The sequence below is a fragment of the Actinoplanes sp. NPDC051388 genome (assembly GCF_055586225.1).
Genome location: NZ_JBVJIP010000002.1, coordinates 654,708 through 766,868, shown reverse-complemented (window position 1 = coordinate 766,868; position 112,161 = coordinate 654,708). Strand labels below are relative to the sequence as shown.

General features: G+C 71.0%; 104 protein-coding genes, 1 tRNA gene, 4 pseudogenes and 1 riboswitch (1 of these 110 cut by a window edge). Of the genes and pseudogenes, 33 read left to right on the top strand and 76 right to left on the bottom strand.

The window, feature by feature from the left end; translation table 11 throughout:
- From ACZ6TI_RS07875 to ACZ6TI_RS07840, 8 genes are all read right to left on the bottom strand, one after another.
- Nucleotides 1-67, bottom strand: the start of a protein-coding gene (locus tag ACZ6TI_RS07875) for a chemotaxis protein CheX (RefSeq protein ID WP_465344200.1). Its footprint begins 419 nt before the window's first position; the window shows 67 of its 486 coding nt (coding positions 1-67); its start codon is at nt 65-67; the stop codon falls past the left edge of the window.
- Nucleotides 64-450: a response regulator gene (locus tag ACZ6TI_RS07870; protein ID WP_465344199.1), complete on the bottom strand. Its 387-nt coding sequence runs from the start codon at nt 448-450 to the stop codon at nt 64-66. Before ACZ6TI_RS07870 ends, ACZ6TI_RS07875 begins: the two co-directional genes overlap by 4 nt.
- A gap of 6 nt (nt 451-456) precedes the next feature.
- The gene (locus tag ACZ6TI_RS07865; RefSeq protein ID WP_465344198.1) at nt 457-1,299 is read right to left on the bottom strand and encodes a CheR family methyltransferase; all 843 of its coding nucleotides are present in this window, start codon (nt 1,297-1,299) and stop codon (nt 457-459) included.
- Nucleotides 1,296-2,408 (bottom strand): protein-glutamate methylesterase/protein-glutamine glutaminase, encoded by a 1,113-nt coding sequence (locus tag ACZ6TI_RS07860; RefSeq protein WP_465344197.1) that lies wholly within the window; start codon nt 2,406-2,408, stop codon nt 1,296-1,298. Before ACZ6TI_RS07860 ends, ACZ6TI_RS07865 begins: the two co-directional genes overlap by 4 nt.
- Nucleotides 2,408-3,295, bottom strand: coding sequence for a hypothetical protein (locus tag ACZ6TI_RS07855; protein ID WP_465344196.1), 888 nt, complete (start codon nt 3,293-3,295; stop codon nt 2,408-2,410). Before ACZ6TI_RS07855 ends, ACZ6TI_RS07860 begins: the two co-directional genes overlap by 1 nt.
- Complete coding sequence (locus ACZ6TI_RS07850; RefSeq protein WP_465344195.1) at nt 3,295-3,732, bottom strand: chemotaxis protein CheW; 438 nt, start codon at nt 3,730-3,732, stop codon at nt 3,295-3,297. The genes ACZ6TI_RS07855 and ACZ6TI_RS07850 overlap by 1 nt, the downstream gene beginning before the upstream one ends.
- Before the next feature lies 1 nt (nt 3,733).
- The gene (locus ACZ6TI_RS07845) at nt 3,734-6,058 is read right to left on the bottom strand and encodes a chemotaxis protein CheA (RefSeq protein WP_465344194.1); all 2,325 of its coding nucleotides are present in this window, start codon (nt 6,056-6,058) and stop codon (nt 3,734-3,736) included.
- Nucleotides 6,059-6,140: 82 nt separating this feature from the next.
- Nucleotides 6,141-6,839 (bottom strand): response regulator transcription factor, encoded by a 699-nt coding sequence (locus ACZ6TI_RS07840; protein ID WP_465344193.1) that lies wholly within the window; start codon nt 6,837-6,839, stop codon nt 6,141-6,143.
- Nucleotides 6,840-7,008: 169 nt separating this feature from the next.
- On the opposite strand from ACZ6TI_RS07840, the gene ACZ6TI_RS07835 reads away from it, so the two are divergent.
- Together ACZ6TI_RS07835 and ACZ6TI_RS07830 are read left to right on the top strand one after the other, a co-directional pair.
- Nucleotides 7,009-7,683: a sensor histidine kinase gene (locus ACZ6TI_RS07835; RefSeq protein ID WP_465344192.1), complete on the top strand. Its 675-nt coding sequence runs from the start codon at nt 7,009-7,011 to the stop codon at nt 7,681-7,683.
- Between the two features lie 116 nt (nt 7,684-7,799).
- Complete coding sequence (locus ACZ6TI_RS07830; protein WP_465344191.1) at nt 7,800-8,264, top strand: CAP domain-containing protein; 465 nt, start codon at nt 7,800-7,802, stop codon at nt 8,262-8,264.
- A 3-nt stretch (nt 8,265-8,267) separates the two neighbouring features.
- Here the strand turns inward: ACZ6TI_RS07830 and ACZ6TI_RS07825 are convergent, their stop codons facing one another.
- Entirely contained in the window at nt 8,268-9,317 is a 1,050-nt protein-coding gene (locus ACZ6TI_RS07825; protein WP_465344190.1) for a UDP-N-acetylmuramate dehydrogenase, read from the bottom strand.
- 50 nt (nt 9,318-9,367) lie between these two features.
- On the opposite strand from ACZ6TI_RS07825, the gene ACZ6TI_RS07820 reads away from it, so the two are divergent.
- The 3 genes from ACZ6TI_RS07820 (at nt 9,368) to ACZ6TI_RS07810 (ending at nt 12,675) form a co-directional block, all read left to right on the top strand.
- Nucleotides 9,368-10,129 (top strand): maleylpyruvate isomerase family mycothiol-dependent enzyme, encoded by a 762-nt coding sequence (locus ACZ6TI_RS07820; protein ID WP_465344189.1) that lies wholly within the window; start codon nt 9,368-9,370, stop codon nt 10,127-10,129.
- Between the two features lie 109 nt (nt 10,130-10,238).
- Nucleotides 10,239-11,654, top strand: a complete 1,416-nt coding sequence (locus ACZ6TI_RS07815) for a GH1 family beta-glucosidase (protein ID WP_465344188.1) — start codon at nt 10,239-10,241, stop codon at nt 11,652-11,654.
- Nucleotides 11,655-11,658: 4 nt separating this feature from the next.
- On the top strand, nt 11,659-12,675 hold the full coding sequence (locus ACZ6TI_RS07810; protein ID WP_465344187.1) for a LacI family DNA-binding transcriptional regulator: 1,017 nt from the start codon (nt 11,659-11,661) through the stop codon (nt 12,673-12,675).
- Between the two features lie 114 nt (nt 12,676-12,789).
- Here ACZ6TI_RS07810 and ACZ6TI_RS07805 read toward each other — a convergent pair whose 3' ends face one another.
- The 13 genes and pseudogenes from ACZ6TI_RS07805 to mtfM form a co-directional block, all read right to left on the bottom strand.
- Complete coding sequence (locus ACZ6TI_RS07805; RefSeq protein WP_465344186.1) at nt 12,790-13,569, bottom strand: EI24 domain-containing protein; 780 nt, start codon at nt 13,567-13,569, stop codon at nt 12,790-12,792.
- Nucleotides 13,566-14,432, bottom strand: coding sequence for an SCO6745 family protein (locus ACZ6TI_RS07800; protein WP_465344185.1), 867 nt, complete (start codon nt 14,430-14,432; stop codon nt 13,566-13,568). Before ACZ6TI_RS07800 ends, ACZ6TI_RS07805 begins: the two co-directional genes overlap by 4 nt.
- 336 nt (nt 14,433-14,768) lie before the next feature.
- Nucleotides 14,769-15,230, bottom strand: a complete 462-nt coding sequence (locus ACZ6TI_RS07795) for a hypothetical protein (protein WP_465344184.1) — start codon at nt 15,228-15,230, stop codon at nt 14,769-14,771.
- 39 nt (nt 15,231-15,269) lie between these two features.
- Nucleotides 15,270-16,157: an alpha/beta fold hydrolase gene (locus ACZ6TI_RS07790; RefSeq protein WP_465344183.1), complete on the bottom strand. Its 888-nt coding sequence runs from the start codon at nt 16,155-16,157 to the stop codon at nt 15,270-15,272.
- Nucleotides 16,154-16,474, bottom strand: coding sequence for a DUF2516 family protein (locus ACZ6TI_RS07785; protein ID WP_465344182.1), 321 nt, complete (start codon nt 16,472-16,474; stop codon nt 16,154-16,156). The genes ACZ6TI_RS07790 and ACZ6TI_RS07785 overlap by 4 nt, the downstream gene beginning before the upstream one ends.
- Before the next feature lie 65 nt (nt 16,475-16,539).
- The gene (locus ACZ6TI_RS07780; RefSeq protein WP_465344181.1) at nt 16,540-17,067 is read right to left on the bottom strand and encodes a hypothetical protein; all 528 of its coding nucleotides are present in this window, start codon (nt 17,065-17,067) and stop codon (nt 16,540-16,542) included.
- 121 nt (nt 17,068-17,188) lie between these two features.
- A pseudogene (locus ACZ6TI_RS07775) lies at nt 17,189-17,540 on the bottom strand (helix-turn-helix domain-containing protein); the annotation flags it as partial.
- Nucleotides 17,541-17,609: 69 nt separating this feature from the next.
- A complete protein-coding gene (locus ACZ6TI_RS07770; protein WP_465344180.1) occupies nt 17,610-18,521 on the bottom strand; it encodes an asparaginase in 912 nt (303 codons plus the stop codon).
- Nucleotides 18,518-19,351: a beta-keto acid cleavage family enzyme gene (locus tag ACZ6TI_RS07765; protein ID WP_465344179.1), complete on the bottom strand. Its 834-nt coding sequence runs from the start codon at nt 19,349-19,351 to the stop codon at nt 18,518-18,520. The genes ACZ6TI_RS07770 and ACZ6TI_RS07765 overlap by 4 nt, the downstream gene beginning before the upstream one ends.
- Entirely contained in the window at nt 19,348-20,391 is a 1,044-nt protein-coding gene (ygfZ, locus tag ACZ6TI_RS07760) for a CAF17-like 4Fe-4S cluster assembly/insertion protein YgfZ (protein WP_465344178.1), read from the bottom strand. The genes ACZ6TI_RS07765 and ygfZ overlap by 4 nt, the downstream gene beginning before the upstream one ends.
- Complete coding sequence (locus ACZ6TI_RS07755; RefSeq protein WP_465344314.1) at nt 20,388-20,786, bottom strand: Fur family transcriptional regulator; 399 nt, start codon at nt 20,784-20,786, stop codon at nt 20,388-20,390. The genes ygfZ and ACZ6TI_RS07755 overlap by 4 nt, the downstream gene beginning before the upstream one ends.
- 46 nt (nt 20,787-20,832) lie before the next feature.
- On the bottom strand, nt 20,833-21,414 hold the full coding sequence (locus ACZ6TI_RS07750) for a heme-binding beta-barrel domain-containing protein (RefSeq protein WP_465344177.1): 582 nt from the start codon (nt 21,412-21,414) through the stop codon (nt 20,833-20,835).
- Nucleotides 21,411-21,515, bottom strand: coding sequence for a small membrane protein MtfM (gene mtfM, locus ACZ6TI_RS07745; RefSeq protein ID WP_364291526.1), 105 nt, complete (start codon nt 21,513-21,515; stop codon nt 21,411-21,413). Before mtfM ends, ACZ6TI_RS07750 begins: the two co-directional genes overlap by 4 nt.
- A 13-nt stretch (nt 21,516-21,528) precedes the next feature.
- Between mtfM and ACZ6TI_RS07740 the strand changes: the two genes are divergently transcribed.
- Nucleotides 21,529-21,903 (top strand): DsrE family protein, encoded by a 375-nt coding sequence (locus ACZ6TI_RS07740; RefSeq protein ID WP_465344176.1) that lies wholly within the window; start codon nt 21,529-21,531, stop codon nt 21,901-21,903.
- On the opposite strand, the gene ACZ6TI_RS07735 is transcribed toward ACZ6TI_RS07740, so the two are convergent.
- The 7 genes from ACZ6TI_RS07735 to ACZ6TI_RS07705 all read right to left on the bottom strand — a co-directional run bounded on the left by ACZ6TI_RS07735 (nt 21,897) and on the right by ACZ6TI_RS07705 (nt 29,094).
- Complete coding sequence (locus ACZ6TI_RS07735) at nt 21,897-24,707, bottom strand: RICIN domain-containing protein (protein ID WP_465344175.1); 2,811 nt, start codon at nt 24,705-24,707, stop codon at nt 21,897-21,899. The two genes, ACZ6TI_RS07740 and ACZ6TI_RS07735, sit on opposite strands and share 7 nt — an antisense overlap.
- Nucleotides 24,708-24,815: 108 nt before the next feature.
- The gene (locus ACZ6TI_RS07730; protein ID WP_465344174.1) at nt 24,816-25,649 is read right to left on the bottom strand and encodes a hypothetical protein; all 834 of its coding nucleotides are present in this window, start codon (nt 25,647-25,649) and stop codon (nt 24,816-24,818) included.
- Between the two features lie 74 nt (nt 25,650-25,723).
- Nucleotides 25,724-26,047, bottom strand: coding sequence for a DUF1416 domain-containing protein (locus ACZ6TI_RS07725; RefSeq protein WP_465344173.1), 324 nt, complete (start codon nt 26,045-26,047; stop codon nt 25,724-25,726).
- 2 nt (nt 26,048-26,049) lie between these two features.
- A complete protein-coding gene (locus ACZ6TI_RS07720) occupies nt 26,050-26,898 on the bottom strand; it encodes a sulfurtransferase (protein WP_465344172.1) in 849 nt (282 codons plus the stop codon).
- A gap of 129 nt (nt 26,899-27,027) precedes the next feature.
- Nucleotides 27,028-27,105 (bottom strand): Ms5788A family Cys-rich leader peptide, encoded by a 78-nt coding sequence (locus ACZ6TI_RS07715; RefSeq protein ID WP_322790998.1) that lies wholly within the window; start codon nt 27,103-27,105, stop codon nt 27,028-27,030.
- An 86-nt stretch (nt 27,106-27,191) separates the two neighbouring features.
- Nucleotides 27,192-27,986, bottom strand: coding sequence for an LmeA family phospholipid-binding protein (locus ACZ6TI_RS07710; protein ID WP_465344171.1), 795 nt, complete (start codon nt 27,984-27,986; stop codon nt 27,192-27,194).
- 100 nt (nt 27,987-28,086) lie between these two features.
- The gene (locus ACZ6TI_RS07705) at nt 28,087-29,094 is read right to left on the bottom strand and encodes a hypothetical protein (protein ID WP_465344170.1); all 1,008 of its coding nucleotides are present in this window, start codon (nt 29,092-29,094) and stop codon (nt 28,087-28,089) included.
- A gap of 284 nt (nt 29,095-29,378) precedes the next feature.
- Between ACZ6TI_RS07705 and ACZ6TI_RS07700 the strand changes: the two genes are divergently transcribed.
- The 6 genes from ACZ6TI_RS07700 to pstB all read left to right on the top strand — a co-directional run bounded on the left by ACZ6TI_RS07700 (nt 29,379) and on the right by pstB (nt 35,261).
- Entirely contained in the window at nt 29,379-30,101 is a 723-nt protein-coding gene (locus ACZ6TI_RS07700) for a winged helix-turn-helix transcriptional regulator (protein ID WP_465344169.1), read from the top strand.
- A 6-nt stretch (nt 30,102-30,107) separates the two neighbouring features.
- Nucleotides 30,108-30,977, top strand: a complete 870-nt coding sequence (gene mshD / locus ACZ6TI_RS07695) for a mycothiol synthase (protein ID WP_465344168.1) — start codon at nt 30,108-30,110, stop codon at nt 30,975-30,977.
- A gap of 205 nt (nt 30,978-31,182) precedes the next feature.
- The gene (pstS, locus tag ACZ6TI_RS07690; protein ID WP_465344167.1) at nt 31,183-32,277 is read left to right on the top strand and encodes a phosphate ABC transporter substrate-binding protein PstS; all 1,095 of its coding nucleotides are present in this window, start codon (nt 31,183-31,185) and stop codon (nt 32,275-32,277) included.
- Between the two features lie 42 nt (nt 32,278-32,319).
- Nucleotides 32,320-33,390: a phosphate ABC transporter permease subunit PstC gene (gene pstC / locus ACZ6TI_RS07685; protein ID WP_465344166.1), complete on the top strand. Its 1,071-nt coding sequence runs from the start codon at nt 32,320-32,322 to the stop codon at nt 33,388-33,390.
- Complete coding sequence (pstA, locus tag ACZ6TI_RS07680) at nt 33,387-34,469, top strand: phosphate ABC transporter permease PstA (RefSeq protein WP_465344165.1); 1,083 nt, start codon at nt 33,387-33,389, stop codon at nt 34,467-34,469. The genes pstC and pstA overlap by 4 nt, the downstream gene beginning before the upstream one ends.
- Before the next feature lie 15 nt (nt 34,470-34,484).
- Entirely contained in the window at nt 34,485-35,261 is a 777-nt protein-coding gene (gene pstB / locus ACZ6TI_RS07675; protein ID WP_465344164.1) for a phosphate ABC transporter ATP-binding protein PstB, read from the top strand.
- On the opposite strand, the gene ACZ6TI_RS07670 is transcribed toward pstB, so the two are convergent.
- Nucleotides 35,237-36,013 carry an NUDIX hydrolase gene (locus ACZ6TI_RS07670; RefSeq protein WP_465344313.1) on the bottom strand — a complete coding sequence of 259 codons (777 nt, stop codon included), beginning with the start codon at nt 36,011-36,013 and terminating at the stop codon, nt 35,237-35,239. The two genes, pstB and ACZ6TI_RS07670, sit on opposite strands and share 25 nt — an antisense overlap.
- Nucleotides 36,014-36,090: 77 nt before the next feature.
- Here ACZ6TI_RS07670 and ACZ6TI_RS07665 point away from each other — a divergent pair, with 77 nt between their 5' ends.
- Entirely contained in the window at nt 36,091-37,056 is a 966-nt protein-coding gene (locus ACZ6TI_RS07665) for a Gfo/Idh/MocA family protein (RefSeq protein ID WP_465344163.1), read from the top strand.
- Here the strand turns inward: ACZ6TI_RS07665 and ACZ6TI_RS07660 are convergent.
- From ACZ6TI_RS07660 to ACZ6TI_RS07625, 8 genes are all read right to left on the bottom strand, one after another.
- Nucleotides 37,040-37,666 (bottom strand): hypothetical protein, encoded by a 627-nt coding sequence (locus ACZ6TI_RS07660; protein ID WP_465344162.1) that lies wholly within the window; start codon nt 37,664-37,666, stop codon nt 37,040-37,042. The two genes, ACZ6TI_RS07665 and ACZ6TI_RS07660, sit on opposite strands and share 17 nt — an antisense overlap.
- The gene (locus tag ACZ6TI_RS07655; protein WP_465344161.1) at nt 37,663-38,439 is read right to left on the bottom strand and encodes a hypothetical protein; all 777 of its coding nucleotides are present in this window, start codon (nt 38,437-38,439) and stop codon (nt 37,663-37,665) included. The genes ACZ6TI_RS07660 and ACZ6TI_RS07655 overlap by 4 nt, the downstream gene beginning before the upstream one ends.
- Nucleotides 38,436-39,296, bottom strand: a complete 861-nt coding sequence (locus tag ACZ6TI_RS07650) for an ABC transporter ATP-binding protein (protein ID WP_465344160.1) — start codon at nt 39,294-39,296, stop codon at nt 38,436-38,438. Before ACZ6TI_RS07650 ends, ACZ6TI_RS07655 begins: the two co-directional genes overlap by 4 nt.
- Nucleotides 39,293-40,093, bottom strand: a complete 801-nt coding sequence (locus ACZ6TI_RS07645; RefSeq protein ID WP_465344159.1) for a hypothetical protein — start codon at nt 40,091-40,093, stop codon at nt 39,293-39,295. Before ACZ6TI_RS07645 ends, ACZ6TI_RS07650 begins: the two co-directional genes overlap by 4 nt.
- Complete coding sequence (locus ACZ6TI_RS07640) at nt 40,090-40,608, bottom strand: RNA polymerase sigma factor (protein ID WP_465344158.1); 519 nt, start codon at nt 40,606-40,608, stop codon at nt 40,090-40,092. Before ACZ6TI_RS07640 ends, ACZ6TI_RS07645 begins: the two co-directional genes overlap by 4 nt.
- Nucleotides 40,609-40,726: 118 nt before the next feature.
- On the bottom strand, nt 40,727-41,734 hold the full coding sequence (locus ACZ6TI_RS07635; protein WP_465344157.1) for an inorganic phosphate transporter: 1,008 nt from the start codon (nt 41,732-41,734) through the stop codon (nt 40,727-40,729).
- A gap of 2 nt (nt 41,735-41,736) precedes the next feature.
- Nucleotides 41,737-42,363 carry a DUF47 domain-containing protein gene (locus ACZ6TI_RS07630; RefSeq protein WP_465344156.1) on the bottom strand — a complete coding sequence of 209 codons (627 nt, stop codon included), beginning with the start codon at nt 42,361-42,363 and terminating at the stop codon, nt 41,737-41,739.
- A gap of 86 nt (nt 42,364-42,449) precedes the next feature.
- Nucleotides 42,450-43,370, bottom strand: coding sequence for a PI-PLC domain-containing protein (locus ACZ6TI_RS07625; protein WP_465344155.1), 921 nt, complete (start codon nt 43,368-43,370; stop codon nt 42,450-42,452).
- Between the two features lie 96 nt (nt 43,371-43,466).
- Here ACZ6TI_RS07625 and sigJ point away from each other — a divergent pair, with 96 nt between their 5' ends.
- Nucleotides 43,467-44,351 (top strand): RNA polymerase sigma factor SigJ, encoded by an 885-nt coding sequence (gene sigJ, locus ACZ6TI_RS07620; protein WP_465344154.1) that lies wholly within the window; start codon nt 43,467-43,469, stop codon nt 44,349-44,351.
- Here sigJ and ACZ6TI_RS07615 read toward each other — a convergent pair.
- Complete coding sequence (locus ACZ6TI_RS07615; protein WP_465344153.1) at nt 44,334-44,840, bottom strand: DUF402 domain-containing protein; 507 nt, start codon at nt 44,838-44,840, stop codon at nt 44,334-44,336. The genes sigJ and ACZ6TI_RS07615 overlap by 18 nt on opposite strands.
- Between ACZ6TI_RS07615 and ACZ6TI_RS07610 the strand changes: the two genes are divergently transcribed.
- Nucleotides 44,787-46,874: an ATP-dependent DNA helicase gene (locus ACZ6TI_RS07610; protein ID WP_465344152.1), complete on the top strand. Its 2,088-nt coding sequence runs from the start codon at nt 44,787-44,789 to the stop codon at nt 46,872-46,874. The two genes, ACZ6TI_RS07615 and ACZ6TI_RS07610, sit on opposite strands and share 54 nt — an antisense overlap.
- A gap of 69 nt (nt 46,875-46,943) precedes the next feature.
- Here the strand turns inward: ACZ6TI_RS07610 and ACZ6TI_RS07605 are convergent, their stop codons facing one another.
- A complete protein-coding gene (locus tag ACZ6TI_RS07605) occupies nt 46,944-48,242 on the bottom strand; it encodes an AI-2E family transporter (protein WP_465344151.1) in 1,299 nt (432 codons plus the stop codon).
- 152 nt (nt 48,243-48,394) lie between these two features.
- Here ACZ6TI_RS07605 and ACZ6TI_RS07600 point away from each other — a divergent pair, with 152 nt between their 5' ends.
- Complete coding sequence (locus ACZ6TI_RS07600) at nt 48,395-48,691, top strand: GroES family chaperonin (RefSeq protein ID WP_465344312.1); 297 nt, start codon at nt 48,395-48,397, stop codon at nt 48,689-48,691.
- A gap of 1,708 nt (nt 48,692-50,399) precedes the next feature.
- Here the strand turns inward: ACZ6TI_RS07600 and ACZ6TI_RS07595 are convergent.
- A pseudogene (locus tag ACZ6TI_RS07595) lies at nt 50,400-52,328 on the bottom strand (PrsW family intramembrane metalloprotease); the annotation flags it as partial.
- Between the two features lie 57 nt (nt 52,329-52,385).
- Nucleotides 52,386-53,531: an FUSC family protein gene (locus tag ACZ6TI_RS07590; RefSeq protein ID WP_465344150.1), complete on the bottom strand. Its 1,146-nt coding sequence runs from the start codon at nt 53,529-53,531 to the stop codon at nt 52,386-52,388.
- A 101-nt stretch (nt 53,532-53,632) separates the two neighbouring features.
- Here ACZ6TI_RS07590 and ACZ6TI_RS07585 point away from each other — a divergent pair, with 101 nt between their 5' ends.
- Nucleotides 53,633-54,274 carry an HD domain-containing protein gene (locus ACZ6TI_RS07585; RefSeq protein WP_465344149.1) on the top strand — a complete coding sequence of 214 codons (642 nt, stop codon included), beginning with the start codon at nt 53,633-53,635 and terminating at the stop codon, nt 54,272-54,274.
- Here the strand turns inward: ACZ6TI_RS07585 and ACZ6TI_RS07580 are convergent.
- Both ACZ6TI_RS07580 and ACZ6TI_RS07575 read right to left on the bottom strand, forming a co-directional pair.
- A complete protein-coding gene (locus ACZ6TI_RS07580) occupies nt 54,255-54,470 on the bottom strand; it encodes a DUF4031 domain-containing protein (protein ID WP_465344148.1) in 216 nt (71 codons plus the stop codon). The two genes, ACZ6TI_RS07585 and ACZ6TI_RS07580, sit on opposite strands and share 20 nt — an antisense overlap.
- A gap of 53 nt (nt 54,471-54,523) precedes the next feature.
- Nucleotides 54,524-56,326, bottom strand: a complete 1,803-nt coding sequence (locus tag ACZ6TI_RS07575; protein ID WP_465344147.1) for a glycerol-3-phosphate dehydrogenase/oxidase — start codon at nt 56,324-56,326, stop codon at nt 54,524-54,526.
- Between the two features lie 68 nt (nt 56,327-56,394).
- Between ACZ6TI_RS07575 and ACZ6TI_RS07570 the strand changes: the two are divergent.
- Nucleotides 56,395-57,305, top strand: a pseudogene (locus ACZ6TI_RS07570) (GNAT family N-acetyltransferase).
- A 143-nt stretch (nt 57,306-57,448) separates the two neighbouring features.
- Here the strand turns inward: ACZ6TI_RS07570 and groL are convergent.
- A complete protein-coding gene (gene groL / locus ACZ6TI_RS07565; protein WP_465344146.1) occupies nt 57,449-59,071 on the bottom strand; it encodes a chaperonin GroEL in 1,623 nt (540 codons plus the stop codon).
- A 334-nt stretch (nt 59,072-59,405) separates the two neighbouring features.
- Between groL and ACZ6TI_RS07560 the strand changes: the two genes are divergently transcribed.
- Together ACZ6TI_RS07560 and ACZ6TI_RS07555 are read left to right on the top strand one after the other, a co-directional pair.
- Complete coding sequence (locus ACZ6TI_RS07560; RefSeq protein WP_465344311.1) at nt 59,406-59,939, top strand: GNAT family N-acetyltransferase; 534 nt, start codon at nt 59,406-59,408, stop codon at nt 59,937-59,939.
- 1 nt (nt 59,940) lies between these two features.
- On the top strand, nt 59,941-60,435 hold the full coding sequence (locus tag ACZ6TI_RS07555) for a hypothetical protein (RefSeq protein ID WP_465344145.1): 495 nt from the start codon (nt 59,941-59,943) through the stop codon (nt 60,433-60,435).
- Here ACZ6TI_RS07555 and ACZ6TI_RS07550 read toward each other — a convergent pair.
- From ACZ6TI_RS07550 to ACZ6TI_RS07530, 5 genes are all read right to left on the bottom strand, one after another.
- Entirely contained in the window at nt 60,374-61,372 is a 999-nt protein-coding gene (locus tag ACZ6TI_RS07550; RefSeq protein WP_465344144.1) for a GNAT family N-acetyltransferase, read from the bottom strand. The two genes, ACZ6TI_RS07555 and ACZ6TI_RS07550, sit on opposite strands and share 62 nt — an antisense overlap.
- 254 nt (nt 61,373-61,626) lie before the next feature.
- Nucleotides 61,627-62,901: a threonine synthase gene (thrC, locus tag ACZ6TI_RS07545; protein ID WP_465344143.1), complete on the bottom strand. Its 1,275-nt coding sequence runs from the start codon at nt 62,899-62,901 to the stop codon at nt 61,627-61,629.
- 10 nt (nt 62,902-62,911) lie between these two features.
- Nucleotides 62,912-63,050: riboswitch (SAM riboswitch) on the bottom strand.
- Between the two features lie 59 nt (nt 63,051-63,109).
- Nucleotides 63,110-63,961, bottom strand: a complete 852-nt coding sequence (locus ACZ6TI_RS07540; RefSeq protein WP_465344142.1) for an ABC transporter permease — start codon at nt 63,959-63,961, stop codon at nt 63,110-63,112.
- On the bottom strand, nt 63,958-66,768 hold the full coding sequence (locus ACZ6TI_RS07535) for an alpha/beta fold hydrolase (protein ID WP_465344141.1): 2,811 nt from the start codon (nt 66,766-66,768) through the stop codon (nt 63,958-63,960). The genes ACZ6TI_RS07540 and ACZ6TI_RS07535 overlap by 4 nt, the downstream gene beginning before the upstream one ends.
- 52 nt (nt 66,769-66,820) lie before the next feature.
- Nucleotides 66,821-67,498 (bottom strand): hypothetical protein, encoded by a 678-nt coding sequence (locus ACZ6TI_RS07530; RefSeq protein WP_465344140.1) that lies wholly within the window; start codon nt 67,496-67,498, stop codon nt 66,821-66,823.
- 145 nt (nt 67,499-67,643) lie between these two features.
- Between ACZ6TI_RS07530 and ACZ6TI_RS07525 the strand changes: the two genes are divergently transcribed.
- Nucleotides 67,644-69,869 (top strand): AAA family ATPase, encoded by a 2,226-nt coding sequence (locus ACZ6TI_RS07525; RefSeq protein ID WP_465344139.1) that lies wholly within the window; start codon nt 67,644-67,646, stop codon nt 69,867-69,869.
- Nucleotides 69,870-69,875: 6 nt separating this feature from the next.
- Here ACZ6TI_RS07525 and ACZ6TI_RS07520 read toward each other — a convergent pair whose 3' ends face one another.
- The 4 genes from ACZ6TI_RS07520 to ACZ6TI_RS07505 form a co-directional block, all read right to left on the bottom strand.
- Nucleotides 69,876-70,181 (bottom strand): DUF3263 domain-containing protein, encoded by a 306-nt coding sequence (locus ACZ6TI_RS07520; protein WP_465344138.1) that lies wholly within the window; start codon nt 70,179-70,181, stop codon nt 69,876-69,878.
- A 64-nt stretch (nt 70,182-70,245) separates the two neighbouring features.
- Entirely contained in the window at nt 70,246-71,256 is a 1,011-nt protein-coding gene (locus ACZ6TI_RS07515) for an ABC transporter permease subunit (protein ID WP_465344137.1), read from the bottom strand.
- Complete coding sequence (locus ACZ6TI_RS07510; RefSeq protein WP_465344136.1) at nt 71,253-72,251, bottom strand: ATP-binding cassette domain-containing protein; 999 nt, start codon at nt 72,249-72,251, stop codon at nt 71,253-71,255. Before ACZ6TI_RS07510 ends, ACZ6TI_RS07515 begins: the two co-directional genes overlap by 4 nt.
- 36 nt (nt 72,252-72,287) lie before the next feature.
- Nucleotides 72,288-73,073 (bottom strand): DeoR/GlpR family DNA-binding transcription regulator, encoded by a 786-nt coding sequence (locus ACZ6TI_RS07505; protein WP_465344135.1) that lies wholly within the window; start codon nt 73,071-73,073, stop codon nt 72,288-72,290.
- A 191-nt stretch (nt 73,074-73,264) separates the two neighbouring features.
- On the opposite strand from ACZ6TI_RS07505, the gene ACZ6TI_RS07500 reads away from it, so the two are divergent.
- From ACZ6TI_RS07500 to nagA, 3 genes are all read left to right on the top strand, one after another.
- Nucleotides 73,265-74,194 (top strand): SIS domain-containing protein, encoded by a 930-nt coding sequence (locus ACZ6TI_RS07500; RefSeq protein ID WP_465344134.1) that lies wholly within the window; start codon nt 73,265-73,267, stop codon nt 74,192-74,194.
- A gap of 64 nt (nt 74,195-74,258) precedes the next feature.
- Nucleotides 74,259-75,182 carry an ROK family protein gene (locus ACZ6TI_RS07495; RefSeq protein WP_465344133.1) on the top strand — a complete coding sequence of 308 codons (924 nt, stop codon included), beginning with the start codon at nt 74,259-74,261 and terminating at the stop codon, nt 75,180-75,182.
- The gene (gene nagA / locus ACZ6TI_RS07490) at nt 75,179-76,273 is read left to right on the top strand and encodes an N-acetylglucosamine-6-phosphate deacetylase (protein ID WP_465344132.1); all 1,095 of its coding nucleotides are present in this window, start codon (nt 75,179-75,181) and stop codon (nt 76,271-76,273) included. Before ACZ6TI_RS07495 ends, nagA begins: the two co-directional genes overlap by 4 nt.
- Here nagA and ACZ6TI_RS07485 read toward each other — a convergent pair.
- Entirely contained in the window at nt 76,218-76,907 is a 690-nt protein-coding gene (locus ACZ6TI_RS07485) for a phosphatase PAP2 family protein (RefSeq protein WP_465344131.1), read from the bottom strand. The genes nagA and ACZ6TI_RS07485 overlap by 56 nt on opposite strands.
- 13 nt (nt 76,908-76,920) lie before the next feature.
- The gene (locus ACZ6TI_RS07480; protein WP_465344130.1) at nt 76,921-78,315 is read right to left on the bottom strand and encodes a trypsin-like serine peptidase; all 1,395 of its coding nucleotides are present in this window, start codon (nt 78,313-78,315) and stop codon (nt 76,921-76,923) included.
- 113 nt (nt 78,316-78,428) lie between these two features.
- Between ACZ6TI_RS07480 and ACZ6TI_RS07475 the strand changes: the two genes are divergently transcribed.
- Nucleotides 78,429-79,649 carry a DUF4032 domain-containing protein gene (locus ACZ6TI_RS07475; protein WP_465344129.1) on the top strand — a complete coding sequence of 407 codons (1,221 nt, stop codon included), beginning with the start codon at nt 78,429-78,431 and terminating at the stop codon, nt 79,647-79,649.
- Here ACZ6TI_RS07475 and ACZ6TI_RS07470 read toward each other — a convergent pair.
- On the bottom strand, nt 79,646-81,442 hold the full coding sequence (locus tag ACZ6TI_RS07470) for a potassium channel family protein (RefSeq protein WP_465344128.1): 1,797 nt from the start codon (nt 81,440-81,442) through the stop codon (nt 79,646-79,648). The two genes, ACZ6TI_RS07475 and ACZ6TI_RS07470, sit on opposite strands and share 4 nt — an antisense overlap.
- 101 nt (nt 81,443-81,543) lie before the next feature.
- On the opposite strand from ACZ6TI_RS07470, the gene ACZ6TI_RS07465 reads away from it, so the two are divergent.
- Entirely contained in the window at nt 81,544-82,368 is an 825-nt protein-coding gene (locus ACZ6TI_RS07465; protein WP_465344127.1) for a hypothetical protein, read from the top strand.
- A 189-nt stretch (nt 82,369-82,557) separates the two neighbouring features.
- On the opposite strand, the gene ACZ6TI_RS07460 is transcribed toward ACZ6TI_RS07465, so the two are convergent.
- The 4 genes and pseudogenes from ACZ6TI_RS07460 to ACZ6TI_RS07445 form a co-directional block, all read right to left on the bottom strand.
- The gene (locus ACZ6TI_RS07460; RefSeq protein WP_465344126.1) at nt 82,558-85,806 is read right to left on the bottom strand and encodes a S8 family serine peptidase; all 3,249 of its coding nucleotides are present in this window, start codon (nt 85,804-85,806) and stop codon (nt 82,558-82,560) included.
- A gap of 193 nt (nt 85,807-85,999) precedes the next feature.
- Nucleotides 86,000-87,145 (bottom strand): annotated as a pseudogene (locus ACZ6TI_RS07455) (low temperature requirement protein A).
- Between the two features lie 23 nt (nt 87,146-87,168).
- Complete coding sequence (locus ACZ6TI_RS07450; RefSeq protein WP_465344125.1) at nt 87,169-87,582, bottom strand: GNAT family N-acetyltransferase; 414 nt, start codon at nt 87,580-87,582, stop codon at nt 87,169-87,171.
- A gap of 23 nt (nt 87,583-87,605) precedes the next feature.
- Nucleotides 87,606-87,679: transfer RNA gene (locus tag ACZ6TI_RS07445), tRNA-Thr, on the bottom strand.
- 176 nt (nt 87,680-87,855) lie between these two features.
- Between ACZ6TI_RS07445 and ACZ6TI_RS07440 the strand changes: the two genes are divergently transcribed.
- Complete coding sequence (locus tag ACZ6TI_RS07440) at nt 87,856-88,944, top strand: ABC transporter ATP-binding protein (RefSeq protein ID WP_465344124.1); 1,089 nt, start codon at nt 87,856-87,858, stop codon at nt 88,942-88,944.
- A 50-nt stretch (nt 88,945-88,994) separates the two neighbouring features.
- Here ACZ6TI_RS07440 and ACZ6TI_RS07435 read toward each other — a convergent pair whose 3' ends face one another.
- From ACZ6TI_RS07435 to ACZ6TI_RS07415, 5 genes are all read right to left on the bottom strand, one after another.
- Nucleotides 88,995-91,985 carry an Hsp70 family protein gene (locus tag ACZ6TI_RS07435; protein WP_465344123.1) on the bottom strand — a complete coding sequence of 997 codons (2,991 nt, stop codon included), beginning with the start codon at nt 91,983-91,985 and terminating at the stop codon, nt 88,995-88,997.
- Between the two features lie 79 nt (nt 91,986-92,064).
- Nucleotides 92,065-93,183 carry a 23S rRNA (guanosine(2251)-2'-O)-methyltransferase RlmB gene (gene rlmB / locus ACZ6TI_RS07430; RefSeq protein WP_465344122.1) on the bottom strand — a complete coding sequence of 373 codons (1,119 nt, stop codon included), beginning with the start codon at nt 93,181-93,183 and terminating at the stop codon, nt 92,065-92,067.
- A complete protein-coding gene (cysS, locus tag ACZ6TI_RS07425) occupies nt 93,183-94,598 on the bottom strand; it encodes a cysteine--tRNA ligase (RefSeq protein WP_465344121.1) in 1,416 nt (471 codons plus the stop codon). Before cysS ends, rlmB begins: the two co-directional genes overlap by 1 nt.
- 63 nt (nt 94,599-94,661) lie before the next feature.
- Entirely contained in the window at nt 94,662-96,314 is a 1,653-nt protein-coding gene (locus tag ACZ6TI_RS07420; protein ID WP_465344120.1) for a S8 family serine peptidase, read from the bottom strand.
- 43 nt (nt 96,315-96,357) lie between these two features.
- Nucleotides 96,358-97,755 (bottom strand): class II fumarate hydratase, encoded by a 1,398-nt coding sequence (locus ACZ6TI_RS07415; protein ID WP_465344119.1) that lies wholly within the window; start codon nt 97,753-97,755, stop codon nt 96,358-96,360.
- A 100-nt stretch (nt 97,756-97,855) separates the two neighbouring features.
- Here ACZ6TI_RS07415 and ACZ6TI_RS07410 point away from each other — a divergent pair, with 100 nt between their 5' ends.
- The gene (locus tag ACZ6TI_RS07410) at nt 97,856-98,368 is read left to right on the top strand and encodes a hypothetical protein (protein WP_465344118.1); all 513 of its coding nucleotides are present in this window, start codon (nt 97,856-97,858) and stop codon (nt 98,366-98,368) included.
- Here ACZ6TI_RS07410 and ACZ6TI_RS07405 read toward each other — a convergent pair.
- The 4 genes from ACZ6TI_RS07405 to ACZ6TI_RS07390 are packed head-to-tail and all read right to left on the bottom strand — an operon-like array spanning nt 98,356 to nt 102,046.
- Nucleotides 98,356-98,520 (bottom strand): hypothetical protein, encoded by a 165-nt coding sequence (locus tag ACZ6TI_RS07405; protein WP_465344117.1) that lies wholly within the window; start codon nt 98,518-98,520, stop codon nt 98,356-98,358. The two genes, ACZ6TI_RS07410 and ACZ6TI_RS07405, sit on opposite strands and share 13 nt — an antisense overlap.
- Nucleotides 98,520-100,178, bottom strand: a complete 1,659-nt coding sequence (locus ACZ6TI_RS07400; protein WP_465344116.1) for a fumarate hydratase — start codon at nt 100,176-100,178, stop codon at nt 98,520-98,522. The genes ACZ6TI_RS07405 and ACZ6TI_RS07400 overlap by 1 nt, the downstream gene beginning before the upstream one ends.
- A 29-nt stretch (nt 100,179-100,207) precedes the next feature.
- A complete protein-coding gene (locus ACZ6TI_RS07395) occupies nt 100,208-101,512 on the bottom strand; it encodes a hypothetical protein (protein ID WP_465344115.1) in 1,305 nt (434 codons plus the stop codon).
- Between the two features lie 60 nt (nt 101,513-101,572).
- Nucleotides 101,573-102,046 (bottom strand): Lrp/AsnC family transcriptional regulator, encoded by a 474-nt coding sequence (locus ACZ6TI_RS07390; protein WP_465344114.1) that lies wholly within the window; start codon nt 102,044-102,046, stop codon nt 101,573-101,575.
- Between the two features lie 88 nt (nt 102,047-102,134).
- Here ACZ6TI_RS07390 and hppD point away from each other — a divergent pair, with 88 nt between their 5' ends.
- The 4 genes from hppD to hisC are packed head-to-tail and all read left to right on the top strand — an operon-like array spanning nt 102,135 to nt 105,835.
- Nucleotides 102,135-103,289, top strand: coding sequence for a 4-hydroxyphenylpyruvate dioxygenase (gene hppD / locus ACZ6TI_RS07385; protein ID WP_465344113.1), 1,155 nt, complete (start codon nt 102,135-102,137; stop codon nt 103,287-103,289).
- 10 nt (nt 103,290-103,299) lie between these two features.
- Nucleotides 103,300-103,869, top strand: coding sequence for an RDD family protein (locus tag ACZ6TI_RS07380; protein ID WP_465344112.1), 570 nt, complete (start codon nt 103,300-103,302; stop codon nt 103,867-103,869).
- Nucleotides 103,866-104,759, top strand: a complete 894-nt coding sequence (locus ACZ6TI_RS07375; RefSeq protein ID WP_465344111.1) for an RDD family protein — start codon at nt 103,866-103,868, stop codon at nt 104,757-104,759. The genes ACZ6TI_RS07380 and ACZ6TI_RS07375 overlap by 4 nt, the downstream gene beginning before the upstream one ends.
- Nucleotides 104,756-105,835, top strand: a complete 1,080-nt coding sequence (hisC, locus tag ACZ6TI_RS07370; RefSeq protein WP_465344110.1) for a histidinol-phosphate transaminase — start codon at nt 104,756-104,758, stop codon at nt 105,833-105,835. Before ACZ6TI_RS07375 ends, hisC begins: the two co-directional genes overlap by 4 nt.
- Before the next feature lie 28 nt (nt 105,836-105,863).
- Here the strand turns inward: hisC and ACZ6TI_RS07365 are convergent, their stop codons facing one another.
- The 5 genes from ACZ6TI_RS07365 to ACZ6TI_RS07345 all read right to left on the bottom strand — a co-directional run bounded on the left by ACZ6TI_RS07365 (nt 105,864) and on the right by ACZ6TI_RS07345 (nt 110,019).
- On the bottom strand, nt 105,864-107,045 hold the full coding sequence (locus tag ACZ6TI_RS07365; RefSeq protein ID WP_465344109.1) for an MFS transporter: 1,182 nt from the start codon (nt 107,043-107,045) through the stop codon (nt 105,864-105,866).
- Nucleotides 107,042-107,845, bottom strand: a complete 804-nt coding sequence (locus tag ACZ6TI_RS07360; RefSeq protein WP_465344108.1) for an SMP-30/gluconolactonase/LRE family protein — start codon at nt 107,843-107,845, stop codon at nt 107,042-107,044. The genes ACZ6TI_RS07365 and ACZ6TI_RS07360 overlap by 4 nt, the downstream gene beginning before the upstream one ends.
- 9 nt (nt 107,846-107,854) lie before the next feature.
- The gene (locus ACZ6TI_RS07355) at nt 107,855-108,628 is read right to left on the bottom strand and encodes a hypothetical protein (protein ID WP_465344107.1); all 774 of its coding nucleotides are present in this window, start codon (nt 108,626-108,628) and stop codon (nt 107,855-107,857) included.
- 17 nt (nt 108,629-108,645) lie between these two features.
- Entirely contained in the window at nt 108,646-109,104 is a 459-nt protein-coding gene (locus ACZ6TI_RS07350; RefSeq protein WP_465344106.1) for an SRPBCC family protein, read from the bottom strand.
- 69 nt (nt 109,105-109,173) lie between these two features.
- The gene (locus tag ACZ6TI_RS07345) at nt 109,174-110,019 is read right to left on the bottom strand and encodes a hypothetical protein (protein WP_465344105.1); all 846 of its coding nucleotides are present in this window, start codon (nt 110,017-110,019) and stop codon (nt 109,174-109,176) included.
- An 84-nt stretch (nt 110,020-110,103) separates the two neighbouring features.
- Here ACZ6TI_RS07345 and ACZ6TI_RS07340 point away from each other — a divergent pair, with 84 nt between their 5' ends.
- Nucleotides 110,104-111,258: a homogentisate 1,2-dioxygenase gene (locus ACZ6TI_RS07340; protein WP_465344104.1), complete on the top strand. Its 1,155-nt coding sequence runs from the start codon at nt 110,104-110,106 to the stop codon at nt 111,256-111,258.
- 4 nt (nt 111,259-111,262) lie between these two features.
- Here the strand turns inward: ACZ6TI_RS07340 and ACZ6TI_RS07335 are convergent.
- The coding region (locus ACZ6TI_RS07335; protein WP_465344103.1) for a chitosanase at nt 111,263-112,161 on the bottom strand (899 nt) is incomplete at its 5' end.

Sequence of the window (112,161 nt, the reverse complement as noted above, 5' to 3'; positions counted from 1 at the left end):
ACGAGACCCAGACCTGTTCCACCATCTCGGCGAGATCGTTCTCGTTCACCACGACGTCGACGCTCATGAGTTCGCTCCGGTCGGGACAAGGCCCAGCAGGGCCAGCTTCTCGATCATCGCTCCTTCGGTGAAGGGCTTGATCACGTATTCGTGGGCACCCGCCGCGAGCGCCCGGACGATCTGGCTCTGTTCGCTCTCGGTGGTGACCATGACCAGCGTCATCTCCCGCAGACGCGGGTCGGCCCGCACCTTGGTGACGAACTCGAGCCCGTTCATGTTGGGCATGTTCCAGTCGATGAGGGCCAGATCCGGCACCTCGTTCATCGTGCTCAACAGGTCGAGTGCCTCCTGGCCGTCACCGGCCTCGATGGACTCGAAGTTGAGCTTCGAGACGATGCGCTTGAGGATCATGCGCATCGCTCGGGAGTCGTCGATCACCATGGCGCGCATGCGGCCTCATCCCCTCCTCGCTGCGCCGGCCGGCGCAGCGGTACGGATCCGGTAGGCAGAGGTCCGTCCGGCCACCACCCGTTCGTAGTTGTCGTCGATGCCGATCGTCGTCTCCGCCGCACCGAGGAACATCCAGCCGTCCGGCCGCAGCAGCCGGGCGACGTTGCGCAGCACGTTCTTCTTGGTCGCCACGTCGAAATAGATCAGCACGTTGCGCAGGAAGATCACGTCGAACGGGGGCATCGGCGGCAGCGGCGCGGTCAGGTTCATCAGCTTGAAGCTGACGTTGCGGCGCAGCGACGGCGCGATCCGCCAGTGCGCACCGGCCCGCTCGAAGTACTGCACCAGCTGGGCCGCCGGGAGTCCGCGGTTCACCTCGACCTGGCTGTACTCGGCGATCTCCGCGCGCTTGATCATCTCGGTGGAGATGTCGCTGCCCATGATCTCGTAGGACCAGCCGGTGGGCAGACTCTCGCTGAGCAGGATGGCCAGGCTGTAGGCCTCCTGGCCGCTGGAACTGGCCGCCGACCAGATCCGCAGCTTGCGGGGCGGCCGCGTCTTGATCAGCTCGGGCAGCACCACGTCGGTGAGCGCGTTGAACGGCTCGCGGTCGCGGAACCAGGACGTCTCGTTGGTGGTCAGCGCGTCCACGATCCGGCGCTGGTGCGCGGTGTTGGGCCGGCGCTGGATGTCGGCCAGGAACTCGCCCACGCTGGCCGCGCCGACCTGCCGGGCCACCGGGATCAGCCGCGCCTCGACCAGGTATTCCTTGCCGGGAGCGAGCACGATCGACGCCTCCCGGCGCACCAGCGTGGAGACGAACGCGAAGTCGGATTGGGAGAGAGTCATCGCGCCACCGCCGCGGACCTGCCGACCCGGAGGCGGCTGACCAGAGTGGCCGCGATCCGGTCCAGCGGTTGCACGTCGTCGGCCAGGCCGGCCTGCACCACCGCGCCGGGCATGCCCCAGACCACCGAGCTCGCCTCGTCCTGCGCCAGCACCTCGGCGCCCGCGTCGCGCAGCACCTTCGCGCCGCCGCGGCCGTCGTGGCCCATGCCGGTGAGCACCGCCGCATAGGCGCCGGCGCCGTAGAGCTGGGCCACCGAGCGGAACATCACGTCCACTGCCGGACGACACGAGTTCTCCGGTGGCGCGCCACTCAGCTGGATCACCATGGCCGTGCCGCGGCGGTGCAGCACCAGGTGCTTGTCGCCGGGCGCGATGTAGACGGTGCCCGCGGTCAGTTCCATTCCGTCGCTCGCTTCCACCACGGTCAGCGGCGTGCTGCGGTCCAGCCGCTCGGCGAACATCTTGGTGAACACCGGCGGCATGTGCTGGGTCACGACGACCGGCACCGGCAGGTCCGTGCTCAGCCCGAGCAGCACCTTGGCGACCGCGTCCGGGCCGCCGGTGGACGAGCCGATCGCGATCAGGTCAACCCGGCCCTGCGGTCCCCGCCGGATCGCGGTCCGGGACTGAGCGGCGGGTGGCGCAGGCCGAGCCGAGCCGGGAGGCCCGGCCACCAGTCGTTGCGGCGGCTTGAGGATCGGCAGCGGCTTCTTCGCCAAGGCGTGGATCTTGGGTACGAGTTGCTCGCGAACCGCAGTGATGGACTCCTTGATCGACCCGACGTTGGACGGCTTCGTCACGTAGTCCGTGGCGCCCGCGGCCAGCGCCTCCAGCGTCGCCGAGGCACCCGCGGCGGAGAGCGTGCTGAACATGATCACCGGCAGCCGCGGATGCCGCTTGCGCAGCTCCTTGACCGCCTGGATGCCGTTCATCTTGGGCATCTCGATGTCCATCGTGACGACGTCCGGCCGCAGCTGGTCGATCTTCGCCTGGGCCAGCAGCCCGTTCGCCGCGGTGCCAACCACCTGGATGTTCGGGGCACCCCCGAGCGCGTCGACGATCAGCTTGCGGACCACCACGGAGTCGTCCACGACAAGTACGGAGATCATCAGAGCGCCCCCTTCTCGCCGAGCCAGGACGGGCCGAGCGCCGCGACCACCGGCGCCAGCAGCCGGTGTGCCGTGGCGGTGTCCAGCAGGTCACGCACGACCAGTGCCTGGACGGCGCCGCTGAGCATGTTCCAGACCCCGCCGGCCCGATCGGCCAGCGGAATCGCGGCCGTGTCGACGGCCTGCACCAACAGCATCTGTGCTGCGGCGGCGGTTCGGACCCGATCCGACAGATACGCCGCCCACGAAGCCGAATGCACCGCCGGGGACCACCCACCGGCGTTGCGCCGCGCGTCCTCCGCAGAGGACGTCAGGCGGTTCAGATCCCGTGGCCGGATCGAGCGCAGCCGTTCCAGCAGCGCGGACATCGCGTAGTGGTGCGGGCCGAGGTCGATCGGGGCGCCCGGCGGCAGCTTGCGCATCGCCGACACCCAGCCGATGCCGAGCATCCGCCGGGTCGACTCGCCGAGCATCTCGCGCAGATAGCTGGCCACTGCGGCGTCACAGAGCAGCGCGGTGGCCGCGGAGGCCTGCTCGCTCTGCCGCGCGTCCCGCCCGGTGCCGTGCCAGGTCCAGGCCATCACGTCGTAGCGCAAGCAGGTGAGCAGCGCGTCCACCGAGCCGATCGGCGCGCGCTCGACCAGGGCCAGCGTGCCGGCCGGGTCGTCCTCCTTCATCGTCTTCAGCGTCGGCATCCGCCGGGCGGCGCTCTCCACCTCGACCCAGAGCGGCCCGCGGACGTCCTCGTGCGGCAGCCGCTCGGCCAGGATCGGCAGGTCGGTCGCGGACAGCCGGAGGCCGCGAAGGAACACCTCGGCGGTGGCCGACCCCCCGCCCAGGCGGGTCAGGTCGAACCCGAGGACCGGGGCGCTGACCAGGCTGTACATCAGGTGGTGGCGCGGTACGTGTCGACGGCCTGGTGCACATCGAGCGCCAGCATCAGCCGCCCGTCCAGCTTGAAGGTGCCGACCACGAGCTCGCGGGTCGGGCCGCTGAGCGTGTCCGGCGGCGGCTCGAACGCGTCGTCGTCCAGGTCGACCACCTCGCCGATCCGGTCCACCAGCAGGCTGACCGGCTCGCCGTCGCCACGCAGGATCACGTTCATCACCGGGCCCTGCAGCGCCTGCCGGGCCATCCCGAGCTGCACCCGCAGGTCGACCGCCGCGATCACTTGACCGCGCAGGTTGAAGAGCCCGCCGACGGCCGGCGGCGCGAGCGGCACCGGGGTGTACTCGTTGTACGAGAGCACCTCCTGGACCGTGTCCACCTCGACCCCGAAGAGCTGGTCGGCGACCTCGAACGTGGCGAACTGGCGACTCGGCATCTCAGGCCTCCACCAGCATCGGGTCGTCCGCGTCCCGATAGAAGTTCGGGTCCGCGGCGAGGATCGCGCGGCGCACGTCCAGCAGTTCGGTCACCCGCTGCTGGATCACCGCGGTGCCGACCAGGCCGTCCTCCTCGGCGTCCCGGCGGGCGGTCGTCGAGTTCTCCGCGATGTCCACGATCCGGTCCACCACCAGCGCGACGCTGCGGCCGCCCTCGCTGTAGACGACCACCGACACGGTGTCCCCCTCGGCTTCCTCGCCGTACGCGCCGAGCAGATGCGACAGCCGGACCAGCGGGAGGATCTGCCCGCGGTACTGCACCACCTCACGCGAGCCGGCCAGTTCGATCCGGCTGCGTGGGAACTCCTCGAGCCGGGTGACCGTGTCCAGCGGGATCGCCACCCGGCGTTCGCCGACCGCGGTGACCAGCAGGCGCTCGGCGGCACCGGTGCCGCCGGCGCCCCGCGAGGCGCCCATCACGTTCTCCTTCTCGGAGTCCTGCGCCAGGTGCGAGCGGCGGGCCAGCGAGGAGACATCGAGGATCAGACCGACCTTGCCGTCGCCCAGGATGGTCGCGCCGGCGTACACCCCGATCTCCTTGAATCTGCTGTTGAGGGCCTTGACCACGACCTCTTCGGTGTTCAGCACCCGGTCCACGACCAGGCCGAAACGGCGGCCGTCGGCCTGCAGCACCATGATGTAGACGCCCTGGTCGCCGCCGACGTCGAGGCCGAGCGCGCGGTCCAGCCGGACCAGCGGCAGCAGCTTGCCGCGGAGGCGGTAGACGGGCGCGCCGGAGGCGTATTCGATCTTGGTGGACTGGCCGTCGATGAAGACCAGTTCGAGGACGGCGACCTGCGGGATCACGTAGCGCTGGTCGCCGCAGTCGACGGTGAGCGCCTGGATGATGGCCAGGGTCAGCGGGATGTTGAGCCGCCAGACGGTGCCCTCGCCGAGCGTGGAGTCGACGCTGACCGTGCCGCCGATCCGCTCGATGTTGGTCTTCACCACGTCCATGCCGACGCCGCGGCCGGACACGTTGGTCACCTTGGCCGCGGTGGAGAAGCCGGGCTGGAAGACCAGCGCCATGATCTCCCGCTTGTCCATGCTGGGCACCTGCTCGGCCCGGATGATGCCGTTCTCCACGGCCTTCTGCGAGATCCGCTCGATGTCCAGGCCGGCGCCGTCGTCCGCGACCTCGACCGCGACGTGCCCGCCCTCGTGGAAGGCCCGCAGCGTCAGCGTGCCCTCGGCGGGCTTGCCGGCCGCGATCCGCTTGTCCGGCTCCTGGATGCCGTGGTCGACGGCGTTGCGCACCAGGTGGGTCAGCGGGTCCTTGACCGCCTCCAGCAGGCTGCGGTCGAGCTCGGTCTCCTTGCCTTGCATGACCAGCTGGACCTGCTTGCCCAGCGAGTTCGACAGGTCGCGGACGACCCGGGGCAGCTTCGACCAGATGTGGTCGATCGGCTGCATCCGCGTCTTCATGATGCCCGCTTGCAGCTCACTGGTGATCATGCCGAGCCGCTGCGCGCTGCGGACCAGGGTGGCGTCGCCGATCTCCATCACGCCGCGGACCAGCTGATTGCGGGCCAGCACCAGCTCGCCGACCAGGTTCATCAGGTTGTCCAGCAGGTCGACGTCGACCCGGATGGCCTGGTCGGCGACGCTGCGCTTGGGCGCCTGCTGCTGCAGCGCCTCGCTCACCGCCGCGGGCTGGGTCTTGCCTTCCTCCAGCAGGATCGTGCCGAGCTTGCGCTCGTCGCCCTCGAGTTGCTGCGCCAGCGCCGAGCCGACGTCCGCGGGCTGGGCCGCGCCGGACTCGACCAGCATCTCGCCGAGCGGGCGGCGCTGGCCCTCGACCGGCTCGGGTGCGGGCCGCTCCTCGAGCGGTTCCGGAGCCTGGCCCTCCGGCTTCGGCTCGGGCGTCTTCTCCGCGCTCGGCGCCTGCATCTGGGCGTGCACCGTGCTGATGATCGCGTCCACGTCGACGTTGCCCTCGTTGCCGTGCTCCTCGATCGAGGCGAGCAGCGAGCGGACGCCGTCGATAGTGGCCAGCAGCGTGGTGATGGTCTCCGGGGTGACCGGCTGGACGCCGTCGCGCAGCCGGGAGAGCAGCGACTCACCCGCATGCGCCAGCGTCTCCAACCGGCCGAAGGCCAGGAAGCCACTGGTGCCCTTGATCGTGTGGATGGCACGGAAAATGCGCGAGATCAGGTCGCGCGAGTTCGGTTCCTGCTCGAGCTCGACGAGATCCCGGTCGATCTGGTCCAGGTTCTCGTGGCTCTCCATCAGGAATTCGCCGACGATCTCACCAAGGTCTTCCACCGCGCGTTACCTCCCGCTGTCCCTGTTCCCAAGACCCTGATCGACGTACGGAGCCACAACCTGAGCGCACCCGGCCGGCAACTCAGCCGTCGCCACCCGAGCGGCGGTACCGGTAGCCGAATCCGCGGACCGACTCGATCGGCGACTCGTCCGGATCCGTCCAGCCGAGCTTGCGACGCAGCCGGAGCACGGCGAACTTGACCCGCTCCTGCCCGATCCCGGTCGGGTCGTCCCAGGCCTGGGTGAGCAGCTGGTTCGGGCTGAGCACCGCGCCGGCATGCCGCACCAGCGCGTTGAGCAGCCGGAACTCGGTCGGGGTGAGGCGCTTCTCGTCGCCTTTCACATAGACCCGGCGCTTGGTCGGGTCCAGGTGCACCAGACCGTCGTCGTAGATCTGGCTGGCCCAGCTGTTCTGCCCGCTGGACGAGCGCCGCAGCAGGGCCTCGACCCGGGCCAGCAGCTCGTTGTTGGCGAACGGCTTGGTCAGGTAGTCGTCGGCGCCGCCGCGCAGGCCGCGGACCTTCTCCGCCTCCTGGCCGTGCGCGGTGAGCACCAGCACCGGCACGTCCGAGACGTCACGGAGCCGCTCGAGCACCTGCCAGCCGTCCATCTCCGGCAGGCCGACGTCGAGCACGACCAGGTCGGGGTGCTCGGCGTAGGCTTCCTTGAGCCCGGTGCGGCCGTCGCCGGCGTGCGCGACCTCGTAACCCGCGCGGCTGAAGAGCAGTCGCAGAGCGAGCGCGATGTCCGGGTCGTCCTCGACCACCAGAAGGCGGCTCATCCGGCGTCACCGGTGCGCGTGATGCTCGTTGTACCCATGCGATAACCCCCGTAGAGCGCCCGCAGGAAAGACACGCGGAAAACCACGATAGCGTGATGTGTCCGTACAAATACGGACAGTTATAGTTTAGCGTGCTTATCCGCCGTCCGGGCCGGTCCGCGAGGATCCGGTGACCTCCACGCTCGAGGCGCGCTTTCTGGCCGTCATCTCCCACGAGTTACGCACGCCACTCACCACGATCGCCTCGTTCACCGAGAGCCTCGACTCCGACGATCTCGCACCGGACGAACGCTCACTGGCGCTTTCCGCGGTTCGGCGGAACACCGACCGCATGTTGACCCTGGTCGACGACCTCATGGTGGTGAGCCGGCTGCAGACCGGCGACCTGCCACTGAGCCCGGCCGAGGTCGAGCTGGCGCCGCTGATCGGCGCGGCCGTCGACCTGCTGGCCAGCCGCGAGCCGCACACCGCGGCCACGGTGACCGCCGGCGCCGGCCCGCCCCTGCGCGCCGACGGGCCGCTGCTGCGCGACCTGTTCTATGCGGTGCTGGGCACGGTGGCCAGCGGCGCGGCGGACCGGTCGGCGGTGATCACGACAGTCGCGACGCCCGACGGGTGGATGGTCACGATCACCGCCCGCCAATCCGAGCAGCTCACCGACGAACACCTGATGGCCGGCCAGCTGGCCGCGCCGGAACCGCCGCATCGCCGGCGCAGCACCGCGCTGTGGATGCTGCTCGCCGACGCCATCGCCACCCGGCACGGCGGCTCGGTGGTGCTCACCTACGACCCGGGCACCGGCGCGGGCGCCACGGTCCGCCTCCCGTTCAATCCCCCAGACTGACAGCGGATGGCGCCACGCATACCAAAACTCCCATAAATCGGACGGACAGCCGGAAAGAAGATCCGATACGGGATGCCGGGCGATGGACGCCCGGCATCCCTGATCGGGAGGCACCCATGGTGTGGAAGTCCCTCGTCGCCGGTCTCGCGGTGCCGGCCCTGCTGGCGATGCCGGCCCCGGCGTCCGCCTACTCGCCGGAGGGCGACGTCAGTTTCGAGATCTTCACCGAGACCAACCAGGCGCGGCAGGAGAACGGCTGCGCGCCGCTGCGGGCCGAGACCGAGCTGATCATCGCGTCCGTGCAGCAGAGCCGCTACATGGCGGTCGCCCGCGACTTCAGCCACCTCGGCGCCGGCGGGTCGGACTTCGTCACCCGGGCCCGGACGGCCGGCTACGCCCAGCCGGCCGGCGAGAACATCGCCTGGGGATACCGCTCGGCGGCCGAGGTGATGGACGCCTGGATGGCCAGCCCGGCGCACCGCGAGAACATCCTCAACTGCGACGCGCGCTCGGTCGGGGTGGCGCTGCGCTATGCCGCGGACGGCACGCCTTACTACACGCAGGTCTTCGGCTGGATCTGAGCCTCAGAGCTCGCAGCCGACCAGGACGGGCTCGGGGTGCAGCGTGACGCCGAACTTCGCGTGCACCCCGTCCCGGATCACCCGGGCCAGCCGCAGCAGCTCGTCGGTGCTGCCGTCGCCGCGGTTGGTCAGCGCCAGGGTGTGCTTGGACGAGATCGCCACGCCGCCGCCGGCCGAGAAGCCCTTGTGGAAGCCGGCGCGCTCGATCAGCCAGGCGGCCGGCAGCTTGACCAGGCCGTCGCCGGCCGGCCAGTGCGGCATCGCCGGATCGGGCAGGTCGGCCACGATCGGGTTGGTGAAGAACGAGCCCACCGACCAGGTGTCCCGGTCGTCCGGGTCGAGCACCATGCCCTTGCCGGCGCGCAGCTTGAGCACGGTGTCGCGGGCCTGCTCGACCGGCACCCGGTCACCCGCCTCGACGCCCAGCTGGCGGGCCAGCTCGGCATAGCGGATCGGCGCAGACTCGCGCGCGATCGCCAGCCGGAAGTCGACCTCGAGCACCACCCAGCGGTCGCTGTGCTTGAAGACGCTGGTGCGATAGGCGAAGCCGCACTCGTCCGCGGTCATCGCGACCACCCGGTCGGCCACCCGGTCGAAGGCGTGCACGGCCACGATCGTCTCGGCGACCTCCTGGCCATAGGCGCCGACATTCTGGATCGGCGTCGCACCGGCCGATCCCGGGATGCCGGACAGACATTCCAACCCCGACAAACCCATCCCGAGGGTACGGGCGACGAATGCGTCCCACGGCTCACCGGCGGCAACCCGCACCGTGACATGGCCGGCGTCCCGGGCGATCTCGCGTACCCCGCGGGTGCGCAGCAACAGCACCCGTCCCGGAAACCCGGCGTCGCCGACAACCACGTTGCTGCCGCCTGCCAGGATGAGCGTCGACTCACCGTTCGCCATGGCGGTTCGCACCGTCGCGACCGCTTCGTCGGTTTCGGACACGACAGTCATCGTGCCGGCCGGGCCGCCGAGGCGTAGCGTCGTATAGGCCCCGAGCGGACTGGCGGGTGCGTCGTTTCGTTGCTCAGGGGAGACTTCGGACACGGCGACAGCCTAAGCTCAATGATTTCGCACGACTCGGGCGGGAGCTTGTCATGAACCGGTTGCACGCGACCAAGGACTTCTGGCTGGCCGCGTTGCGCGCCGATGGTCCGGTGCTGCAGGAGGCGGTCCAGGAGGCCGGCCCCGACGCCGTCGTGCCCGGGTGCCCCGGATGGACCGTCGCCGACCTGGTCGAGCACCTCACCTCGCTGCTCAGGTGGGTGCGCGAGTCCGCGCCGCGCGGCGTGATCACCAAGCCGGAGCCGCGGGTCGTGCCGCAGCCCCGCCCGCAGTGGCCGGAGGCGCTCGAAAACCTGCGCCGCGAGCTCACCGGCACGATCGAGACCCTGGACTCGCTCGACCCCGAGTTCGCCGCCTGGACCTGGCCGGCCCAGGCCAAGAAGGCCGGTTTCTGGCACCGCCGGATGGCCCACGAGATCTCCGTGCATCGTTACGACGCCGAGGGCGCGGCCGGCCGGGCCACCCCGATCGAGACCAAGCTGGCGGCCGACGGGGTGACCGAGGTGCTCGACACCTGGCTGCCCGCCGGGCGCCGGCACGAGGCCACCGAACTGCAGGGTGTAGTGCATCTGACCGCCTCGGACGCCAGTTACGAGTGGTTCGTGCGGCTCCGTGGCACCGGTGTTGCACTGCTCGACACCGGCACGATCCTGGACACCGACGATCATCACCCGCGCGCCGAGGCCACCGGCACAGCCAGTGACCTGCAGCTCGTGCTGATGGGCCGGCGTCCGCTGGATGTCCTGACGGTGACCGGTGACCCTCGGTTGATCTCGGCCCTGCACGCGGCCTGACATCCCAAAATGCGGACACAGATCCGCAACTCTCGGTTGGCTACCGCAAAGGTGAATGGAATTACGCTGTACCGGTTGGGGCATCCATTCCCTAGAAAGCGGTGAAGGCATGACGGCAACCGTCACGTCGGAGGCGACGGAACCCAGCGGCGCGGCACAATCGGCCGGGGCGAGATTCCCCGACGGATTCGTGTGGGGCGCGGCGACGGCGTCGTATCAGATCGAGGGTGCGGCCAACGACGACGGGCGCGGCCCGTCGATCTGGGACACGTTCTCGCGCACTCCCGGAAGGGTCTACGCCGGTCACACCGGCGACGTGGCCTGCGACCACTACCACCGCTATCGCGACGACGTCGCGATGATGGCGGGTCTGGGCCTGGCGGCCTACCGCTTCTCGGTGGCCTGGCCGCGGATCCGGCCGGACGGCACCGGCCCGGTCAACACCCGGGGGCTGGACTTCTATGACCGGCTCACCGACGAACTGCTGGGCAAGGGCATCGAGCCCCTGGTCACGCTCTACCACTGGGACCTGCCGCAGACGCTGCAGGACCGTGGCGGCTGGGCCAACCGGGACACCGCCGAGGCATTCGCGGACTACGCACAGATCATGTACGCCAAGCTCGGCGACCGGGTCGGCACCTGGACCACGCTGAACGAGCCGTGGTGCTCGGCCTATCTGGGCTACTCCAGCGGCCGGCACGCGCCCGGCATCACCGACCCGGTGGCCACCTTCCGGGCCGTGCACCACCTGCTGCTCGGGCACGGGCTGGCGACCGAGGCGCTGCGTGCGGCCGGTGCGACCACCACCGGCATCACCCTGAACCCGGCGGCGATCCTGCCGGTCGACCCGGACAGCGCCGCCGATCTCGAGGCGGTCCGCATCGTCGACGGCCTGCAGAACCGGATCTTCCTGGACCCGCTGGTCAAGGGCGCCTATCCGGAGGACATGCGGCAGCTGATGGCGCGCTTCACCGACCTGGACTTCATCCGGGACGGCGACGAGAAGCAGATCAACCAGCCGATCGACGTGCTGGGGGTCAACTTCTACTCCCCCACGTACGTGTCCGCGAAGCCGGGCACCCCGGCGGCGGCGGACGGGCCGGGCACCGAGGGCATCGAGTTCCGCGCGCCGGTCGGGCCGGTCACCGACATGAACTGGCAGATCGAGCCGGACGCGCTGACCAAGTTGCTGGAGCGGCTGCACCACGACTACGCGGTGCCAATGCTCATCACCGAGAACGGCGCGGCATACCCGGACGGGCCGTCGGCCGAGACCGGCCAGGTGCACGACACGCGGCGCATCGAATATCTCGACGGACACCTGCGCGCCTGTCACGATGCGTTGTCACGCGGAGTTGACCTCCGGGGATACTTCGTGTGGTCTCTGATGGACAACTATGAATGGGCAGAGGGTTACGCGAAGCGCTTCGGCATCGTGCACGTGGACTACACGACGCAGGAGCGCACCCCGAAGGACAGCGCTCACTGGTACTCGGACGTAATCCGACGCAACGGCTTGGAGTAGGTGGATGGTGACCCGGGAACGACCGACCCTGGAGGCGGTGGCCCGGCGTGCCGGGGTCTCCCGGGCGACCGTTTCCCGGGTCGTCAACGGCTCGACCACGGTCGCGGTGGCGATCCGTGACGCGGTCAACGCGGCGGTGCAGGAGCTGGGTTATGTGCCCAACCAGGCTGCCCGCAGCCTGGTGACCCAGCGCACCGAGTCGATCGCGCTGATCCTGCCGGAGACCGCGAGCCGCGTCTTCTCCGACGACCTGTTCTTCCCCGCGGTGATCCGCGGGGTGAGCGTGGAACTCGAGGCGGCGGACAAGCAACTGGTCCTGATGATGGCCGGGTCCGCCGCCAGCCACGACCGCGTCGAGCGATACGCGATGGCCGGTCACGTCGACGGCGTCATGTTCGCCTCGATGCACGGCGCCGACCCGCTGCCCGGCACCCTGGCCCGCCTCGGCATCCCGGTGACCTGCAGCGGCCGGCCGATGTTCCCGCCGGAGTCGCCGATCCCCTACGTGGACGTCGACCACTTCGGCGGCGTCTCGCAGGCGGTCGGGCACCTGGTCGCCAACGGCCGGCGGCGGATCGCCACCATCGCCGGCCCACAGGACATGGTGGCCGGGGTGGACCGGCTGAACGGCTACCGCGCGGCGCTCGAGGAGGCCGGGCTGGGCGGGCACGAGGCGTTCGGCGACTTCACCCGCGAGTCCGGCGTGCAGGCGATGAACAAGCTGCTCGCCGCCGACCCGCGGCTGGACGCGGTCTTCGTGGCCTCGGACATGATGGCGCACGGCGCGTTGCGGGCGCTCAAGGACGCCGGCCGCCGGGTGCCGGAGGACGTGGCCGTGATCGGCTTCGACGACTTCGAGATCAGCCGCTACAGCGACCCGCCACTGACCACGGTGCGGCAGCCGATAGTCGACATGGGGCGCACGATGGCCCGGCAGATGCTCGCTCTGGTGGACAACGACCTGGACGTGCCCGACTCGGTCGTGCTGCCCACCGAACTGGTGGTCCGCGCCTCCGCCTAGCCGGGCGGTCCAGCCCCGACCCAGCCGGCGATCCACGCATTGCCGACCTGCTGATCCGCGCCCCGGCCCGGCCGCCGGTCCGCGCCATGCGGAGCTGGCTGTCCACGCCTCGAGCTAGATGCTGTCGACGGTGACGATGTCGATCGGCAGGTGCTGCGCCTTGCGGGCCAGCAGGGTGCCGCCGGCCACCGCGGCCGGCATCAGCAGCACCGCGCCGAGCGGGATCAGGAAGCTCAGGAAGACCGCCACGCCGAAGCCCATCGCCAGCGGCCGGTTCTTGCGCAGCACCGCCCGCCGGTGCCGCAACCGCTGCCCGCGGCGCTGGAAGGGCACCCCGGTCAGCTCGACGGCCAGCAGCCAGCCGCCCACCGCGCCGCCCAGCACGATGCCGAGGATCTGACCGACCACCGGGATCAGGCCGAGGAACAGCAGCGGGATGCCGAGCAGGATGCTCAGCCCGATCAGCCGCAGGCTGTCCACCAGGCTGCGGCCCAGCGACCGCCACCAGACCAGCTCGACCGCGTCCGGCACGCCGCCGAACCGGTCCTCGACCAGCTCGGAGATCTTCTCGTAGAAGGGGTCGCCGATCAGCAGGGTGACCGCGGTGAAGGTGAGCACGGTGAGCAGCCCGGCGACGCCCAGCACGGCCAGTCCGGCGAAGATCCGGATCACGTCACGCCAGCCACTCGCCCAGTCGTCGGCGAACCAGGTGACCGCCGCGGCCAGATCGTCGACATAGACGATCAGCGTGGTCAGCGCGGCCGCATAGAGCAGGCCCGCGATCAGGGCCGGCAGGATGCCCAGGCCGAGCAGCCGCGGGCTGCGCAGACAGAGGCCGAGGCCACGGCCGAGCAGCCCGGCGCCGGCGAAGAACTGACGCAGCGCGATCTTCATGCCGGAGAGCGTAGGGGACGCAACGGAATCGGATTGTCCGCGGGCAACACCGACCCGGCCCGGACCGCGATCGGCTCGAGCAGCTCGGCGCACCGCCGGGTCTTCTCCGCACCGAGCCGCTCCCAAGGCCCGGCGGCCAGCCGGTCGGTGAGCGCCTCGACCTGCGCGTAGGCATCGCGGGCAGCCGGGGTGGCGGTGCCGTCCGCGGCGACCCAGCCGCGGCCGGCCAGACGCTCCAGCCCGGCCCGCCACTGCCGATCGGTCCAGCCGCGGGCCGGTTGCATGGTCGCGGCCAGCCCGCCGCCGTCCAGAATCGACCGCCAGACCACCGACTCACACCCACACACGCCGGCGGTGAGCAGCGCCGCCACATGCCCGTCGCCGCGGTGCTCCCGCAGCAGGGTGGCCGCGTGCCAGAGCGTGCCGATCGGGTCGCCGGGCCAGGGCAGGTCGGCGTTGGCCGCGGCCAGCACCCGCCCGGACAGGTTCGCCGCCCCGGCGGCGGCCGACAGCAACTCGGCCGCCTCGGCAAGGCTCGCCGGCGCAATCCCGTCCAGCAGTCCGGCGAGCGCTTTCCGGGCGCCGTCCGCGCGGGCGACCAGGGCCGCAGCCGGGCTGATCCGGGTCCACACGTCCGGCAACGCCCGGCTGACCATCGCCGGCGCGAACCCGAAGAACGCGGCGGTGATCGGCCCGGCACCGACCGCACCGAGCGGCGCCGCCCGGCCCGCGAAATAGCCCCGCCAGAAGCCCCGCAGCCCGGCGGCCTCGAACGCCGACCGAGCAGCCGGATCAAAGTAGGTGACGGCGTGCACGGCTTCGAACATCGACCACATCCGCCGAGGCGTCGAGCAGGACGTCATACCCGACATCCAACGCGAAGCCCACCCCCCGGCGCCACCTCCGGCGGTCCCTTTGCTCTGCTTCCTGTGCGGAAGCGCTTCCTTGCGGGAAGCAGAGGGGCTCTGCTTCCTCCGCGGCACCACTCTCTGCCGGAAGCGTTCCGCCCGAGGGCCGCTTCCCCTGAGGAAGCAGAGCAAAGCGGCGCTGGCTGAGGTCGCGGCGGGACCGTTCCGTTGCCGCTCTGCCTACCCATACGCAACACCCCAGGCCCACCGCGACGAAACCGTCCCGTTGCCGCTCTGCCTACCTCGAGGCAACACCCCGGGGACGCTGCTCGGACGGCGCCGTCGAGTCGGCTACCGGCGGCGGATCAGGCCCGCGCCCAGGCCGCCCGTGCTCGGGTCGGTGGTCGGGCTGGTCGACGGCGTGGCGGACGGCGGCGGCGGTTCGCTGGTGACGATCGTCGTCGGGGTCGGCACCGGCGGGTCGGTCAGCGGCGGCAACGGCGAGATCGACAGGGTCGGCCCACCCGCGCTGGTGGTGGTCGAGACCGGCGCCTTCGCGACCGGGGCGACCGCGGCCGCAGCGGACGGGCCCGACGACGAGGGCCGCGGCGGCTTGGCGGCCCAGCCGACCGGGGTGTCCGGGCTGCCGGCCCGAGCGCGGTCCGGCGCGCCCAGCTCGCCCGCGCCGCCGGGCGCCGCGATCGACACGGCCGGTGGCGTGGCCGGCGCGCCGAGCGTCCAGCCGACCGTCACCGCGAACGGGAGGCCGAGGGCGACGATGCCGAAAAAGACCGATTTGGGAGTGAACCGCACGCCCTGAACACCGCTCGGCGGGGGTCAAAAGTTACGGGTTCAAGCGTTCAGAAAGGCCGAGATCCGCTCGCGCAGCTCCTTGCGGCTGGTCCAGAGCACCGACGGCCGGTCGTAGACGTGCAGGGTGGCGTCGGGCAGCGCATCGGCCAGCCGCTCGGCCACGCTCACCGGATGCATCTCGTCGCCGAGGCAGCCGATCACCAGCACCGACGCGGTGACCGCGGCCAGCGGGGTGAGATCGGCGACGGCCGGCTCCCGCCACAGCGTGTCGAGCTCGGCCGCCAGGCCGTCGGTCTGCAGTTGCTCGACCCGCTGGCGCAGGTAACCCCAGCCGGCCGGGGTGTTGCGCACCGCCGGCGGCAACTCCGGCTCGACCGCCTCGGCCACCGCGGCCGCCTGGCCGGACTCGATCGCCGCGAAGAGCCGGGACAGCCGCTGCACCGCGGCCGCGGGCCGGACGCCGTCCAGCGGCGCCGGCAGATAGAGCACCGCACGCTCGAAGCGGTCGGGAGTGTCGGCGAGCAGGCGGCAGAGCGCGCCGGCGCCCATGCTGACCCCGACCGCCCGGGTGGCACCCGCGAGATCGGCGACGCCGCGCAGATCGGTGGCCAGGTTGCCGAAGGTCCACGGCCCGGGTGGCGCCTCCGAGCGGCCGTGCCCGCGGAAGTGGAAGAAGACGCGCCGGCCGGTCACCGCGCTGCCCAGCGGCCGGGTGCCGGCGATGTCGGCGGCCAGCCCGTGCGCGAAGACCGTGGCCGGGGTGCCGACGCCGGTGACCAGCTGCTCCAGGAGCACGCCGGAGGGGGTACGGATGATCTCGGTCGGCGGAGCCGGCAGCGTCGGACGGCCGGTGCGTGGCCCGGTCGGGCCCGGCCCCCAGGTCCGCGGCCCGCCGTCCGGAGGAGGCGGCCAGCGGAAACTCCTCACCAGAAGCCTTTGCCATCCGTCAGGTCGCGCAGCCCGGGCCGGACATCGAGCAGATAGATCAACGCGGCGGCCACACCGATCAGGCCGAAGATGCCGGTCGCGCCGCCGCCGACGCCCACGAAGGTGAGCACGAAACACACCGCGAGGATGGCCAGCCACGCGCCTTTCGGCAGCGTGCCGATGGCCTGGAAGCCGTCGCCGCGCTGGGTCACGCAGTGGATGAGCGCGATCGCCTGCACGATCAACGACACGATGAGTACGACGAACGAGATCAGTCTCGTGACGTCGTCATAGAAGAGCGGCGCGCTGAAGGCCATGATGTGAAGTCTATGCCGGAGGCCCCAGCGGTTGCCGGGGCCTCACGACGCAGTGGATCAGTTACCTACTTGCTGCCGTTGGCGCGCTTCGCAACCGGCGTGGTCTTCGCCGGGGCGGTCGTCGCCGGAGTGGCCTTGGTGGCGGTGCGCTTGCGCGGCTTGGCGGTCTCGGCCTGGGCCTGAGCGATCGCCTTGGGCTCGGCGGTGGTCTCGATGTCGGCGTTGACGAGCTCGGCCGACTCCACGACGCCCGAGCCGACGACGCGCTCGCCCCGGGCGACCAGGGCGGTGTACGCCGCGATGGCCCGCTCCGACGCGACCTGCGCGAAGGCGACGGCGCTGCTGGCCGCGTTGTCCCGCAGCTTCTCGAACTCGGTGGTGGTGGCCTTGTCACGCAGCTGGGCGGCGGTGTTGCCGGCCTGCTCGTTGGCGGTCTTCAGTGACGCGGCGGCGCGCTCGCTGAACTCGTTCACCCGGCCGCTCAGCTCGTCGACCAGGGCCGGGAGCTTGCGCAGCTGCTGGTAGGCCAGGTCGCCGGCGCCGGCCGCGGCGTAGAGCGGGGCGGGGATGCGGGTCTTGGTCTGCTCGGTCATCGTTTCTCCTCCGTCAAGGTGGTGGTCTCGTCCGCGATCCGGGCGCGCAGCGCCGCCTCTTCGTCGAGGTCGGGCGCCACCTCGCCGTCGAAATCGGCGGTGGGTGCGGTGTCGGCGGCGGGATGCTGCCGCGCGTTCTCGTTCCGGAAGGTCTCGTAGATCTGCGAGAGCGACTGCTTCTGCGCGATCGTGAGATCCGGGTCGACCGCGATGGCGGCCAGCACGCCCTGCTGACCCTCGCTGTCCAGCAGACCCGCCCGCAGATACATCGCCGGTGTGGACACCCGCAATGCGCTGGCGATCTGCTGCAGCACTTCGGCGCTGGGCTTGCGAAGGCCACGCTCGATCTGACTCAGGTAGGGGTTGCTCACCCCGGCCTTGTCGGCAAGCTGCCGGAGTGAGATCTTCGCGGTCTGCCGCAGGTCTCGGATGAAACCTCCGATGTCCTGGGGCAGGTCCTTCGAATCGGCCATGGGTACGACCGTAGCGCCGAGTGCTAGCTCCTGCAAGCAAAACGCTAGCTACAGCTAGCGTGACTCCAGTCACCAGGTCGCGCGGACCTCGCCGACCGGCTCCCCGCCGCCCAGCACCAGCTCGGTCATCCGGGGCGTCTCGACGCCCAGCCGCCGCAGCGCGCTCAGCAGCACCGGCGTGCGCGCCCGCATGCCGCCGTCGGCGACCTTCAGCGCCACCGCACCCACCCCGGGCACGGCGACCGCAACCACGCCCTCGGCGCCACCCTTGGCCACCAGCCCGGGCACCTCGCGCATCAGCACGGTGTCGTCCGCGCCGGTGCCGGCCACCAGCTCGGGATGCGCTCGCATCTCGTCGGCCACCCGCCGCTCGAAGCTGTCCGGCGCACTGTCCGCCAGCCGCTGGAACGACCGCGCCAGCCCGGTCAGCGAGAAGCCGAACACCGGCGCGCCGCAGCCGTCCACCCCGGTCATCGCGATCGGCTCACCGGCCAGCTCGGCCACCGCGCCGGCGATCGCCACCTGCAGCGGGTGCTTCTGATCCAGATATGTCTCCAGCGGCCAGTCGTTGGCGACGCAGGTGGCGAGCATGCCGGCGTGCTTGCCGGAGCAGTTCATCAGCACCGGCTCGGGCCCGCCGCCGGCCCTCAGCCAGGCGTCGCGGGCCGGCTCGGCCAGCGGCAACGAGGCCGGGCACCGCAGGTCGCCGACGGTCAGTCCGGCGCCGGCCAGGATCTCTCGGACCATCCGCACGTGGAACGGCTCGCCGTAGTGGCTGCCACTGATCAGGGCGAGTGCGGCGCCGTCGGCCACGGTGAGCCCGGCGCGCAGCATGCCGACGGTCTGCAGCGGCTTGTTGGACGACCGCGGGAACATCGGGCCGGTCACGTCGCCGACGCTCTGGTCCAGCGGCAGGACCACCACCGAGCCGTGGTGCACGCTCTCCACGAAGCCGTTGCGGACCACCTCGGCGATGATCACTTCTGCGGGATCCCCAGCAGCAGGCGGGCGTCGGCCGGGGTCGTCGGCGGGCGCTGGGCCAGCTGGGCGAAGCCGACCGCGCGGGCCACCAGCTGCATGTTCGACTCCACCGGGCGACCCTTCGCATAGGTCACCGTGTCCTCCATCCCGACCCGCAGATGGCCGCCGGTGGACAGCGACGCGAGCATCACCGGGATGGTGCTGCGGCCGATGCCGGTGGCGCTGAACGTGGTGCCCTCGGGCAGGTCGCGGATCGCCTCGGTGCAGGCGACCAGGGCCGCCGCCGTGCCCGGCATGCCGCCCGGCACGCCCATCACCAGGTCGACGTGCACGTGCCCGCCGGCCGGCAGCCCGTGCTTGCCGAGCAGCCGTTGCAGCGTGCTGAGCTGGCCCAGGTCGAAGATCTCGTACTCCGGCACGATGCCGCGGTCCTGCATGCGGGTGTGCAGGTCGACGATGAACTCCCAGCGGTTCAGGAAGACGCCGTCGCCGAAGTTGACCGTGCCCATCGTGCAGGAGGCCATCTCGGGCTGTGCGTAGAGCACGGCCAGCCGGGACTCCTCGGGGTCTGTCACCGCGCCGCCCGAGGAGAGCTGCACGATCAGGTCGGTGGACTGCCGCAGCGCGGACACCGTGGCGCGCAGCCGGCCCGGGTCGAGCGTCGGCTCGGCGGCGTCGTCCCGGATGTGCACGTGGATGATCGCCGCGCCCAGCGCCTCGCACTCCTTGGCGGTCGCGACCAGCTCGTCCAGCGTCACCGGCAGCGCGGGCACGGCGGACTTGCTGCTTTCCGCGCCGGTCGGAGCGACCGTGATCAGCGTGCCGGTCATGCGGCCGAGTCGATTGCAGAGGGATCGATCGCCGCCGCGGACTCGCCGACGATCAGGCGGGCGTCGTCCGGCACGTTCCGCTTCACCACGGCCAGGGCGATCATGCCCAGCTCGTGGTGCCGCACCGCGGTGCCGACGAAGCCGACCTGGCGCCCGTCCAGCTCGACCGGCGTGCCCTGGGCCGGCGGGTTGTCGGTGGCGATGCCATCCAGGTGCAGCAGCACCAGGCGGCGCGGCGGCCGGCCCAGGTGATGCACCCGCGCGATGGTCTCCTGGCCGCGGTAACAACCCTTGTCCAGGTGCACGGCCGACGCCTGGAAGCCGGCCTCGGCCGGGATGGTCTTGTGATCGGTCTCCCAGCCCAGACGCGGGATCCGATGCGCCACCCGCACGGCCTCATAGGCCCACAGGCCGGCCCGCGGCACGTCCAGGTCGAGAGTCTGGCCGCGCGGCACCAGCAGGTCGATTCCCAGGGGGACGCGGCGGGCGAGCACGCCGTCGAGCGAGCGCACCTCATAGAGCGCGGTCGGCGCGGGAGGGACGGACCCGGCGGCGAACTTCGGGCCGGGCACGGAAGCAAGACGCGGCGACGACAAATCGAACAGATCAGCTGCGCCCGGCCCGACCAACGAATACACCGCCATCTCGGCGGTCGCCGAGCGCGGCGAGACCTTGGTGAAGAAGCGCATCATTTCGAGGTATTTGAGCAGCCCCGCACCCGCGCCCGGCTCGGTGTCCAGCCAAGCGGTCGTGCCGTCCTCGGTCACGAACGCGTGCTGCTCCACGTGCCCGTGCGGCGACAGCACCATCAGCTCGCTGCCCTGGCCCGCGCGCAGGTCGGACAGGTGCTGCGTGGTCAGCGTGTGCAGCCAGCTCGCGCGCTCCTCGCCCGGCACGGCGATGACGTCGCGGTTGGACCGGTCGACCAGGCCGACCGCCGTCTCCAGCAGGCGTTGCTCGCGCATCGGGTCGCCGTAGTGCGCCGCGACACCGGCGTCGGCCGAGTCCGGCGTCAGATCCTCGATGGTGACCGTGGTCATGCTTGCTCCTTGCATTCGCCGCACTCGCCGAACAGCGACACGTGGCCCACGTCGACCCGGAAGCCCTGCTCGGCCCGCAGTCGCTCGGTGACCGGCTGCATCACCGACGGATCGACCTCGCTGATCGAGCCGCAGCCGCGGCAGACCAGGTGGACGTGCTGATGCTCGCCCTTCGCGTGATAGGTCGGCGACCCGTGCGACAGGTGCGTGTGGTTGACCAGGCCCAGCTCCTCGAGCAGCTCGAGGGTGCGGTAGACCGTGGTGATGTTGACGCCCGCCACTCGCTCGCGCACGTGGTTGTGCACCTGCTCGGGAGTGGCGTGACCCAGCTCATGGACAGCCTCCAGGATCAGCTGGCGCTGCGGCGTGAGCCGCAGGCCGCGCTCCCGGAGCATTTCGGCTAGGGATGTGGCGGGCACGTTACGAGCATAGTTCGGCGACTCAGCCGCCGACCCGGATCAGCCGGGCGGAAAGGTGCGGGTGCGGGCCCTCGCCGCCGGCCGCCATCTCGTGCGCATAGAGCAGGGCGCCCTCGACGATGCCGAACAGCCGCTGACCTGCGGTCACCTCCGGGGCGGTGGGCGAGCGCACGATCGCGTCGGTGGTCATCTCGAGCCGCGTGGTGGCGACCACTTTGCCCAGGTAGAGCTCCATCACACCGTCGGGCGTCATCATCGTGGCCTCCATCTCGTCCCGCTCCAGGGGACGCCAGAAGCCGAACTCGCGCACCGACTCGCCCACCGGCTTGGAGTCCTCGTCGAGCAGCCAGGCCCGGGACTCGTACATCAGGAAGGGGCGGCCGTCGTGGCTGATGGTGATCTCCTGCGCGAAGTTGAAGTCCTCCGGCGCCGGGAAGCCACCCTGCCCGCGCCCACGCCACTGGCCGATGAACGGCAGCAGGCCCAGCAGCGAGTGGTGCAGATCGGGGCCTTTGCGCAGGTCGTACGTGTCTTCATAGGGGTACGGCTCGACCGGGGGCGCGTTCAGCCAGGGCGGCGGGCCCAACGGGTTCTCGTCACTCACCAGCGTCCCCTCGCTATCCGCATCGCCAGATAGCCCACGCCGCCGGCCAGGGCGCCCAGCCCGGCGACCAACAGGCTCACAAATCCGATCTCGGTAACCACGGGAAGCCATCCTATGCTCACCGGTATGGCTCGCATCCTCGTCGTCAAGGCCACCGCCGGAGCCGACGCCCCCGAGCGCTGCTCGCAAGCTTTCACCGTGGCGAGCACCGCGGCCGCGTCCGGGGTCGACGTGTCGTTCTGGATGACCGGAGAGTCCACCTGGTTCGCGTTGCCCGAGCGGGCGGCGGCCTTCGAGCTGCCGCACGCCGCACCGCTGCCTGACCTGCTGGACATCCTGCTGGAGACCGGCAAGGTGACGGCCTGCACGCAGTGCGCCGCCCGGCGCGGGATCACGCCGGACGACGTCCTGCCGGGCATCCGGATCGCCGGGGCCGCCGCCTTCGTGGAGGAGATCATGGCCCCGGAGACGCAGGCCCTCGTCTACTGACCTGGGACGATCTTCCAGCGCTGGTTGGCGAGATTCAGGTCACTCCATTGGGTGGCGATGGCGCCGTCAGCGGTGGACTGGCCGGAGATCTCCAGCAGCTTGCCGCTGTGCCGGGCGACGATCTCGAAGGTCGCCGGCCCGGTCCAGGTGAGCCGCCACTGCTGGTTCTGGCCGCCGGCCCAGTCATATTGGGTGACCCGGGCGCCGTCCGCGGTGGAGGCGGCGGTGACGTCGACCACCTTGCCGTTGAATTCGCTGACGATCCGGAAACAACCGCCGCCGGAGTCGACGAAGCGCCACACGTGGTCGGCGGTGCCGGTCGGCGGCCACTGGGTGAGCTGGGCGCCGTTCGCGGTCGACATGTTCTGGATGGCGAGCACCTTGCCGGAGTGCGTGGCCTGCAGCTTGACCTTGCCGTCCGGGATGAACCGCCAGTTGTGGTCGGCGGTGCCGTTGTCGCTGAACTGCACGACGTTGGCCGAGTCGGCGGTGGACATGCCGGCCACCGCGAGCACCTTGCCGGAGTGCTGGTTGCGGATCCGGGCATAGCCGGTGCCGTTGTCCAGCACCTGCCAGAGGTGGTCGGCGCTGCCGTTGTCGGTGAACTGGACGACCTGCGCGCTGTCCGCCGTGGACATGCCGTCGACGCCGAGGACCTTGCCGGAGTTGACGTTGCGGATGCGCACCCAGCCGCCGCCGTTGTCGACGATCTGCCACAGGTGGTCGGCCGTGCCGGTGTCGCCGAACTGCACCACCCGCGCACTGTCCGCGGTGGACATCACGTCCACCCCGAGCACCTTGCCCGAGTGTTGGTTCTGGATGCGGAACGCCGCGCCCGGCTCGATCCACGGGTTGCCGGCGCCGATCCGCGGGAACGACGTGATCCGCAGCCGGGCCGCGCCCATCGGGATCAGCGTCACGGTCTCCAGCGGTTCCTCGGACGGCGTCGGGCTGTCCTGCAGCGGCGTGACGATCTCGTCGGCGTCGGCCTTCCACGCCGGGATCCGGCGCGCGCCGGTGGTGATCCGCACCGGCGCGTTGGCCGGGGTGAAGGGGTCGGCCGCGTTGCCCAGACCGGTGGTCACCGCGAAACCGTTCAGCGCCAGGCCGTAGTTCCACGCCGAGCCGGGCCGCACCTCGCTGGTCGGCCAGGTGTCGGTGCCGCCGATCCGGGACCAGTTCTCGGTGATCGCCAGCGAGAAGGTCAGCGCCCCGAAATCGACCGAGACCGAGCCGTGGTTGCCGTTCCAGGTGCGCGTGCGGGCCTGCATCGGCAGGCGGAGCACCACCCGGTCACCGGTGGTCCAGGTCCGATCAATTCTCGCGTACGCCGGGCCGGCCGGGACAGAAGCAGCGGCCCCGTTGACAGTGACGGTGGCGGTCGCGCACCACCCCGGAATGCGCAGCAGCAACGGAAACGCGAGGCTCTTCGGCGTCGTCACCGTGTAGGTGATGGTGTCGCCGAACGGATAACCGGTCTCGGCAACGATCGTCACATTCGTACCGTCGGCCACCGCGGCCGTGACCCGCGACGGACCGTGCAGCGTCGCGGCCAGGCCTCCGTCGGGAGTCGCCGCCCACATCTCCTCGGCGTAGTACGGCCAGCCCATGCCGTAGTTGTGCGGGCAGCACCGGTAGTTGTCGATGCCGAGCATGTAGGCCTGCATCGGGAAGCCGTTCTGGAACTGGCCCTGGCTGCCCGGATGGTCCCGCAGCGCGATGCTGTTCGCGCTGGTGATGTAGTGGATGCCGCGCTGCCGCGGGTCGAGCGAGGCGGGCAACGAGTTGAACGCCAGGTCCTCGGTGCGGTCCGCCCAGATCGGGTCGCCGGTGATCCGGCCCAGCATCTCGTGGCTGGCCATGAACTCGACGATCCCGCAGGTCTCGAAGCCCTGCCGCGGGTCGCCGAAGCCGGGGCGGGCGTTCTCGTCACCGGCGAAGCCACCGCCGGGGAACTGCCCGTACGAGTTCATGATCGTGTTGTAGACGTTGTAGCTGGCCTGGCGGTGTGCGGCGTCCCCGGACAGGACGGAGTAGACGGCCGGCTCGCGGAAACCCTGCGCGAGGTTGACGTTGTGCAGCGAAGGCAGGTTGTTGATGTAGTTCGCCGAGTACTGGTGGATCTTGCGGGCCAGGTCGAGCAGGAACGCGTCGCCGGTGCGGTTGTAGGTCCAGAAGACGACCTCGAGCGTGTCGGCCCAGCGGAAGCTGCCCCAGCTCTGCGCGAACACGCTGGTCGGGCGCGAGTTGACGTACTGAAAGAAGCGGGTGAGGAACGGGACGATGCGGTTGTCCCCGGTGAATTCGGCGTGCGATCGGATCGCGTGCAGCATCGGCATGTGCGGCCAGAAGTCCGGGCCGTTGTTCAGGCTTGTGCGAAGTGAGTTCGGCCCGAAGAAGCCGTCCGCGGCCTGGGTGGCGAGCACGCCGTTGATCCAGCGATCGGTCTCGGTGAGCACCCGGCTGTTCCGCGTGGTGTAGCCCAGGCTGCCGAATCCCTTGAGCCAGTAGGGCAGTTCCTCCCACCCGCCGAGGCTCGGATCGGTCCAGCCGGTGTTGCCGTACTGCAGGAAGTGCGAGATCTCGGTCATCCGGCCGTTGATGCCGTCCAGCTGGTAATTGAGCTGGGTGGCGAGCCAGCCGGCCGGCGTGACGGCGCCCGGCTTGAGGCGAATGAGCGCGTCCGGTCGCAGCGGCGCGCGGTTGACGACATGTCCCGGCGCGGCAGTTGTCACCGGCGGCGCGGCGAGGGTGTTGGCGACGGGCAGAGCGGCCGATCCGGCCAGGAAGGTTCGACGATCCACAGCGGCCTCCGGGGGTGGCTCCCGAGCGTGCGCAAGTGATGGATAATGTTCGATTCCTTGCGTACGCCGGAGCGTAACCCACCCATTCACAGTTGTAAATAAACCGTGCTAAGCGCAGGCGCTGGTGAGGCTGACCCGCACGCTGTCGCCGTCCCGGGCCACCACCACGGAATCGGCGCCGCTGCGGAACGCCCAGCCACCCGGCTCGGCGCGCACCACCTTCGCCCCGCCGACCACACCCTGCAGGGCGGCGCCCAGATCCTTCGGCTTGGGCAGCCCGTCCACCGCATAGGTGCGCCCGAACCCGCCGTCCGGGCAGGCCACCGAGACCTCCGCGGCCTGCTCCCCGGTCTGCTGACCGAGCGCCGCCAGCACCCGCTGCAGCGCGGCCGGCGCCGCGAGCGAGCCCGCCGCCGCCGGGCGCTCCCCCGCGTCCGGCCGGCAGCCGGTGCTGGCCTCGATCCGCACCACCTGCGCGGAGGCGTCCGCCCGCGAGTCGATGGCGACGAACCCGCCGGCGTCGGCTTCCAGCCCGATCCGCTTCCCGCCGCTGCTGGCCGCCGCCCGGGCCGCATAGTCCTTCGGCAGCGCCGCGGCGATCTGCTCCAACGCCCGCAGAGCACCGTTCGCCCGCACGTGGACGACCACCTCGCGGACGCCCTCGACGCCGTCGCGCACCGGCGTCAGCCGGCAGCCCGGCCGCAGATCCAGACCGCCGAGCTCGACCACCCGGTCGTCACCGGCCGAGGCCGCCGCGAAGAGCGCCCCGGTGGCCTGCTCGAGCACCGGCAGCGCGTTGCCGATGTTGCGCTGCTCGGGCACGGTCGCCGGATCGCGCCGGACCGACCACAGCCCGAGCGCGCCGACCACGACGATCCAGACCGCGACCACCGCCACCAGCCACCGGCGTCGAGGCGTCTTCGGATCAGGCGGCGTCGTCACGGCAGCCATGGTGACACAAGGGCGGGACCCCGGGTTTCCGGAGTCCCGCCCATCGTCAACAGAGCGTGAGCTGGTTATGCGGCGACGCTGAGGCCGACCTCGTTGACGCCGCGGGTGGCGTCGAGCGTCAGGTCACCGTTGCCGTGGCGGGACAGCGCCCGCAACGTCCAGGAGCCCGGCGCCGCGAAGAAGCGGAACACCCCCTCCGGAGACGTCACCACCTCCGCGGTGAACTCGCCACTCGAGTCGAGCAGGCGGACATAGGCCCCGCCCACCGCGGAACCGTCGGCATTGTTCACGATGCCGGTGATGACGGTTTCCTTCTCCAGGTCGACGCTCGCGGGCAGCGGCGCCGACTGGTCGGGGGCCGCGCATCCGGAAAGATCAGGAGTGGTCATGCTCAGGCCTTCCCGGGCTCGTCGCCGAGCGCGATCGGCACGCCGATGAGCGAGCCGTACTCGGTCCACGAACCGTCGTAGTTCTTGACGTTCTCCTTGCCGAGCAGCTCCTTGAGCACGAACCAGGTGTGCGAGGAGCGCTCGCCGATGCGGCAGTAGGCGATGGTGTCCTTGCCGTTGTCCAGACCCGCCTCGCCATAGAGCTTGGCCAGCTCGTCGTCGGACTTGAAGGTGCCGTCCTCGTTGGCCGCCTTGCTCCACGGCACGTTGATCGCGGTCGGGATGTGCCCGCCGCGCTGCGACTGCTCCTGCGGCAGGTGCGCCGGGGCCAGCAGCCGGCCGGCGAACTCGTCGGGGCTGCGCACGTCGACCAGGTTCTTCGCCCCGATCGCGTCCACCACCTCGTCGCGGAAGGCGCGGATGGAGAGGTCCGGCGCGGCTGCGGAGTATTGCGTGGCGGGGCGCGACGGGATCTCCTTCGAGTACACCCGGGCGTCCAGCTCCCACTTCTTGCGGCCGCCGTCGAGCAGCTTCACGTCGCCGTGGCCGTAGAGCTTGAAGTACCAGAACGCGTACGCCGCGAACCAGTTGTTGTTGCCGCCGTAGAGGACGACGGTGTCGTCGTTAGAGATGCCCCGCTCGGACAGCAGCTGGCTGAACTGCTCCTGGTTGACGAAGTCCCGCCGGACCGGGTCCTGCAGGTCCTTCTTCCAGTCGAGCTTGATGGCGCCGGGGATGTGGCCGCCGTCGTAGGCGGTGGTGTCCTCGTCGACCTCGACGAAGACGATGCCCGGGGCGTCCAGGTTCTTCTCGGCCCAATCGGCAGATACGAGCGCAGACTCGCGGCTCATTCTTGTGCTCCCTTGCGGATGGAGAGGGAGGTCCACACACTCGCGCGGACCCCAAGGAAAAGGTGGATCAGCGATTTTCGGTGCGAACGGCGCCACTGCCGGGCGAAGAAGAGCAGACCGGTGGCCCCGTCAGATGACAGGGCGACACAGGCAGGCGGCCACGCGGCACAGGTCGACCGCGCGCCTTTTGGTGAGCAGAGGGCTCATGCGCTCGACCCTAGCAGCGGTTCCAACCCCCGGAACACCGCCGACCAGCATCCGGGATGGCGACGGCCGTCACACCTCGTGGCCGGTCAGATGCCCCCGGCGTTCAGCGAGACCTCTCGCGCGCCGGCCGTGACGACCAGCCCCGCGGCCGTGGGCTGCACCTTCTCCACCTGCAGATTCAGCGGCAGGGCGGGCACCTCGAGATCCAGCGAGAGCTGCTTGGCGTAGTTGTTCAGCGCGGTCTGCACCAGCGGGATGTCCGGCAGACCCTCGGCCGTGACCTCCTCGAAACGCACCCGCACGACGTTGCCCTCGGCCACCTCGACCTTCGCCGTGCCGTTGATCGTCACGGTCTGGTCCAGCAGGTTCAGCGGCGCGGTCACCGCCAGCTTGCCGTCCTTCTCGGCGAGCTTGACGCCCTCCCGGCCGGTGAGATCGGCCAGCGTCGCGTAGTCGACGGTGCCGGCGCCGGTGACCGTGGTGGCGATGATGTCGCCCTGCCGGGTGCGCAGCGTGTCCAGCGGCGCCCGCACGTCCTTGGCCCGCACGTCGAGCAGCGGCATCTTGATGGTGCGGCCGTTGCCGGCCGGACCCGAGAAGTCCTTCAGCTCGATCTTGATCTCCTGATAGTTCCCGGCCAGCACCTGGGTCAGGAACGGCACGCCCTCGATGCTGACCTCGGGCTTGGCGGAGGTGGCGTCCTGGTCGGCCACCTGCTCGGCGACCCGGTCGCTGATCATCCGCTCGGCATAGGAGGCGCCGAACCGGTCCACCACCGCGAAGATGATCGCCAGCAGGAGCAGCAGCACGATGAGGGTGATCAGCAGGCGCCGACCCCAGCGCTTGCGGGGACGACGCGCTGTCCCATACACCTCGGCCACTGGACCTCCCATATCGACGAGCCGGACGAAGAAGACCGTATATGCCCGCATCCAGCGAGCCGCAAAACCAAGTGGTAGCCCACTTGCGCTTGACGACCGGCTAGGTCAGGACGAAGGCGGTGAGGGCATAGGCCACCGGGGCCGCGCCGGCCACCGCGGCCAGCGGTCCCTGCATGTGCCGGGCCAGCCAGAACGTCGGCGCCTCACCCGGCCAGGCCCGGCCCGCCTCGGTGAAGTTGACGGCCAGGTCGACCAGCACCGCGACACCGGCCGCCACCAGCCCGAGGATCGCGCCCTTGGCCGGCGTGAACGGCAGCACCAGCACGCTGCCCAGCCCGGCCGCGCCCAGCGTGCCGAGCATCGCGCCGAGGATGATGCCGGTCGCGCCGCGCGGCACCTGCGGCGCGATCCGCGGCTTGGGGAAGATCGCGTCCACCAGCCGGGCCACCACCAGCGCGAAGCCGGCCGCGGCCAGACAGACCGTGGCGCCCTGGGTGCCGACCGGGCGGCGGGTGAGCACGACCAGCACGGCCAGCGCGGACACGCCGCCGACGATCAGCACGGTGGAGCCGACCGCGTCACGCACCCGCAGCCGGTCGACCCGGAAGGCGAACTGGCCGCCGGTGACCACCGCGACGCCGATCAGCGCGGTCCAGAACAGCGGCAGCACCCGGGCCGTGTCGGTGCTGACCGCCGAGTAGTCGGCCACCGCGGCGGCGACCACGCCGGCCCCGGCGACCAGCCACGGCTTCGGTGGGCGCATCGCCATGGTCCAGGCCAGGACATAGAGCATCTGCACGCCGAACAGGACGATCGCGTACGGCGTACGGGAATCCGGACCGGACGTCTGTGCACCCAGGATGAGCGCCGTGGCCAGCAGCGCGGCGAAGCCCGCGATGGCCACCGAGAGCGAGCGCCGGACCGGGGCCTGGGGAATCTCGGCGTCCTCGAGGTCCTCCTCCTCGTCGTCCTCCGCAGGAGGTGGCGGGTCGTCCGGCGTCGCGCCATAGACACCGGTGGACGCACGCGGCGTCGAACGCGCGATCTCCCGGGACTTGTCGTCGTCCCAGGATTCACGGTCGCCGTCCTGCGGCAGGGAGGGGAACACGCCTGCGATGGTGCCAGACGACACGCCCGAGACCTACCGCGCACACGGCGCGGAATCGGACGCCCAGCTCGGGTAAAAGGCTGGTTACGAATCCACCGTTCGGTCACCTTGGAGGCGTTCGCCACATCACACGATGATCCGACCTGGGTGAACAATGCGATGCATCGGCTAAGGTGAGCCCAGCCCACCCGTCGGTGACGCCGGGACAGTTCCTCCGGTGGCAGAGCCATGAGCTCTGCATGACCGGGTCACCTGCGCGGTCGACCATGACCGCAAGGATCGAGGTGAGTGTGGAAATCCTCCTGTTGGTGACGGCACGTGCCGGCGAACCATCCGCCGTGCTGCCCGCGTTGGACCTGCTGCCCCACTCCGTGCGCACGGCGCCCCGCGACGTCCGCACCCTGGTGTCCGGGCCCAGCCCGGACGCCGTCATGGTGGACGCTCGCTCCGAGCTCTCCGAGGCTCGGGCCACCTGCCGCATGCTGCACGCCACCGGCCTGGGGGTCCCGCTCGTCGCGGTGGTCACCGAGGCCGGTCTGATCGCGTTGAACGCGGACTGGGGTGTCGACGACGTCATCCTGGCCAGCGCCGGTCCCGCCGAGGTCGAGGCGCGGCTGCGCCTGGGCGTCGGCCGGCTCTCCAACGCGACCGCCGGCGCCGGCGGATCGGTGCGAGCCGGTGAGCTCAACATCGACCCGGACACCTATGCGGCAAAGCTCAAGGGCCGTCCGCTCGACCTGACCTACAAGGAGTTCGAACTCCTCAAGTTCCTCGCCCAGCACCCCGGCCGGGTCTTCACCCGCGACCAGCTGCTGCGCGAGGTCTGGGGTTACGACTACTTCGGCGGCACCCGCACGGTGGACGTGCACGTGCGGCGGCTGCGGGCCAAGCTCGGTTCGGAATACGAGTCGATGATCGGCACCGTCCGCCAGGTGGGCTACAAGTTCGTGGTCCCGCCGAACGGCCGCCAGCTGCCGGACAACGAGCCCGTCGCGCTGCCGGTCTGACCGCACATGCCGGTTTCGCGCAGGGTGGACCGGCTCGCCGACGCCGAGTTGAAGGCCGTCCTCGACCTCGCCGCCGAGGCCGAGGCGGCCGACGGCGTCTTCCCGCTGTCCGAGGACACGGTGTTGCGCGTCCGCAACGGCGGCGGCGTGACGCTGCTCGCTGAAGACGACGGTGTGCTGACCGGCGTCGCCCAGATCGAGGACGACGCCGGTGAGCTCGTCGTGCACCCGGCGTTCCGGCGCCGCGGCATCGGCACCGAGCTGCTCCGCGCGGCCGGACCCGGCCCGCTGAGTTTCTGGGCGCACGGCGACGACCCCGGTGCGCGCGCCTTCGCCGAGGCGAACGGCTTCGAGCGGGTCCGGGTGCTGTTCCAGATGCGCCGCGAGCTGAGCGGCGAGCTGCCACCGAGCCGGCTGCCGGACGGCGTCACCGTGCGCGAGTTCCGCCCCGGCCACGACGAGCAGGCCTGGCTGGGGGTCAACTCCCGGGCCTTCGCCCATCATCCCGAGCAGGGCCGCTGGACCTTGCGCGACCTGGAGTTGCGCGAGGCCGAGCCGTGGTTCGACCCGGCCGGCTTCCTGCTCGCAGTGGACATCGAGGACACGCTGCTCGGCTTCCACTGGACCAAGGTGCATGCAGCCACCGAGATCGAGCCGGCGCTGGGCGAGATCTATGTGCTCGGGGTCGACCCGGGCGGTCACCGCCGCGGGCTCGGCTCGGCGCTCAGCGTGGCCGGGCTGCGGCATCTCCAGGCGCAGGGCCTGACCCACGCGATGCTCTATGTCGACGAGTCGAACGAGGCCGCGGTGGCTCTGTACCAGCGACTGGGGTTCACCGTTCACGCCGCCGACGTGTCCTACCAGCGGACCGCCTGACCACCAGGCAACCCGTCCGCCGGTTCACGTAACGGACAACACATCCTCAGTCGGTGGCCATCACAACGGGGGCACGTGTTCACCCCCAGTTCATTTGCGGCCCCAGGGCCAGTCACTTCGCGCTTTTAGCTTTCGGGTGAGCCGGTTGAAGACCGGCGTGTAAGCCGGTGAAAGACCGGCGTGCAATCCATTCGAAGGGAAAACCGTGAAGCTCCAGCGGGTCGGCTACGTGGCCGGCATTGCTTTGACTGCGACGCTCGCGCTTGCCGCGTGCGGGTCTGACAACGAGGCCGCCCCGACCGCCGGCGGCGCCTCCGCGGCCAACGCGAACTGCGTGGCCGGCGACATCACGGCGCAGGGTTCCACCGCCCAGAAGAACGCGATGGACGAGTGGATCAAGGCCTACCAGGGTCAGTGCGCCGGCGCGAAGATCAGCTACGAGGGCACCGGCTCCGGCGCCGGCATCCAGGCGTTCATCTCGGGCACCGCCGACTTCGCCGGTTCCGACTCCGCGCTCAAGGAGGAGGAGCAGCCGCAGGCCGACGCCAAGTGCGCCGGTGGCCAGGCGCTCAACCTGCCGATGGTGATCGGCCCGATCGCGGTCGTCTACAACCTGGACGGCGTCGAAGGCCTGCAGGTGTCGCCGGAGGTCCTGGCCGGCATCTTCGCCGGCACGATCACCAAGTGGGACGACCCGAAGCTCGTCGCCGACAACCCGTCGGCCAAGCTGCCGTCCACCGCGATCCAGTCGGTGCACCGCTCGGACGAGTCGGGCACCACCGACAACTTCACCAAGTACCTGAGCAAGACCGCCGAGTCGGTCTGGACCTTCGGCAACGCCAAGGCGTGGAAGGCTCCGGGCGGCACCGGCGCGGCGAAGTCGGACGGCGTCGCCACCCAGGTCAAGAGCACGGCCGGCACGATCTCCTACGTCGAACTCTCCTTCGCGGAGAACAGCGATCTGAAGATGGCCAAGGTCAAGAACGGCGCCGGGGAGTACGCGGAACTGACCGGTGAGAGCGCCGGCAAGACCATCGCGGGCGCCAAGGTCGAGGGCACCGGCAACGACCTGAAGATGAGCATCGACTACGCGACCACCGAGCCGGGCGCCTACCCGATCGTGCTGATCACGTACGAGATCGCCTGCAGCAAGGGCAGCGCCAAGGCCGCCGCCATCAAGGGGTTCCTGAACTACACCGCCAGCACCGGCGGACAGCAGGCTCTCGCCGAGCTCGGCTACGCGCCGCTGCCGGACTCCGTGCGCTCCAAGGTCGAGGCGTCGGTCGCCTCCATCTCCTGACCCACCTCGATCAACCCCTTCTAGTTGACAGCGAGCGAGCGAATGGGTGACTACCCCTCCCGCTCGGCGACCGACGGAGCCGGCGGCACGGGAGTGACAGGACGTCATTCCCGGGCCGCCGGCACCGGCGTATCGCCGAACGATCCGATCGGACCGCCCCTGGGTGGCGGCGGCGCACTGCCCAGGAAGAAGCGTTTCGGCATGGAGGCCGGCTTCCGAGGGTTGAGCACCGCGGCCGGCGCGATGGTGCTGGTCATCATCGTCGCCATCGCCGTCTTCCTGGTCTCCAAGGCGGTGCCGGCCCTGCAGGCCAACACCGAGAACTTCCTGACCTACAAGGCGTGGTTCCCGAACGACCAGAACCCCAACTTCGGCATCGCCGCGCTGGCGTTCGGCACCGTTCTGACCTCGATCATCGCCCTGCTGGTGGCGGTGCCGATCGCGCTGGGCATCGCGCTGTTCCTGTCGCACTACGCGCCGAAGCGGCTGGCCACGCCCCTCGGCTTCACCATCGACCTGCTGGCCGCCGTACCCTCCGTGGTCTTCGGCCTTTGGGGTCGCGATGTCTTCCTCAACCCGGTGCGGGACTTCTCACTCTGGCTGAACGAGTACTTCGGCTGGCTGCCGATCTTCGGTGGGGACGGGCCGTTCGGCCGCTCGATCCTGCTGGGCAGCCTGGTCCTGTCGATCATGGTGCTGCCGATCGTCACGTCGCTGTCGCGTGAGGTCTTCATGCAGACGCCGACCGCGAACGAGGAGGCCGCCCTGGCCCTGGGCGCCACCAAGTGGGAGATGATCCGCACCGCGGTGATTCCCTATGGCAAGCCGGGCATCATCGCCGCGGTCATGCTCGGTCTGGGCCGGGCGCTGGGCGAGACGATCGCGCTGGCACTGACGCTGGGCATCGTCTTCAACATCTCGTTCAACGTCGTCGAGAACGGCGGCAACTCGATCGCCGCCAACATCGCCAACACCTTCGGTGAGGCGAACGCCACCGGTCGCGGCGCATTGATCGCCTCGGGTCTGGTGCTCTTCGCGATCACGCTGGTGGTCAACATGGCTGCGCGGGCGATCATCTACCGCCGCCGCGAATTCCGGGACGCTGCCGCATGAGTCTGATGGAAGACGAACTCTCCGAAGTCGTGATGACGCCGTCCGGGTTGCGCAGCAAGAAGCTGCCGATCGCGGTGAACTTCATCGTGCTGGGCGCGGCGATCATCGTCGCCTCGGCGCTGGTGCTAGGCCTGGGCATCGGCAACTGGGTGCTGGTGGTCGTGGTGACCGGCATCCTCTATCTGGTCGGGCTGTTCGTGGCCGCGACCCGGGTCGAGGGCCGTCGCTCGGCGCGCAACAAGATCTGGAAGGCGCTGATCTACTCCGCCTGCGTGCTGGCGATCCTGCCGCTCGCCTCGGTGGTGTGGACGCTGGCCTCCAAGGGCATCTCCCGGCTGGACGGCGCCTTCTTCGGGTCGTCGATGAACAACATCGGCGCGCGTGACCCCGACGGTGGCGCCTATCACGCGATCATCGGCACGCTGGAGCAGGTCGGCATCGCCACGCTGATGGCCGTGCCGCTCGGCGTGCTCGGCGCGATCTATCTGGTGGAGTACGGCCGCGGCAAGTTCGCCACCACGGTCCGCTTCTTCGTCGACGTGATGACCGGCATCCCGTCCATCGTGGCCGGTCTGTTCGTGCTGGCGTTCTGGGTGCTCATCGTGAGCCCGTGGTTCAACAACGGCACCCCGCGGTTCTCCGGGTTCGCGGCGTCGCTGGCGCTGACGGTGCTGATGTTGCCCACCATCGTCCGGTCCACCGAGGAGATGCTGCGCCTGGTGCCCGGACCGCTGCGCGAGGGCGCCTATGCGCTGGGCGTGCCGCAATGGAAGACGATCATGAAGATCGTCCTCCCGACCGCGCTGCCGGGCATCGTGACCGGTGTCATGCTCGCCGTCGCCCGCGCGGCCGGCGAGACGGCGCCGGTGCTGCTCGTCGCCGGTGGCGCCGCCGCCATCAACTTCGACCCGTTCGCGGGCAACCAGTCGTCGCTGGCGCTGTTCGTCTATCAGCAGGCCGGTGACGCCTCGCGCTTCGCCCCGGCACGCGCCTGGACGGCCGCACTGACGCTGGTCGCCATCGTGCTGGTCCTGACGATCGCCGCCAAGCTCCTCGCCCGCCGCAACCGACTGTCCTGACAAGAGGTGTCACCCATGGCCAAGCGCATCGAGGCGTCCAACGTCTCCTCGTACTACGGCTCGTTCAAGGCTATCGACAGCATCTCGATGACGGTCGAGCCCAAGACGATCACCGCACTCATCGGCCCGTCGGGCTGCGGCAAGTCCACGTTCCTGCGGTCCATCAACCGCATGCACGAGGTGTTGCCGAACGCCCGCATCGAGGGCCGGCTCACCATCGACGACCAGAACATCTATGACGAGGACGTCGACGTCACCGCGGTCCGCCGGATGATCGGCATGGTCTTCCAGCGGCCCAACCCGTTCCCGACCATGTCGATCTACGAGAACGTGGTGGCCGGCCTCAAGCTCAACGGCGTCAAGAAGAAGTCGCTGCTGGACGACTCGGCGGAGGCCTCGCTGCGATCGGCGAACCTCTGGGAGGAGGTCAAGGACCGCCTGAGCAAGCCCGGCGCCGGCCTCTCCGGCGGCCAGCAGCAGCGTCTCTGCATCGCCCGCACCATCGCGGTCGAGCCGCAGGTGGTGCTGATGGACGAGCCCTGCTCGGCGCTCGACCCGATCTCGACGCTGGCGATCGAGGACCTGATGTTCAAGCTGAAGGACCGCTTCACGATCATCATCGTCACGCACAACATGCAGCAGGCCGCGCGGGTCAGCGACAAGACCGGCTTCTTCTCGATCGACAAGACCGGCGACCCGGGCCGCCTGATCGAGTACGACGACACCCAGCGCATCTTCAGCAACCCGTCCGAGAAGAAGACCGAGGACTACATCACGGGTCGCTTCGGCTGATCCTCGACTCGTAGCACCGCGCCGCCGTCGTCGGTCAGCTCCACCCGGGGCTGCACCGGCACGGCGGCGTTCTGCTGCGCGCTCGCTTCAAAAACCTCGAGACCATTGGGATACGCGCACAGCTGGTTCAGTGTCACACGCGTAGGTGGCAGCATGACCAGGCCGTTGGCGGCCGCCGGGCCGATCCATTCGGTGGCGTCGGCTTCGCCGGAAACATCGCGGGCGGTCTGCCCTTCGGGCAGCAGCGCCACGAAGAACCAGGTGTCGTAACGCCGCGGCTCGAACTCCGGCGTGATCCACCGGGACCAGGGCGCGAGCAGGTCGTCCCGGAGCCGCAGCCCGTGCTTGTCGAGCAGGCCGGTCATGCTCAGCTCGCGACGCTGCACGGCGGCCCGGTCCGCTTCCCATTCGTCCCCGCCGACATCCGCGATGACATGGTCAGCGCTGCCGGCCAGCAGGACGCCCGCCTCCTCGAACAGCTCGCGCACAGCGGCCCCGACCACTGCCCGTGCCTTCTCGTCCGCCAGCCCGAGCCTGGGCCCCCAGTCGTCGCGGACGGTCGCCGGCCGATCTCCGGGGTCGACTCCGCCCCCGGGAAACGCATAGACCCCACCGAACGCCATCGTGGTCGCCCGCCGCAGCACGTAGACCTCGAACGCCGGGTTGCCGGTCACCGGGCGCAGCAGCGCGACCGTGGCGGCCTGCCGCACCGGGGCGGGCTCGCCGCTGAATTCACGGGCGCGCTTGATCATGGCGGGCGGCAGCGGGAAGCCTTCGGTCACCCGATGATCCTCCCACCGGACCGCCCCCGACCGATAACGTGGCGATCATGACGACGCGTTGGGGAATCCTGAGCACCGGCGGCATCGCGGAGGCCTTCGCCTCGGACCTGCGGCTGGCGCCGGACGCCGAGTTCGCCGCGGTGGGCTCGCGCACGCTCGCGTCGGCGAAGGCGTTCGCCGAGCGGCACGGTTTCGCCCGCGCGCACGGCTCGTGGGCCGAGCTGGCCGCGGATCCCGAGGTCGACGTGATCTATGTGGCCACCCCGCACAGCTCGCACGAGGAGGCCGCGACGATCTGCCTGCAAGCCGGCAAGGCGGTGCTCTGCGAGAAGCCGATGACCCTCGACCTGCCGACCTCGGCCCTGCTGGTGCAGGAGTCGCGGGCGCACGGCGCGTTCCTCATGGAGGCCATGTGGATGCGCTGCAACCCGGTGATCCGGGAGATCGCCGAACTCGTCACGGCCGGCGCGATCGGGCGGGTGACCGCGATCCACGCCGATTTCGGCCTGCAGGGTCCGTTCGAGGCGGCCCACCGCCTGCGCAACCCCGGGCTGGGCGGCGGCGCGCTGCTCGACCTGGGCGTCTACCCGATCCACTTCGCGCACCTCTTCCTGGGCGCGCCCACCACGGTGCAGTCCTGGGCCCACCTGACCCCGGAGCGGGTGGACGAGACCACCGCCGTTCTCTTCGGCTACGACACCGGCGCGGTGGCGGTGCTGACCTGCTCGATCAACGGCGAGTCCCGCAACGCGGCCTCGATCACCGGCGAGTCCGGCCGGATCGACCTGCCGTCCGGCTTCTTCGCCCCGCAGGGTTACACGATCACCAAGAATGGGATGACCGAGGCGGTCTCCCGCCCGTTCGAGGGCCGCGGATACCAGTTCGAGGCCGTCGAGGTGCAGCGCTGCCTGGCCCAGAACCTGCTGGAAAGCCCCCTGGTGCCGAACAACGCCACCCTCGAGGTGATGAGCCTGATGGACACCATCCGGGAGCAGATCAACGTCTCCTACTAGCCGGGTCGCGCATCGCGGCCAGGAGCACGCAGATCGCGGCGACCAGGACGCCCGACCACCTCAGGTGCGCCGACGTCCACAGCGGGCCATAGGCGACCAGCATCGGCGCCTTCGAGATCGACGCCGTCGGCAGCACCGACGCCAGGAGCACGGGCGTGGTGAGGACGCCGGGGTGCTCGACTCCGTGGCGGCGGCACCAGGCGGCGACCGCCCAGACCAGGGCGAGTGCGGCGGCCAGCTCGACGGTGAGGCCGAGGCTCAGGGCCCACCGGTGGCCGGCCGGCGCCGAGGGGACGAGGTGGGCGAGCATCGCCAGCCACAGCGGAGTGACCACGGCCGCGGCACCGCCGATGCGCAGCCAGAGCCGGCGGGCCAGAGCATAGGGGCTGGCCTGCAGCGTGACCGCCGCGCCGTCGTCCAGCACGTAGCCGCCGCCCAGAGTGAGCAGGAGGCCCAGCACGCGCAGGTCGCCGACCACGTCGGGGGTGCCGCCCCGGCGGACCACCAGGAGCGTCCCGACGGCGACGAGAGCGGGTGCGAACGGCGCCAGGCGCAGGCTGCGCACCAGGTGGCCGCTGCGGACGAGTTCCCACGCCACCGATGCGGTCACGACAGTTGGAGCACGCCGAGGGCGAGGGTGACGGCCAGGACCGGCACACCGAAGAGCGCCAGCCGCGTCCGCTGCGCGCGGCCCCGGTAGACGGCCGCCACGCAGGCGCAGGCGCAGAGCCCGGCCAGGTAGGCGGCATGCAACCACGGCTCGCCCGGCACCGGCGGTTGACCCTCGACCGGTCTCTCCGTCGTCCACCACATCCACCAGAGGCCGGAGTCGAACCGGCCGAACACGACGAGGGCGCCCAGAGTCGCGGCGACGAACATGATCAGCACTCCGCCGGTGAACGGCAGCCGGCGGGCGGCGAGGACGCCGAGCAGCCCGGCGCCGGCCGTCACGAACGGAAGCTGGGCCAGCCCGCCCGCGGTCACCAGCAGGTCGGGCGGGATGTCGTAGACGCTGTCGATGAGGAGCATGGCAAGGATCCCGGCAGCGCCCATCCCGGCCAGCGGCAGTGCGATGCCGAGGCACATCGCCCAGGTCCGGCGCGTATCCGTGGTCGGCGTGACCTCCAGCATCTCCTCGGCCCGGCTTCGGCGGGCGCTGCCGGCGACCAGATTCGCCGCGAACAGAGAGATCAACGGCGCGAAGAACACCACGGCCACCAAGACGGTGTCATACCAGTAACCGGCGGTCCGGCCCTTGCTGGGCGTCTCGACGCTGACCGCCGCGATGACGATGGCGGGCGCCAGCCACAGCACGGGGTGCCGCGTCAGGCGGCGGGCCTCCCGGCCGATCAGGGGCGCCAGGCTGAGGGATACGGCGGTCACGGCTGTGCGGCCTCCAACTCGGGTCGGCCCATCAGCAGGAGGTACGCGTCCTCCAGCGTGGGCGGGATCAGCTCCGCGCCATCAGGCGGATCACCGACGTTGCGATAGGCGCCGTCACCGGTGCGCCACGCCGCGAGTGCGCCGGGCGTTCGTTGCGTGTCCGTCCACACCCGGCCGGCGGCCTGCGCGGTCAGCTCGGCCGGAGTCCCGGTGAATCGGGCCCGACCCTGGTGGATCACGGCGATCCGGGTGCACAGGGCGGTGATGTCCTCGGTCTGGTGGCTGGACATGACCACCGTGCGCCCTTCGCCGGCCCGCGAGATCATCTCCCGGAACCGCAGCCGCTGCTCGGGATCGAGGCCGACCGTGGGCTCGTCGAGCACGAGTAGCTCGGGATCGCCCAGCAGGGCCTGGGCCAGTCCGACCCGGCGGCGCATCCCGCCGGACAGCGCCCGGATCCGCTTGCCGCTGACCGACGCCAGGCCGGTCAGCGCGATGACCCGGCGGACTTCGTCGTGCCGGGGCCGCCGGTCGGTCAGCTCCTTGAGAATCGCCACGTAGTCGATGAACTCGAAGACCGTGAAGCCCCGATGGAACCCGGCCTCCTGGGGCAGGTAGCCCAGGCGTTCGCGGATCCGGATGCGGTCGTCCGGTCGCGCCGGGTCGCGGCCGAGCAGGGTCACCGTGCCCCGGTCCGGCGCCAGGACGGTGGCGATGATCCGGAGCAGGGTCGTCTTGCCCGCGCCGTTCGGTCCGAGCAGCCCGGTCACCCCGGTGCCCGCCTCCAGGTCGACGTTGTCCAGGGCCGTCGTCCGACCGAAGGACTTCGTCGCGCTCCGCACCCGTACCGTGGTCATGCTCTTCTCCCCAGCCTGCTCATGATGGTGCCGGCGCCGACGACGGCGATGGCGAGCCAGAAGACCTGGGCGCCGATGCCGAAGGCGAGATCGAGGCGACCGGTGACGGCGGTCGGGGCGGCCACCAGCACCCACGCCGAGGCCACGACGCCGACCGCGACGACCGGCGTCAGGCGACCGGTCAGCGCCAGCGCGGCGCAGGTGAGCCCCAGGGTGGGCAGGAGCCAGGCGGCGGCCACCCAGTTCGAGCCGGGCAGCGCGAGCCCGGCCGTGGCCACGATCGGCACGGTCACCGCCAGGACCGCGGCCGTGCGGATCAGCAGCAGTCGCAGCCCGGGATAGGGCGCGGCCAGCCCGATCTCCCGGGTCGGGTCGAGGCCGCCGGCGAAGGCCGATGCGACGCCCGCCAGCGGCCCGAGCGGGGCGACCACGAGAAACATCAGCAGGAGGCGCTCATCGATCTGAGCCGCCCAGGCCGCGAGCGCGACCATGCCCGCGACCGCCAGCAACCACGGCCCGCGCAACGCCGGCGTCACGGCCACCAGCCGCGCGGTCGCCTCGCCGACGCCGAGCCGGGCCAGGATCCGTTCGGGCACGCTCCGCCGGGGTGCGTCGACCCGATCCACCACCTCGTGCCAGATCGCCGCCGCCCGCCCAAGATCGACATGGGCCGCGATCGCCTCCCGGCAGTCGGCGCACTTCATCAAGTGCGTCTCGGCCGACGCGGCCAGATCCGGCGGGGCATTCCCCTGCGCGTAGCCGCGGATCGCCTCCGGATCCAGATGCCAGGTGGTCATGCCAGCCGCTCCCTCAACAGCGCGCGGGCGCGCATCATCCGCGTCTTGACCGTGCCGGGCGGGATGCCCAGCAGGCGGGCGGCCTCCCGGGTCGTCAGTCCGTCCAGAACGGTCGCCTGCACGACGGCCCGCAGTTCCGGTGACAGACTCGCCAGGGCGGCGCCGACGTCGCCGTACTGGACGGCGAGCAGCACGTGCTCCTCGGCCGACGTCTCGACGCCGGCGAACTCGGTCAGCTGATCGGCCGGCGGCCGGCTGCGCCGCAGGGCGTCGACCAGCCGGCGGATGCCGATTCCCCAGATCCACGCGGCCACCTCGCCGCGGTGGTCCCACCGCCCGGCCGATCGCCAGACCGCGACGAACGTGTCCTGCACGACCTCGTCGACGAGCTCCGGCGACGCGCACCGCCGCCCGAGGCGCACCAGCAGCCACGGCAGGTGCCGCCGATATAGCTCGGCGAACGCCTCCCGGTCACCGTCGGTCACCGCTGCGAGCAGCTGGGAATCCGTCAGCATGCGTGCTCCACGCCCTGTTCGTCGTGCCGAACGGGCCGAGCGGTTCACGGCCCGCTCAGGAGTTTCGCTCGGAGATTCGCTCAGCAGACTCGCTCGGGAGTTTCGCTCGGAGATTCGCTCAGGAGAAGAGCGGGCGGACGACCAGATAGATGAGGAAGGCGAAGGTGCCGGCCGCCGGGAAGGTGATGATCCAGCCGAGCACGATGTTGCCGGCCACGTTCCAGCGGACCGCGGACAGGCGCTTGGTCGCGCCGACGCCCATGATCGCCGACGTGATCGTGTGGGTGGTGGAGATCGGCGCGCCGAGGACCAGGGCGTTGAAATAGAGCACGCCGCTGGCCACCGTCTCGGCGGCGAAGCCCTCCGGCGGACGCAGGTCGATGATCTTGCGGCCGAGGGTGCGGATGATGCGCCAGCCGCCGGCATAGGTGCCCGCCGCCAGGACCGCCGCGGACGCCCAGATCGCCCACTCCGGGATGTGTTTCGGATCGGTCTGGAACCCGCCGATGTAGAGCGCGAGCACCACCACGCCGATGGTCTTCGCCGCGTCCTGCATGCCGTGGCCGATCGACATCGCCGCGGCGCTGACCGTCTGGGCGTGCCGGAATCCGCGATTGAGCCGGGACGGATGACCGTTCCGGAAGATCCAGAGCACCGCGATCATCAGCACGAAGCCCAGCGACAGGCCGACCAGCGGCGAGATCACCATCGGCAGCAGGATCTTCTCGAAGATGTTCGGCCACTGCACCGCGCCGCCGGAGGCGAAGAGCGTGGCGCCGACCAGGCCGCCGAAGAGGGCGTGCGAACTGCTGCTCGGCAGGCCGAACCACCAGGTGATCAGGTTCCACACGATGGCGCCGAGCACGCCCGCGAAGACCACGCCCAAGCTGGCCACGCCGGGCGGCAGGGTGACCAGGCCGCTGCCGACGGTCTCGGCGATCTTCTTGCCGATGTGCGCGCCGATGAAGTTGCCCACCGCGGCCATCGCCAGCGCCACCCGCGGGGTCAACGCGCGGGTGCTGACGCTGGTGGCGATCGCGTTGGCCGCGTCGTGGAAGCCGTTGGTGTAGTCGAAGGCCAGCGCGACGACGATCACCGCGAGCACGGCGATGAGCTCGGCGGACAAGCCTAGGACTCCTTGACCGTGATGGTCTCGATGGTGTTGGCCACGTGCTCGAACGCGTCGCAGGCGGCCTCCAGCTCGTCCGCGACCTCCTTCATCTTGAGCACGGTCAGCGCGTCGTACTCACCGGAGAAGAGCCGGACCAGCAGCATCCGGTATGCCCGGTCGCCGTCGTTCTCCAGCCGGTTGATCTCGATCCAGTACTCCTCGAGATTCTTCATCGCCTTGAGCCGCGGCATCGCGTCAGCGGTGATCTTGGCCTGCTGATCGAGCACGTTGACCAGCTCGTGCATCTCGCGCGGCAGCGACGGCAGCTCGGTGAGCCCATAGAGATAGAGCAGGTTGCCGACCGCCTCGAGGTGGTCCATCACGTCGTCCAGCTGGGAGCCGAGCGAATAGATGTCCTCGCGGTCGAACGGCGTGATGAAGGTCGAGTTGATCTTCTTGTAGAGATCGTGGGTGATCTGGTCGCTGTCGTGCTCGACGTCGGTCAGCCGGTCGCTGACCGACTGCACGTCCACGCCCGGCAGCGCGAGCTCGTTCAGCAGCTCGGTGCCCCGGACCAGGTTGTGGGCGGCACGGGTGAACAGCTCGTAGAACGCGCCCTCGGTGGGGCGGAAGGAGAACTTCACGACGCGGACCTCGATCGACGGATGCGGGGATTCCTCGGGAACAATAGGTAACGCTCACCCGACGGTCGCGGCCGCCTCCCCACTAGTCAGGCGTTGTTCACCTTACGCAGCGCCGCCGCCTCATCCGTCACCACCGGTCGCGGAGCGGGCGCCGACCTGCGGGCCGGCCTGCTGACCGAGGTGTGCGCCGCGACCGGCGGCCGCACCGGATGTCGTCGCAGATGCCGGGCCAGACCCCGGTGATCCAGGTCGGCGATCACATCGACGCCGGCCAGGCCGAGCTCGGTCCAGATCGCGCGGCGCGCGGCCCGTGCGCCCAAGGTCAAACCCGAGATCCGCACGGTACGCCCATCGTCGTGCGCCGCCCGCACCATGGCGTGCAGCAGATGCCGCTCCTCGGCCAGGATCGGCTCCCGGCCGTCCCAGCCGAACCGCCGCGACCACGGCTCGCTGATCATCGGGACCAGGGACGGCGGCGCCGAGCGCGAGCCGATGTCGTCGAACGTGCCCTCGGCGAACGCGTACCGGCGGCGCTCGGCGGACAGCAGCTCGCGGACGTCGACGATCCCGGCCACCGCCACGGTCACCGCGCCGGGCTCGAGCCGGCCGTCGTGGCACCGGCTGAGCAGCTCGGCATGGTCGCGCAACTGCTGGTCGAGCATCCGATAGGCCCGCAGCAACGCCGCCGCGTCCCGATTGGGGCCGACGAACTCGACGACCAGCCGGAACGGCACCTGCTGGTCCTGCCGCAGCCGCCCGCCGCGCGCCTTGGCCAGCGACAGCAGCGGGCCGAGCACGAGCCGGCGCAGCGTACGGCCGGGTTGGGGATCGCCGGGGCCCAGGAAGAGCTCGCCGTGCGGGCCGGGCCGGACCGGGACGGTGAGCCCGGCCAGCCCGTGCTTCAGCACGGCGGGCAGCGGGTCGTCGGCGTCCGGGCCGGCCAGGGCATGCCCCGCGGCCAGGTACGGCGCCGACCGGCGCAGCAGCGTGGTCACATCCTTCGCCACAACCTTCTCCGCTATTCGGACAAATAGTGCGTTGCGTGCTGACCACTGTGTCACAAGTGACTGCCGCCGGGTGGCACCGTCCCGCAGAATTCCCCCATGTCCGACGTCTTCGAAGCCGAACGGCCGCACCTGATGTCGGTGGCCTACCGGATGCTCGGCAGCCGGGCGGAGGCCGAGGACGTGGTGCAGGACGCCTGGCTGCGATACGAGAAGGCGCGGCAGGCGGGCGACGAGATCCGCGACCTCCGGGGCTGGCTGACCACGGTCACCGGGCGGCTCTGTCTCGACGTGCTGAAGTCAGCCCGGGTGCGGCGCGAGGCATATCCGGGTCAGTGGCTGCCCGAGCCGGTGGTGGGCCGGCTGGACGATCCGGCCGAGCGGGTCGCCCAGCGCGGCGAGGTCGGCATGGCGCTGCTGGTGGTGCTGGAGAAGCTCAGCCCCGAGCAGCGGGTGGCCCTGGTGCTGCACGATGCGTTCGCGGTGCCGTACGAGGAGATCGGCGCCGTGCTGAACACCACGGTCACCACGGCCCGTCAGCACGCCTCCCGGGGCCGGCGGGCGGTCGCGGCGGACGGCGCTCGGCACACCGCCGACCGCGTCGAGCAGCGCCGCGTGCTGGAGGCCTTCCTGGCCGCCGCGGCCTCCGGCGACATGCAGAAGCTGGCCTCCGTGCTGGCGCCCGACGTGGTGGCGATCGGCGACGGCGGCGGCGTGATCAACGCCGGCTCGCGGGCGGTGCTGGGTGCGGACAAGGTGGCCCGTCTCTATGCCGGGCTGTTCCGCCGCAGCGTGCGCGAGCTGACCGACGACACGATCGAGTGGGCGCTGGTGAACGACGGCATCGGCGTGGTGGTGCGCGGGCGCTTGCCGGACGGGCGCGACTATCGCTCGGTGATCACGGTGGCCGTGGCGGACGGGCGGATCACCGGCATCTTCAACCAGCTCAACCCGGCGAAGCTGCGGTCAGTCCACGACCAGTGACAGCCACTTGCGGTACTCCGTGGCGAACGGCTCGCTGCCGTCGCCGAGGGCGATCAGCAGCTTCTCGGCCGCCGCATAGGCCTCGGCGACCACGTCCTCCGGATAGCCGAAGACCCGCCGGTGCTCCGCGAACTCGTCCTCGTCGCGCAACTCGACCCGCTGCGTCTCGCGCCGCCGGACCACGTCGAGGTCCAGATCGATGATGTGCACGGTGTCACCCTCCCAGCGCGCCGGGGTGGTGATGTCGCAGTAGACCTCGCTGGTCCGCGGCGGCGGATTGAACATGCCGGTCCACCATGCCGCGTGTGGGATCAGCAACACGAACGGGATCTGCTCGATCGATGGGCGTCCGTGGTAGACAGACGCCGTGCCGCGTGGCACACCCACCCAGATGCCCAGGTCATCCACGCTGAGCTTGCGGGCCGGGTAATCACGGTGGGCGGACCCGTCGTACTTCGTGTAGACGACGCGGACCGTCTCGTTCGGCATGAGTGGCACCCTAACGGTGAGACGATTTTGTCGGTGGCTGCGGGTACGGTCTCCGACGTGACCGCCGCGACCCGCCGCCAAACCACCACCGCCCCCGACCTCCTCACCGCGGCAGTCGGTGCGGTCCCCGGTGGCGCGGCGCGTCCCGGGCAGCAGGAGATGGTCTCGGCGATCGAGCGGGCCATCCGCGACCGCGAGCATCTGCTGGTGCAGGCCGGCACGGGCACCGGCAAGTCCCTGGCCTATCTGACGCCCGCCCTGCTGGTGGACGGCCCGGTGGTGGTGTCCACCGCCACCCTGGCCCTGCAAAACCAGTTGGTCGAGCACGACCTGCCGCGCCTCGCCGACGCCGTCCAGCCGCTGCTCGGGCGGCGCCCGACGTTCGCCGTGCTCAAGGGCCGTCATCACTACCTGTGCCTGGCAAAGATGGAGCACGCCGACGAGGAGGAGCCGGAGGACACGCTCTTCGACGCACGGCTCGCCAAGCCGACGCCGTGGCTGGCCGAGGCCGGCAAGCTGGGCAAACAGATCCTGCGGCTGCAGGCCTGGTCGGAAAAGACCAAGACCGGCGACCGCGACGAGCTCGACCCGGGCGTCGACGACACCGCCTGGCGACAGGTGTCGATGCCGGCCCGTGACTGCGTCGGCGCGCAGAAGTGTCCCTACGGCGCCGACTGTTTCGCCGAGGCCTCCCGCGCCCGGGCCCGCGAGGCCGACATCGTGGTGACCAACCACAGCCTGCTCGCGGTCGACATGCTGGCCGGGCGCCACATCGTGCCGCCGCACAAATTGCTGGTCGTCGACGAGGCGCACGAGCTGGCCGACCGGGTGTCGTCGGCGGCGCAGGCCGAGGTCACCCCCGAGACGATCGAGCGGGCCGGCAAGCGGGCCCGGCCATTGATCACGCCGGCCGCCGCCGAGGCGCTGGCCGAGGCCGCCGACGCGCTCACCGTCGGGCTGGGCGACGCGCCGGCCGGCCGGATCACCACCGGCATGCCGCCGCTGCTCGCGCAGGCGGTGATCATGCTCGACGCGGCCACCCGGCAGGCGCTCGAGGCGATCGGCGACGTCAAGAACGACGACCCCGATCCGGTGCGCAAACAGCAGGCCAAGGCCACCCTGGACGAGCTCTCCAAGACGGCGCAGCGACTGCTCGAGGAGTCCGACTTCGACGTCGCCTGGGTGGAGAAATCCGACCTCGGCAGCGGCCGGCGGGCGCTCGTGGTGGCGCCGCTGTCGGTGGCCCACACGCTCGCCGACACGCTCTATGAGGACCGCACCGTGGTGGCCACCTCGGCGACGCTGACGCTGGGCGGCCGCTTCGACACGGTGGCCCGGTCGCTGGGCCTGCCCGCCGAGCCCGACGGCTGGACCTCGCTCGACGTGGGCTCGCCGTTCGACTACCCGAAACAGGGCATTCTCTATGTGGCGTCGCACCTGCCCCGGCCGGCGGCGTCGGGCCTGCCGGACAAGGCCGGCGAGGAGCTGCTCGAGCTGGTGGGGGCGCTCGGTGGGCGCACCCTCGGGCTCTTCTCCTCGCGCAAGGCCGCGACGCAGGCGGCCGAGCTGCTCCGCGCGCGCACCGACCTGCCGATCCTCCTCCAGGGCGAGGAGGCGCTGCCGCTGCTGGTCCGCAAGTTCCGGGAAGACAGGGCGAGCTGCCTGTTCGGCGTGATGTCCCTCTGGCAGGGCGTCGACGTGCCCGGCGACGCGTGCCAGCTGGTGGTGATCGACCGGCTGCCGTTCCCGCGCCCCGACGAGCCGCTGGCCGCCGCCCGGGCCGCGGCGGTGGACGCGTCGGGTGGCTCGGGCTTCTCCGCGGTGAGCGTGCCGATCGCGGCGGTCCGGCTGGCCCAGGGGGTCGGCCGGCTGATCCGCTCGACCGGCGACAAGGGCGTGGTGGCGGTGCTCGACTCGCGGCTGGAGACGGCCCGAGGCTACGGCGCCTACCTGCGCAAGTCGCTGCCGCCGTTTTGGTATACCACCAGGCAGGAGGTCGCGCTGGGCGCCCTCAAGCGCCTGGCGCAGGTCTGATCCGGCGCCTGGCGCGGGTCTGATCAGGCGCCTGGCGCGGGTCTGATCAGGCGCCTGGCGCGGGTCTGATCAGGCGCCTGGCGCGGGTCTGATCAGGCCGCCCGGCTCGGCCGGCGACTCACCCGCCACCACGACGACGTCGGGCGGCACCTCGGGCCGGCGCCGGGCCAGCCGCCGGATGCCGGTGTTGAGCACGGCGATCAGCGGCACGGCGACCAGCGCCCCGACGATGCCGGCCAGCACCACGCCACTCGCGATGCCGATGATCACCACCAGCGGGTGGATCGAGACCGCCCGGCCCATGATCAGCGGCTGCAGCACGTGCCCCTCGAACTGCTGCACCACGATCACCGCGCCGAGCACGATCAGCGCGATCACCCAGCCCTGGTCGACCAGCGCGACCAGCACCGCGACCGCGCCCGAGATGCCGGCCCCGACGATCGGGATGAACGCGCCCAGGAAGACCAGCGCGGCCAGCGGGAACGGGAACGGCACGTCCAGGATCACCAGCGCCAGCCCGATGCCGGTGGCGTCGATGAAGGCGACCAGCACGGTCGCCCGCACATAGGAACCCAGCGTCGACCACGACGCGTCCCCGGCGTCGGAGAGTGACCAGCGCGCGTTCACCGGGAACAGCCGCACGATGAAGCGCCAGATCTTCCGCCCGTCACGCAGGAAGAAGAACGTCGCGAACAGCACCAGCAACGCGCCGGTGAGCACCTCGGCCAGCGTGGCCGCGGTGGCCACGCCGGTGGCGGTCAGCGACGACGTGTTCGCGTTGATCCACGTCTGCGCCTGATTGATCGCCTCGGTGACCTGGTCGTCGGAGAGGTGCAGCGGCCCGGTGCGAGCCCAGTTCTGGATCTGCCGGATTCCCTCGGTGGCATTTTCGGTCAGCGTCGGCAGGCCGTCCAGGAACTGGCTCACCACCAGCGTCAGCGTGCCCGCGACCGCGGCCAGCCCGCAGATCAGCACCAGGAAGGTGGCCAGCGAACGCGGCACGTTGAGCTTGAGCACCCAGCTCACGGCGGGCGCCAGCAGGGCGGACAGCAGCAGCGCGATGGACAGCGGGATGACCACGATGCTGACGATCCCGACGAACCGCAGCAGCGCCCAGCCGACCACCCCGACCACGATCAGCCGCCATGACCAGGCCGCGGCGATCCGCAGCGAATGCGGCACCTCGGCGTCGTCCCGGCTGGCGGTGGACTGGTTGACCGTGGGGTCGGGCGGCGGTGGCGGGGCGAAATCGACGTCGGCGTCGGGCTCGTAGTCGCGATCACGCTCGGCCCGGGCCACGCGCACCGACTCGCGCCCGGCCTCATAGGCACGTTGGAGGTTCTGCCGGACCCGCTGCAAGCGACTCAACCCGCCAGTCCTCCTTCGCCACGTCGCGTCGTTATTCACCGTAGTCGGAGAACCCGACACTTTCGCCGCCCTACGCTGCCGAGTCTTCCTCGGGGGTACCGTCAACCCTCGTGACAGCCGACACACACACCGAGGCCGGGCTCCCGATCCGGATGTTGCACGACCGAGTCCTGGTGCGCCTCGACGGCAAGGAGGGCGAGCGCCGCTCATCCGCCGGCATCGTGATCCCCGCAACGGCGTCGATGGGCCGCCGGCTCTCCTGGGCCAAGGCGGTCGGCGTGGGCCCAAATGTCAGATCCATTGTGGTCGGAGACCGCGTGTTGTTCGACCCGGAGGAGCGCTCCGAGGTGGAGCTGCACGGCCGCGAATACATCCTGCTCAGAGAGCGCGACGTGCATGCGGTGGCGGCCCGCCGGGTCGAGTCCGACGGCACCGGCCTATACCTCTGAAAATCAAGATCTCGAGGTCGTAGCGGGGTGGGTGGTCGCGCGCCGCAGCTCCCGCCGAGGGTCAGTCCGCTAGCGCTCCCTTCCGACCTGCGTGCCCACTCACGCCCCCAAACCCCCGCGGAGGCCGTCCGGCAGCTCACCAGCGCGCCGGCCGAGATCCGCGTCGCCCACCGGCCGAAATCAGTTCCCATCCAGGGCATCGGCAGCGTCTTGGCGGAAGTCGGCTCCTCCGGGGTCCTGCCCTGAAATGGCGGCACCAGCAGCGGCATCGACCACTCGGTCCACGTTTTCGGCCGCCGCACGACCGCCGAGGACGACCGCGAGGTCGACCGGGCCGTGGATAGAGGCCTTCGACTGCCGGCGGATCCGCAACTTCCTCGACCTCGACGAACCTGGCCTCAGCACCACGTGCGCCGAGGCCAAGACAGCCGCCGAATATCCGGCTTCAGGAAGCAGACGCCACCAGGCGAATCTCCGGCTCTGCCTTTGACATCGGGCGCACCTCCGGCACAACGCCCTCGGCCCCGCGCCCCCGCCACGACCAACGTCAGCAGGCGTCGGCGGGGGTGGGTCGTCAGCTGGAAGGCTTTGGTGGGTTGTTGGAGGGAGGAGGCGCATCCGAAGGGCGCCCCGGATCGGAATCCGGGTCCGCCGACAGCGGGCGGGTCTCGGGCTCCGGGGAAGCCTCGGTCACTGGGCGGGTCTCCGGCTCCGCGGCCGACATCGAGCGCGTCTCCGGCTCTGCTGACGACATCGGGCGGGTCTCCGGCTCGGGTGTCCACGTTGGGCGGGTCTTGGGTGTGTCGTCGCCCCACGGAGAGCCGGTTCCCCAGTTAGGGGTGCTGGGCGGAGTGGACGCCGGGGACGCGGGCAGGTCGCCGAAGTAGGACGGGCTCTGCTCGGCGGGCGGCGGCGAGTAGCTCGGCTGCGAGTAGGGCGTGGTCGGTGGGTTTGTGTTCGGCTCGGCGGAGCTGGGTGGCTGGGTCTGGGGCGACGGCTGCGCGTAGGTCTGCTGCTGCGGATCACCGGTGGCCGGCGGGTTGCTGCCGGGCTGGGTGGCGCCTGATGCGGGCGGATTGGTGCCTGGCTGTGGATAGGTCGGGGTGCCGGCCGGCTGGGTGTAGCTCTGCGCCGGCGGGTAGGAGTAGCCCGCCCCCGGTGGGGTCGCTGGCTGGGAGTAGGCCGCTGCCTGCGGGGAGTGCGGGCGGATCACCGGGGGCTGCGGGTTCTGGGCCTGGGGGTAGGGCTGGCCGGAGGCTGCGCCGTAACTGGGAGCGGCTTGGCTCGGAGTGCCGTAGCTCGGGGTGCCGTTGCTTGGCTCGCCGTAGGCCGGGGCCGCGGACGCCAGTGGCGCGTAGCCCGGGCCGCTCGCCGGAGGCGCGCTGTAGGGCGATGTCGCGGGATCTGGAGTTCCGTGACTCGGGGCGCCGCCGTGATGGTCGGGGGTCGCGGCGCGCGGTGCCACGTAGCCGCCGGTTGTGGGTTCGCCATAGCCGGGAGCCGCGTGGCCCGACGTGGGTGCGCTGTAGCCGGGCTGGGGCTGACCGTAGCCCGGGGCAGCGCCGTAGCCAGGACCCGAGGCGGGCGCGCCGTAGCCAGGACCCGAAGCTGGCGCGCCGTAGGTCGGCGTGCCGTGGCCGTAACCAGGCTGGCCGTAGCCGGGCTGACCGGAACCAGGCTGACCGAAGCCAGGCTGGCCGTAGCCGGGCTGGCCGTAGCCGGGCTGGCCGTAAGCAGGCTGACCGGACGCAGGCTGGCCGTAAGCAGTCTGATCGGAGCTGGGCTGGCTAGATGCCGGCTGTCCATAGCTCGGCTGACCATAGCCAGGTTGCCCATAGCCCGGCTGGCCCTGACTCGGCTGTCCATAACTGGGCTGGGCATAAGTCGGCTGCCCATAGCCGGGCTGCCCATAGACCTGCTGGCCGTAAGCAGGCTGACCATAGGTGGGCTGACCATAGGCAGGCTGGCCGTAAGCCGGCTGACCATAGCCGGGCTGGCCGTAGCCGGGCTGGCCGTAGCCGGGCTGGCCGTAGGCAGGCTGGCCAAAGGCAGGCTGGCCGTAGCCGGGCGCGCCGGACCAGGCCATCGCCGGCTGGGGCGCCATCCGGACCGGCAGCGGGACCACCGGCTCAGCGGGAGCGCTCACGGTGCGCGTGACGCCGTCGGGAAAGGCGATCTGGTAGTCGTTGCCGTTCCAGAAGGCCCGTGGCATCTGCGGGTCGCGCCCGACGAAGACCGCCCGGTAGCCGACGATCTCGGCCAGCAGGCGTTGTTCCTCGTCGGCGGCTCGGGTGATGTCGATGGGCTTGCGGTTCAGGCCTCGCTGCATGCCGTCGCGGACGATTGCCAGGCGGGTGGCGGCGAACTGGAAGCTGCGCATCGCCTTCATGCCGGCGTCGCCGGCCACGCGCTTGGCCCAGCGGCGTGCGGAGTGGCGCCGGCCCAGGCTGCTCAGCGCCGCGACCTCGGGTGGTGCGAACCAGCCCGCGGCCACATAGGTGGTCAGGACGCGCTCGCTCAGCCGCCCCTCCCAGCCACGCAACGCGATCGCGAAACCGACCGTGGCGAAGAAGAAGGGCACCATGAAGCCGAGATAGCCGTACAGCATGATCAGGCTTTCGCCGGTGGCGACGGACAGCGTCGGCAAGGCGTTGAACGTGCCGTGCAGGATCATCGCCATCAGCAGGCCGGCGATCGGGGCCAGCCACTTCACCCGGCGGTCGCCGCTGCGCGAGGCGAGGCCGAGGCCGATGCCGGTCATCGAGGTGAAGAGCGGGTGCGCGAAGCCGGTGAACAGGATGCGCACGATGAAGATCAGGAAGACGTTCTGGATGCCGGTCGCCGGGCCGTATTCGCCGGCGCCCGCCGCATAGCCGTGCCCGCCCAGATAGAGCACGTTCTCCACCATGGCGAAGCCGATCGCGGACAGTCCGCAATAGACGATGCCGTCGGTGATGCCGGACCACTCGCGGCGGCGGCGCCAGAGCAGCAGGATCGGGCCGAGCGCCTTCATCGTCTCCTCGATGAACGGCGCCACCAGCACCGCGACCAGCGCGTCCGGCAGCCCGAGCTGTCCGAACAACCACGCGCCACCGGTGTTCACCCCGATCGCCACCAACGTCGCGACCGAGGCGCCCCAGGCGAAGCAGAAGATCAGGTAGCGGTTCGGTTCCGGTTCATACCGGTCGAGCCAGAGAAAACATCCCACCAGTACGGGCACCGGCAGAATCGCCGCGACCAGCCCGATCACGAGCCCGGCGATGCCGTTGCTGAAGCCCAGGATGATCAGCATCGCGACCGAACAGGCGGCGATGAAGGCGATCACCCCGACCAGCGGCAGCCACCGCCGCCAGCCGGTCTTCCGATCCAGCTGCTGGTCGTTCGGCACGTTCCCGGCAGGAGCCGAGACCGGCGGAGCCCCCACCAACTGCCCGCCCCCACCCGGATAGGACGCCGGGTCCCCAAAGGCCGCAGGTCCCGAAGAAGCCGCCGGGCCAGCAGACGCGGAACCCGCCGAAGGCGCAGAACCCCAAGGCGCAGCGCCAGAGGAAGGTGCCGGCCCCGAAGAAGGCGCGCCGGACTCAGCGGGCGGCGGCTGCGGCGAGGGCGACCCGCCCGGCGGTGCTTCGTCGGCCATGAGGCCCAGAGTAGCCATCCCGGACCGCCGAGGCGGGCCCGAGCCGGGACGAAAGGATCACGACGGCCCACGCCCGGACGTACGCCGCCCGGGCGACGACCGCGACCGCCGATGCCACCCCACCGCCTTGCGCACCATCCGCGGCGCCTCCGCATAGTCCACCCCGGTGGCCCGCAGCAGATCCGTGGTCGTGGTCCGAACCTGCGCCACCACGACGCCACCGGAGAAGCCGACCCCCTCGTCGTACCCCCGACCGGCCTCCGCCGCCGCCCGCAGCGCCCGCTCGCGCGCCGCGATCGGCTCCGCGCCCTTGGCCCACTCCTGCTTGAGCAGGTCCACCGCATCGCCGAGCAGCCCGATCGCCTCCGGCAGCACCGGCGGCACGGTTTCGCCGTCGCCCAGCGCGGTCAGCACCCGCCGGGTCATCACCCGCACGTTCCGCAGCGCATAGGTCATCTGCTGGGCGCCGTCCACGTACTGTCCGAGCGCACCCCGGGCCCGCCACCGGGCCGGCGCGAAGGCGACGTTTTCCCGGGCCGCGGTGACCGCCGCCGCGAACGCGGTGAACGTCGCCTCCGCCGCCCGCAGCCGGTCCAGCGCCGCCTGCACCTCGTCGGCGTCCGCGGCGGCGAGCCCCCGAGCCACGTCGTGCAGGCCCGCGGCGAGCGCGGCCAGCGCCGGGTCGGCCGCGCGCCGCACCACGGTCAGCGGGTTGAGCGGCAGCAGCAGCGTCATCACGATCAGCCCGACACCGCCGCCGATCAGCGCGTCGATGAACCTCATGTACGACAACCCGGCCCCCGACGTCAGCGTGGCCACCAGCACCGCCGAGGACGCCGACTGCACGACCAGCGGGGTGCCACCACCCACCGCGGTCGCCACCAGCACCGCACCCAGCACGATCAGCCCGAGCTGCCAGGGCCCGCTGCCGATGGTCACGATGATGGCGTCGCCGATGCCGATCCCGATGGCCACGCCGAGCACGAGTTCGGCGGTGCGCCGCATCCGCTGCCCCACCGACGAGGCGAGCGTGATCACCGCGGCGATCGGCGCGAAGAACGGCGCCGGCCGGTGCAGCAGCCCGTCCGCGACGAACCAGGCCAGCCCGGCGGCCAGCCCGGCCTGCACAGCCAGCGCGACCCCGCCCCGCAGACGTGACCAGGCGGCAGACAGTCCGGTCCGCACCGTGGCCGCCAGAGTCATGGCCTGAGACTAGGCTGCGGCCCCTCGATCCAACGAGAGCGACGCGAGGCACACGGGGGTCGCACGAACAACGCGGCCGCGGCCTGCGGCAGGATTGCGGCGTGACGACTCTTGTGGAGCGCTGGCGCGCGGCGGCACGTGGTGCGGGCGCCACCGCCGCGGACACCGACCTGGACGCGGCCGGCGTCTATCTGCTTGCCCGCTGGGCCGAGCCGCAGCGGCAATATCACGACACCGGGCACCTGACCGCCGTACTCGATGTCATTGATCGTCATGCGGCGCTGGCGCCGCACCCGGATCGCGTGCGCGTGGCCGCGTGGCTGCACGACGCGATCTATGACCCGACGGCGCTCGGCGACGCGAACGAGCGGGACAGCGCCGAGTTCGCCGAGGGGCTGCTGACCACGCTGGGCGCGCCCGCGGAGATCGCCGCCGAGGTGGCGCGCCTGGTCGGGCTGACCGCCGGCCACGCGACCCAGGACGACGACCCGGACGGCGAACTGCTCTGCGACGCCGACCTGGCGATCCTGGCCAGCGACGATGACCGCTATGCGGCTTACGCGCAGGCGATCCGCCGCGAATACGCCCACGTGCCCGACGACGCGTTCAAGGACGGCCGCGCCCAGGTGCTCAAAGCCCTGCTCGAGCTGCCCAGCATCTATCGCCTGCCGCTGCTCCGGGAGGCGTGGGAGGCCAAGGCCCGCGCCAACCTGGAACGCGAGCTCAACGGTCGAGACGGTTGAGGTGCTTGGGCCGGCGCAACCCGCTGGCCCGCAGCCGCGCGGCCAACTCCCGCGACGGCAGCAGCGTCGCCCCCAGCCACAACGCGGTCTGGAACCGAAAGTCCGGAATGTCGTAGTGGTCACGGTCGAAGGCCCGCCGCGGCGCACCCAGCATCTCGGCGAACACGTGCAATTCGTCGTAGGAGAGGTCGCTCACCAGATGCGACCACAACCGCCCTCGCCCGGGCCAGACCGGTTCGTCGACCAGGATCAAAGATGTAGCTCGGTAACGGTCTCGATCCCCCGGTCAGCGGCGAATCCCCGCACGTCCGGCACCCCGATCCGAGCCGCGTCCGCGGTCAGGTCATCCGGCATCTTCTGCGACTGCCGCTCCGCCTCGACCCGCGCCAGGTAGTGCTCGACCTCGCGGTCGCGCACCGCGTCGTCCCAGCCCAGCGCCTCGGCCATCACCGCGGCCGCGTGCCGCGCGGTCTCACTGCCGCGGTGCGGCGTCTCGATCGAGATCCGGGTACGCCGGGTCAGCACGTCGTCGAGGTGCAGCGCCCCCTCGGCCAGCGCCGCATAGGCCACCTCCGCGGCCAGATATTCCGGCGCCCCGGTCAGCGGTGTGGCCAGCGTCGGGTCGGCGTTGATCATGGCGAGCAGATGCACGGTGAGCGTGCCGTAGCGCTCCAGCAGGTGCTCGACCACGCCGGCCGTGACGCCGTGCCGCCGGGCGATGTCCAGTCGGTCCCGCCAGGCCGCCGCGAACCCGTCCGCGCCCAGCAGCGGCAGCTGATCGGTGCCGCCCGGCCGCTCGGGCCCGCCGAGCCGGCGCACCGCCCGGTCGATCACGTCCTCGGCCATCACCCGGTACGTGGTGTATTTCCCGCCGGCCACCAGCAGCAGCCCGAGCATCGGCTCGACCACCGCGTGCTCCCGGGACAACTTGGAGGTGGAGTCCGCCTCGCCGGACAGCAGCGGGCGCAGGCCGGCATAGACGCCCTCGATGTCGTCCGTGGTCAGCGGCCGGTCCAGCCACATGTTGACCTGGTCCAGCAGGTAGCTGATGTCCCGTGCGGACGCGGCCGGATGCGAGCGGTCCAGGTGCCAGTCGGTGTCCGTGGTGCCGATGATCCAGTGGCCGCCCCACGGGATCACGAACAGCACCGACGTGGGCGTGCGCAGGATCAGGCCCGCCTCGCCGGTGATCGCCGAGCGCGGAACCACGATGTGCACGCCCTTCGACGCCCGCACCCGCATCCCGGGGCGCACCCCGACGTCACTGAGCATCTGCGACATGTCGTCGCTCCACACCCCGGTGGCGGCGACCACCGTGCGGGCGCGTACCTCGAAGTCGGGGTTGCCGGGGGCCTCCAGGTCGCGGACCCGGACCCCGACCACCTCGCGCGCCTCCCGCACGAAGCCCACCACGCGCGCGCTGGTCACCACGGCGGCGCCCAGGCTGGCCGCGGTGCGCGCCAGGTTGACCACCAGCCGGGCGTCGTCGACCTGCCCGTCGTAGTAGCGGATCGCGCCGGCCACCCGGTCGGCCCGCAGGCTGGGGAAGAGATGCCGGGCGCCCGCGCTGGTCAGGTGCTTGTGCAGGGGCATGCCGCGGCCGGGGCCGAACACCCCGGCGAAGACGTCGTACGCCGCCACGCCGAGCCCGTAGTAGGCCCGATGCCAGAACCGGACCGGTGGCGCCGCCTTCTCCAGCGGCACCATGATCGGCACCGGGCGCACCAGATGCGGCGCGATCCGGCTGGTCAGCAGGCCGCGCTCGGTCAGCGCCTCGTGCACCAGGTGCAACTCGAGCTGTTCCAGATAACGCAGACCGCCGTGGATCAGCTTGCTGGACCGGCTGGACGTGCCGGCCGCCAGGTCACGGGCCTCGACCAGGGCCACGCTGAGGCCCCGGGACGCGGCGTCCAGCGCGGCGCCCGCGCCGGTGACGCCACCGCCGATGACGAGCACGTCGAACTGCTCGTCACGCAGCCGCTTCAGATCGGCCACGCGGCGGATCGGTGAGAGCCGGCCGGCCGCGTTCCGGGAAACCGAGGGATCACGCACCCGTCCCACGTTAGCGCTCGGAGGCGTCACTCCGGCGGCTGAAATCCCTCCCGGTAGGTTCACCGGTTGTGGACAGCGAGTTCTGGATCTCCGAACTGACCGACGACGACGTGCCCGCGGTGGTCGCCCTGTGCCGGGCCGCGCTGGACCTGCCCGAGGACGCGGCCGAGGCGGCGGAGATCGTTCTGCGGCTGCGCGAGACCGGCGGGGCGACTCCGCGGAAGACGGCCGGGTTCATCGCCTCGACCTCGGCGAACATCATCGGCGTGGTGCTCGGCTCGGTGTCGAACCGGGACCCGTCGATCGGGCACGTCGACCTGATCGCGGTGCATCCGCAGGAGCGCCGGCGCGGCGTGGCCCGGGCACTGATGTCGCGGGTCGAGGGCGCGCTGGCCGGCCTCGGCGCGGGCGATGTGGTGATCGCCGGCAATCCGCCGTTCTACATCTGGCCGGGCATCGACGTGCGCTACACGCCGGCGATCTGCGCGGCGATGGCGCTGGGCTTCGAGGAGGACCAGCCGGCCTGGAACATGACCGCCCGGCTGGACGACCTAGAGCCCACCGACGAGGCCGAGAAGCGCCTGGCCGGGCAGGGTGTGGCGGTGCGCCGGGCACAGGTCGGCGATCTGCCGGCGCTGACCGCGTTCGCGCTGGATCACTTCGGCAAGCCGTGGGCCGGGAGATCACCGACAGCGTCGGCCGGGAGCGGGCCGGGTGCCACCTGGCCGCCCGAAACGGCGAGATCCTCGGCTTCGCCGCGTACGGCGCCCGGCCGAACTGGTTCGGGCCGATGGGAACCGCCCCCGCCGCGCAGGGACTGGGCATCGGATCGGTGCTGCTGCGTCGCTGTCTCGCCGACCAGAAGGCGGACGGGCTGGAGTCCGTGCAGATCGGCTGGGTCGGCCCGATGCCGTTCTATTCGGGCGTGGTCGGCGCCCGCGTCGAGCGCGTCTTCTTCCTCTATCGAAAGCAACTCTGACCTGCACCTTCGCTGCACCAGGCCGGCACGCGTCGCGGCCCGGGCCGGCACGCGGCAAGCCGCCACCGCCGGGCTTGGCAGGGCAGACGAAACGGGCGGGCCACCTCTCGGTGACCCGCCCGTTTCTGTGGTGCTGGGTGGACTTAGAAGTCCATGTCCCCGCCGCCGGGACCACCGGCCGGGGCCGGGTTCTTCTCCGGCTTGTCCGCCACGACCGCCTCGGTCGTGAGGAACAGGGCGGCGATCGACGCGGCGTTCTGCAGCGCCGAGCGGGTGACCTTGGCCGGGTCGATGATGCCCGCGGCCAGCAGGTCCACGTACTCACCGTTCGCGGCGTTCAGGCCGTAACCCGCCTCGAGGTTGCGCACCTTCTCCACCACGACGCCGCCCTCGAGGCCGGCGTTCACGGCGATCTGACGCAGCGGGGCGTCGAGCGCGACCTTGACGATGTTCGCACCGGTCGCCTCGTCGCCGACCAGGTCGAGCTTGTCGAACGCGGTCTTGCCGGCCTGCACCAGGGCCACGCCACCGCCGGGCACGATGCCCTCCTCGACGGCCGCCTTCGCGTTGCGAACGGCGTCCTCGATGCGGTGCTTGCGCTCCTTGAGCTCGACCTCGGTGGCCGCGCCGACCTTGATCACCGCAACGCCGCCGGCCAGCTTGGCCAGGCGCTCCTGCAGCTTCTCGCGGTCGTAGTCGGAGTCCGACTTCTCGATCTCGGCCCGGATCTGGTTGACCCGGCCCTGGATCTGCTCGGCGTTGCCGTTGCCGTCGACGATCGTGGTCTCGTCCTTGGTGATGACGATCTTGCGGGCCTGGCCCAGCAGCGACAGGTCAGCGGCGTCGAGCTTGAGGCCGACCTCCTCGCTGATGACCGTGCCGCCGGTCAGGATCGCGATGTCGTCCAGCATCGCCTTGCGACGGTCACCGAAGCCCGGGGCCTTGACGGCGACGGACTTGAAGGTGCCACGGACCTTGTTGACCACCAGGGTCGCCAGGGCCTCGCCCTCGACGTCCTCGGCGATGATCACGAGGGGCTTGCCGCCCTGCATGACCTTCTCCAGGACCGGGAGCAGGTCCTTGACCGCGGAGATCTTGCTGTTCGCGATCAGGATGTAGGGGTCGTCGAAGACGGCCTCCATGCGCTCGGCGTCGGTCATGAAGTACGCCGAGATGTAACCCTTGTCGAAGCGCATGCCCTCGGTGAGCTCCAGCTCGAGCCCGAAGGTGTTGCTCTCCTCGACGGTGATGACGCCTTCCTTGCCGACCTTGTCCATGGCCTCGGCGATGATCTCGCCGACCGTGGAGTCACCGGCGGAGATGGAGGCGGTGGAGGCGATCTGCTCCTTGGTCTCCACGTCCTTGCTGAGCTGCGTCAGCGCCTCGGAGACGCTGGCCACGGCGGCCTCGATTCCCCGCTTGAGGGCCATCGGGTTGGCGCCGGCCGCGACGTTGCGCAGGCCCTCGCGAACCAGGGCCTGGGCCAGGACGGTCGCCGTCGTGGTGCCGTCGCCGGCCACGTCGTCGGTCTTCTTGGCGACCTCCTTGACCAGCTCGGCGCCGATCTTCTCGAAGGTGCCCTCGAGCTCGATCTCCTTGGCGATCGACACACCATCGTTGGTGATGGTGGGAGCGCCCCACTTCTTCTCCAGCACGACGTTGCGGCCCTTGGGGCCGAGCGTCACCTTCACGGCGTCGGCGAGCTGGTTCATACCGCTCTCGAGGCCGCGACGAGCTTCCTCGTCGAATGCGATGATCTTGGCCATACGGCTGTGTCCTCCCGGACATTCACAGGAACCTCTGCGGACGTCGCCACCTGGCGATGCGACGTCCTCAGGCCGAGCCGGATAGCCCGCGACGACCGGCCCGTGCCGGACCACCGATGGCGGTGCCCGACCGGAACCTCACCGCCCCGACCTGCTTGGCACTCACATGGCGCGAGTGCCAATCACCTGTTTAGCACTCTCCAGGGGCGAGTGCAAGAAAGAACGCCTAGTCGCGAGACTAGTTCAGCTTATGGCGAAAACGCCTGCCGGGCGGTCGGAAAGGCGCAACCGGCTTGCCGCCCGCTCGCACGGGCGGTAGGCAGGCAGCATGGCGATGCTTGCAACCCCGCGGCTGTCGGCAACCCCGCAGCGCACCACCGTGCACCGGGTGACGCCCGGCGACGCGGCCCGGATGCGGGCGCTGCGCCTGGAGATGCTGGCCGACAGCCCGCTCGCGTTCCTGGAGACGCTGGCGCAGGCCGCGGCGCGCCCGCACGAGGACTTCCGGCGCCGCGTCGCGCAGGCGTCGGCCGGGCGGTCGCTGGCCCAGTTCGTGGCCGACCCGGGCGGCCCGCTGGTCGGGCACGCGGGCGGCACGGTGCTGCCCGAGGAGCCCGGCACCACGGTGGTGTTCGCGATCTACATCACACCCGCCCACCGCGGCACCGGGGTGCTGCCCGATCTGGTGGAGGCGGTCGCCGAGTGGTCGCGGCAGGCCGGGCGCACCGAGCTGATGCTCGAGGTGGTGGTCGGCAACGACCGGGCCGTGCGGGCATATGAGCGGCTGGGTTTCGCCGACACCGGGGTGCGCGTGCGGCACCCGGTGATCCCGGCCCTGACCGAGCTGCAGATGCGCCGGAGCGCCTGACATGCCGCGCGGCTGGCACCTCGCCCGCACCCTGCTCACCGCGGTGAACGGCACGACCGCGGTCGGGCTGCTGGTCGCCGTGGCGACCGGAGCCAAGATCCGGCGCGGGCGCAACGGCGTGCTGATCGCCGAGGGCTACCGCCGCAAGGTCCCCCCGGCCACCTGCTTCACGGTCGGCTCGGTGATCATGACGCGCCGCACCGCCGAGTGGCTGCTGGCCGAGGAGCGGGCCGACCTGCTGCACCACGAGAGCCGGCACGCGGGGCAATACGCCGTGCTCGGCCCGCTGTTCTGGCCGGCCTACTGGCTGTCCTGCGGTTACTCCTATGCGATGACCGGCTCCTACGGCTCCCGGAACGCCTTCGAGAGGCACGCCGGCCTGCACACCGGGGGCTACCGCGAGCTGCCGCTGCGCCCCTGGGCCGCGCGCTTCGTCAGATCGTCTCCTGCCACTCCATCCACGAGTCCACCGCCTGGAAGCCCATCGTCCGATTGATCGCGAGCATGTGCGCGTTGGACGTGGCGTTGAAGGTGTCGATCGCCTCGAGCGCGGGCTTGCGGGCCAGGGCGTGCTTCAGGTTCTCCAGCTTGACGATCAGGCCGAGCCGGTGACCGCGGTGCCCCGGATGGACCAGCGTGATGTGCTGCCAGATGTGCGTGTCGTGGACCTGCGGGCCGGACAGTGTGGTCCAGGCGACCAGCCGGCCGGTGGCGTCGTGCACGATGCCCCCGTGGATCCGGTCGATGCCCCGGTCCAGGCGGTTCTGCTCGGCCTCGCGGACCCGGTCGGCGTCGACCTTCTCCGGCTCCCACTCCAGGGCGCCGGTCGGCGCCTCGGTCATGAAGCTGCTGTCCAGCTCGGCCACGTCGTCGATGAACTCGTCGGGCGGCACGCCGAGCCAGGTGACCAGACGGTATCCGTCGGCATGGGTCCACGCCTCGGTCAGCATCGCGGCGAACCGGTCGAGGTCGGCGGTGCGCAGGTCGAGGCGGCTGCGGATCTCCGGCAGCGCCGGCGTGGCGCCCAGCATGGTCGCGAAGGCGCCGCCGTCGGGCTGTTGGTCCACCGTCTCGGCGATCAGCCGTTTGCGGCCCGCGGCCCGGGCCCGGCCGACGGCGAACTCGTGCAGCGCCCGGCCCACCCCGCGCCGCCGCCGCTCCGGCATGACGTGCAGGCTGATCTGCGCGTTCTCGAGGTTGTCGAGCAGCGGCATGGAGAGCTCGACATAACCGACCGGAGCGCCGTCGAGGTGGCCCAGCGCGCGCTCATAGGCGTGCCCGGGCGTCGGCCGCCGGATCGCCCCGACGAAGGCCTCGGTCGGCACGAACGGGATGTCCGGCGTCTCCTGCCGGGCCGAGGCCTTGGAGATCTCATAGGCCAGCAGCGCGGAGCGCTCATCTGACGGCCCGAACGGAACGACATCAATCGTCATCACGCCAGACTGCTCGCACAACGCGTCCGCCGCGACCGATTAATCCATGCGAAGAATTGGTCGGGAGGACGCGCGCACAGCGCCTCCGGCACTGGGTCGTTGGGCCCCTCGGAGATTGTCGCCAAGCTCGAAGGTGGGGCCTCGTACGGCGTCGCGTCCTCCCGCGTAGAGCATCCTGCCGACGTTGAGATCGCCGCGCAAGTCCTCGCTGGAGGGAAATATCAACGGGGTGTCGGAAACCCGACTACAGCGAGTTATCCCAGCAGGCCGGCGTCGCGGGCGCCCCGCAGCGACGGCTTGATGCGATGGGTCGGCCCGACCTGCCCCGCGATCGCGTCCAGAGTCTTGAGACCCTCGCCGGTGTTGAGCACGACGGTCTCCTTCGCCGGGTCGAGCTTGCCGCTCGCGATCAGCTTCGCCAGCACCGCCACGGTCACCCCGCCGGCCGTCTCGGCGAAGACCCCGGTGGTGCGGGCCAGCAGCCGGATGCCGTCGCGGATCTCGTCGTCGTCGGCGTAATCCATCCAGCCGCCGGTGCGCTGCACCGCCTCGATCGCATAGGCCCCGGCCGCCGGGTCGCCGATGTTCAGCGACTTGGCGATGCCGGTCGGCTTCACCGGCACGATGTGATCGGTGCCGTCGTGCAGGGCGGTCGCGATGGGCTTGCACCCCGCGGATTGCGCGCCGAAGACGGTCCAACCGTCGGGAGCCGAAGCCAGGCCGATCTCGACCAGCTCGCTGAACGCCTTGTCCACCTTGGTGAGCAGCTCACCGCTGGCCATCGGGATGATCACCTGGGCCGGGATGCGCCAGCCGAGCTGCTCGGCCACCTCGTAGCCCAGGGTCTTGGAGCCCTCGGCATAGAACGGCCGGACGTTCACGTTCACGAACGCGGTGTCCTCGAACTCGTCGGTCTCCACCAGCTCGCCGCAGAGCCGGTTCACGTCGTCGTAGGACCCGTCGATCGCCACCAGCTCGCCGCCGTAGACCGCTGTCGTGACGACCTTGCCCTGCTCGAGGTCGCCGGGGATGAAGACCACCGAGGGGACGCCGGCCCGGGCGGCGTGCGCGGCCACCGAGTTGGCCAGGTTGCCGGTGGAGGCGCAGGCGAAGCGGGTGAAGCCGAGCCCGCGGGCGGCGGTCAGCGCCACCGAGACCACGCGGTCCTTGAACGAGTGCGTCGGGTTGGCCGAGTCGTCCTTCACCCAGAGCGGCGCGTCCAGCCCGACCGCGGCGGCCAGGGCCGGGGCGGCGACGAGCGGAGTGAAGCCGGGGTCGAGGGTGACCCGGGTGGCCGGGTCCTGCCCGGCCGGGAGCAGCGCCGCATAACGCCAGATGTTGCGCGGACCCGCCTCGATCTGGGCGCGGGTCACCCGGGCGAGCGCCGCCGGGTCGTAAGCGACCTCCAGCGGCCCGAAACACTCGAAGCAGGCGTGCTGGGCGGCCAGCGGGAACTCGGCGCCGCAGGCACGGCAGATCAGGCCGCGGGCAGGGGATTCAATTCCGACAGGGCTGACGGTGGACGTCATCGAGGCCTTCCTCTCATCTTTCCCCGTGCGGCGACCACCGACAGCGGGGACGGAATTAGCACCTGCCGCACGCAGGCCTCAACAGCGAGACATGTGCGGTGGTTGCCGGGGCTTCAACGGGCCGTTCCCTCAGCCCCTCTGGATGAGGTATTCAGTTGTTTCCAACACACTACGTGGGAATCTCGCTCACGGAAAACGGGTGTGACGCTTACGACGTGATGTCCTTGCGGGTGAAGCGCCAGAACGCGATGCCCCAGAAGAGGGTCGCGTAACCCACCGCCGCGATCGCCCCGCGCACCATGTCGTCGGTCTGCATCGGCGTGGAGAGCAACCCGAGCCAGGCGTCGCTGAAGTGGGTGGGCAGGAAGTCGCGGATCACGCCGAGCGCCTCGATCTGATCCAGGATGCTGGACAGGATCCAGAGCAGCACCGCGCCGCCCACCGCGCCCAGCGCCGCGTCGGTCAGCACCGACAGCAGGAAGGCCAGCCCGGCCACGATCAGCAGGATCACCGCCAGGTAGCCCAGGATGCCGAGCAGCCGCAGCACCCCCTCACCGGGCGGGATCTCGGCCGCGATCGTGCTGCCCAGCGGGTGCCAGCCATAGCGCAGCGTGCCGACCAGCAGCGCCACCCCGCCGAGCGTGAGCAGCGCGGCCAGCGAGTACATCAGCGCGACCACCAGTTTGATGCCGAGCAGCCGGGCCCGCGGCACCGGGATCGCCAGCAGGTAGCGCAGGCTGCCCCAGGACGCCTCGCTGGCCACGGTGTCGCCGCAGAACAGCGCCACCACCACGATCAGCAGGAAGCCGGACGAGACGAAGATGCAGAACAGCGCGAAGTTCAGCCCGCCGGAGGTGGCCAGGTCGACCAGGCTGGAGAACTGCCCGCCGCCGTTGTCGTCGTCGTCGCCGCTGCCGAACTCGAAGGCCAGCATCACGATCAACGGCAACAGGGCCATGAAGCCCAGAGCCATCTGGGTGCGCCGGCGCGAAGCCTGCCGCCGCACCTCGGCCCAGATCGGCAGGGTGGCCGACGGCCGGTAGTTCGTGGCCGCGGTCATCGGTCTCCACTCCCTCGCGAGCTCTCCCCGACCAGCGCCAGGAACGCATCTTCCAGCCGCCGCCGCGGCACCACCCGGTCGACGCCGACCCCGGCCCGCACCAGCGACGCCACCACCTCGGTGCGCGGCGTGCCATTCATGTCGACGATCAGCCCGGCCACGCCGTCCGGGATCACCGATCGCACGCCCAACCCGGCCAGCACCCGCTCGGCCTCGGCCACGTCGGACACCTCGAGCTGCACCGACGGCGAGTCCCCGACGATGTCGTCGACCGGCCCGGAGGCCACGATCAGGCCCTTGTTGACGACCACCGCGTGGGTGCAGGTCTGTTCCACCTCGGCGAGCAGGTGGCTGGAGACCAGCACCGCCCGGCCGTCGGTGGCATAGCGCTTGAGCACCCGGCGCATCTCGGCGATCTGCGGCGGGTCCAGCCCGTCCGTCGGCTCGTCCAGCACCAGCAGATCCGGCATGCCGAGCATGGCCTGGGCGATGGCCAGCCGCTGGCGCATGCCGTGGCTGTAGTTCTTGGTGCGCCGGTGCACCGAGTCGCCCAGCCCGGCGATCTCCAGCGCCTCGTCGAACCGCGCGTCCGCCCACGGCCGCCCGGTCGCCCGCCAATAGGACCGCAGGTTCTCGTAGCCACTGAGGTGCGGCAGGAAGCCCGGCCCCTCGACCAGCGAGCCGACCCGGGACAGGATCGGGGCGCCCGGCACCAGCGGGCAGCCGAAGACCAGCGCGTCGCCGGCGGTCGGCATGGTCAGCCCCATCAGCACCCGCAGCGTGGTGGTCTTGCCGGCGCCGTTCGGCCCGAGCAGCCCGACCACCTGCCCGCGTTCGACGGTGAAGCTGACCTCCTCCACCGCCACGAACCCGTCGCCATAGGCCTTGCGCAGGTTGCGGACCACCAGCGGGACGTCGGCGAACTCGGCGAGCACCGGCGCCCGCGCGGACCGGCGGCGGCGCACCAGCAGGATCACGACGAGTCCGACCAGGATGACCGCGAGCAGGCCGCCGAGCACGTACCGCCAGATGACCTGGGGGTTGGCGATCGGCGTGCCCACCATCGTGGGCAACGAGACGGTGGGCTCGACCGCCACCGTGTAGGTCGCCGGCCGGGCGGGAGTGAGGAAGGCCTGGTCGGAGGTGGCCACCACGATCCGCAGCGAGTTGCCGGCCGCGATCCGCCGGACGATCGCGGGCAACGTGACAGTGACCGGCTCGGCCGCACCGATGTCCGTCGGCAGCCCGGTCAGCCGCACCGGCGCGACCAGCCCGGCGCTCAGCGTCTCGGCGCCCGCCGGATCCACGTCGTAGAGCTTCACGAACAGCGTCGGCTCGCCGGTCGGCGAGGCGACACGCAGCCGCACGGTGGGCGCGCCGACGACCTCCACCGCCTGGCTGATCGGCTCGGAGCGGAAGGTGGCGAACTGCCCGGGCACGTCGCCGGCCACCCCGCCGAGCAGTTCGGAGAGGCGACCACCCACGCCGGGCAGCGAGGACAGCGCGCCCGGATTGCCGTTCGGCGGGTTCGCGATCGGCTGCGCCGGGCCTTCCACGGAGACGTCCGTGCGCCCGCTTCCGGCGATTCCGGGGTACGCCGGCACCGAGTACCCGTTGGTGACGAGCCCCCGGTCGAGCGCGCTGAACCCGGCCACCCGCGAGTAGGTGAAGCTGGTCGCCGGCGCCGGACCCTCGCCCTTCACGTAGTGGTCGAGCCACTGTGCGGTGAGGAACTTCGTACGGTCCTGATCGGTGTCCGGGCCGAGACCACCGTCGTGGCCGCCGGTGAACCAGGCGACCCGCACCGGCGTGCCGGCGGCCGCGATCCCGCGCGCGTTGGCGTCCGCCTCGGAGAGCGGGAAGAGCGTGTCGACCGCGCCCTGGATGAGCAGCGTGGGCGCCTTGATCCGGTCGAGCACGGCGGCCGGGCTGGACTTGCGCAGCACCTCGAGAGCGGCCGCGTCGGGCGCGCCGGTGGTCGCCATCGTCAGATAGGCCGCACAGACGTCGGCGGCGAACCGCCCGCACGCCGGGTTGATGCCGGGCGGAATCTGGCCGAGTTGGCCGAGTTGGCCGGCGGCGTCGGCGCCGTCCGCCGCGGAGGCCGGGTCGGCGGCGGGGTCCAGCCCGGACGCCGCCGCGCCGTTGCCGAAGAACAGGCCGGCCCAGCCCTTCTTGAACACCCCGGTGGCGCCGGTGTCCGCGGCCTGCGGCAGGAACGCCTTGCCGAGGTCGTTCCAGGTGATCAGCGGGACGATCGCGTCCACCCGCGGGTCCTGCGCGGCGAGCAGCAACGACAGCGCGCCGCCGTACGAGCCGCCGACCACGCCCACCCGGGGGTCACCGGCCGCGTCGGTGCGCACCTCGGGACGGGCCGCCAGCCAGTCCAGCAGCCGCTGCGCGTCGCGCACCTCGTAGTCCGGGCTGTCCAGGTGGATCTGCCCGCCACTGCGGCCGAAGCCCCGGGCGGTCCAGGTCAGCACCGCGTAACCCCGCTCGGCCAGGGAGCGGGCGTCGTCGCGTACCGAGTTCTTGGTCCCGCCGAAGCCGTGCGCGAGCAACACCGCGGGCACCCGCCCGTCGCGGTCCTTGGGCAGATAGAACCGGGTGTCCAGATCGACCGGCTCGGTGCCGGACGGCCCCGACTGCACGGTGACGATCTGGTCGGAGGTGATCCAGGGGTCCCGCGGCGGCATCGCCGCCCAGCCGACCAGGGCAGCGATCAGCACGAGGACCACCGAACCGGCGATCACCCGGCGTCGGGTGAACCGGGGCAGCGCACGGCGCAGCCGCGTCGACAGAGGCATGCGGCAACGCTAACCGGCCCGAACTGTGCCCGTGCTGTGAACCGGCCCTGCTTCAGCAGCCCTGGTTGTCCGTGTACTTGAACTGCATCGGCTCGGTCATGCCGGCCTGCAGTCCGGACACCTTGTCGCCCTTGGCCTCGAAGAGCAGGCCGTAGTCGCCGATGGTGGCCAGCCAGGCGGCCCGGCCGGTCCAGTCGTCGAGCTGCTTGCCCTCCGGGTACTTCTGCTTGACGGCGGCCATCTTGCTGCCGATCTTCAGTCCCCGGCTGGTGGTGATGCCGTCGCCGGTGACCACCATGCGCAGCAGCCGGCCGTCGAAGAAGATCAGCTCGGGCGAGTGGTATCGGGACGTGCCCTTGGCCGCCAGATAGTCCGGGCAGTTGTCCGCGCGCAGCTTCGAGGTCTTGCCGACCAGGTCCGCCGCCTGCAGCTCCTTGAGCGTGGCCCCGATCTTGTAGGGCCCCATCCCACCGGCCGACACGGTGGACTCGGCGGTCACCGGCTTGGGCTGCTTGGTGTTCACGGTGCCGTCGGGGTTCTTCGCGATCTCCGGCTTGCCGGTCGTCGTCTTCTCCGGCACCGGCTTCGCCTCGGGTTCCGGCTCGGCCGAGGCGGCCACCGGCGACCCGTCCACGAACTGGGCCGGATCCTTCTTCTCGTCCTTGCCGCAGCCCGCGACCAGGATGATGGTGGCGACGAATACGACGGCCAGGCGACGCCTGATCAACATGCCCTCCCCAGAGCAAGGGTCTATCGGAAGCAGCATCCAACTGGTTTTCATCTGATTCTCCACGCCGTCCGGAGGACCAGGCGGCGGAAGCAGCACAGCGATAGCGTGGACAACCTATTCCCCGCGTCAAATGGAGGATCCCCCGGTGGCAGACGATCTCACGCTGACCGTGACCCTGCGGCCGGCGGCGCTCGACGCCCGGCGGGGCATCGTCCGCCTGCATCCCGAGGTCATGGCCGCGCTGGCGATCAACCCGGGCGATCCGCTGCGGCTGGCCGGCACGCGCACCACGGCCGGCCTGGCCGCTCGCGCCGAGGCGGGGGCGAGCCGCGCGCTGCTCTATGCCGACGACCTGACGCTCGGCAACCTGGGCATGCGCGACGGCGGCCAGGTCACCGTCACGCCGATCCCGGTGGTCGCGGCGCGCCGGGTGACGCTCACCGGCCCGGCCGAGATCGTCGCCGTGGTCTCCCCCGAGATGCTGCGGCTGGCGCTGCTGGGCAAGGTGGTCAGCGCCGGCGACGACGTCTCGCTGCTGCCGCAGGACGTGCTGCTCGAGGCGAGCCACCGCGACCTGGTCGAGGGCGCCCGGCGCAGTCTGTCCAACCGGGTCGGATACGCCTGGACCAGCACGCTGCTCGGCGTGGTCGAGGTGGACGGCGGTGCTGCCGCGCTGGTCACCATGGACACCGTGGTCGCCTGGCAGTTCGGCGAGGCGACCCGGCCGGGCGCCGCCACCACCGGCCCGGCATCCGCCACGCGCACCCGGCCACAGGCGCCCGCGACCACCGACCCCGAGGTGCCGCCGCCGAGCATCGACGACCTGCCCGGCCTGCGCGCCCAGGCCAAGGAGCTGACCGAGCTGCTCGATCTGGGCTTCCACCACCGCGAGGTGCTGGGCCGGCTGGGCACCACCGTCTCGCTCGGCGTGCTGATCTCCGGCCCGGCCGGCTCCGGCAAGGCGGCGCTGGTCCGGGCGGTGGCGGCGAGCGTGGGCGCCGAGATGGTGCCGCTCTGGGCGCCCGAGCTGGCCGCGCTCACCAACGACGCGGCGGCCACCCGGCTGCGCGCGGCGGCCGAGCGGGCCCGTGCCGCCGCGCCGGCCGTGCTGCTGGTCAGCGACGTCGAGGCGCTGGCGCCGCGGGAACAGCCCGGCCCGCTGGCCACGGTGTTCCGGCAGGTGCTGGCCGAGACGGTGCGGGCCGGTGCGGCGGTGGTCTGCACGACCAGCAAGCCCGAGTCGGTCGACCCCGAGCTGCGCGCGCCCGATCTGCTGGCGGTGCAGCTCGCGGTGGCGCTGCCGGATCAGGCGATGCGCCGCGAGCAGCTGGGTGTGCTCACCCGGGGCATGCCGCTGGCCGAGGACGTACGGCTGGACGACGTGGCCGGGCGCACCCCGGGTTTCGTCGCCGCCGACCTGGGCGCGCTCGCGCGCGAGGCCGGGGTGCGGGCCGCGCTGCGGCAGAAGGAAGCCGAGTCGCCGACGGTCGCGATGGCCGATTTCGAGGCGGCGCTGGACGTCGTCCGGCCGACCTCGATGTCCGAGTCGTCGCTCGAGGTGGCCGCGGTGACGCTGGACGACGTCGGCGACATGGCGGAGGTCAAGCAGGTGCTCACCGAGTCGGTGCTGTGGCCGCTGACCTATCCGGACACCTTCGCCCGGCTCGGGGTGTCCCCGCCGCGCGGCGTGCTGCTCTATGGCCCGCCCGGCTGCGGCAAGACCTTTCTGGTCAAGGCCATCGCGGGCACGGGAAAGGCCAACGTGCTGTCCGTGAAGGGCGCCGAGCTGCTCAGCAAGTGGGTCGGCGACAGTGAAAAGGCGGTCCGCGAGCTGTTCCGCCGCGCCCGCGAGGCGGCGCCGACCCTGGTCTTCCTGGACGAGGTCGACGCGCTCGCCCCGCAGCGCGGGCAGGGCACCGACGGTGGCACCACCGACCGCGTGGTGGCGGCCCTGCTGACCGAACTGGACGGCGTCGAGGACCTGCGCAACGTGGTGGTGATCGGGGCGACCAACCGGCCCGACCTGATCGACTCGGCGCTGCTGCGGCCCGGCCGCCTGGAGCGCCTGGTCTACGTGCCGCCGCCGGACGCCGAGGCGCGCTCCGCGATCCTGAAGGCGACCGCCAAGTCGGTGCCGCTGGACGCGGCAGTGGACCTGGCCGCGCTGGGCGTCGAGCTGGAGGGCTTCTCGGGGGCCGACTGCGCGGCGCTGATCCGGGAGTCGGCGCTGTCCGCGATGCGCGAGTCGCTGGAAGCGACCACGGTCACCGCGGCCAACGTGGCCACCGCCCGCAGGCGGATCCGGGCGTCCCTGGATCCGGTGCAGGTGGCGTGGCTGGCCAACTTCGCGGAGAACCACGCTCCGGCGTGAGAAGGGTCAGCGCCGCCGGGTGCGGGCGCGGGTCGAGCGCAGCCGGCGCAGGCGGCCGACCAGCACCGGGTCCTCGGCCATCGCGACCGGATTGTCCAGCAACGCGTTGAGCAGCTGGTAGTAACGCGTGGAGGACAGCCCGAACGTGTCGCGGATGGCCTGTTCCTTGCTGCCGGCGTGCTTCCACCACTTGTTCTCGAAGGCCAGGATCTGCTTGTCGCGGTCGCTGAGGGACGCCCCGTCCTCGACGGCCGGGCGCTGATTCGGGACGGACGCGTCCACTTCGGACGCGGGTGTGTCGGCGGGCTGCATGGTGCTCCTGAGAGGTGATCGAGCGCATTCTAAGGCCTCAATGCGCCTGACCGCCGACGTTACCTCAAGCGACGTCTCGACTACGCATGGTCAGCATTGCCGTACCCACCACCAGCGCGAAAATGGCTGCCAGGAGCCCGCCGGCCATCGGCCAGGTGAGCGTCAGGGTCTCCGGCTGGCACCCGCTGATGGCGCTGAAGTCGCAGGAGTTGGTGTTCTCCAGCTTCACTTCCTTGTACATCCAGGCGATCACCCAGATCGGCAGCAGCACGATCTCGGCGAACGCCACCTTCGCCGAGGAGAGCACCGCGTAGAGACCGAACTGGAGGACCACCACGACCCCGGCCGCCACGCCCAGCGCCACCGCGGTGTGCCGGCCGAGCGACGCCAGCCCGAAGCCGACCGCCGCCATGACCAGGATCAGCGCGATCGCCCGCACCTCGCTCAACGCGACCGACTGCCAGGCTCCGGAGGTCATCCCGTCGGTGTTCCCGCGCAGCTTCGCCATCGCGACGAAGGTGAGCGTCCAGCCCACCGCCAGCACCACGCTGAGCACCGCGAGGGTGGAGAGCAGGGCGACCAGCTTGGTGCTCAGCACCTGCAGCCGGCGCGGCCGCCAGAGCAGCAGGTTCATCATGCCGCCGCTGGTCCACTCGGCGCCGACATAGGACGCGCCGATGACGAACCCGGCGAGCGCCATGATGGCCGCGAAGGTGGTCAGCATGTCGCTGAAGTCGTCCTTGAAGACGAAGCTCGACGGCAGGTAGTACTCGGCCTTGTAGTCCTCGGGCGTCGGCGTGTACATCTGCGCGCAGTCGGCCGGGTAGTTCCCCGCGTCGGCGGTGCCCGGCGCGGCCAGGCAGCGCTGCTTCTCCTGCTCGGCATAGCGGACCGACTCCTGGAAGTCACGGTCAGCCCTGGCCTGCGCCTCGGCGATCTGGGTCGGGCCCACCTTCTCGGTGCTGAGGAAGGTGCCGACCACGACCGCACCCAGCACCAGCAGGCTGCCGATCACCAGCCACCGCACGAACCGCCGCTTGGTCAGGCGGCGGGTCTCCGCTTTGTAGAGGCTCACTGTCCCCACCCCCCGTTGCCGGCCGCGGCCGGGGCCTGCGCCGACTGATCGACCTGCCGGTTCGCGCCCTCCACCGGCGCGGTCCCGGTCAGCGACAGGAACACGCTCTCCAGGTCGACGCTCACCGGCGACAGCTCACTCACCCAGACCTCGCGCTGGGCCAGCACCCAGGTGATCCAGGCCGGTCGGTCCACGCCGCTGACCATCAGGTAGTCGTGCTCGAGCGTCACCTGCGGCGCGCCCGCGGTGCGCAGCAGCTCGGCCACCGCCAGCAGGTCGACGCCGGGTTCGATGCGCACCTTCACGGTGGACGAGCGATGCTGGGCCAGCACGTCGGCCACCGACCCGGCGGCCACCCGGCGACCGGCCGAGATGATCGTCACCGAGTCGCAGATCAGCTGGACCTCACCGAGGATGTGGCTGGACAGCACGACCGTCATGCCGCTCTCCGAGAGCGTGCGCATCAGGGTGCGCATCTCGCGGATGCCGCCCGGGTCGAGGCCGTTGGCCGGCTCGTCCAGAATCAGCAGCTTCGGCTCCTTGAGCAGTGCGGACGCCACCGCGAGGCGCTGCTTCATGCCAAGGGAGTAGGTCTTGACCCGATCCTTGGCGCGATCCCGCAGCCCGACCAGCTCGAGCACCGCGGGCACCCGCGCCTTGTTCACCCCGCCGGCCTCGGCCAGCAGCAAGAGCGTGTCCTGCGCGCTGAAGTGGGCGAAGAACTGTGGGCTCTCGACGATCGCGCCGACCAGGCCGGCCACCTCGGGCAGGTGCTGCGGGAGCTCACGGCCGAGGATCGCCATCTTGCCGCCGTTCGGCCGGATCAGGCCGAGCAGCGTACGCAAGGTCGTGGTCTTGCCCGAGCCGTTGGGCCCGAGGAAACCGTGCACCTGACCGGCCTCGACGACCATGTCGAAGCCATCGAGGGCGCGGCGCACCCCCTTGCGGCTCCGATAGGTCTTCTGCAGACCGGAGATCTCGAGTACGGCTGTCACGGGGGTCACCATAGGCAACCATCGCCACCGGTGGGGTCAAGCGACGATGACCTGTACCCCGGCGTCGCGAAATCCCTCGATTACGCCGTCCGGCGCGCCGGAGTCTGTTACCAGCACTTCGACCTTGCTGATCGGGCAGATCCGGGCGAAAGCGTGCCCGCCCAGCTTCGACGAGTCCGCGATCACCACCACCTGCTTGGCCCGGGCCACCATCAGGCTGTTCATCGCCGCCTCGCCCTCGTGGTGCGCGGCGGCCCCGAGCTCGACGTCCAGCGCGTCCACGCCGAGCAGCACGATGTCCAGCGTGACCTCCTTGAGCAGCGCGCCGCCCAGCGGCCCGACCAGCTCGAAGGACTGCGGGCGCACCACGCCGCCGGCCACCACGATCTTCATCCGCGAGCGGACCAGCAGCTCGTTGGCGATGTTCAGCGCGTTGGTGACCACGGTCAGCTGGGCGCCCTCACCGCTGGTGTTCAGGTCGGGACGCACCGCCAGCGCGCGAGCCACCTCGGTCATCGTGGTGCCGCCGTTGAGCCCGACCACCGTGCCGGGGCTGACCAGCCGGGCGGTGGCCTCGCCGATGCGCTGCTTCTCGGCCGAGTGCTTGGCGGACTTGTAACGCAGCGGCAGGTCGTAGGAGACCCCGTTGGCCACCGCGCCACCCCGAGTGCGGGTGATCATCTGCTGCTGGGCGAGCTGGTCGAAGTCGCGCCGGATGGTCGCCTGGGACACCTCCAGCCGGGCGGCGGCGTCCTCGACGCTCACCCGTCCGCTCTCGGCTAGTAACTCGAGCAGGGCATTCCACCGCGCGTACCGGTCCACCCAACCCTCCTCGATGTACGTTCCGTGATAAGAGTGTGCACATTAGTGCGCGAAAAGCCGCCAAGCAAAGATTGTGCCTGCGCGAACGTAACCGGACTGTTGCGGATCTTGTCGTCGCCCACGCAGAATGACGCTCGAAAGGGCGTCGAACCGAACGCATATGCGCAGGCAAACCGTCGTGAAGGATGGCCATGACCCACGTGCAGACCGAGATCGCCAGCCAGCCCGACTGCTGGGAGCGGGCCGCGAAACTGGCCACGTCGCCCGGCCTGCCGAGTCCCGGCGAGCGGGTCGCGGTCACCGGCTGCGGCACCTCGTGGTTCATCGGCCAGGCCTATGCTGAGCTGCGCGAACAGGCCGGCCAGGGCGAGACCGACGCGTTCCAGGCGTCCGAGTTCCCGCGCCACCGGCGCTACGACCGGGTGGTCGCGATCACCCGGTCCGGCTCGACCACCGAGGTCGTCGACCTGCTCGGCGCGCTGGACTGCCCGACCACCGTGCTGACCGCCGACGAGTCCCAGCCGGCCGCCACGCTGGCCACCGACGCCGTGGTGCTGGAGTTCGCGGACGAGCAGTCGGTGGTGCAGACCCGCTTCGCCACCAGCGCGCTCGCCCTGCTCCGGGCGCACCTGGGCGAGGACGTGGCGCCGATCGCCTGCGACGCCGAGGTGGCCGTGCGGCTGCCGCTGCCGGTGGCCGCCGACGTCCGGCAGATCACCTTCCTGGGCCGCGGCTGGACGGTCGGGCTGGCCAACGAGGCCGCGCTCAAGTGCCGCGAGGCCGCGATGCTCTGGGCCGAGGCATATCCGGCGATGGACTACCGCCACGGCCCGCAGCGCCACCGCAATTTGGCCATCGCCGCGCCCGGCCGGGTGGTCTGGGCCTTCGGCGACGTGCCCGCGCACCTGGCCGACGACGTGGAGGCGACCGGCGCGGCCTTCGTGCACGCCCGGCACCACGGCGGCTACGGCGCGATCGGGCGCTGGTGCGGCGGCCGGTCCCCGCTCGACCCAATGGCCGATCTGATCGTGGCGCAGCGGGTGGCGATCGCGCTGGCCGAGGCGCAGGGCCTCGATCCCGATCACCCCCGCAACCTGACCCGAAGCGTCGTCCTGGCATGACCGATTGCACCGAGGGCGAAGCGCAGACACAGGGCCAAGAGGGCGTGCCGAAGATTGGCTCAGCATGACCGACTCCGTCGTCATCGCGCTTGATGTCGGCGGCACGGGCATGAAGTGCGCCCTCGTCCGGCCGGACGGCAAGGTCCATCACGCCGAGCGGCACCCGACGCTGGCCGCGCGCGGCCCGGAGGCGGTCACCGCCACCATCCTCGACGTGGCCGAGGGCCTGGCCACCCGCGCCCGGGCCGACGGACTGACGGTCACCGCCGCCGGCGTCGCGGTGCCCGGCGTGGTGGACGAGGCGAACGGCATCGCGGTGTGGTCGTCCAACGTGGGCTTCCGCGACGTGCCGATGCGTGACCTGCTGGTGGAACGGCTGGGCGTGCCCGCCGCGCTCGGCCACGACGTGCGAGCCGGCGGCACCGCGGAGGCCCGGATCGGGGCCGGCCGGGGCGAGCCGCACGTGCTGTTCATCGCGATCGGCACCGGCATCGCGGCGGCGCACGTGGTGGACGGGAAGGCCTTCGCCGGGGCGCACGGCGCGGCCGGCGAGGTCGGCCACGTGATCGTCCGGCCCGGCGGCCGGGACTGCGGCTGCGGCGCCAAGGGCTGCCTCGAGTCGGTCGCCTCCGCCTCGGCGATCGGCCGGCGTTACGCGGAGCTCTCCGGCATCGCCGACGCGGCCGCCTTCGATGTGGCGGCCCGAGCGGCCGCGGGCGAGCCGCTGGCCACCGCGGTCTGGACCGACGCCGTCGAGGCGCTGGCCGACGGGCTGCTCACCGCGCAGGCGCTCTACGACGCCGGCATCGTGGTGCTCGGCGGCGGTCTGGCCGAGGCGGGCGAGGCCCTGCTGGCGCCGCTGCGCACCGCGCTGGACCAGCGGGTCACCTTCCACCGGCTGCCGCGGCTGGTGCGGGCGGCGCTGGGCGACACCGCGGGTTGCCTGGGCGCGGCGCTGCTGGCGATGGACACCCGGGAGAGCCGATGACCCGGATCCACGGCCGCATCGTCCGGCCCGGCGCGGTGATCAGCGGGCATGTCGAGGTGACCGGCCCGGCGATCGTCGAGGTGGACGCCTCCACCCACGACGAGACCGACTACGTGGTGCCCGGCTTCATCGACCTGCACTGCCACGGCGGCGGCGGGCACACGTTCACCACCGGCGACCCGGGCGAGGCCGGGCGGGCCGCCGCCTTCCACCTGGCCCACGGCACCACGACCATGCTGGCCAGCCTGGTCAGCTCGCCGTTCGAGCTGATGATGTCGGCGGCCCACGCGTTCCAGCCGCTGATCAAGGACGGCGTCATCGCGGGTCTGCACTTCGAGGGCCCCTACCTGTCGGCCACCCGGTGCGGTGCACAGAATCCGGCCTATCTTCGCGACCCGGCGATGTCGGAAATAGCCGCGCTGGTCGCCACCGGCACCACCAAGATGATCACGATCGCCCCCGAGCTGCCCGGCGCGCTGGAAGCCATCGCGTTCCTCCAGGAGCACGGCGTGATCGCCGCCATCGGGCACACCGACGCCACCTACGAGCAGACACTCGCGGGCGTGCGAGCGGGCGCGACCGTCGGCACCCACCTCTGCAACGGCATGCGCCCGATGCACCACCGCGAGCCGGGCCCGGTGATCGGCCTGCTCGCCACCCCGCCGGTGGTGTGCGAGCTGATCGCCGACGGCATTCACCTGCACGACGGCATGCTCGCCTTCGCCGCCCGCACCGCCGGGCCGGACCGCGCCGCCCTGGTCACCGACGCGATCGACGCGGCCGGGATGCCGGACGGCGACTACGAGCTGGGCGGGCAGGCGGTGACCGTGGCCGACCGGGTGGCCCGGCTCTCCCCCGGCGGCTCGATCGCCGGCAGCACGCTGACCATGGACGCGGCCCTGCGCCGAGCCGTCGGGGCGGGCATCGCGCTGGAGGACGCCTGCCTGATGGCCTCGACCACGCCGGCCCGGGCGCTCGGCATCCTGGACGAGGTGGGCGCGCTCGAAGCCGGCTCGCGGGCCGACCTGGTGGTGCTCAGCCCGGAACTGACGGTGAAGCGGGTGATGCGGCGCGGTCGCTGGGTGGGGTGAGCAGTCGCTCCCACGGCACCCGGGCCATCAGCCGGGCCAGGAACAGCCCGAGGAACAGGCCGGCGATCGAGTCGGTGATCCAGTGGAACGCCAGGTAGGTGGTCGTGCAGAAGACGATCACCGGCGGCAGCAACCGGAAGGCCATGTGCAGCGGGCGGCCGAGCAGCACGCCGGCCAGGAAGGCGATCACCGCGTACCAGACCAGGGCGTTGGCGACGTGGCCGGACGGGTAGCTCATGCCCAGCGCGCCGGTGGCGGCGTCGTTGAACAGGACGGTGCGGTCCGGGCCGGTGAAGTGCGGCGCGGCCCGCTGAAACCAGATCTTCATCGGGCCGATCGTGATGTACAGCAGCACGAACGCGCCCACCAGCGGCAGGAACCAGCGCCACGACCGGCGACGCCAGGCCAGCCAGACGGAGAGCACGAGCACCACCGGCATCAGCACCTGACCGCCCTGGCCCAGGTAATTCAGCACCCGGGCCGGCCAATAGAGCAGAGCCGGCCGGTGGCTGTCCGACCAGTCCGCCACCGCCGCGTCGAAACCGAGCAGGTGGCCGGACGCCAGCGCCACCGAGAGCAGCACGAAGCCGATCAGGTAGGCGGCGTCGGGCCACCCGCTGCGAGGTCGGGTCACGCGACCAAAGTACCTACAGCGCGCCCTTCAACCTGTTGTAGAGCAGATCGGCGCGCACTCCGGAGTTCGGGCAGCCGCCGAAGTGGTGCAGGCCGACCACCTTGTTCGTGCTGCGGGAGAGCACCGGCGAGCCGGACGAGCCGCCCTCGGTGTCGCAGTAATAGGACACGTCGGAGTTGGTCGCGTACCCGTCGTAGGCGTTGTCGACCACCGCGCAGTTGGACGCCTTGTCGCCCAGCGCCCCGGCGATCCGGGTGGGGTCGCCGGCCGGGTTCTGCGGCACGTAGAGAGCGGTGCCCTTGGCCGGGCGCGCGGTGTCCAGCAGCAGGTAGCCGAACTTCTGCACGGCCGGGAAGTCTTCGACCGTGAACAGCGTGTAGTCCAGCGTCCGGTCGGTCGCGACCACCTTGTCGCCCCACACCTTGGTCGGCTTGAACGTGTCGTAGCCGCCGCACTTCGCGCACTGGTAGTTGAACCAGACCTCGGTGTCGTAGGCCGACTCCGAGTTGTCGAAGCAGTGGTTGTTGGTCAGCATCCGGTTGTTCGTGCCGATCCGCCAGCCGGTGCACAGCTCGGTGCCGTCGATCAGCAGCCGCGCCGTCGCCTTCGACTTCGTGTAGGCGACCGGGTCCTTGGCCTGATAACAGACCGCGTCCGCGGAGGAATCGCTGCCGCAGACGGATTCCTCGCGCCCGGTGCGGCCCGGCGCGCCGAGCGATTCCTCGGGCACACCCCGTTGTTCGGTACGCGAGAAGCCCCGCGCCACCTTGTCGATGCTCACCCCGAGGTCACCCAGCAGCGAACGCGCGCCCAGCGGGTCGACCGAGCGGTGCATCTCGACCACCGCGGTGTCCCCGGTGACGGACATCGCCCACTGGTCCACCGGCCCGGTCTCGAGCAGCTTCGGGGCGTCGTACCGGTAGCTCTCCACGCCCTTCGGGTCGGACACCGTGAGGTAGTCGCCGGGCAGCATCGCCATGCGGCTGAAGTGCAGCTTCACATAGGAAGCGCCGGGGTAGCCGAAGGTCTCGGTGCGCGGGCCGCTCTCGTACCCGAGAAGTTTGCGCACGTCGAGCAGCTCGCCCACCTTCTGCCGGCCCTTGGCGGCCGCGGCCTGCGCGGACTCCTCGACGATCCGGCGCGGCTTGGTCCGCACCGGCTCGGCGTGGCTGCGCGGCGCGTCCCGATCCGCGGTCGGCGCGGCGGACGGCGGCGACGCCTTCGTCACCCCGGCCGCGGCGTTGCCCTGCGACAGCGCCACCGGCGTACGCGAGACATCTGGCGCGTCCTGCCACGAGCCGACCGGCCGGCCGTCGCCCGTCCCCGACTGCCGCCAAGCCACCGCACCCGCCGACCCGGCGAGTACGAGGGCGGCGCACACCCCGACGATGGCCACCTTGCGTCGCATGCTGCTCCCGAAGGTCATGAAAGGCACATATAGGCCAATCCGGCAATCTGGCAGTTTGTGTAACGAGCCACGTGCGGCAGCGACGCGCCGGGCCGGGCGTGCACACTGGGTCCGTGCGCATCACCTCCGCCCTCGTCGACCCGGCTCTGCTGGACCTTCCCTGGGAAATTCCGCTGGAGGAGTGGCCGGCTGACCACCTGGTCGCGCTCCCGCAGGGCATCTCGCGGCACATCGTCCGGTTCGTCAAGCTCAACGAGACCGTCTACGCGCTCAAGGAGACCCGCGAGCGCATCGCCGAAAAGGAATACGACCTGCTCCGGGCCTTGGAGCGGATCGACTTCCCGGCGGTCGAGGCGGTCGCCATCGTCACCGACCGGGCCACCGAGGACGGCGAGCCGCTGGAGTCCGTGCTGATCACCCGGCACCTGCAGTTCTCGCTGCCCTATCGGGCCCTGTTCTCGCACGTGCTGCGCCCGGAGACGATGAACCGGCTGCTCGACGCACTGGCCGCGCTGATCGTCCGGATGCACCTGACCGGCTTCAGCTGGGGCGACTGCTCGCTGTCGAACACGCTGTTCCGGCGGGACGCGGGCGCCTTCGCGGCCTATCTGGTGGACGCCGAGACCGGCAACCTCTATCCGAAGCTCTCCGAGGGCCAGCGCAGCGAGGACATCGAGATCCTCCGGCTGAACATCTTCGGCGAGTGCCTCGACCTGGAGGCCGCCGAGCTGCTGCACGAGGCGATCGACCCGGAGTCGGTGGTCGACGACATCGTGTCCCGCTACGAGCGCCTGTGGCACGAGGTGACCTACGAGCAGGAGGTGCCGCGGGACGCCCGGCACGACATCGAGGGCCGCATCCGGCGGCTCAACGACCTGGGCTTCGACGTGGCCGAGGTGGCGATGTCGACTGTGGACGACGGTTACCGGGTGCGGCCCAAGGTGGTGGACGCCGGTTACCACACCCGGCGCCTGCTGCGGCTGACCGGGCTGGACGCCGAGGAGAACCAGGCGCGGCAACTGCTCAACGATCTGGACGCGTACCGCGCGGAGAGCGACCTGATCGACGAGCAGCAGGCCGCGCACCGCTGGCTGACCGAGGTCTTCGAGCCGGTGGTCCGGGCGGTGCCGGCCAACCTGCGCCGCAAGCTCGAGCCGCAGGAGATCTTCTCGCAGATCATCCAGCACAAGTGGCTGCTGTCCGAGCAGGCCGGCCGTGACGTCGGGATGGCCCCGGCGGTGCAGAGCTACCTCACCGACGTGCTCGCCCACAAGCCGGACGAGCAGGCCGTCCTCGGCGTCGAGGTGGCCACCCTCGAAGAGGCGGCGGGCTAAGCGCGTTCCGGCTCGGTCCGCACCGGCGGGGTGGCCTGTTCCAGCAACATGCGCAGGCCGCGGCGGCGGGCCACGACGACCACCCGGTCGCCCGCGTTGAGCACCCGGCGCGCGTCCGGCGACCAGTCCACCCACTCGGAGTCGGCGGCGGTCAGGCCGATCACCCGCACCCCCGAAGGTTTGTCCGCCACCGCCATCACCGTGCCGTCCAGCGGCGAGCCGGGCAGCACCCGCACCGCCGCGACCAGCAACGCGTGCCGATCCACCGGGATGGTGACGATCACGTCCCGGTCCAGCAACGAGGCCGCGAACGCGGGCGCCACCAGCCGGGACACGCTGCGCGAGATGTTGATGTTGAAGGCCTTCTGCACCCGGCGCGCGAAGTCGTCGTCGAAGAGCCGCAGCACCACCCGCATGTCACTGCGCACGGCTCGCGCGTTCAGCGCCGCCTGCAGGTTCGTCACGTCGTCGGTGGAGACCACGACCAGCGCCTTCGCGGTGTCGATCGAGGCCGCCCGCAGCGTCTCCTCGAGCGCCGCATCACCGACGATGAACGGCACGCCGAGCTGCTCGGCCGCCTTGGCGCCGCGCGCGTTCGGGTTGCGGTCGATGGCCACCACGTCCAGGCCCAGGTCGAGCAGCTGGCGCAGGATGCGGGTGCCGACCGTGCCGAGGCCGACCAGCACGATGTGGTCGTCGTGCACGCCGCGCACCTTGCCGGTGGACAGCGCCAGCCGAGCGTTCACCATGCCCTCCACGACGGCGGCGGTGATCAGCGGCAACAGCGCCACGCCGGCGATGGTCAGCACCAGCTGGGCGGCCTTCGCCACGCCGTTGCGCTCGATCTCCACATCGGACGATCCGACCGCGGTCAGCAGGGTCACGTACATCGAGCCCCAGAAGCCGCTGCCACCCTTCTCGGCGTCGGCGTGCGACAGCACGGTGCCGGCCACCACGGTCACCACCAGCGTGATCATCACCGCGATGCCCAGCTTGCGGCTCAGCGCGGCGCGGATCGCCCGGGTGGCGGCCCGCAGCGGCCGCGGACGCTTGGACGAGCGGGCCAGCTTGCGGGCGGCCACCGCCTGACCGGCCGGACGCCCGGAGGCCTCGGCGAGCACCAGATCCTCCGGCCGGCCCTGTCCCGGGCCCGGGTCGGCGGGCAGCACGTCCACCTCACCGTTCCCGCTCGCGCCGGTCAGAGCACAGACCACATGCTTTTCGGGTACGTCCGCACGACGCGCCACATACATCGTGCGACCCGCATGCCGGAAGTGCGTGGGAGCCGGCTCGCCCAGCGCGGCGGCGACGAACGCGGGCGCCGCCATGGCCGCGTCGCTGAGCACCGCGCAGTCGTCGAACAGCCGCCGGACGCCATAGCCCAGCCCTGTGTTGAACATCCGGATGACCAGCCGCAGGTCCGGCTCCACGGCCTGCGCGCACAGGGCGGCATGCAGGTTGAGCACGTCGTCCGGCATGACCAGCGCGAGCGCGGCGGCGCCGGCCAGTCCCGCCGAGCGGAACAGCGGCTCGTCCAGGCGGTCGGCGCGGACCACCCGCACCCCGCGCAGGGTGCTCAGATCGGGCACCTCGGCGCGCAGCTCGTTCGGCACCACCAGGGTGATCCGGATCCGATGCCCGGCGTTGGAGAGCTCCTCGGCCAGCGTGTACGCCAGCGCGTCCCCACCGCAGATGACGAAGTGTGGCCGCCCGTCCGTGCCGTTGGTCAGCCGTTGCTGAAGACGGGACATGAGCACCCGGCGCAGCACATTGGGTTGCTGTTCGGCGCTCATAGATCCTGATCGTAAACAGCCGCACCCCGGAACCAGGTCCGGTGGACGCTCGTTGCCCCATCCGAGCTGTTTGTCCGATCCCGAGTTCGTGGAGGAATCGCATGCGTAAGTACCTGATCGCCGCGGCGGCGGCCGGGGGGATCCTCCTGCTCGGCGGCGCCCCGGCGCAGGCGGAGGACGTGCAGCCCGCGCCGGCGGCCGACCAGGGCGGTCTGCTCGGCGGCGTGCTGGACCCGGCCGGCGGCGTGAACCCGCTGGGCGGCATGGACTCCGCCGACGGCATGCGCGTGCCGAGCCCGCTCGACGACAACCCACTGGTGCACGTGCGACCCGGCACCAACTCCGTGACTCCCCCTGAGCAGGGCGGACAGTCGCGCACCGGGATGGGCAGCGCGGCCCGGTCCACCGACCAGCGACCGGTCCGCAAGGCCGCCGCCGCCAAGGAAGACGGCCCGCTGGGCGGCCTGCCGACCGGTGGCGGCGGGCTCCCGATCGGTAGCCTCCCGTTGCTGGGTGGTGGCGGCCTTCCGGTAATCGGTGGCCTGATGCCCAACGGCGGCGGCCTGCCCGTCGGCCGCGGCGCGGCGGCCGACCCGAACGCCGAGTCCGGCCTGCTCGGCAGCGACCTCCCACTGCTCGGCGGCCTGCTGCCCGAGGAGCCGGCGCGCACCCTGCCGGCCGACGCCGACCCGGCCGACGACACCCCGGACGTGAGCGGAATGCCGGCCGGCGGCACCAGCGTCAAGCCCGGCGACACGCCCCCGGCCACCACGCCGGGCGACACCCCGCCGCCGGACGCCGCAGGCCCGGGCGACGACCAGAAGCGCCTGCACGAGGAGCCGATCGACGACGAGGCCTCCGCCTCCGGCCGCGGCTTCTCCGACGGCCGCCCGGTGGCCGGTGAGGACCCGGACTACAAGGACTGACCCTTTGCTCTGCTTCCTCTGAGGAAGCGCTGCCTCTGCGGAAGCAGAGCCCCTCTGCGGCCTCTGAGGAAGCGCTGGCTCTGCGGAAGCAGAGCCCCTCTGCGGCCTCTGGGGAAGCGGAGGGGCGCGCGAACGGAAAGCGGCCCGTCCTCGAGACGTCGAGGACGGGCCGCTTTCGTCGTGTACTGACTAGCTGACCGCGCCGATCACCACGGAACCGCGGCCGACCACAGCGCCCTGGTCGGTGAGGATCGTGACCTCACCGAAGAGCTGACGGCCCTCGGTCGGCGCCGCCTCCGCGGTCACCGTGCCGGTGACCGTCGTGGACGCGCCGTTCGCCAGCGGGGTCGCCGTCGCCGGGACGGAGACCGACCCAAGCGCCGGGCTGTAGAAGACGTCCAGGTAGTCGTATGCCGTGCTGCCGCTCGGCACCGCGTACCCGTCGATCTCCACCGTGTAGGTGCCCGCCGCCGGCGACGGGATGGAGACCGCCTCTTCGGAGTCACCGTCCGCCTGCAGCGCGACCCGCACGCCGTTCAGGTAGACCGCGAGGTCCAGGTCGGCCGCCGCGTCGCTCGGGTTGCCGATCGACACGTCCAGCCGCTCGGCGCCCGCGGGCACCACGACCTCGTACTCCTGAACCGCACCGTCCTCGATGGTCGGCCGGTCCGACTTGGAGCTGCCCAGCGGGCCACCCTCGGCGGTGAGGTTGATCGGACCGTAGTTGTTCGTGACCGTCCAGGTGACCGGCGTCGGGGTGCCGGCCTGCACGCTGTCCAGCGTGACCGTCTCCGGCGTGACCGTGACGCCCTGCACCTTGGCGAGCAGGCGGTACGGGTTGTTCAGCGCCGGCGAGGTGCGCCGCGACTCCACTTCGAGCTCCCAGATGCCCGGCAGCGGGTCATCGTAGGACCGCTCCTGCGGCTTGCAGGCCGCCGGGTCGGAGAAGTTGGTGTAGCAGCCGAGGCTGGACGTGCTGTCGACCGGCACGCCGTACGGGTTGAAGGCGATGAACCGCGTCTGCGATCCGGTCGCGATCCCGGTCAGATCGACCTGCAGCGACGTGGCGCCCTCCGGCACGACGACGTAGTAGGACTTGGTCGAGTTGCGTTCCACCGAGCCCTCACCGGTCACCGTGTAGCTCGGCTTCTTCGCCTCGGTGCCGGTGACCACCACGCTGAGGACCTCGAAGTCGATCACCTTGGTGGCCGGGTCGTCGACCTTCAGGATGGCCGAGTTGAGGCCGTCCTTGGCGGTGACCGTGACCGGCACCGTGACCGTCTGGTTCAGCGGCAGCGCCACGTTGCGAGCCGACTTGAACTGTCCCTTGTCGCCGAGCCAGCTCAGCGTGTGCCGCACCGACTTCGCCGATCCGCTGGTCCGCTTGAGCTGGACGTTGTAGACCCGGGTCGAACCGGCCCGCTGACCGCCTTCGCCGGCGACACAGCTGTTGTAGATGCCGACGCCGCGGTTCGGGGTGGTCAGGAACTGCGAGAGCGGGGTGCAGACCTGCGCCGACGACACGTACCGGGCGGTGGTGATCTCCTTGGCCAGCAGCGACCAGGCGCCGTTGACGTCCAGCAGACCGTAGCCCTGACCGGCCACCGACTCGCCCTTGATCGGGTCCGCCGAGGAGTAGAGCGCGCGGCGCAGCGCGGCCGGGGTGACTCCCTTGTCGGTGGCCTTGGCCGCGGAGAGCAGCAGCGCAGCGCTGCCGGCCGCCTGCGGCGAGGCCATCGAGGTGCCGTTCAGGTGCGCCAGGCCGATCGGCAGGGTGTAGCCCGCCTCGGCGATGTCCGGCTCCTTGATCCAAGTGTTCACCGTGGAGACGGCCGAACCGGGCGCGGCGATGTTCGGCTTGAACCCGCCGTCCTCGCGCGGGCCCCGCGACGAGAAGTTGAACAGCCCGTTCTGCTTGCGCACCACCGAGCCGTAGTTCGACAGCCAGGTGTCCTTGCTGACGCTGGCCGCGACGCTGACCACGTTGGTGGCCACCGACGGGTCACCGATGGTGTTCTGCCCCGGGCCGGAGTTGCCGGCCGAGATGAACATCTGCACGCCGTAGTCCTCGATCAGGCGGTCGTACAGCTCGGCGCGCGCGTTCTGGCCGCTGTTCAGGGCGGGCAGGCCACCGATCGACATGTTGATCACGTCGACGTGGCGGTTGACCACCAGGTCGACCATGCCGGTGGTGAGCGCGGCCGCGGTGCAGCCGCCGCCCCACGAGCAGGCCCGCGAGGAGACGAGCTTCGCGCCCGGCGCCTGGCCGTCGAAGTTGTCGTTGCCCAGCATGTTGTTCGCCGCGGTGATGCCCGCGACGTGGGTGCCGTGCACGCTCTCCGGGATGCCGATGTTGACGAAGTCGGCGAACTGCCCCGCGAGGCCGGCCGGAGTCAGGTCGACGTCCTCACGGAACTCCACCACGAACGGGATGCTCTCCACGATCTCGGTGGCCGGCTTGTCGGTGCCGAAGTGCCCGACGTCGAACTTCTCCCGGTACGGCCGCATCACGGCGTCGTCGGTGAAGTTGGCGTTCTGGTTCACGTCCACCCGGATGTCGTGCGAAGCCGGGTCGTAGAGGATGCCGAACACGTCGGTGGTGTCGCCGTCGCGGTTGATGTCGCCGCCCGGGTCACTGGCCGCGGTGATCGACTCGCGGAACGTGTTGTAGCGGTACGTGCCCGCCGGGACCGTGACGCTCGCGGGCGGGGCGGAGAGCATCGCTCGCCAGGACCCGTCCCCCTCGGTCAGCGGGTCGGTCGCCGTCACCCAGTCGACGATCTTGCGCTCGCCGGTCGAGGTGGTCTTCAGCGCCGGGTTCTCCAGGTCCACACCGGAGTCCATGATGCCGATCGTGACGCCGCGCCCGTCCCAGGTCGGGTGCTTGCTCTTGAACTCCACCGAGCCGACCTCGTTCGTCGGCATGTAGGGGTTCGCGGCCGGCGTGCTCGGGCCCGGGCCGGCCAGCGTGGCGGCCTGCCGTGCGGCGCGCTTGCCGCCCTGCTCGACCGACGGGTCCGGCAGCTTCACCGTCTCGTCCAGGTCGATCGCGGCGACGCCGGGCAGCTTGGCGGCCTTGACCACCTTGTCCGTCGGCACCTGGGCCAGCACGTAGCCGACCTGGTCGAAGCGCCGGGTGACGGTGCCACCGAGGCCCTTCACCTGGGCCGCGACCTCGGCGGTCTTGCCCTCGTCGGCGGCGATGATCAGGGTGACGGCGCGGGTGCCCTTGGACTCGGCCGCGGCGAGCAGTTCCGCGTCATGCGAGCCGAGAGTGTCGGCGGGAGCGTCCTTGGGCGAATCGCCAGGGGTGTCCTGGGCGGCGGGGGCGGCGGGGTTCGGCGCGGCATCGGCTGGTAAGGCGGTGCCGAGCACAGCGACGCCCACCGCGAGCACGGCGATGAAGGTGCGCCGGCCCCAAGCGGATCGGTGTCTCACGTACGGGTCCTCCGAAGGATGGGCGCCCACCAAGCGGTACGGGCGCATCCCGAGGATCCTCCGGCCGTTGCACCTGGCTAGTCACTACCGTCGATGCCGTCGTGACAATGATGTGACATTCAAGGCCATGCATACGAACCGATTAAGCACGGTAAATTTTCCGGTTCGGCCCTTCGTCGGCCGGAAAGCCTGCTTAGGCGCCTGGTGACACAGTGGAAACTCGTCGGCCGGCAAGCCGGGCCAGCACCACGAGCAGGATCAGCAGCACGGCGGTCAGATGGACCGGCGCCGGGCCGAGCGGAGTCAGCAGCACGAGCACCGCCACGACCGGATAGGCCGCCAGCATCGGACCGGTCACGTGTGGACGAATGTGCAGCAGCCAGACGAAGAAGAGAAACACCGCGACGGGTACGGCCACCGCGTAGCCCGCGACCGTCCCGGAGATCTCGGTGTGATGGGTGTCGTAGTCGACCACCACGCCGAGCCCGGCGCCGACCGCCGCGGCCGACGCGAAGATGAAGTAGTGGCCGTAGCCTCACAGCATCGAGGTGCGCAGCCCGGTCAGCAGATCGTGGGCCGGCCGGTCGAAATAGAGCCACCACAGGGCGAACACGATGACCAGCCCGGCGACCGCGAGCGAGATCAGATCGGCGAGATGTTCGCCGCCGGTCAGCCCGGTGCGGACGGCGACCGTCGCGGATGCCACCACCTCGCCCAGCACGATGATCGTGAAGAGGCCGTAGCGCTCGGCGATGTGGTGCGGATGGTAGGTGGTCGGGCCGCCGGGTGCCCGCTCGGCGAGGATCGGCACGGCCAGTTCGGCGACCACGAGCAGCACGAAGGAGGGCACCTGCCAGGATTCCGGCAACGCCAGGCGTACCAGCCAGAAGAGCTGGACCACCGAGATGCCGGCGGCGTAGGTCAGAGCGGTCGCGCGACGCTGCCGGTCGGTGCGCGCCGCGCGCAGCCATTGCCCGACCATGGCCAGGCGCATGATCACATAGCCCGCGGTGATCGCCCGGTAATCGCCGTCCGCGAAGGCGGGCTCCACCCCGGCCGCGAGCACCAGCGCACCGGCGATCTGCACCAGCGTGGTGATGCGATAGGCGTCGTCGTCGGTGTCATAGGCCGAGGCGAACCAGGTGAAGTTCATCCAGGCCCACCAGATGGCGAAGAAGACCATCAGGTACGACTGGATGCCGTGTCCCGCGTGCCGCTCGGCGATGTCGTGGTGCAGTGGCAGCGCGGCCTGCGCCACCGCCACCACGAAGCACAGGTCGAAGAGGAGCTCGAGCGGCGTGGCGACCCGGTGCGACTCATCGCTCGGGCGCGGGCGCATCGGTGCCAGGAAACGTCGATCGGTCACGTCAGATCCCAGTTCAGCAGCAGGAAGGGCGCCTCTTCGCCGGCACCGGCCTTGCGATAGGTGGCCTGCGCGGCCTCGTTGTCCGGTTCGGTGCCCACCCACATGCCGTAACAGCCACGCTCGCGGGCCAGCTCGCGGAGCGCCCGCACCAGCGCGGTGGCGACCCCGCGCAGCCGGGCGTCCGGGGCCACCCCGAGCTCGTAGATGAACATCTCGGTGCCCTTGTCCGGGTGCGTGGTCTCCACCCCGGAGATCATGCCGACCGCACGCCCGCCCTCGTCGTAGGCGAACAGCAGATGGTGATCGGCCGCGGCGAGAAACCGGGCGGTGGCATCCGCCCGCGGTGGCCCGTCGAAGAGCTCCCCGGCCCGCTCGACCTCGGCTATGTCGACGACCCGCTCAATCCGCACCACGTCACCCTAGGGTGCGTCGGAGCCCCCGGTCGGAATCGAACCGACGACATCTCGCTTACAAGGCGAGTGCTCTGGCCAACTGAGCTACAGGGGCGCGAGGCACAGCATACCGGCTCGCCGGAATCAGCCGAAAAGCCAGGTCAGCGCGTCCTGAGCTTGGCAGAACCGGTAAAAAAGCTTACGGTGGCGGGGCGTGAGTCAGCTCACGCGTGTTCCTCCCACTCGGATCGTCCGGCACGTTCCTGCCGGTGGAAAGGAAGTCGATTCATCATGGCTACCGTCACCTATGAGAAAGCCTCCCGCATCTACCCGGGTTCGGACCGCCCCGCGGTGAACGAGCTCAGCCTGGAGATCGGTGACGGCGAGTTCCTCGTCCTGGTCGGCCCCTCCGGTTGTGGCAAGTCCACCAGCCTGCGCATGCTCGCCGGCCTGGAGGACGTGGACCGCGGCCGCATCCTGATCGAGAACAAGGACGTCACGAACCTGCCGCCCAAGTCCCGCGACATCGCGATGGTCTTCCAGAACTACGCGCTCTACCCGCACATGTCGGTGTACGAGAACATGGCCTTCGCCCTGAAGCTGCGCAAGACCTCGAAGCCGGAGATCGACCGGCGGGTCAAGGAGGCGGCGGCGCTCCTGCAGCTGGACGAATACCTGGCCCGTAAGCCGAAGGCGCTCTCCGGTGGCCAGCGCCAGCGTGTCGCCATGGGCCGCGCGATCGTCCGCGAGCCGCAGGTGTTCCTCATGGACGAGCCGCTGTCGAACCTCGACGCCAAGCTCCGCGTCCAGACCCGTTCGCAGATCGCCACGCTGCAGGCCAAGCTCGGCATCACCACCGTCTACGTGACCCACGACCAGGTCGAGGCCATGACGATGGGCCACCGGGTGGCGGTCATGCTGGACGGCGTGCTGCAGCAGTGCGACACCCCGCGGGCGCTCTACGACACCCCCGGCAACGTCTTCGTGGCCGGCTTCATCGGCTCGCCCGCGATGAACCTCAAGACCGTCGCGCTGACCGAGTCGGGCGCCAACTTCGGCCCGCTGGCCGTCCCGCTGACCCGCGAGCAGGTCGCCGCCGCGCAGAACGGCGGCGGCAAGGTGACCGTGGGCTTCCGCCCCGAGGCCACCGACCTGGTCAGCGGCACCGAGGCCGGTCTGCCGATCGTGGTCGACCTGGTCGAGGACCTCGGCTCGGACGCCAACGTCTACGGCCACGCGGCCATGGACGAGGGCTCGGAGCGCTTCGTGGTCCGCACCGACCGGCGCAACATGCCGAACATGGGCGAGACCGTGAACATCAAGCCGCAGGCCAACCAGGTGCACCTGTTCAACGCCTCGAGCGGCGAGCGCATCGCCTGACCTACGGACAGAAAGAGCCCCCGGCAGCGATGCCGGGGGCTTTTCCGTGTCTAGGCGGCGAAGCGCTGCAGCCGCAGGTCCTTGTCGGCGAAGCAGGCGATCACCTCGGTGTTCCACGAGCACGACCAGGGCCGCACCCCGGCCAGCGGCCCGAGCTCGACCGGGTCGTCGCCGACGTGCCGGCCGGTGAGCGCCGGGTCGTCGACGCTGTCCGTCATCAGCTTGCTGAAGAACAGCATGTTGCCGCCGTCCACCCGGGCGCCCTGGCCGTCGACCGTCCACTGCACCTTGCCGGCCGCGCTGATCAGCGACGTCTTGGCGCTCGGCTGGGCGATCTGGCTGACCAGCACGTTCTCGCCGACCGGCATCAGGTATTCGGCGTTGGCCGCGGGCACGTGCCAGATGCTGCTGCCGTCGTCGAGCCCGGTGCCGCCCACCTGGTTGCTCTTCGCGTCGTACCCGGTGGTCTCGACCCAGCACGCCGCCTCCGCCCCGCACGGCGTCATCCGGCTGACGTCCACCTTGGGGTCGACCGAGCCGAGCACCTTGGGCGTGCCGAGGGTGTCCAGGTCCCAGGCCAGGATGCGCTGGGTGTTGTTCGCCTTCTCGGCCACCACGACCCGGCCGTTGTGCACGATCAGCGGGGTGTCCGGGGCCGCCACGCCCGGCTTCGGCGCGACCAGCACGTCGCCGTTCGACCCGTCGATCACCCGCGCCGAGCGATCGGCCATCACCTGCAGCAGCCGCTGGTCGTCGTCGGCGTCGAAGGCGAACGGGAAGCCGTTGGCGTCGCCCGGCCCGGACAGGTCCGCGGTGGTGGAGGCGCCGAAGAGTGCGGTGGTGTCGCCGCCGTCGGTCTTGACATCGGGCAGGTCCCACGCCTGCTCGCCATCGGTGATCCGCAGCGCGACCAGCCGGTGCGCGGTCTTGTCGATCCACAGCGCGACGTCGCCGAGCATCTTGATGTCGTCGCCGGCGGCCACTTCGCGATGCCAGCGGAGAGTGCCGTCGCCGGCGTCCAGCACGAACATGCGGCGGGTGTCCGCCGAGGTGTCCGGCTTGGTGAAGACCGCCACCGCACCCGGCACGGCGATCATCGTCTCCCAGCCGGGTTCCGAGGCGCCGGCCTCGATGCTCGACCATTTCTGCTCACCGGTGGCGGTGTCGGCCGCGACCACGCCGAGCGTGTCGTCCTCGCCCTGATTGGCGAAGTAGGCCCGATCACCGAGCACCTTGACGTCCGCGAAGCTGCTGCTGTAGATCGGCACCGCCGGCGTGAGCGTCTTCGCCGCCGACTTGGCCAGCGGCTGGAAGTCCACCGCGCGGTAGCCCGGCCAGAAATACCAGGCCGCTCCCGCACCGGCCAGAAGCACCACCACCAGGCCTGCGGCGACGATCAAAAAACCCTTCCTCCGGTACGCGGGGACGCCCGCCCGCCGTGGTGCCCCAGGGGGCGCCTGAGCCCCGGCCGGCGATCCAGGTGGCGACTCGTCCTTCGACGCCAGCCAGGTCTCGTTCGAGCCCGGCACCCGCGTGTGCCCACCGGTGGACGGGCCGCCGCCCCCGGTGAAGGGCGGGCCCCCGTTCGGCCCGAACGCGGCCGCCTCACCGGTGGCCCAGGGGTCGACCGGCTCGGCGTAGTCCGGCGGCGGCTCGCCGCTGACCGGGGCGGGCGGGCCCAGCGGCGACGGCTCATAGGACGGCGGCTGACTCGGGATCGTGGCCGGTGTGGGCGGCCCCATCGGCGACGTGTCATGGGACGGCGGCCGGCTCGGGATCGTGGCCGGCGTCGGCGTCGGCGTGGCCGCCTCGGCCACCCCGCGCCGGTAACGCGGCTCCTCGGCCACCGCATGCCGCCCGGTGTCGGCGGGCGCGCCGGCGGCCATCGTGGCGGGCGCGGCCGAGGCCGCCGGTGACGCCGCCACACCCCCGGCTGCCTGTGCCGCGACCACCGCGGCGATCGCGCCCTCGGCCACCGGCAGCTCGGGCTGCTCGAGCACGGTCGGTGCGATGCCCAACTCGCTGTGCAGCAGCCGGGCGACCAGCGGCACCCGGGTCGATCCGCCGACCAGGAACAGCCCGGCCAGGTCGGCAGGGGCCAGCCCGGCCGCCTTGAGCACCGCGCCCGCCTCGGCGACGCCACGGCGGATCAGCGGACCGGCGCAGGCCTCGAGCTCGTCGCGGGTGAGGTGCACGGCCTGCTCGACCAGCGGCACCGGCACCGGCGCGAGCGCGGACCGGGAGAGCATCTCCTTGGCTCCGCGCACGTCCTCCCAGAACTGCCGCCGGGCCCGCCACTGGGCCAGCGAGCGGGGGTCGGACAGCGCGCCCCACGCCTCCGGCTCGCCGCCGGCCAGCGACTTGCCCAGGTGGTCGACCAGCGCCGCGTCGAGGTCGAGCCCGCCGAGGTCGTCGGCGCCACCGGAGGCGGCCACCTCGAAGCGCGGCCGGCCGTCGGGTCCCAGGCCCTCGTTGCGGACCACCGCGACGTCGAGCGTGCCGCCGCCGAAGTCGAACACGGCCAGCGCCGAGCCGACCGGCACCGGCCGGCGCAGCACGTCGGCGAAGTATCGCGCCGCCGCCACCGGCTCGGGCACCAGCTCGGTCTCGGCCGGCCAGCCGGCCCGGCCCAGCGCCTCGGTGAGCACCGCACGTCGGCGGTGCCCCCAGGCGGCCGGGAAGGTCAGCACGGCCGGCGGCAGGAAGCCGGTGGTGGCGACAGCCTCGCGGGCCACCGCCCCGAGCAGCGCGGCCAGCAGCTCGGCGATCGGCACTTCGGCGTCGCCGAGCAGCACCACACCGTCGTCGATGCGGCGTTTCGGGTTCGGCTCGATGCGCGCCGGGTCCGCGTATCCCAATCTCTGGGCATCGCGGCCGACGTGCAGCCGCCGCTCGGTGTCGAGGAAGACCGCGGACGGCATCAGTGGCTGCCCGTCGAAGAGCAGCGGCCTGGTGCGACCGTCGGGCCAGCGCAACATGGCGACCGTGTGCGACGTGCCGAGGTCGACGGCCAGCACAAAGCCGTCCCCTGGTCCGGTCATCCCTGCTGCCCCTCCGCCAACGGACATCCGGCCCGCCATAGTACGGCCCCAGGACGACAAAAGTCCCTGTGGAACCGGGTCAGACGTGGCTGCGGCGGCGCGCGACCTCGGCCAGGGTGACCGCGGCGGCCACGCTCGCGTTGAGCGACTCGACCTCCGAGGCCATCGGGATGCCCACCCGCAGGTCGCAGGTCTCGCCCACCAGCCGGGACAGCCCGCGCCCCTCGGAGCCGACCACCACCAGCAGCGGGCCGATCGCGGCCTCGAGCTGGTAGAGATCCGTCTCGCCGTCGGCGTCCAGCCCGACCGCGACGAATCCGGCCTGCTGGCAGGCCTTGATCGCCCTGGTCAGGTTGACCACCTGGGACACCGGCACCCGGGCCGCGGCGCCGGCGCTGGTGCGCCACGCGGTCGCGGTGATGCCCGCCGCGCGGCGCTCGGTCATGAAGACGCCGTGCCCGCCGAACGCGGCCACCGACCGGATCACCGCGCCCACGTTGCGCGGGTCGGTGATGCCGTCCATCGCCACCAGCAGCGGCGCGGTCTGCTCCATCGAGGCCGCGATCAGGTCGTCCAGCGGCTCATAGGCGAACGGCGGCACCTGGATGCCGATGCCCTGGTGCAACACCCCGCCGGTCATCCGGTCGAGCTCGTTGCGGCTGATCTCCAGGATCGGCAGGCCCCGGTCGCCGGCCGTGCGGATGATCTCGTTGACCCGGTCGTCGATGTCGATGCCGTGGGCCACGTAGAGCGCCGTGGCCGGCACCCCGGCGCGCAGCGCCTCGACCACCGGGTTGCGCCCGAGCAGCAGCTCGGGACCCTCCCGGGTCGGATTGGACTTGCGCCCGGGCGCGATCCGCGGACCGCCGCGCGGCACGTTCCTGCCCCGCTGCGGCACCGGCCGGCCGCCGGCGCCACGACCGCCGCCGCGACCCCAGGTGGTGTCCTTGGTGCCCGGCACGCCGACCTTGGGCACCCGCCCCTCGGCGGCCGCCGCGCGGCGCTCCTTGTCCTGCTTGCGCGCCGTCTTGGCGGGCAGTTCCTCGGTGCCCGAGTAACCCTTGTGCCAGGGTCGCTCGTCGGCCGGCAGGGTGCGCCCGCGGCCCTTGAGGCCACTGCGGTTCTTGCCGCCCGAGCCGAACTGAGCGCCCTTCTTGGACGTCACACGGCGGGTGCGGTTGGACGAGTTACCCGGCATCAGTGCTGCTCTCCCACGGTCCAGCGGGGTCCGGCCGGGGTGTCTTCCACCTGTACGCCCGCATTCTTCAATTGGTCGCGAACCGCGTCCGCGGCCGCCCAGTCCTTGCGAGCCCGGGCCTGGGCCCGCTGCTCGAGCGCCAGGTGGACGAGCGCGTCGACCACCGGCTTCAAGTCGTTTCCACGCTCGGCGCCACCCCACGCCGGGTCGAGCGGGTCGAGACCCAGCACGCCCAGCATGGCCCGGACCGCGGTCAGCGCCGCGCGCACCCCGGTCTCGTCGGAAGCGGCCAGCGCGGTGTTGCCCTCGCGGATGGTGTCGTGCACGACGGCCAGGGCGGCCGACGTGTTCAGGTCGTCGTTCATCGCGTTCGCGAAGGCCGGCGGCACGTCCATCGGGTGACCCGGGCCGACCACCTCGACCGCACGCTGCACGAAGCCCTCGATCCGCCGCCACGCCGTCGCGGCCTCGCGCAGCGCCTCGTCGGAGTAGTCGATGCGCGAGCGGTAGTGCGGAGAGCCCAGGTAATAACGCAGCTCGACCGGCCGGATGCCCATCGCGGTCACCGCGGCGGCGTCGATCACGTTGCCCAGCGACTTGCTCATCTTGGCCTCGCCGAGGTTGAGCAGCGCGTGGTGCACCCAGTAACGCGCGAACGGCAGCCCGGCCGAGCGGGACTGGGCGATCTCGTTCTCGTGGTGCGGGAAGGTCAGGTCGAGCCCGCCGCCGTGGATGTCGAACTCGGCGCCCAGGTAGCGCCGGGCCATCGCGGAGCACTCGATGTGCCAGCCCGGCCGGCCCCGGCCCCACGGCGAGTTCCAGGTCGCGTCGGCCGGCTCGTCGAGCTTCAGGCCCTTCCACAGCGCGAAGTCGCGGAAGTCGCGCTTGTCTTTCTCGCCGCCGTCGGCCGGCGGGCGCATGTCGTCGGGGTGCTGCCCGGACAACGAGCCGTATTCCGCATAGGAAGGCACGTCGAAATAGACGTCGCCATTGCCGCCCTCGGCCGGGTATGCGTGGTCGCGCTCGATCAGCTCGCCGATCAGCTCGTGCATCTCCGGCACGTGCGCGGTGGCCAGCGGCTCATAGGTCGGCGGCAGCACGTTGAGTGACGCGTAGTCGGCGTCGAGGACCAGCTTGTTCTCATAGGCGATCGCCCAGTAGGGGCGGCCCTGCGCGGCGGCCTTGTCGAGGATCTTGTCGTCCACATCGGTGATGTTGCGGACGAAGGTGACCTCGTAACCGGTGTTGATCAGCCAGCGCCGCAACACGTCGTAGTTGACCGCCGACCGCAGGTGACCGATGTGCGGCACCGACTGCACGGTCAAACCGCACAGATAGATCCCCACCTGACCGGGCGTCAGCGGGACGAACTCCCGGACGGATCGGGTGGCGGTGTCATGCAGGCGGAGCGTCACCGGTCAAGGGTACCGACCCTGGCGAACCGGTTGACGCTCCGCCTGTGTGCCTGTGGATAACTCCTAGCCGCCGGTCACCGCCGCATACGCGTCGACGATGCCGTGACCGTAGAAGCCGTTGAACTTCGTCCCGCCCTCGCAGAAGGCGTCGAACTCCACGCTGCGGCCCTCCCGCACGTAGCTCTGCAGGCGCGGCGTCGGGCACGGGGTCTCGGTCGCCGACCGGTAGAGCCGACGCTCGACCACGTCCGGGTCCAGGGTCAGCCCGCCGCGCTTCTGGTCGGTCCGGCCGTACTGGCTGACGATCAGCGCGGCCACGCCGGCCGCGTGCGGGGCTGCCATCGACGTGCCCTGCGAGTAGGCGTAGTAGCCGCAGACGCCCGCGGCGTTGCACGACTTGAAGGTGTTCGGCGCGCCGAGCGGCGTGATGTTGCCGTCGGCGTCGACCCGGCCCGCGGCCTGCAGCACCTTGAGCGGGTAGGTGGACAGGATCTGGTTGCCCGGCGACAGGTACGCCGGGGTGCCGAAGCCGTCCCGCGACCAGCCACCCGGCGCCGCGACGGAGGTCTGCTCCACGCCGTAGTTGGAGAAGTCCGACTTGGTGGTGGACGGCCCGACCGACGAGACGCCGATCACGTGCGGGCCCTCGGCCGGCAGGTCCCAGCAGGTCCGGTTGTCGATCGGCCGGTCGTACGGCGTGCCGCCGTAGTCGGGGCTGCTGATGTCGGTCCGCGGCGCGCCCAGGTCCTCGTGGTTGTTGCCGAGCGCCGCGACCAGCGTGACGCCCTTACGGTGGGCATAGTTGAGCGCCCGGCGCATGCCCGCGATGATCGCCTGCTGTTCGGCCTGCGCCTCCGGGCTGTCGGCCGGGTTGGCCGTGCAGTTGTAGAGCCACGGGTCGACATAGAACGACATGTTCACCACGTCGATGCCGGCGTCCCCGGCATAGGTCAGCGCGTTGACCACCGGGTCCAGGAAGAAGTAGCCGGAGTCCTGGCCACCCTTGAGCTCGACCAGCGTCACGCCGGGCGCGACGCCGGAGACGCCGGTGCCGTCGAGCGAGGCGCCGATGATGCCGGCCACGTGCGTGCCGTGCCCGCCGTCGTCGGTGCCGGTCGGGTCGAGGCAGCTCGCCGCCTCACACGGGCCGTCCACCGCCGGGATGTCCGGCGCGAAGTTCCGCGACAGCACCCGGCTGTATCGCCTGGCCAGGTCGGGATTGGTCGCGTCGAGGCCGGTGTCGAGCACACCCACGGTCACGCCGCGGTCGCCCTTCTGCACCCGGTGCGCCTCGTCCGCGTGGATCATCTTCTGACCCCACGTCTTGTCGTCGAGCGGATCGGTCCGGGGGGCCCGGGCAGCTGCTGCGGCGCGGGGGCCGGCCGCCACCTCCGCGACCGTGAGGTCCTTGGGCGCGTACCCCACGGCCTTGCGCTCGCTGGCGCCGATCAGCTCGGGTGACCCGGCGACGGAGCTGCGGAAATCGGCGTCCGCCGAGCTGACGCGGAAGACGCCGACGGCGTCGTTGCGGCTGACGATCGTGCCGCCGGCGGCGGTGATCGCGGCGACGGCGGCGTCCGCGGCCACTCCGTCCGCGGCGACCACGGTGTAGTCACCGGGCGTGGACGGAGCGGCGGTGGCCGCGGAGACGGGTACCAGCGAAAGCGCGACGACGGTCGCGGTGGCGACGGCCGAGGCGAGCAGGGGTCTTCTCATGGTGATCATCCCATCGAATGAGATCGACCCCCACAAGTGACCTTTACGGTCGGGTCATCCGGAGAACATCCAGAGCCTGGTCCAGTTGCTCCTCGGTGAGCGTGCCGTTCGCGACGTGACCTCGCTCGATGACCACCGCGCGGATCGTCTTGTCCTCCTGGAGTGCCTGCTTGGCGATCGCGGCCGCCTCGTCGTAGCCCAGGTGCCGGTTGAGCGGCGTGACGATCGACGGCGAGCCCTCGGCATAGCCACGGGCGACGTCCTCGTTGGCCTCCAGCCCGTCGATGCACCGGTCGGCGAGCATCCGCGCGGCCGCGGCCAGCAGCCGGACCGACTCGAGCAGGTTGCGGGCCATCACCGGCAGCATCACGTTGAGCTCGAAGTCGCCCTGGGTGCCGGCGAAGCTGACCGTGGCGTCGTTGCCGATCACCTGGGCGCAGACCTGGCGCACCGACTCGGGCACCACCGGGTTCACCTTGCCCGGCATGATCGACGAGCCCGGTTGCAGATCGGGCAGCCGCAGCTCGCGCAGCCCGGCGCGCGGCCCGGAGCCCATCCAGCGGATGTCGTTGACGATCTTGTAGAGGCTCACCGCGACGACCTTGAGCTGGCCGGACGCCTCGACCAGCGCGTCCCGGGCGCCCTGCGCCTCGAAGTGGTTGCGCGCCTCGGAGAGCGGCAGGCCGGTCATGTCCTTGAGCGCCGCGATCACCGCCGGCGCGAAGCCCTGCGGGGTGTTCACGCCGGTGCCGACCGCGGTGCCGCCCAGGGGCAGCTCGGCCAGGCGGGGCAGGGTGTCGGTGAGCCGGTCGATGCCGTACTGCACCTGCGCGGTGTAGCCGGAGAACTCCTGACCCAGCGTCACCGGGGTGGCGTCCATCAGGTGCGTGCGCCCGCTCTTCACCACGGTCGCCCAGGCGTCGGCCTTGGCCTTGAGCGCGGCCGCGAGGTGGTCGAGGGCCGGGATCAGGTTGCTGGTGATCGCCTCGGTGGCGGCCAGGTGGATCGAGGACGGGAACACGTCGTTGCTGGACTGCGAGGCGTTGACGTGGTCGTTGGGGTGCACCGGGTGGCCGAGCTCACGTGCGGCGAGTGAGGCGATCACCTCGTTGGCGTTCATGTTCGACGAGGTGCCGGAGCCGGTCTGGAACACGTCGATCGGGAACTGGTCGTCGTAGCCGCCCTCGGCCACGTGCGCGGCGGCCGTGGCGATGGCCTTGGCCAGGTCGTCCTCCAGCACGCCGAGCTGGGCGTTGACCTGCGCGGCGGCGCCCTTGATCTGGGCCAGCGCCTTGATGTGCGCCGGCTCCAGGCCACGCCCCGAGATCGGGAAGTTCTCCACCGCCCGCTGGGTCTGCGCCCGCCACAGGGCGTCGGCCGGCACCCGGACCTCGCCCATCGTGTCCTTCTCGATCCGATATCCGCTCGCGTCAGTCGTCACGCTTCATTCGTACCCCAAACGCGCCTCCGGTGGACGCGCTCGACAACGGAACGTATCGTCGGCCAGCGTTTGTACCCGCCTCACGAACAGGATCTTTCCCATGCGACGCGCCCTCCTGGCGATGGCCCTCGGTGGCGCCCTGCTGACCACTGCCGCCGCCTGCGGAAGCGACAAGGCGGACACTCCGGACGCGGCTCCCACGACGGAGGCCTCCTCGGCGGCGCCCACCATCGCGGCCCCCGACTACTCCGCCAACACCAAGCAGGTCTGCGGAAAGGTCACGTCGATCTACGACGACGGGTTCGACGGCTTCAGCACACAGATGGGCAAGATGATCGCCAACAAGGAGGCCAAGCAGGCCGACGAGGCGGAGAAGGCGGAGAAGGCCGCGAAGGACGAGCTGAAGAAGGTCGGCGCCCAGCTGAAGAAGGAGATCGCGGCCGCCGAGGACCCGGAGCTGAAGACGGCCGGCGAGACGAGCGCCGCAAAGCTGGCGAAGAGCGCCGCGGACGCCAAGTTCTTCGACTCGATCAAGACCGCGGCCGACCTGAACAAGAAGATCGAGGCAAAGATCCTCGACTGGATGACCCCGGTCCGCGGCTACTGCGCCTGACGCCGATCGACGACCTCGGCCGCTCGTGGCGGGGTGTTGCGCGACGGCAGGTCCAGGTTGACACCGCCGAGCCGGGAAAATCGCGCGGCGAGCGCGGAGAACAGCTCTGCCTTCAGTTCGTCCTCGGCGTTGCCCCGAGTCTTCGACTCCATCAGCGCTTGCCGATGGTCAGGGTTGGCTTGGTGACCTCGGCGAAGAAGTCGTTTCCCTTGTCGTCGACCACGATGAACGCCGGGAAGTCCTCGACCTCGATCTTCCAGATCGCTTCCATGCCCAGCTCCGGATATTCCAGCACCTCGACGCGCCGGATGCAGTCCTGCGCCAGTCGGGCCGCCGGCCCGCCGATCGAACCCAGATAGAAGCCGCCGTGGGTCTGGCAGGCCTTGGTCACCTGGGTGGACCGGTTGCCCTTGGCCAGCATCACCAGCGAGCCGCCGGCCACCTGGAACCTCTCCACATACGAGTCCATCCGGCCGGCCGTGGTCGGGCCGAACGAGCCCGACGCGTACCCTTCGGGGGTTTTCGCCGGTCCGGCGTAGTAGACCGCGTGGTCTCGCAGATAGGCCGGCATCGGCTCGCCCGCGTCCAGGCGCTCCGCGATCTTGGCGTGCGCGATGTCCCGGGCCACCACCAGCGGGCCGGACAGCGCCAGCCGGGTCTTCACCGGGTATTTCGCGAGCAGCGCGCGGATCTGGTCCATCGGCTGGTTGAGGTCGACGCGGACGACCTCTTCGTGGTCCAGGGTCTCGTCCGGCAGGAAACGGGCCGGGTCGGCCTCCAGCCGTTCGAGCCAGACGCCGGACGGGGTGATCTTGGCGACCGCCTGGCGGTCGGCCGAGCAGGAGACCGCGATCGCGACCGGGCAGGAGGCGCCGTGCCGGGGCAGCCTGATGACCCGTACGTCGTGGCAGAAGTATCGCCCGCCGAACTGCGCGCCGATGCCGAAGTCGCGGGTCAGCTCGAGCACCGCCGCCTCGAGTTCGACGTCCCGGAAGCCGTGTGCCGTCATCGCGCCCTGCCGGGGCAGGTTGTCCAGGTATTTCGCACTGGCCAGCTTGGCCGTCTTCAGCGCGTGCTCGGCGCTGGTGCCGCCGATCACGATGGCCAGGTGATAGGGCGGGCAGGCGGCGGTGCCGATCAGCCGCAGCTTCTCGTCCAGGAACTGCATCATCCGCGCCGGGTTCAGCAGCGCCTTCGTCTCCTGGTAGAGGTACGACTTGTTGGCCGACCCGCCGCCCTTGGCCATGAACAGGAACTTGTACGCGTCCGGCAACCCGCCCGGGTCCTCGGCGTAGAGCTCGATCTGCGCCGGCAGGTTGGAGCCGGTGTTCTTCTCGTCCCACATGGTCAGCGGCGCGAGCTGCGAGTACCGCAGGTTCAGCCGGGTGTAGGCCTGATAGACGCCGAGCGCGATGGCCTGCTCGTCCTGCCCGTCGGTGAGCACGTGCCGTCCGCGCTTGCCCAGCACGATCGCGGTGCCGGTGTCCTGGCACATCGGCAGCACCCCGCCGGCCGCGATGTTCGCGTTGCGCAGCAGGTCGAGCGCCACGAATCGGTCGTTCGCCGAGGCCTTCGGGTCGTCGATGATCGCGCGCAGCTGCGCCAGGTGGGCCGGCCGCAGGAAGTGCGCGATGTCGTGCATGGCCTCGGCGGTGAGCGCGGTCAGCACGCTCGGCTCGATGGTCAGGAAACGACGCCCGCCCGGCCCCTCGACCACGTCCACGCCCTCGTCCGCCACCAGCCTGTACTCGGTGGTGTCGTCGCCGAGCGGCAGGAGTGGCGCATAGGAGAAGGGGACAGGTCTGTTCATGAGCGGCAAGCCTAAGCCAGGCGACGGCTTCATCGGTACGGGAGGTACGCCATGTCCCGCCCGTCGACCGCGATCAGCCCGTCCGGCCCGGTGGCGAACACCTTCGCCTCGGTGCGTGTCTCCACCATGACCCGCCCGCTCGACGGCGCCACCGCCACGATCCGCCGTGGCGAGGTGTTCGCGATGACCGCCGCATACGGGGTCAGCGCCGCCGACGCATCGTCGTTCACCGACCGGCGCCAGGCCACCCCGCCGTTGCTCAACGACCGCCCGCTGAACGTCTTCCGGTCGGCGCTGCGCACGATCGCGTACGCGTCGTTGACCGCCATCACGTCCTGGTCCTTGTCGCCGTGCCAGAGCCGCCGCCCGTCGTGCGCGGCGAGCAGTTCCTCACGGCCGACCGGGTCCACGCCGAGCACCACGTCGTCCCCGCCGGCCGGATCGCGGTCCTGCTTGCACGAGCCGCCGTTGTCCGCGGTCCGCAGGTTGAGCCCGTCGCGCTGCCACACCACGCCGGACGGCGGGTCGTTGGCCACCACGCTGTAGTAGCAGGTGCCGTCCTCGGCCTTGCCGGTCACCGTGAGCACCCGCCCGCCGGTCACCGCGACGCGCTCGTCGACCTTGGGCGACACGGTCTGCACCACCCGGCCCGAGGCGGTGTGCACGATCCGCACCCGGCCCTGGTCCGGCAGCCCGATCAGGGCCGGCAGATAGGGCCGCCCGGCCACCTGGTCGTCTACTTGGGACGCGGTCAGCGGTTTGGTGTCCGGCAGGTCCGGGTTGGCCGCGTCCAGCACGAAGCCGATGCCACCGGTGCTCACCGTCCACAGCGGACGCACTCCGCGCGGGTCCCAGGCGGAGAGCACGCACTCGCCGCCCTTGACGCAGCGCAGGTCGAGCACCGCGTCCCGGTAGGCCCACACCGCGGTCGCCGCGGTGTCGGTCCGCCGCACCACGCCGGTGCGCGGGTCCCGCACCTGGTAGCCCTTGGTGAGCAGCTTTCCGGTGACCACGACGGCGTCCGCACCGAGTCCGGCCACCGAGGCCCAGTCCGCGTCCGACTGCCACAGCTTCACGCCCGCGCCGAGGCCGTAGGACTCGACCCGGGTGCGGTACTCCACAACCACGGCGTCGCCGGCCACGGTCACGCTCTCCGGCGAGCCGCTGAGCTTGATCTGCCACTGCGAGGCGCCCTCGGCGATCGGCCCGGCGGTGGTCACCCAGGCCCAGACCTGCGGCCACGGGTTGAAGACGCGGGTGGTGGCCAGCAGGACGAGGGTCACGACGACGAGGATCGCCGCGTAACCCTTCGGCGTGCCGCCACCGGAAGCCACGCCACACGCTAACGAGATCGACGGGGCTCGACCGGCAGGCCGAAATGCCCGTGTCGTCGGTTATATCGGCTTCGCCGCTTCCAAGACCAAGGGCATGATCCGGTACGGGATCAGCTCGGCGAGCGCGATGATCGTGGCCGCGCGCAGGATGCCCTCGTAGCCCAGGATCCGGTCGATCACCCGTTGCAGGTCGGCGTTCGACCGGGCCACGACCCGGCAGAGCACGTCACCGCTGCCGGTGATGGTGTGCGCCGCCAGCACCTCGGGGATGTCCGACAGGTGGCGGGCGACGGCGGTGTGCCCGTACCGCTGACTGATCTCGAGGGTGACGAAACTGGTCACGCCGAAGCCGATCGACGCGGGCGCGACGTCCGGTCCGAAACCGCGGATCGCGCCCCGCGCGATCAGCTTGTCCAGCCGGGCCTGGACCGTGCCGCGGGCGACGCCGAGCCGGCGCGACATCTCCAGGACGCCGAGCCGTTCTTGCAGCAGTTCCAGAATGCGGGCGTCGATCTGGTCAAGTTGTACAGCCATAGTGACTGAGCACCCTACCGATTGCGCAGAGTGCGCAGCCGAAAAACAGCCGATTGCCTAATCCGAGGAACGAGCCCAGCCTCACTTCATGACGCAGATGATGGAAAGCGCGACTCAGACCGACGACGTCTTCCCCGTCCAGGGCGTCGACTACCTGCAGTTCCTGGTGGGCAACGCGAAGCAGGCGGCCCACTACTACTCGACCGCCTTCGGGATGACCTGCGTGGCCTACCGCGGCCCGGAGAACGGCTTCCGCGACCACGCCGAATATGTGCTGACCAGCGGCGGCGCCCGCTTCCTGATCACCGGCGCGGTGCACGCCGGCGCGCCCGGCGCCGAGCACGTGACCAAGCACAGCGACGGCATCCGGGACATCGCGCTAGCGGTGCCGGACGTCGACAAGGCCTTCGCCCACGCGGTGGCGGCCGGCGCGCGTGCGGTGACCGAGCCGCACGACGCCAAGGACGAGCACGGCACGGTCCGGATGGCCGCCATCGGCACCTACGGCGACACCATCCACACCCTGATCGACCGGTCCGGCTACGACGGCCCGTTCCTGCCCGGCTTCGTGAGCCGCCGCCCGATCGTCGACCGCGGCGCCGCGATCGCCGCCGGCGTCCAGCCCAAGCGCTACTTCCAGGCCGTCGACCACGTGGTCGGCAACGTCGAGCTCGGCAAGATGGACGAGTGGGTGGAGTTCTACCGCCGCGTCATGGGCTTCACCAACATGGCCGAGTTCATCGGCGACGACATCGCCACCGACTACTCGGCACTGATGTCCAAGGTCGTGGCGGACGGCAGCCGCAAGGTGAAGTTCCCGCTCAACGAGCCGGCCGTCTCGCAGCGCAAGTCGCAGATCGACGAATACCTGGAGTTCTACGGCGGGCCCGGCGCGCAGCACGTCGCGGTGGCCACCAACGACATCCTGGCCAGCGTCGACGCGATGCGCGCGGCCGGCCTCGAGTTCCTCGACACGCCCGACTCGTACTACGACGACCCCGAGCTGCGGGCCCGGATCGGCCGGGTGCGGGTGCCGATCGAGGAGCTGAAGAAGCGCTCGATCCTGGTCGACCGGGACGAGGACGGCTACCTGTTGCAGATCTTCACCAAGCCGGTGCAGGACCGCCCGACGGTGTTCTTCGAGCTGATCGAGCGGCACGGTTCGCTCGGATTCGGCAAGGGCAACTTCAAGGCGCTGTTCGAAGCCATCGAGCGGGAGCAGGAGCTGCGCGGGAACCTGTAACACTGTCCGGGTGAATCAGTACCCGGCATACCCGCCGCCGCCCGGTTACCGCCCCTTGCCGCAACCGATGAGCCCGGGTGGGCAGCCGCTGGCCGACTTCGGCACGCGGCTGCTCGCCTACATCATCGACGGCGCGATCCTGAGCGCGATCGCGATGGTGGTGTTCGTCCCGGTGATCCTGATCTTCACCTTCAGCCAGATGGACAACCTCGAACAGTCCACGGCGGCGGACGGCGCGACCCCGGAGTTCGGCTCCTTCTTCGTGCAGTTCCTGCTGCTCGAGCTGGGCCTGATGGTGCTGCTGCTGATCGCGTACTACTTCTACTTCGTCGAGATGATGTATCGGTCCGGCCAGACCGTCGGCAAGAAGGCGATGAAGATCCGGGTGGTCCCGCTCGACCCGTCCGCGCGGATGACCCGGGGCATGGCCGCGAAGCGTTACTCGGTGGAGATCCTGGCCGGCACGATCATCCCGTTCTTCGGCTGGCTGAACGGGCTCTGGATGCTCTGGGACAAGCCCTACCAGCAGACCCTGCACGACAAGTTCGCGCAGACCGTCGTGATAAAGGTTGGCCCATGAGCTCGTTGCCGGCCGGTTGGTACAAGGATCCAGCTGACCCCGCCACCCAGCGCTACTGGGACGGCGAGGGCTGGATGGGCAAGGCGATCCCGGCCGACGCGACGCCGCCGGACGGCCCGCCACCGCCCGAGCCCGACCCGCCGGCCGAGGTGACCCCGGCGCCGGCCCCGGCCACCGGTGGCGCCAAGCCGGCCGACGTGCCTGACTTCCCGCAGACCTGGACGCCGCCGCCGGGCTACCCGCCGCCCCCGCCCGGCTGGATGCCGCCGCCGGGGTGGACGCCGCCGGCCGGCTGGCTGGTGCAGGCGCGCCCGCACGGCCTGGCGCTGGCCGGGATGGGCAAGCGGCTCGTCGCCCGGCTCGTCGACGTGTTCGCGGTGCTGCTGCTCAACGTGGTCGTCAACGGCTACTTCGCCTACCAGTTCTGGCTCGAGTTCGCGCCGACGTACCGGCAGGCGATGGCCGACCCGTTCGGCGAGCAGCCGACGCCGAGCGCGCGGTCGGAATACCTGATCTGGACCATGCTGATCATCGCGACCCTGCTCTGGCTGCTCTACGAGGCGCCGGCCATCGGGTCGCGCGGCCAGACGTTCGGCAAACGGCTGGTGCGCATCAAGGTGATGGCGGTGGAGAACACCGAGCCGATCGGCTTCGGCCGGGCGTTCCGGCGGTGGGCCCGGCTCGGGCTGTGGACGCCGTTCTGGGGCTGCGCCGGGCTCGGCTTCCTGCTGCAGCTGATGGACTCGCTGTCGCCGCTGTTCGACCAGAAACTCCGGCAGGCGCTGCACGACAAGACCGCCCGCACGGTCGTCGTCGCGCTGCCGCCGGGCGACCGCGCACCCGCACCCGCCGCACCCGGTGGCGGCTCCTCGGAAGGACATCACGGATGACCCGGCTGACCCGCGCCGACCTGGACGCGCTGCCCAACTACGTCCCCGGCCGCAACGTCGCCGACCTGGCCCGCGAGCTGGGCATCGCCGAGGCGATCAAGCTGGCCAGCAACGAGGTGCCGTTCGGCCCGCTGCCCGGTGTGCCGGAGGCGGTGATGGCCGCGGTGTCGTCCGTGCATCGCTACCCGGACATGGGCGTGGTCGAGCTGCGCGAAAAGCTCTCCGCACGTTATGGAGTGCCGGCCGGCCGCCTGGTCACCGGCTGCGGCTCGGTGGCGCTGTCCGAGCACCTGGTGAAGGCCACCTGCCTGCCCGGTGACGAGATCGTCTACGCGTGGCGGTCGTTCGAGGCGTACCCGATCATCGCGGCCGGCGCCGGGGCGACCAGCGTGCGCGTGCCGAACAACGCCGGGCACGGTCACGACCTGCCGGCCATGGCCGCGGCGATCACCGACCGCACCCGGCTGGTGATCGTGTGCAACCCGAACAACCCGACCGGCACGGCGGCCGGCCGCGCCGCACTCGACCGGTTCCTCGACGACGTGCCGTCCGACGTGCTGGTGGTGCTCGACGAGGCCTATCGCGAGTTCGTCACCGACCCGTCTGTGCCGGACGCCATCGAGACGTACGCGGACCGGCCGAACGTGGTGGTCCTGCGCACCCTGTCGAAGGCCTGGGGTCTGGCCGGGTTGCGGATCGGCTTCCTGGTCGGCCAGCCCGAGGTGGCCGCGGCGGTGCGCAAGGTGGTGACGCCGTTCTCCACCAACCTGGTCGCCCAGGCGGCGGCGCTGGCCGCGCTCGATCAGGAGGCCGAGGTGGTGCGCCGGTGTGCGCTGGTCACCGCCGAGCGCGATCGGGTCGGCGAGGCGCTGCAGAAGCTCGGCGTCGAGATCCCGCCGAGCCAGGCCAACTTCGTCTGGCTGCCACTCGGCGACCGCGCGGCGGCGTTCGGCTCGGCCTGCGAGAACCGCGGCGTCATCGTCCGCGCCTTCCAGCCCGACGGCGTACGCGTGACGATCGGCACACCGGAGGAGAACGACGCCTTCCTGGCCGCCGCGGAGGCCGCCCTCGCCTGAGTCTCGAAATCCCGCCTGGCCGGCCCGGTCAGGCGGCGACCGTCTCGCCGTGGCTGGGGAAGGCGGCCCGGCTGAGCAGGACCAGGAGCCCGGCGAAGACGACCAGGGCCGCGCCGATCGCAGGCAGCGCGCCCAGCCAGCCGGCGCTGACGAAGCGCTCGCCGACCAACGCGCCGGCGCCGATGCCGACCTGGAAAGCCACCACGTAGACCGCGGACGCCGCGTCCTGTGCCTCCGGCGCCACCCGCAGGATCGCCGCCTGCAGACAGACCGGGCTGGCCGTGAACGCGCCACCCCAGAGCAGCGCGGCGACGATCGTGGGCGCCGCCCCGAGCACCGGGACGAGCAGCACCAGCGACACCGCCATCACGCCGATCAGGGTGAGCAGCAGCGGACCCGGTCGCCGGTCCACGAAGCGGCCCGCGGCCCAGTTCCCGAGCAGCCCGGCCGCGCCGTAGCCGAGCAGCAGCGCGCTGAGCGCCGTCCCCTCCAGCCCGCCGTCCCGCCGGACCAGCGGCGCGATGTACGTGTACGCCGCGAAGTGCCCCACCACCAGCACCGCCGTGATCAGGCAGACCGCGGCGACCGGCCGGGACCGGATGATCGCCACCGAGGCGCGCAGCCGGGCGCCGGTCCGCAGCGCCAGGTCCTTGGGCAGCGCCGGCATCGGCGGCAGCACCCGCAGCAGCACCAGCACGCCGATCGCGCCCAGCGCGGCCAGCACCCCCAGGGCCGCCCGCCAGCCCAGCCACTGCCCCAGTGCGGTGCCCAGAGGCACGCCCAGGACGATCGCCAGCGAGTTGCCCAGGAACACCATCGCGGTGGCCTTGCCGGCCTGCCCGGGCGGCGCGAGACGGGCCGCCACCGGGGCGATCGCCGACCAGAACACCCCGTGCGCCACCGCGCAGATCAGCCGGGCCAGCACGAGCATCGCGAAGTTCGGCGCGAACGCGGCCGCCAGCTGGGAGATCGCGAAGATGCCGACGGTGACGGCGATCAGCAGGTGCCGCGGGATCTTCATGGTGATCGCGGTCAGCGGGATCGTGGTCAGCCCGGCGACCACGGCATAGCTGGTCAGCAACAGCCCGACGTCCGCCTCGGAGACGTCCAGCCCCTCGGCGATCTGCGGCAGCAGCCCGACCGGGATGGTCTCCGCCGTGACATAGACGAAGGCCGACGCCCCGAGGGCGCCGAGCGCGAGTCGCTTCAAGCCCTGACCTCGAACAACCGCCCGGTGCGCGCCCCCGCGAACATCGCACCCGGATCGGAGAAGTCCGCCGCCACCACGTAGAGCGTCCCGTCCGGTCCCAGCGCGCAGTCGAACCCGCCCCGATCGAGCGGCACGGTGTCGAGCACCTCGCCGCCCTCCCGCACCCGCCGGCAGTGTTGATTGGGCACGTCGGCGTACCAGACGGCCCCGGCCGGGTCGAAGCAGATGCCGTCCGGCGCCGCGCCGGGCAGCTCGGCCCAGATCCGTTGCCCGGTGAGCGAACCGTCCGGCCGGATGTCGAAGGCGCTGAGCCGGCCGGCGTGCGACTCGGCGACCACCAGCGTGCCGCCGTCCGGGCTGACCGCCATTCCGTTCGGGAAGCTCAGGTCGCCGGGCATCCGGCGCACCTCGCCGGACGGCGTCACCACTGCGACGAAGCCGGGCGCCGGGGCGCCCTCCGGGAAGTCGTAGCCGATGTTGTTCACGAAGACGTTGCCGCGCGGGTCGATCGCGATGTCGTTCCACGGCGTGGTCACGCCCAGCCCGGAGAGGTCGGCGAAGTGCGCCGCGGACGGGAGCTCCAGCAGCCGCTGATGGGCGCCGTTGGTGGCGACCATCCGGCCGTCCGGCAGCCAGTCGAAGCAGAACGGCAGCCCCTCGACGCGGGCCTCGACCGTTCGCTCCTTCGCGACCGAGATGACCTCGCCGGCCACCCAGTCGCTGAACCAGACCCGTCCGTCGTGCCAGCGCACCGACTCGCCCAGCACGATGTCCGTGAGCAGCACGGTCGGCGGATGCATCAGCGCAGACTACGACCCCAGCGAGGCGATCACCACGGGTTCTTGATTGAAGGGCGAGCCGTCCGCCTCGAGCCGTTCGACGGCCAGGTATCCGCCGGCCGCCTGCCAGCCGCCGACCTGCCAGAGCGTGCCCTCGTTGTCGACCCGCAGCGGGAACGCGGCCGCGCCGACCAGCAGCCGGCGGTCGTCGGTCAGCGTGAAGCCCGCGCCGGTCACCGGCCCGGTCGAGCCGGCCGGGCGCAGCGTCACGCCGGTGCAGTCGGCGCAGCGCTCGACCCCGGTCGCCGCGGTCAGCGCGCGCACCTTCCCGTCGTGGCGGATCAGCACGTCGGCGCCGTCGGCGAAGAGATCAGGCGGCGACCACACCGCCGTACGCGAGTCCGTGAAGCGCCCGCCCGCCGGCCCGTCCCGGCGCCACAGCTCGCGCCCGGTCGGCCCGTCGATCGCCACCAGCAGCCCGTCCGACCAGCGCGAGACGACGGTGGTGCCGGCCGCCACCACCCCGCTGACCTGCTGCGGCCAGCGCCGGAACGACCAGGACGGGGTGTACGTGGTCTTCAGCGAGATCGGCCCGTCGGCGCGCACCTGGCGCTTGCTCGCGAAGACCCGCAGCCGCCCGCCGACGAGCAGCGGCGGCAACGCGGTGCGCCCGGTCACGCCGGCCGGTGGGTTCGGTGTCAGTGGGATCGGGCCGGAGGACAGAAGCTCCGCGGGGCGGAACACGCGCCACCCGGCGAGCAACACCAGAAGCGCCAGCACGACTCGCACCAGCACCCGGGTCACGAGGCCCGACTCTATCGTCAGGCGGCGGCGGCCAGGTCGTCGAGATCGCGGCGCAGGGCGCCCTCCACGGTCTTCGCGGCCAGCCCGCCGAACACCAGCGCGAGGAACCGGCCGGTCGGCGCGGTCGGCGTGCCCTCCTGCACCACGGTCACCATCGTGCCGCCGCGGTGCCGGCCCTCGGTCACGCCGACGAATGTGTAGGTCATCCGGTAGTCCGCGCCGATGCCGGGCGACTCGACCACGAATTTCTGCGGGACCGTGCACTCGCGGACCCGGAACTCCTCGGTGATCTCCGCGCCGTCGGCCATCATCCGGGTCTCGCGCCAGATCGTGCCCCGGTCGAAGGGACCGTCGGTGAGCAGCGTGACCTCGGTGACCGTGGACAGCCACGCGCAGCGGGACGGCAGGTCCGTGAAGACGCGCCACACCTCACCGACCGGTGCCTCCACCAGGCGTGTCACCGCAACCATCGACATGGCGTGACCTCCCGCGTACAACTTACGGGGAACGGCCGGTGTCGAACAGTGATTACCTGACGACTCGGCTCAATCGAAGCCGCCGTTGACCAGACCGAGACGGATCAGCTCGGTGAGCGGGTCGACCACCCCGGCCGCGCCGAAGCCCACCCACAGCGGTCGCGGCTCGTCCCGGCGGGCCCGGGCCGGCTCGACCAGCGGCACCGGGTGCGTCGCCGCCAGCGCCTCGGCCACCTCGGCCACCTCGTGCCCGTCCTCCGCGTGCAGCGCGGCGACCAGCACGTTCAGGAAGCCGTGGTGGGTGAACCCGGTCTCCGGATCGGTGTGCCGCAGGGCGTGCCGGATGCCCGCGGCCAGCTTGAACGGCAGGTCGCGGTCGCGGCACGCACAGATCACCGCGGCGAGCTCGACCGGCGTCGGGAACAGCTCGGCGGCCAGCCCGCCGATCCGGAACTTGGGCGCGATCCGCAGTCCGTCGGCACGGGCGTCCGCCACCGCGTCGAGGGCGGCCAGCAGGCCCCAGCTCAGCGGGATCTCGGCGTACACATCAAGGTCTTTGTCCTGGGCACTCAGCCGACGCAGCTCCGCGAGGCCGGGTTGCGGGTCCTCGCCGCGCCGCGCCACCGCGGCCTCGATCTGGCGCACCACCGCGCCCGACTCCCGCAGTTTGGCGACCGCGTCCGGCAGCGTGCCGAGCGCGACGTCGTTGATCACGCCGACCGGCAGGCCGGGAAAATCAAAATCAAGGTCGAGGAGCGACGCGGGTACGAGCAGACTGCCCAGAAGTCCCGCATACCAGGAGTTTTCGTGATCGCGGAACGTCCGGGTGGCGTCCGCGGCGGTGATGATGCCGGGCGGAAGCAGGGACGCGTCATCGACGAGCCCTGCGAACAGCGGCGGCACCAGCGTTGACACGAAACCGAACCTAATGGACGCTGCGAGAGGTGGACAACAGCGTCCGCTATGTCGGAATTCCGGTACGGGTGAAGGTGGGCGACGATGCCGTACTACCGCCGCGTCGGCGAGGTGCCGAGGAAGCGCCATACACAGTTCCGCAGGCCGGACGGCATGCTCTATGCCGAGGAGCTGATGGGCCAGGAGGGATTCTCCTCCGACGCTTCGCTGCTATATCACCGCAATCCACCCACGGCGATCTCCGCCGCCGAGGCGTTCGACCCGCCCGCGTCGAGTCAGGCGCCGAACCGGCCGCTCAAGCCGCGCCACCTGCGCACCCACAAGCTGGACGCCGGCCCGGCGGACGCGGTGCTCGGCCGGCACGCGTTGCTGGCCAACAACGATGTCCGCATCTCATATGTGGTCGCGGACCGCCCGTCGCCGCTCTATCGCAACGCGATCGGCGACGAGTGCCTCTACTTCGAGTCCGGCTCGGCGACCATCGAGACCACCTTCGGCGTGCTCGAGGTGCTGGCCGGCGACTACGTGATCATCCCGACCTCGGTGGTGCACCGGATCATCCCGGACGAGCAGGTGCGGATCCTGGCCATCGAGGCCACCGGCCACATCGGCCCACCGAAGCGCTATCTCTCGGTGCGCGGCCAGTTCCTCGAGCACTCGCCGTATTGCGAGCGGGACGTGCGCGGCCCGACAGAGCCGTTCATCACCGAAGGCAGCGACGTGGAGGTGCTGGTCAAGGCGCGCGGTGGCTGGACCAAGCACGTTTACGCCCGGCATCCCTTCGACGTGGTCGGCTGGGACGGCTGCCAATACCCGTGGGCGTTCTCGATCCACGACTTCGAGCCGATCACCGGGCGGGTGCACCAGCCGCCGCCCGTGCACCAGACGTTCCAGGGCCCCAACTTCGTGATCTGCTCGTTCGTGCCGCGCAAGGTCGACTATCACCCGCTGGCCATCCCGGTGCCGTACAACCACCACAACGTGGACTCGGACGAGATGATCTTCTACACCGGCGGGAGCTACGAGGCGCGGCGCGGCTCCGGCATCGAGCAGGGGTCGATCTCGCTGCACCCGTCCGGCTTCACGCACGGTCCCCAGCCGGGCGCGGTCGAGCGGGCGTTGGGCGCCGAGTTCTTCGACGAACTGGCCGTCATGGTCGACACCTTCCGCCCGCTCGATCTGTGCGACGCCGGTCTCGCGGTGGAGGACACCGGCTACGCGTGGACCTGGAACCGCTGACGGCTCACGGAATCCGGAACTCGTCGCCGTAGACGTGGAACACCAGCGGCGTGTTCAGGTCGAGGTTGCCGTTGTTGAGGAAGACGCGCTGGGCGGTGTCCACCCGGGACGTGTCCGAGTGCGCCTCCTCCTTCTTCATCTCGACGACGCGGGCGTCCAGGAACGCGTGCAGCCAGGCCGTCTCGTTGCCACCCTGGGACGGGGGCTGAGCGACCCGCAGCGCCGCCGACCGGATGGACCGGAAGCCGGAGTAGCCGTGCATCACCGCGGCGTCGTAGTAGGCGAACTGGCCCAGCGCGCGCACGCCGTCGTTCTTGCCGTCGCGCACCGAGGGGTTGAAGTAGACGCGATCCCGCTCGGCCTCCTGCGCGGCCTGGAAGGCCGGGTCCTGCGCGGCGGTCGCCCAGTCGCGCGGGTAGTTCGGGTCGAGGCCGGCGTGCGAGTCCGAGCCGTTCACCCGGCGCAGCGCCGGCAGATAGGGCGCCAGCACATTGGACGGCTTCGCCGCGGTGTACGCCTCGACCAGCTCGAGCATGTCGCCGGTGCCCGAGCAGAAGCCGATGATCCCGGCGGTGTAGCCGCGCCCGTCCCCGATGTCCTCGATGTAGCGGAACTGATCGCGCCAGTTGAGCGAGGAGTTCTCCGCGGCGCTCACGATCTGCATCGCGACGTCCTTCTTGGCCGGATCGTCGAGCGGCGTGCCGTTCGCCGGCGGTGGCGGTGTGGTGCCCCCGCCGGGCAGCGTCCACTTCTGGTTCGCGCTGTCCGAGCAGGTCCAGATCTGCAGCCGGGTGCCGTTGGCCGAGCTGCCGCCGGTCACGTCCAGGCACTTGCCGGAGGCCGGGTTGCGCAGGCCGCCGTTCACCGCGGTCCACTTCTGCGCGCCGGTGCCGTTGCAGTCGT

Excerpts from the sequence above, each read along its gene's own strand:
- ACZ6TI_RS07765 (WP_465344179.1), bottom strand. The coding sequence starts at position 19,351 with ATGACCGGCACGCTGATCACGGTCGCTCCGACCGGCGCGGAAAGCAGC.
- ACZ6TI_RS07530 (WP_465344140.1), bottom strand. The coding sequence starts at position 67,498 with ATGTTGATCAGGCGTCGCCTGGCCGTCGTATTCGTCGCCACCATCATC.
- hisC (WP_465344110.1), top strand. The coding sequence starts at position 104,756 with ATGACCCGGCTGACCCGCGCCGACCTGGACGCGCTGCCCAACTACGTC.
- pstA (WP_465344165.1), top strand. The coding sequence starts at position 33,387 with ATGAGTCTGATGGAAGACGAACTCTCCGAAGTCGTGATGACGCCGTCC.
- ACZ6TI_RS07400 (WP_465344116.1), bottom strand. The coding sequence starts at position 100,178 with ATGAACAGACCTGTCCCCTTCTCCTATGCGCCACTCCTGCCGCTCGGC.
- groL (WP_465344146.1), bottom strand. The coding sequence starts at position 59,071 with ATGGCCAAGATCATCGCATTCGACGAGGAAGCTCGTCGCGGCCTCGAG.
- ACZ6TI_RS07550 (WP_465344144.1), bottom strand. The coding sequence starts at position 61,372 with ATGACGATTGATGTCGTTCCGTTCGGGCCGTCAGATGAGCGCTCCGCG.
- ACZ6TI_RS07785 (WP_465344182.1), bottom strand. The coding sequence starts at position 16,474 with ATGGCCTTCAGCGCGCCGCTCTTCTATGACGACGTCACGAGACTGATC.
- sigJ (WP_465344154.1), top strand. The coding sequence starts at position 43,467 with ATGTCCGACGTCTTCGAAGCCGAACGGCCGCACCTGATGTCGGTGGCC.
- pstC (WP_465344166.1), top strand. The coding sequence starts at position 32,320 with ATGGGTGACTACCCCTCCCGCTCGGCGACCGACGGAGCCGGCGGCACG.
- ACZ6TI_RS07740 (WP_465344176.1), top strand. The coding sequence starts at position 21,529 with ATGCTCACCGGTATGGCTCGCATCCTCGTCGTCAAGGCCACCGCCGGA.
- ACZ6TI_RS07555 (WP_465344145.1), top strand. The coding sequence starts at position 59,941 with ATGCCGCGCGGCTGGCACCTCGCCCGCACCCTGCTCACCGCGGTGAAC.
- ACZ6TI_RS07520 (WP_465344138.1), bottom strand. The coding sequence starts at position 70,181 with ATGCAGCCCGCCGACACACCCGCGTCCGAAGTGGACGCGTCCGTCCCG.
- ACZ6TI_RS07840 (WP_465344193.1), bottom strand. The coding sequence starts at position 6,839 with ATGAGCCGCCTTCTGGTGGTCGAGGACGACCCGGACATCGCGCTCGCT.
- ACZ6TI_RS07780 (WP_465344181.1), bottom strand. The coding sequence starts at position 17,067 with ATGACCGAGCAGACCAAGACCCGCATCCCCGCCCCGCTCTACGCCGCG.
- ACZ6TI_RS07755 (WP_465344314.1), bottom strand. The coding sequence starts at position 20,786 with ATGCTCCGGGAGCGCGGCCTGCGGCTCACGCCGCAGCGCCAGCTGATC.
- ACZ6TI_RS07850 (WP_465344195.1), bottom strand. The coding sequence starts at position 3,732 with ATGCCGAGTCGCCAGTTCGCCACGTTCGAGGTCGCCGACCAGCTCTTC.
- ACZ6TI_RS07715 (WP_322790998.1), bottom strand. The coding sequence starts at position 27,105 with ATGAGCCCTCTGCTCACCAAAAGGCGCGCGGTCGACCTGTGCCGCGTG.
- ACZ6TI_RS07725 (WP_465344173.1), bottom strand. The coding sequence starts at position 26,047 with ATGACCACTCCTGATCTTTCCGGATGCGCGGCCCCCGACCAGTCGGCG.
- ACZ6TI_RS07670 (WP_465344313.1), bottom strand. The coding sequence starts at position 36,013 with ATGATCAAGCGCGCCCGTGAATTCAGCGGCGAGCCCGCCCCGGTGCGG.
- ACZ6TI_RS07810 (WP_465344187.1), top strand. The coding sequence starts at position 11,659 with ATGGTGACCCGGGAACGACCGACCCTGGAGGCGGTGGCCCGGCGTGCC.
- ACZ6TI_RS07500 (WP_465344134.1), top strand. The coding sequence starts at position 73,265 with ATGACCCACGTGCAGACCGAGATCGCCAGCCAGCCCGACTGCTGGGAG.
- thrC (WP_465344143.1), bottom strand. The coding sequence starts at position 62,901 with ATGACGTCCACCGTCAGCCCTGTCGGAATTGAATCCCCTGCCCGCGGC.
- ACZ6TI_RS07375 (WP_465344111.1), top strand. The coding sequence starts at position 103,866 with ATGAGCTCGTTGCCGGCCGGTTGGTACAAGGATCCAGCTGACCCCGCC.
- ACZ6TI_RS07805 (WP_465344186.1), bottom strand. The coding sequence starts at position 13,569 with ATGAAGATCGCGCTGCGTCAGTTCTTCGCCGGCGCCGGGCTGCTCGGC.
- ACZ6TI_RS07720 (WP_465344172.1), bottom strand. The coding sequence starts at position 26,898 with ATGAGCCGCGAGTCTGCGCTCGTATCTGCCGATTGGGCCGAGAAGAAC.
- ACZ6TI_RS07645 (WP_465344159.1), bottom strand. The coding sequence starts at position 40,093 with ATGACCACCTGGCATCTGGATCCGGAGGCGATCCGCGGCTACGCGCAG.
- ygfZ (WP_465344178.1), bottom strand. The coding sequence starts at position 20,391 with ATGACCACGGTCACCATCGAGGATCTGACGCCGGACTCGGCCGACGCC.
- pstB (WP_465344164.1), top strand. The coding sequence starts at position 34,485 with ATGGCCAAGCGCATCGAGGCGTCCAACGTCTCCTCGTACTACGGCTCG.
- ACZ6TI_RS07390 (WP_465344114.1), bottom strand. The coding sequence starts at position 102,046 with ATGGCTGTACAACTTGACCAGATCGACGCCCGCATTCTGGAACTGCTG.
- ACZ6TI_RS07405 (WP_465344117.1), bottom strand. The coding sequence starts at position 98,520 with ATGGAGTCGAAGACTCGGGGCAACGCCGAGGACGAACTGAAGGCAGAG.
- ACZ6TI_RS07855 (WP_465344196.1), bottom strand. The coding sequence starts at position 3,295 with ATGTACAGCCTGGTCAGCGCCCCGGTCCTCGGGTTCGACCTGACCCGC.
- rlmB (WP_465344122.1), bottom strand. The coding sequence starts at position 93,183 with ATGCCGGGTAACTCGTCCAACCGCACCCGCCGTGTGACGTCCAAGAAG.
- ACZ6TI_RS07360 (WP_465344108.1), bottom strand. The coding sequence starts at position 107,845 with ATGCATCCGCCGACCGTGCTGCTCACGGACATCGTGCTGGGCGAGTCG.
- nagA (WP_465344132.1), top strand. The coding sequence starts at position 75,179 with ATGACCCGGATCCACGGCCGCATCGTCCGGCCCGGCGCGGTGATCAGC.
- ACZ6TI_RS07615 (WP_465344153.1), bottom strand. The coding sequence starts at position 44,840 with ATGCCGAACGAGACGGTCCGCGTCGTCTACACGAAGTACGACGGGTCC.
- ACZ6TI_RS07820 (WP_465344189.1), top strand. The coding sequence starts at position 9,368 with ATGAACCGGTTGCACGCGACCAAGGACTTCTGGCTGGCCGCGTTGCGC.
- ACZ6TI_RS07470 (WP_465344128.1), bottom strand. The coding sequence starts at position 81,442 with ATGAGCGCCGAACAGCAACCCAATGTGCTGCGCCGGGTGCTCATGTCC.
- ACZ6TI_RS07870 (WP_465344199.1), bottom strand. The coding sequence starts at position 450 with ATGCGCGCCATGGTGATCGACGACTCCCGAGCGATGCGCATGATCCTC.
- ACZ6TI_RS07410 (WP_465344118.1), top strand. The coding sequence starts at position 97,856 with ATGCGACGCGCCCTCCTGGCGATGGCCCTCGGTGGCGCCCTGCTGACC.
- ACZ6TI_RS07420 (WP_465344120.1), bottom strand. The coding sequence starts at position 96,314 with ATGAGAAGACCCCTGCTCGCCTCGGCCGTCGCCACCGCGACCGTCGTC.
- ACZ6TI_RS07590 (WP_465344150.1), bottom strand. The coding sequence starts at position 53,531 with ATGACTCTGGCGGCCACGGTGCGGACCGGACTGTCTGCCGCCTGGTCA.
- ACZ6TI_RS07830 (WP_465344191.1), top strand. The coding sequence starts at position 7,800 with ATGGTGTGGAAGTCCCTCGTCGCCGGTCTCGCGGTGCCGGCCCTGCTG.
- ACZ6TI_RS07640 (WP_465344158.1), bottom strand. The coding sequence starts at position 40,608 with ATGCTGACGGATTCCCAGCTGCTCGCAGCGGTGACCGACGGTGACCGG.
- ACZ6TI_RS07800 (WP_465344185.1), bottom strand. The coding sequence starts at position 14,432 with ATGACGTCCTGCTCGACGCCTCGGCGGATGTGGTCGATGTTCGAAGCC.
- ACZ6TI_RS07560 (WP_465344311.1), top strand. The coding sequence starts at position 59,406 with ATGCTTGCAACCCCGCGGCTGTCGGCAACCCCGCAGCGCACCACCGTG.
- hppD (WP_465344113.1), top strand. The coding sequence starts at position 102,135 with ATGACGCAGATGATGGAAAGCGCGACTCAGACCGACGACGTCTTCCCC.
- ACZ6TI_RS07860 (WP_465344197.1), bottom strand. The coding sequence starts at position 2,408 with ATGATCTCCGTACTTGTCGTGGACGACTCCGTGGTGGTCCGCAAGCTG.
- ACZ6TI_RS07865 (WP_465344198.1), bottom strand. The coding sequence starts at position 1,299 with ATGACTCTCTCCCAATCCGACTTCGCGTTCGTCTCCACGCTGGTGCGC.
- ACZ6TI_RS07440 (WP_465344124.1), top strand. The coding sequence starts at position 87,856 with ATGGCTACCGTCACCTATGAGAAAGCCTCCCGCATCTACCCGGGTTCG.
- ACZ6TI_RS07540 (WP_465344142.1), bottom strand. The coding sequence starts at position 63,961 with ATGACCGCGGCCACGAACTACCGGCCGTCGGCCACCCTGCCGATCTGG.
- mshD (WP_465344168.1), top strand. The coding sequence starts at position 30,108 with ATGCCGGTTTCGCGCAGGGTGGACCGGCTCGCCGACGCCGAGTTGAAG.
- ACZ6TI_RS07350 (WP_465344106.1), bottom strand. The coding sequence starts at position 109,104 with ATGTCGATGGTTGCGGTGACACGCCTGGTGGAGGCACCGGTCGGTGAG.
- ACZ6TI_RS07600 (WP_465344312.1), top strand. The coding sequence starts at position 48,395 with ATGTTGCACGACCGAGTCCTGGTGCGCCTCGACGGCAAGGAGGGCGAG.
- ACZ6TI_RS07535 (WP_465344141.1), bottom strand. The coding sequence starts at position 66,768 with ATGCCTCTGTCGACGCGGCTGCGCCGTGCGCTGCCCCGGTTCACCCGA.
- ACZ6TI_RS07650 (WP_465344160.1), bottom strand. The coding sequence starts at position 39,296 with ATGACCACGGTACGGGTGCGGAGCGCGACGAAGTCCTTCGGTCGGACG.
- ACZ6TI_RS07435 (WP_465344123.1), bottom strand. The coding sequence starts at position 91,985 with ATGACCGGACCAGGGGACGGCTTTGTGCTGGCCGTCGACCTCGGCACG.
- ACZ6TI_RS07480 (WP_465344130.1), bottom strand. The coding sequence starts at position 78,315 with ATGCGACGCAAGGTGGCCATCGTCGGGGTGTGCGCCGCCCTCGTACTC.
- ACZ6TI_RS07340 (WP_465344104.1), top strand. The coding sequence starts at position 110,104 with ATGCCGTACTACCGCCGCGTCGGCGAGGTGCCGAGGAAGCGCCATACA.
- ACZ6TI_RS07465 (WP_465344127.1), top strand. The coding sequence starts at position 81,544 with ATGCGTAAGTACCTGATCGCCGCGGCGGCGGCCGGGGGGATCCTCCTG.
- ACZ6TI_RS07495 (WP_465344133.1), top strand. The coding sequence starts at position 74,259 with ATGACCGACTCCGTCGTCATCGCGCTTGATGTCGGCGGCACGGGCATG.
- ACZ6TI_RS07815 (WP_465344188.1), top strand. The coding sequence starts at position 10,239 with ATGACGGCAACCGTCACGTCGGAGGCGACGGAACCCAGCGGCGCGGCA.
- ACZ6TI_RS07665 (WP_465344163.1), top strand. The coding sequence starts at position 36,091 with ATGACGACGCGTTGGGGAATCCTGAGCACCGGCGGCATCGCGGAGGCC.